The organism is Sphingomonas phyllosphaerae 5.2 (assembly GCF_000419605.1).
Classification (GTDB): Bacteria; Pseudomonadota; Alphaproteobacteria; order Sphingomonadales; family Sphingomonadaceae; genus Sphingomonas; species Sphingomonas phyllosphaerae_B.
On record NZ_ATTI01000001.1, the window covers coordinates 190,001 to 303,425 of the forward strand.

100 protein-coding genes, 3 tRNA genes, 2 rRNA genes and 5 pseudogenes (2 of these 110 cut by a window edge) are annotated in these 113,425 nt (G+C 68.3%); 58 read left to right on the forward strand and 52 right to left on the reverse strand.

Going from position 1 to position 113,425, the window contains the following annotated elements; all coding sequences use genetic code 11:
• The 3 genes from SPHPHY_RS0101010 to SPHPHY_RS0101020 all read left to right on the forward strand — a co-directional run.
• Positions 1–889: ribosomal RNA gene (locus tag SPHPHY_RS0101010) — 23S ribosomal RNA — on the forward strand (it extends 1,892 nt beyond the left edge of the window).
• A 122-nt stretch (positions 890–1,011) separates the two neighbouring features.
• Positions 1,012–1,126, forward strand: a 5S ribosomal RNA gene (gene rrf / locus SPHPHY_RS0101015).
• 50 nt (positions 1,127–1,176) lie between these two features.
• Positions 1,177–1,253: transfer RNA gene (locus tag SPHPHY_RS0101020), tRNA-Met, on the forward strand.
• A 429-nt stretch (positions 1,254–1,682) separates the two neighbouring features.
• On the opposite strand, the pseudogene SPHPHY_RS21120 reads toward SPHPHY_RS0101020, so the two are convergent.
• The 3 genes and pseudogenes from SPHPHY_RS21120 to SPHPHY_RS22725 all read right to left on the reverse strand — a co-directional run.
• Positions 1,683–2,628 (reverse strand): annotated as a pseudogene (locus SPHPHY_RS21120) (IS630 family transposase).
• Positions 2,629–2,707: 79 nt separating this feature from the next.
• Entirely contained in the window at positions 2,708–3,505 is a 798-nt protein-coding gene (locus tag SPHPHY_RS0101030) for a substrate-binding domain-containing protein (protein ID WP_231370316.1), read from the reverse strand.
• A gap of 108 nt (positions 3,506–3,613) precedes the next feature.
• A pseudogene (locus SPHPHY_RS22725) lies at positions 3,614–3,742 on the reverse strand (LacI family DNA-binding transcriptional regulator); the annotation flags it as partial.
• A gap of 114 nt (positions 3,743–3,856) precedes the next feature.
• On the opposite strand from SPHPHY_RS22725, the gene SPHPHY_RS0101035 reads away from it, so the two are divergent.
• From SPHPHY_RS0101035 to SPHPHY_RS0101050, 4 genes are read left to right on the forward strand one after another with little or no spacing between them, the layout of a single operon-like run.
• The gene (locus tag SPHPHY_RS0101035) at positions 3,857–5,905 is read left to right on the forward strand and encodes a TIM-barrel domain-containing protein (protein ID WP_022684858.1); all 2,049 of its coding nucleotides are present in this window, start codon (positions 3,857–3,859) and stop codon (positions 5,903–5,905) included.
• Positions 5,902–7,290 (forward strand): MFS transporter, encoded by a 1,389-nt coding sequence (locus SPHPHY_RS0101040; protein WP_022684859.1) that lies wholly within the window; start codon positions 5,902–5,904, stop codon positions 7,288–7,290. Before SPHPHY_RS0101035 ends, SPHPHY_RS0101040 begins: the two co-directional genes overlap by 4 nt.
• A gap of 35 nt (positions 7,291–7,325) precedes the next feature.
• Positions 7,326–9,944, forward strand: coding sequence for a cellulosome enzyme (locus SPHPHY_RS0101045; protein WP_022684860.1), 2,619 nt, complete (start codon positions 7,326–7,328; stop codon positions 9,942–9,944).
• Between the two features lie 48 nt (positions 9,945–9,992).
• Positions 9,993–12,770, forward strand: a complete 2,778-nt coding sequence (locus SPHPHY_RS0101050; protein ID WP_081645185.1) for a TonB-dependent receptor — start codon at positions 9,993–9,995, stop codon at positions 12,768–12,770.
• Between the two features lie 160 nt (positions 12,771–12,930).
• On the opposite strand, the gene SPHPHY_RS0101055 is transcribed toward SPHPHY_RS0101050, so the two are convergent.
• The gene (locus tag SPHPHY_RS0101055; RefSeq protein WP_231370318.1) at positions 12,931–13,890 is read right to left on the reverse strand and encodes a LysR family transcriptional regulator; all 960 of its coding nucleotides are present in this window, start codon (positions 13,888–13,890) and stop codon (positions 12,931–12,933) included.
• A 15-nt stretch (positions 13,891–13,905) separates the two neighbouring features.
• On the opposite strand from SPHPHY_RS0101055, the gene SPHPHY_RS0101060 reads away from it, so the two are divergent.
• Both SPHPHY_RS0101060 and SPHPHY_RS0101065 read left to right on the forward strand, forming a co-directional pair.
• Positions 13,906–15,096 (forward strand): MFS transporter, encoded by a 1,191-nt coding sequence (locus tag SPHPHY_RS0101060; RefSeq protein ID WP_022684863.1) that lies wholly within the window; start codon positions 13,906–13,908, stop codon positions 15,094–15,096.
• A 3-nt stretch (positions 15,097–15,099) separates the two neighbouring features.
• Positions 15,100–16,200: an FAD-dependent monooxygenase gene (locus SPHPHY_RS0101065; RefSeq protein ID WP_022684864.1), complete on the forward strand. Its 1,101-nt coding sequence runs from the start codon at positions 15,100–15,102 to the stop codon at positions 16,198–16,200.
• Positions 16,201–16,247: 47 nt separating this feature from the next.
• On the opposite strand, the gene SPHPHY_RS0101070 is transcribed toward SPHPHY_RS0101065, so the two are convergent.
• The 7 genes and pseudogenes from SPHPHY_RS0101070 to SPHPHY_RS21625 form a co-directional block, all read right to left on the reverse strand.
• The gene (locus tag SPHPHY_RS0101070) at positions 16,248–16,901 is read right to left on the reverse strand and encodes an FABP family protein (protein WP_022684865.1); all 654 of its coding nucleotides are present in this window, start codon (positions 16,899–16,901) and stop codon (positions 16,248–16,250) included.
• A gap of 305 nt (positions 16,902–17,206) precedes the next feature.
• A complete protein-coding gene (locus tag SPHPHY_RS0101075) occupies positions 17,207–17,554 on the reverse strand; it encodes a response regulator transcription factor (RefSeq protein WP_196802092.1) in 348 nt (115 codons plus the stop codon).
• An 87-nt stretch (positions 17,555–17,641) separates the two neighbouring features.
• Positions 17,642–18,307, reverse strand: a complete 666-nt coding sequence (locus tag SPHPHY_RS0101080) for a response regulator transcription factor (protein WP_022684866.1) — start codon at positions 18,305–18,307, stop codon at positions 17,642–17,644.
• Positions 18,304–19,827, reverse strand: coding sequence for a sensor histidine kinase (locus tag SPHPHY_RS18765; protein WP_022684867.1), 1,524 nt, complete (start codon positions 19,825–19,827; stop codon positions 18,304–18,306). The genes SPHPHY_RS0101080 and SPHPHY_RS18765 overlap by 4 nt, the downstream gene beginning before the upstream one ends.
• Positions 19,828–19,923: 96 nt before the next feature.
• A complete protein-coding gene (locus SPHPHY_RS20775; protein ID WP_022684868.1) occupies positions 19,924–20,247 on the reverse strand; it encodes an ATP-binding protein in 324 nt (107 codons plus the stop codon).
• Between the two features lie 30 nt (positions 20,248–20,277).
• Positions 20,278–20,400, reverse strand: a pseudogene (locus SPHPHY_RS22730) (histidine kinase dimerization/phosphoacceptor domain -containing protein); the annotation flags it as partial.
• Between the two features lie 6 nt (positions 20,401–20,406).
• Entirely contained in the window at positions 20,407–20,556 is a 150-nt protein-coding gene (locus SPHPHY_RS21625; protein ID WP_022684869.1) for a hypothetical protein, read from the reverse strand.
• Positions 20,557–20,746: 190 nt separating this feature from the next.
• Here SPHPHY_RS21625 and SPHPHY_RS0101100 point away from each other — a divergent pair, with 190 nt between their 5' ends.
• Positions 20,747–22,387, forward strand: a complete 1,641-nt coding sequence (locus SPHPHY_RS0101100) for an FAD-dependent oxidoreductase (RefSeq protein WP_022684870.1) — start codon at positions 20,747–20,749, stop codon at positions 22,385–22,387.
• Positions 22,384–22,683, forward strand: a complete 300-nt coding sequence (locus tag SPHPHY_RS0101105; protein ID WP_022684871.1) for a UBP-type zinc finger domain-containing protein — start codon at positions 22,384–22,386, stop codon at positions 22,681–22,683. Before SPHPHY_RS0101100 ends, SPHPHY_RS0101105 begins: the two co-directional genes overlap by 4 nt.
• Positions 22,684–23,076: 393 nt before the next feature.
• Here SPHPHY_RS0101105 and SPHPHY_RS0101110 read toward each other — a convergent pair whose 3' ends face one another.
• From SPHPHY_RS0101110 to SPHPHY_RS0101120, 3 genes are all read right to left on the reverse strand, one after another.
• Positions 23,077–23,913, reverse strand: coding sequence for an alpha/beta fold hydrolase (locus SPHPHY_RS0101110; protein WP_028056343.1), 837 nt, complete (start codon positions 23,911–23,913; stop codon positions 23,077–23,079).
• A 495-nt stretch (positions 23,914–24,408) separates the two neighbouring features.
• Entirely contained in the window at positions 24,409–25,260 is an 852-nt protein-coding gene (locus tag SPHPHY_RS0101115) for an MBL fold metallo-hydrolase (protein WP_022684873.1), read from the reverse strand.
• An 82-nt stretch (positions 25,261–25,342) separates the two neighbouring features.
• Positions 25,343–26,197: a manganese catalase family protein gene (locus SPHPHY_RS0101120; RefSeq protein WP_022684874.1), complete on the reverse strand. Its 855-nt coding sequence runs from the start codon at positions 26,195–26,197 to the stop codon at positions 25,343–25,345.
• 311 nt (positions 26,198–26,508) lie between these two features.
• Here SPHPHY_RS0101120 and SPHPHY_RS0101125 point away from each other — a divergent pair, with 311 nt between their 5' ends.
• Both SPHPHY_RS0101125 and SPHPHY_RS0101130 read left to right on the forward strand, forming a co-directional pair.
• Positions 26,509–27,594, forward strand: a complete 1,086-nt coding sequence (locus SPHPHY_RS0101125) for an SPL family radical SAM protein (RefSeq protein WP_022684875.1) — start codon at positions 26,509–26,511, stop codon at positions 27,592–27,594.
• Complete coding sequence (locus tag SPHPHY_RS0101130) at positions 27,591–28,073, forward strand: metallophosphoesterase family protein (protein ID WP_022684876.1); 483 nt, start codon at positions 27,591–27,593, stop codon at positions 28,071–28,073. The genes SPHPHY_RS0101125 and SPHPHY_RS0101130 overlap by 4 nt, the downstream gene beginning before the upstream one ends.
• A 37-nt stretch (positions 28,074–28,110) precedes the next feature.
• Here the strand turns inward: SPHPHY_RS0101130 and SPHPHY_RS0101135 are convergent, their stop codons facing one another.
• The 7 genes and pseudogenes from SPHPHY_RS0101135 to SPHPHY_RS18785 form a co-directional block, all read right to left on the reverse strand.
• The gene (locus SPHPHY_RS0101135; protein WP_022684877.1) at positions 28,111–28,776 is read right to left on the reverse strand and encodes an HAD family hydrolase; all 666 of its coding nucleotides are present in this window, start codon (positions 28,774–28,776) and stop codon (positions 28,111–28,113) included.
• A 196-nt stretch (positions 28,777–28,972) separates the two neighbouring features.
• Complete coding sequence (locus SPHPHY_RS21630) at positions 28,973–29,113, reverse strand: hypothetical protein (RefSeq protein WP_022684878.1); 141 nt, start codon at positions 29,111–29,113, stop codon at positions 28,973–28,975.
• 367 nt (positions 29,114–29,480) lie between these two features.
• On the reverse strand, positions 29,481–31,829 hold the full coding sequence (locus SPHPHY_RS0101145) for a PAS domain S-box protein (protein WP_022684879.1): 2,349 nt from the start codon (positions 31,827–31,829) through the stop codon (positions 29,481–29,483).
• Positions 31,826–33,276: pseudogene (locus tag SPHPHY_RS18775) on the reverse strand (ATPase domain-containing protein). Before SPHPHY_RS18775 ends, SPHPHY_RS0101145 begins: the two are co-directional and overlap by 4 nt.
• A 149-nt stretch (positions 33,277–33,425) precedes the next feature.
• The gene (locus tag SPHPHY_RS0101155) at positions 33,426–34,796 is read right to left on the reverse strand and encodes a family 43 glycosylhydrolase (protein WP_022684880.1); all 1,371 of its coding nucleotides are present in this window, start codon (positions 34,794–34,796) and stop codon (positions 33,426–33,428) included.
• Positions 34,772–36,256 (reverse strand): glycoside hydrolase, encoded by a 1,485-nt coding sequence (locus SPHPHY_RS18780; protein WP_022684881.1) that lies wholly within the window; start codon positions 36,254–36,256, stop codon positions 34,772–34,774. The genes SPHPHY_RS0101155 and SPHPHY_RS18780 overlap by 25 nt, the downstream gene beginning before the upstream one ends.
• Positions 36,257–36,501: 245 nt before the next feature.
• A complete protein-coding gene (locus tag SPHPHY_RS18785; protein ID WP_022684882.1) occupies positions 36,502–38,664 on the reverse strand; it encodes a transglycosylase domain-containing protein in 2,163 nt (720 codons plus the stop codon).
• 69 nt (positions 38,665–38,733) lie between these two features.
• On the opposite strand from SPHPHY_RS18785, the gene SPHPHY_RS0101170 reads away from it, so the two are divergent.
• Complete coding sequence (locus SPHPHY_RS0101170) at positions 38,734–39,333, forward strand: NADPH-dependent FMN reductase (RefSeq protein WP_022684883.1); 600 nt, start codon at positions 38,734–38,736, stop codon at positions 39,331–39,333.
• The gene (locus tag SPHPHY_RS0101175; RefSeq protein WP_022684884.1) at positions 39,330–40,184 is read left to right on the forward strand and encodes an HpcH/HpaI aldolase/citrate lyase family protein; all 855 of its coding nucleotides are present in this window, start codon (positions 39,330–39,332) and stop codon (positions 40,182–40,184) included. Before SPHPHY_RS0101170 ends, SPHPHY_RS0101175 begins: the two co-directional genes overlap by 4 nt.
• 62 nt (positions 40,185–40,246) lie before the next feature.
• On the opposite strand, the gene SPHPHY_RS0101180 is transcribed toward SPHPHY_RS0101175, so the two are convergent.
• Positions 40,247–40,666 carry a hypothetical protein gene (locus tag SPHPHY_RS0101180; protein WP_022684885.1) on the reverse strand — a complete coding sequence of 140 codons (420 nt, stop codon included), beginning with the start codon at positions 40,664–40,666 and terminating at the stop codon, positions 40,247–40,249.
• A 113-nt stretch (positions 40,667–40,779) separates the two neighbouring features.
• Between SPHPHY_RS0101180 and rpiB the strand changes: the two genes are divergently transcribed.
• The 5 genes from rpiB to SPHPHY_RS0101205 all read left to right on the forward strand — a co-directional run bounded on the left by rpiB (position 40,780) and on the right by SPHPHY_RS0101205 (position 44,383).
• Positions 40,780–41,214 (forward strand): ribose 5-phosphate isomerase B, encoded by a 435-nt coding sequence (rpiB, locus tag SPHPHY_RS0101185; protein ID WP_022684886.1) that lies wholly within the window; start codon positions 40,780–40,782, stop codon positions 41,212–41,214.
• On the forward strand, positions 41,211–42,533 hold the full coding sequence (gene glyA, locus SPHPHY_RS0101190; protein WP_022684887.1) for a serine hydroxymethyltransferase: 1,323 nt from the start codon (positions 41,211–41,213) through the stop codon (positions 42,531–42,533). Before rpiB ends, glyA begins: the two co-directional genes overlap by 4 nt.
• A gap of 12 nt (positions 42,534–42,545) precedes the next feature.
• On the forward strand, positions 42,546–42,737 hold the full coding sequence (locus tag SPHPHY_RS0101195) for a hypothetical protein (RefSeq protein WP_022684888.1): 192 nt from the start codon (positions 42,546–42,548) through the stop codon (positions 42,735–42,737).
• 8 nt (positions 42,738–42,745) lie between these two features.
• Positions 42,746–43,207 (forward strand): transcriptional regulator NrdR, encoded by a 462-nt coding sequence (gene nrdR, locus SPHPHY_RS0101200; RefSeq protein ID WP_022684889.1) that lies wholly within the window; start codon positions 42,746–42,748, stop codon positions 43,205–43,207.
• A gap of 69 nt (positions 43,208–43,276) precedes the next feature.
• Positions 43,277–44,383 (forward strand): TrmH family RNA methyltransferase, encoded by a 1,107-nt coding sequence (locus SPHPHY_RS0101205; RefSeq protein WP_022684890.1) that lies wholly within the window; start codon positions 43,277–43,279, stop codon positions 44,381–44,383.
• Positions 44,384–44,385: 2 nt separating this feature from the next.
• Here the strand turns inward: SPHPHY_RS0101205 and SPHPHY_RS0101210 are convergent, their stop codons facing one another.
• The 6 genes from SPHPHY_RS0101210 to SPHPHY_RS0101235 all read right to left on the reverse strand — a co-directional run bounded on the left by SPHPHY_RS0101210 (position 44,386) and on the right by SPHPHY_RS0101235 (position 51,472).
• Positions 44,386–45,276 (reverse strand): hypothetical protein, encoded by an 891-nt coding sequence (locus tag SPHPHY_RS0101210; RefSeq protein ID WP_156024955.1) that lies wholly within the window; start codon positions 45,274–45,276, stop codon positions 44,386–44,388.
• 415 nt (positions 45,277–45,691) lie between these two features.
• A complete protein-coding gene (locus SPHPHY_RS0101215) occupies positions 45,692–47,014 on the reverse strand; it encodes a dicarboxylate/amino acid:cation symporter (RefSeq protein ID WP_022684892.1) in 1,323 nt (440 codons plus the stop codon).
• A gap of 195 nt (positions 47,015–47,209) precedes the next feature.
• The gene (locus SPHPHY_RS20780; RefSeq protein ID WP_196802093.1) at positions 47,210–48,178 is read right to left on the reverse strand and encodes an NAD-dependent epimerase/dehydratase family protein; all 969 of its coding nucleotides are present in this window, start codon (positions 48,176–48,178) and stop codon (positions 47,210–47,212) included.
• Entirely contained in the window at positions 48,175–49,779 is a 1,605-nt protein-coding gene (locus SPHPHY_RS0101225; protein ID WP_022684894.1) for a GMC oxidoreductase, read from the reverse strand. Before SPHPHY_RS0101225 ends, SPHPHY_RS20780 begins: the two co-directional genes overlap by 4 nt.
• Positions 49,780–50,052: 273 nt before the next feature.
• Positions 50,053–51,204 (reverse strand): SGNH/GDSL hydrolase family protein, encoded by a 1,152-nt coding sequence (locus SPHPHY_RS0101230; RefSeq protein ID WP_022684895.1) that lies wholly within the window; start codon positions 51,202–51,204, stop codon positions 50,053–50,055.
• 1 nt (position 51,205) lies between these two features.
• Positions 51,206–51,472 carry a spike base protein, RCAP_Rcc01079 family gene (locus SPHPHY_RS0101235; RefSeq protein WP_028056349.1) on the reverse strand — a complete coding sequence of 89 codons (267 nt, stop codon included), beginning with the start codon at positions 51,470–51,472 and terminating at the stop codon, positions 51,206–51,208.
• Between the two features lie 178 nt (positions 51,473–51,650).
• Between SPHPHY_RS0101235 and SPHPHY_RS20785 the strand changes: the two genes are divergently transcribed.
• Positions 51,651–53,792 (forward strand): metallophosphoesterase, encoded by a 2,142-nt coding sequence (locus SPHPHY_RS20785; protein ID WP_022684897.1) that lies wholly within the window; start codon positions 51,651–51,653, stop codon positions 53,790–53,792.
• 16 nt (positions 53,793–53,808) lie between these two features.
• Here the strand turns inward: SPHPHY_RS20785 and SPHPHY_RS0101245 are convergent, their stop codons facing one another.
• From SPHPHY_RS0101245 to gnd, 4 genes are read right to left on the reverse strand one after another with little or no spacing between them, the layout of a single operon-like run.
• On the reverse strand, positions 53,809–54,132 hold the full coding sequence (locus tag SPHPHY_RS0101245; RefSeq protein WP_022684898.1) for a hypothetical protein: 324 nt from the start codon (positions 54,130–54,132) through the stop codon (positions 53,809–53,811).
• A 4-nt stretch (positions 54,133–54,136) separates the two neighbouring features.
• Positions 54,137–54,883, reverse strand: a complete 747-nt coding sequence (locus tag SPHPHY_RS0101250) for an HAD-IIB family hydrolase (RefSeq protein WP_022684899.1) — start codon at positions 54,881–54,883, stop codon at positions 54,137–54,139.
• Positions 54,880–55,686, reverse strand: coding sequence for a Cof-type HAD-IIB family hydrolase (locus SPHPHY_RS0101255; RefSeq protein ID WP_022684900.1), 807 nt, complete (start codon positions 55,684–55,686; stop codon positions 54,880–54,882). The genes SPHPHY_RS0101250 and SPHPHY_RS0101255 overlap by 4 nt, the downstream gene beginning before the upstream one ends.
• A complete protein-coding gene (gnd, locus tag SPHPHY_RS0101260) occupies positions 55,686–56,669 on the reverse strand; it encodes a phosphogluconate dehydrogenase (NAD(+)-dependent, decarboxylating) (protein ID WP_022684901.1) in 984 nt (327 codons plus the stop codon). The genes SPHPHY_RS0101255 and gnd overlap by 1 nt, the downstream gene beginning before the upstream one ends.
• Positions 56,670–56,752: 83 nt before the next feature.
• On the opposite strand from gnd, the gene wecB reads away from it, so the two are divergent.
• The gene (gene wecB / locus SPHPHY_RS0101265; protein ID WP_022684902.1) at positions 56,753–57,883 is read left to right on the forward strand and encodes a non-hydrolyzing UDP-N-acetylglucosamine 2-epimerase; all 1,131 of its coding nucleotides are present in this window, start codon (positions 56,753–56,755) and stop codon (positions 57,881–57,883) included.
• Positions 57,884–57,977: 94 nt separating this feature from the next.
• Positions 57,978–58,757, forward strand: coding sequence for a sulfite exporter TauE/SafE family protein (locus SPHPHY_RS0101270; RefSeq protein WP_022684903.1), 780 nt, complete (start codon positions 57,978–57,980; stop codon positions 58,755–58,757).
• Positions 58,758–58,884: 127 nt separating this feature from the next.
• Here SPHPHY_RS0101270 and SPHPHY_RS0101275 read toward each other — a convergent pair whose 3' ends face one another.
• The 3 genes from SPHPHY_RS0101275 to ubiA all read right to left on the reverse strand — a co-directional run bounded on the left by SPHPHY_RS0101275 (position 58,885) and on the right by ubiA (position 61,988).
• Entirely contained in the window at positions 58,885–59,679 is a 795-nt protein-coding gene (locus tag SPHPHY_RS0101275; RefSeq protein ID WP_022684904.1) for a 3'(2'),5'-bisphosphate nucleotidase CysQ, read from the reverse strand.
• The gene (locus SPHPHY_RS0101280) at positions 59,672–61,018 is read right to left on the reverse strand and encodes a TldD/PmbA family protein (protein ID WP_022684905.1); all 1,347 of its coding nucleotides are present in this window, start codon (positions 61,016–61,018) and stop codon (positions 59,672–59,674) included. Before SPHPHY_RS0101280 ends, SPHPHY_RS0101275 begins: the two co-directional genes overlap by 8 nt.
• 64 nt (positions 61,019–61,082) lie before the next feature.
• Positions 61,083–61,988 carry a 4-hydroxybenzoate octaprenyltransferase gene (gene ubiA, locus SPHPHY_RS0101285; protein WP_022684906.1) on the reverse strand — a complete coding sequence of 302 codons (906 nt, stop codon included), beginning with the start codon at positions 61,986–61,988 and terminating at the stop codon, positions 61,083–61,085.
• 132 nt (positions 61,989–62,120) lie between these two features.
• Here ubiA and SPHPHY_RS0101290 point away from each other — a divergent pair, with 132 nt between their 5' ends.
• From SPHPHY_RS0101290 to SPHPHY_RS0101315, 5 genes are all read left to right on the forward strand, one after another.
• A complete protein-coding gene (locus SPHPHY_RS0101290) occupies positions 62,121–62,507 on the forward strand; it encodes a DUF2147 domain-containing protein (protein ID WP_022684907.1) in 387 nt (128 codons plus the stop codon).
• Positions 62,504–62,668, forward strand: a complete 165-nt coding sequence (locus SPHPHY_RS22165) for a hypothetical protein (protein ID WP_022684908.1) — start codon at positions 62,504–62,506, stop codon at positions 62,666–62,668. The genes SPHPHY_RS0101290 and SPHPHY_RS22165 overlap by 4 nt, the downstream gene beginning before the upstream one ends.
• Complete coding sequence (locus SPHPHY_RS0101300; protein WP_022684909.1) at positions 62,668–63,408, forward strand: 16S rRNA (uracil(1498)-N(3))-methyltransferase; 741 nt, start codon at positions 62,668–62,670, stop codon at positions 63,406–63,408. The genes SPHPHY_RS22165 and SPHPHY_RS0101300 overlap by 1 nt, the downstream gene beginning before the upstream one ends.
• Positions 63,409–63,540: 132 nt before the next feature.
• On the forward strand, positions 63,541–64,914 hold the full coding sequence (locus SPHPHY_RS0101305; RefSeq protein WP_022684910.1) for a glutamate--cysteine ligase: 1,374 nt from the start codon (positions 63,541–63,543) through the stop codon (positions 64,912–64,914).
• Between the two features lie 900 nt (positions 64,915–65,814).
• The gene (locus SPHPHY_RS0101315; RefSeq protein ID WP_022684912.1) at positions 65,815–67,248 is read left to right on the forward strand and encodes an IS1182 family transposase; all 1,434 of its coding nucleotides are present in this window, start codon (positions 65,815–65,817) and stop codon (positions 67,246–67,248) included.
• A 113-nt stretch (positions 67,249–67,361) separates the two neighbouring features.
• Here the strand turns inward: SPHPHY_RS0101315 and SPHPHY_RS0101320 are convergent, their stop codons facing one another.
• From SPHPHY_RS0101320 to SPHPHY_RS0101330, 3 genes and pseudogenes are all read right to left on the reverse strand, one after another.
• A complete protein-coding gene (locus tag SPHPHY_RS0101320; protein WP_022684913.1) occupies positions 67,362–68,033 on the reverse strand; it encodes a GNAT family N-acetyltransferase in 672 nt (223 codons plus the stop codon).
• Between the two features lie 428 nt (positions 68,034–68,461).
• Positions 68,462–69,490 (reverse strand): annotated as a pseudogene (locus SPHPHY_RS18795) (family 43 glycosylhydrolase); the annotation flags it as partial.
• A gap of 11 nt (positions 69,491–69,501) precedes the next feature.
• Positions 69,502–71,079, reverse strand: a complete 1,578-nt coding sequence (locus SPHPHY_RS0101330) for an alpha-N-arabinofuranosidase (RefSeq protein ID WP_022684915.1) — start codon at positions 71,077–71,079, stop codon at positions 69,502–69,504.
• A gap of 281 nt (positions 71,080–71,360) precedes the next feature.
• On the opposite strand from SPHPHY_RS0101330, the gene SPHPHY_RS0101335 reads away from it, so the two are divergent.
• The 4 genes from SPHPHY_RS0101335 (at position 71,361) to SPHPHY_RS0101350 (ending at position 74,265) form a co-directional block, all read left to right on the forward strand.
• Complete coding sequence (locus SPHPHY_RS0101335; RefSeq protein WP_156025136.1) at positions 71,361–72,062, forward strand: FadR/GntR family transcriptional regulator; 702 nt, start codon at positions 71,361–71,363, stop codon at positions 72,060–72,062.
• Positions 72,063–72,384: 322 nt separating this feature from the next.
• Positions 72,385–72,930 (forward strand): hypothetical protein, encoded by a 546-nt coding sequence (locus SPHPHY_RS0101340; RefSeq protein WP_028056354.1) that lies wholly within the window; start codon positions 72,385–72,387, stop codon positions 72,928–72,930.
• Positions 72,927–74,060 (forward strand): tRNA guanosine(34) transglycosylase Tgt, encoded by a 1,134-nt coding sequence (gene tgt, locus SPHPHY_RS0101345; protein WP_022684918.1) that lies wholly within the window; start codon positions 72,927–72,929, stop codon positions 74,058–74,060. The genes SPHPHY_RS0101340 and tgt overlap by 4 nt, the downstream gene beginning before the upstream one ends.
• A gap of 1 nt (position 74,061) precedes the next feature.
• Positions 74,062–74,265, forward strand: coding sequence for a hypothetical protein (locus SPHPHY_RS0101350; RefSeq protein WP_231370319.1), 204 nt, complete (start codon positions 74,062–74,064; stop codon positions 74,263–74,265).
• A gap of 452 nt (positions 74,266–74,717) precedes the next feature.
• On the opposite strand, the gene katG is transcribed toward SPHPHY_RS0101350, so the two are convergent.
• From katG to SPHPHY_RS0101385, 6 genes are all read right to left on the reverse strand, one after another.
• A complete protein-coding gene (gene katG / locus SPHPHY_RS0101355) occupies positions 74,718–76,952 on the reverse strand; it encodes a catalase/peroxidase HPI (RefSeq protein ID WP_022684920.1) in 2,235 nt (744 codons plus the stop codon).
• Between the two features lie 240 nt (positions 76,953–77,192).
• Positions 77,193–77,729: a serine O-acetyltransferase gene (locus tag SPHPHY_RS18800; RefSeq protein ID WP_051148247.1), complete on the reverse strand. Its 537-nt coding sequence runs from the start codon at positions 77,727–77,729 to the stop codon at positions 77,193–77,195.
• Positions 77,726–78,931: a glycosyltransferase family 4 protein gene (locus tag SPHPHY_RS18805; RefSeq protein ID WP_022684922.1), complete on the reverse strand. Its 1,206-nt coding sequence runs from the start codon at positions 78,929–78,931 to the stop codon at positions 77,726–77,728. The genes SPHPHY_RS18800 and SPHPHY_RS18805 overlap by 4 nt, the downstream gene beginning before the upstream one ends.
• On the reverse strand, positions 78,928–80,007 hold the full coding sequence (locus tag SPHPHY_RS0101370; protein ID WP_022684923.1) for a glycosyltransferase family 4 protein: 1,080 nt from the start codon (positions 80,005–80,007) through the stop codon (positions 78,928–78,930). Before SPHPHY_RS0101370 ends, SPHPHY_RS18805 begins: the two co-directional genes overlap by 4 nt.
• Positions 80,007–81,146, reverse strand: a complete 1,140-nt coding sequence (locus tag SPHPHY_RS0101375) for a glycosyltransferase (RefSeq protein WP_196802094.1) — start codon at positions 81,144–81,146, stop codon at positions 80,007–80,009. The genes SPHPHY_RS0101370 and SPHPHY_RS0101375 overlap by 1 nt, the downstream gene beginning before the upstream one ends.
• Positions 81,147–81,504: 358 nt before the next feature.
• Positions 81,505–83,307: a right-handed parallel beta-helix repeat-containing protein gene (locus SPHPHY_RS0101385; RefSeq protein ID WP_156024956.1), complete on the reverse strand. Its 1,803-nt coding sequence runs from the start codon at positions 83,305–83,307 to the stop codon at positions 81,505–81,507.
• Positions 83,308–83,573: 266 nt separating this feature from the next.
• Here SPHPHY_RS0101385 and SPHPHY_RS0101390 point away from each other — a divergent pair, with 266 nt between their 5' ends.
• The 5 genes from SPHPHY_RS0101390 (at position 83,574) to SPHPHY_RS0101410 (ending at position 90,655) form a co-directional block, all read left to right on the forward strand.
• Positions 83,574–85,061, forward strand: coding sequence for a DUF6418 domain-containing protein (locus tag SPHPHY_RS0101390; RefSeq protein WP_156024957.1), 1,488 nt, complete (start codon positions 83,574–83,576; stop codon positions 85,059–85,061).
• Positions 85,062–85,107: 46 nt separating this feature from the next.
• Complete coding sequence (locus SPHPHY_RS0101395; protein ID WP_331271025.1) at positions 85,108–86,121, forward strand: acyltransferase; 1,014 nt, start codon at positions 85,108–85,110, stop codon at positions 86,119–86,121.
• A 195-nt stretch (positions 86,122–86,316) separates the two neighbouring features.
• Positions 86,317–88,920 (forward strand): glycosyl hydrolase, encoded by a 2,604-nt coding sequence (locus tag SPHPHY_RS22625; protein ID WP_022684929.1) that lies wholly within the window; start codon positions 86,317–86,319, stop codon positions 88,918–88,920.
• 164 nt (positions 88,921–89,084) lie between these two features.
• A complete protein-coding gene (locus SPHPHY_RS22390; RefSeq protein WP_231370320.1) occupies positions 89,085–89,804 on the forward strand; it encodes a PEPxxWA-CTERM sorting domain-containing protein in 720 nt (239 codons plus the stop codon).
• Between the two features lie 29 nt (positions 89,805–89,833).
• Positions 89,834–90,655 carry an epimerase gene (locus SPHPHY_RS0101410; RefSeq protein ID WP_028056355.1) on the forward strand — a complete coding sequence of 274 codons (822 nt, stop codon included), beginning with the start codon at positions 89,834–89,836 and terminating at the stop codon, positions 90,653–90,655.
• Here SPHPHY_RS0101410 and SPHPHY_RS0101415 read toward each other — a convergent pair.
• The 5 genes from SPHPHY_RS0101415 to cpdR form a co-directional block, all read right to left on the reverse strand.
• Positions 90,565–91,506: a DMT family transporter gene (locus SPHPHY_RS0101415; protein WP_022684932.1), complete on the reverse strand. Its 942-nt coding sequence runs from the start codon at positions 91,504–91,506 to the stop codon at positions 90,565–90,567. The genes SPHPHY_RS0101410 and SPHPHY_RS0101415 overlap by 91 nt on opposite strands.
• Complete coding sequence (locus SPHPHY_RS0101420) at positions 91,506–92,507, reverse strand: threonine aldolase family protein (protein WP_022684933.1); 1,002 nt, start codon at positions 92,505–92,507, stop codon at positions 91,506–91,508. The genes SPHPHY_RS0101415 and SPHPHY_RS0101420 overlap by 1 nt, the downstream gene beginning before the upstream one ends.
• A gap of 126 nt (positions 92,508–92,633) precedes the next feature.
• Entirely contained in the window at positions 92,634–93,953 is a 1,320-nt protein-coding gene (locus tag SPHPHY_RS0101425) for an acyltransferase family protein (RefSeq protein ID WP_081645190.1), read from the reverse strand.
• Positions 93,954–93,968: 15 nt separating this feature from the next.
• Positions 93,969–94,043 (reverse strand) — tRNA-Val (locus SPHPHY_RS0101430).
• A 74-nt stretch (positions 94,044–94,117) separates the two neighbouring features.
• Positions 94,118–94,495, reverse strand: a complete 378-nt coding sequence (gene cpdR, locus SPHPHY_RS0101435; RefSeq protein WP_028056356.1) for a cell cycle two-component system response regulator CpdR — start codon at positions 94,493–94,495, stop codon at positions 94,118–94,120.
• Positions 94,496–94,627: 132 nt separating this feature from the next.
• Here cpdR and SPHPHY_RS18815 point away from each other — a divergent pair, with 132 nt between their 5' ends.
• Positions 94,628–95,491: an N-formylglutamate amidohydrolase gene (locus SPHPHY_RS18815; protein ID WP_022684936.1), complete on the forward strand. Its 864-nt coding sequence runs from the start codon at positions 94,628–94,630 to the stop codon at positions 95,489–95,491.
• A gap of 277 nt (positions 95,492–95,768) precedes the next feature.
• Here the strand turns inward: SPHPHY_RS18815 and SPHPHY_RS0101445 are convergent, their stop codons facing one another.
• The 3 genes from SPHPHY_RS0101445 to SPHPHY_RS0101455 form a co-directional block, all read right to left on the reverse strand.
• Complete coding sequence (locus tag SPHPHY_RS0101445) at positions 95,769–96,317, reverse strand: cytochrome b (protein WP_022684937.1); 549 nt, start codon at positions 96,315–96,317, stop codon at positions 95,769–95,771.
• Positions 96,318–96,342: 25 nt separating this feature from the next.
• On the reverse strand, positions 96,343–97,110 hold the full coding sequence (locus SPHPHY_RS0101450) for a SapC family protein (RefSeq protein WP_022684938.1): 768 nt from the start codon (positions 97,108–97,110) through the stop codon (positions 96,343–96,345).
• A gap of 83 nt (positions 97,111–97,193) precedes the next feature.
• The gene (locus SPHPHY_RS0101455; RefSeq protein ID WP_022684939.1) at positions 97,194–98,654 is read right to left on the reverse strand and encodes an FAD-binding oxidoreductase; all 1,461 of its coding nucleotides are present in this window, start codon (positions 98,652–98,654) and stop codon (positions 97,194–97,196) included.
• Positions 98,655–98,736: 82 nt separating this feature from the next.
• Between SPHPHY_RS0101455 and SPHPHY_RS0101460 the strand changes: the two genes are divergently transcribed.
• From SPHPHY_RS0101460 to SPHPHY_RS0101555, 20 genes are all read left to right on the forward strand, one after another.
• A complete protein-coding gene (locus SPHPHY_RS0101460) occupies positions 98,737–99,207 on the forward strand; it encodes a hypothetical protein (protein ID WP_022684940.1) in 471 nt (156 codons plus the stop codon).
• A 112-nt stretch (positions 99,208–99,319) separates the two neighbouring features.
• Positions 99,320–100,990, forward strand: a complete 1,671-nt coding sequence (locus SPHPHY_RS0101465; RefSeq protein WP_022684941.1) for a DEAD/DEAH box helicase — start codon at positions 99,320–99,322, stop codon at positions 100,988–100,990.
• A gap of 1,114 nt (positions 100,991–102,104) precedes the next feature.
• Entirely contained in the window at positions 102,105–102,248 is a 144-nt protein-coding gene (locus tag SPHPHY_RS21640) for a hypothetical protein (RefSeq protein ID WP_022684942.1), read from the forward strand.
• A 172-nt stretch (positions 102,249–102,420) separates the two neighbouring features.
• Positions 102,421–102,494: transfer RNA gene (locus SPHPHY_RS0101475), tRNA-Gly, on the forward strand.
• A gap of 118 nt (positions 102,495–102,612) precedes the next feature.
• Complete coding sequence (locus SPHPHY_RS0101480) at positions 102,613–103,029, forward strand: hypothetical protein (protein ID WP_022684943.1); 417 nt, start codon at positions 102,613–102,615, stop codon at positions 103,027–103,029.
• 147 nt (positions 103,030–103,176) lie between these two features.
• On the forward strand, positions 103,177–103,638 hold the full coding sequence (locus SPHPHY_RS20795; protein WP_156024958.1) for a hypothetical protein: 462 nt from the start codon (positions 103,177–103,179) through the stop codon (positions 103,636–103,638).
• Positions 103,635–104,942 carry a DNA-packaging protein gene (locus SPHPHY_RS0101490; protein WP_022684945.1) on the forward strand — a complete coding sequence of 436 codons (1,308 nt, stop codon included), beginning with the start codon at positions 103,635–103,637 and terminating at the stop codon, positions 104,940–104,942. The genes SPHPHY_RS20795 and SPHPHY_RS0101490 overlap by 4 nt, the downstream gene beginning before the upstream one ends.
• Positions 104,943–105,087: 145 nt before the next feature.
• Positions 105,088–106,167 carry a phage portal protein gene (locus SPHPHY_RS0101495; RefSeq protein ID WP_022684946.1) on the forward strand — a complete coding sequence of 360 codons (1,080 nt, stop codon included), beginning with the start codon at positions 105,088–105,090 and terminating at the stop codon, positions 106,165–106,167.
• Complete coding sequence (locus tag SPHPHY_RS0101500) at positions 106,164–106,505, forward strand: DUF6127 family protein (protein WP_022684947.1); 342 nt, start codon at positions 106,164–106,166, stop codon at positions 106,503–106,505. Before SPHPHY_RS0101495 ends, SPHPHY_RS0101500 begins: the two co-directional genes overlap by 4 nt.
• The gene (locus tag SPHPHY_RS0101505; protein ID WP_022684948.1) at positions 106,502–106,870 is read left to right on the forward strand and encodes an HK97 family phage prohead protease; all 369 of its coding nucleotides are present in this window, start codon (positions 106,502–106,504) and stop codon (positions 106,868–106,870) included. The genes SPHPHY_RS0101500 and SPHPHY_RS0101505 overlap by 4 nt, the downstream gene beginning before the upstream one ends.
• A 45-nt stretch (positions 106,871–106,915) precedes the next feature.
• Positions 106,916–107,920, forward strand: coding sequence for a phage major capsid protein (locus SPHPHY_RS0101510; RefSeq protein WP_022684949.1), 1,005 nt, complete (start codon positions 106,916–106,918; stop codon positions 107,918–107,920).
• Between the two features lie 222 nt (positions 107,921–108,142).
• Positions 108,143–108,655 carry a hypothetical protein gene (locus tag SPHPHY_RS18825; protein WP_022684950.1) on the forward strand — a complete coding sequence of 171 codons (513 nt, stop codon included), beginning with the start codon at positions 108,143–108,145 and terminating at the stop codon, positions 108,653–108,655.
• Positions 108,652–108,828 carry a hypothetical protein gene (locus tag SPHPHY_RS21645; RefSeq protein WP_022684951.1) on the forward strand — a complete coding sequence of 59 codons (177 nt, stop codon included), beginning with the start codon at positions 108,652–108,654 and terminating at the stop codon, positions 108,826–108,828. The genes SPHPHY_RS18825 and SPHPHY_RS21645 overlap by 4 nt, the downstream gene beginning before the upstream one ends.
• Complete coding sequence (gp17, locus tag SPHPHY_RS0101525; RefSeq protein WP_196802095.1) at positions 108,825–109,214, forward strand: tail completion protein gp17; 390 nt, start codon at positions 108,825–108,827, stop codon at positions 109,212–109,214. Before SPHPHY_RS21645 ends, gp17 begins: the two co-directional genes overlap by 4 nt.
• A gap of 1 nt (position 109,215) precedes the next feature.
• Positions 109,216–109,623 (forward strand): phage major tail protein, TP901-1 family, encoded by a 408-nt coding sequence (locus SPHPHY_RS0101530; RefSeq protein WP_022684953.1) that lies wholly within the window; start codon positions 109,216–109,218, stop codon positions 109,621–109,623.
• Complete coding sequence (locus SPHPHY_RS0101535) at positions 109,620–109,934, forward strand: gene transfer agent family protein (RefSeq protein ID WP_022684954.1); 315 nt, start codon at positions 109,620–109,622, stop codon at positions 109,932–109,934. Before SPHPHY_RS0101530 ends, SPHPHY_RS0101535 begins: the two co-directional genes overlap by 4 nt.
• On the forward strand, positions 109,931–110,125 hold the full coding sequence (locus SPHPHY_RS0101540; RefSeq protein ID WP_022684955.1) for a phage tail assembly chaperone: 195 nt from the start codon (positions 109,931–109,933) through the stop codon (positions 110,123–110,125). Before SPHPHY_RS0101535 ends, SPHPHY_RS0101540 begins: the two co-directional genes overlap by 4 nt.
• A complete protein-coding gene (locus SPHPHY_RS0101545) occupies positions 110,118–110,678 on the forward strand; it encodes a hypothetical protein (protein WP_022684956.1) in 561 nt (186 codons plus the stop codon). The genes SPHPHY_RS0101540 and SPHPHY_RS0101545 overlap by 8 nt, the downstream gene beginning before the upstream one ends.
• A 12-nt stretch (positions 110,679–110,690) precedes the next feature.
• Positions 110,691–112,940, forward strand: coding sequence for a DUF2460 domain-containing protein (locus tag SPHPHY_RS0101550; RefSeq protein WP_022684957.1), 2,250 nt, complete (start codon positions 110,691–110,693; stop codon positions 112,938–112,940).
• A protein-coding gene (locus tag SPHPHY_RS0101555) for a DUF2163 domain-containing protein (protein ID WP_022684958.1) crosses the window boundary here: on the forward strand, positions 112,937–113,425 show its 5' portion. 327 nt of this gene lie beyond the right edge of the window; 489 of the gene's 816 nt are visible here — the first part of the coding sequence; its start codon is at positions 112,937–112,939; the stop codon falls past the right edge of the window. The genes SPHPHY_RS0101550 and SPHPHY_RS0101555 overlap by 4 nt, the downstream gene beginning before the upstream one ends.

Sequence of the window (113,425 nt, forward strand, 5' to 3'; positions counted from 1 at the left end):
CCAGGACATGCTCAGCGAAATTGAATTCTCCGTGAAGATGCGGAGTACCCGCGGTTAGACGGAAAGACCCCGTGCACCTTTACTGCAGCTTCAGAGTGGCAGTGGACAAGAACTGTGTAGCATAGGTGGGAGGCTTTGAAGCATCGGCGCCAGCCGGTGTGGAGCCAAAGGTGAAATACCACCCTGTTGTTGTCTATTGTCTAACCTCGTACCGTGAAACCGGTACAGGGACCCTCTGTGGCGGGTAGTTTGACTGGGGCGGTCGCCTCCTAAAGAGTAACGGAGGCGCGCGAAGGTGGGCTCAGGCCGGTTGGAAACCGGCTGTTAGAGTGCAATGGCATAAGCCCGCCTGACTGCGAGACTGACAAGTCGAGCAGAGACGAAAGTCGGTCATAGTGATCCGGTGGTCCCTCGTGGAAGGGCCATCGCTCAACGGATAAAAGGTACGCCGGGGATAACAGGCTGATAACCCCCAAGAGCTCATATCGACGGGGTTGTTTGGCACCTCGATGTCGGCTCATCACATCCTGGGGCTGGAGCAGGTCCCAAGGGTTTGGCTGTTCGCCAATTAAAGTGGTACGTGAGCTGGGTTCAGAACGTCGCGAGACAGTTTGGTCCCTATCTGCCGTGGGCGTCGAAATTTGAGAGGAGTTGACCCTAGTACGAGAGGACCGGGTTGAACGTACCTCTGGTGTACCTGTCGTCGTGCCAACGGCGCAGCAGGGTAGCTATGTACGGACGGGATAACCGCTGAAAGCATCTAAGCGGGAAGCCTCCCTCGAGATAAGATTTCTCAGGACGGTCGGAGACCACGACCTTGATAGATCGGATGTGGAAGCGCGGTAACGCGTGAAGCTAACCGATACTAATCGTCCTATTCGCGCTTGAGAGCACACACCCCCAACATCAACGTTGGATGTGGGTGACTTCCAGACAAATCATAATGTGCATCGATTTTGAACCTCCCTGGCCTCAACAACCAGGGAAAACCCCCGTATGCTGGCCCCATTGCCTGGTGGCCATAGCGTCGGTGTCCCACCCGATCCCATCCCGAACTCGGACGTGAAACCCGACCGCGCCAATGGTACTATCGCTCAAGCGATGGAAGAGTAGGTCGCCGCCAGGCATTGAAGCCAGCACACGCAAAGAACCCATCACAATCTCCAAAACACCCGGCGCGGGGTGGAGCAGCCCGGTAGCTCGTCAGGCTCATAACCTGAAGGTCACAGGTTCAAATCCTGTCCCCGCAACCAACGCTATCACAAAAGCCCCAAGCCTCGCGGCCTGGGGCTTTTGTGCGTTCGGCGCAAACGCTTCCTCTGCGAACGCCACAATCCAATAGATCGCGCGTACAATCCTACCGCCCGACGACGGCCGAGCACCAACCTCGTCGATACGCCGCCGCGCAGATCGTGTCCCTTCGCAACCGCGTGATCGTCGAAGGTCATGGCGCGCCGAACGCGGAGATCGCCCGTGCGGACAAACAAGGGTACTGCGCGGAAACTCCACTCGTTGTGACGCGGGTGTCAAGTCCTGTGCACCCAACTCCATGGCAGCGTGACGATGGCGGGAGACCGATCATACAGAAGCGCTCCAATACAAACGTACCTACGTAAGAGACTTGAGCCCGCATCCACCCGATACGTTCGAAGCATAAGCACTTGGGCTAGAGCATCGAGCGTTCAATACGGTGCATAACCGACCGCATGGAAGTGTTTCCAGCACTCGTCTGGAGAGTAGAGTTGCAGGTGCTGCCGATAGCCTTCCAGAGGTCGTCGATGGTTCGCGCGCCGATATGCCTGAGATGGGCCTTTAGCTTGGCGCGGGTCATTTCGATCGGATTGAGGTCAGGGGAGTGGGGCGGCACAGAAACCAGGCCCCTCGTTGATTGAGGGTTGCCTTGGCCTTCTCGCTTTTATGGCTGGGCAGATTGTCGAGGATGACGACATCGCCGGGATCGAGCGTGGGCGCGAGTTGGTTTCGACCCAGATTTCGAAGATCTCACGGCTCGTGGGCCGATCGATGATCCACGGTGCAGTCAGGCCGTCGTGGTGCAGGGCGTGACGAACGTCTGCGTGCCCCAATGGTTGAACGGCGGGCGTGCTCGGTAGCGCTGCCTGCGTCGTGCCCGACTGCGCAGCCGGGACATTTTCGTCGTGGTGCCGGTCTCGTCGATGAACACCAGCCGGTGCGGCTCCTGCCGCATCCGCGGCTGGCGACCGCTACGCCACGTCCGGCGTGCCAAGGCCACGCCCTCGCGACCGATCTCGTCGGCCATCAGCGTTTTTGTGACGGTATAGCCGATCGTTCGCCGGAACCGCGACCGCGATGCCGGAGGCGCCACCGCCCAAGCTCGCTCACCAATCGCGCTGCCGATTCGGGCATCGTGATGTCACCCTGTCTCGAGCCAACGGATCGGGACGCCCCGTGCGCCGCCAGCTTGCCCCCACCAGCCGGACGACGTTGCCGCGCCCGGGCCAGCGGGCCTGTCACCGCCATCCGCTGCGCCAGCCGTACGCCCGTGCTCGCGCTGGTCCCGGGACGCCGTGCCGCTGCACGCCGCGAGCCGCCACCGGCAATCTCGCCATAAACCCGCGCCCGAAGATCGCCAGAATGCGCCTTGCCCACGATCCACCTCCGCCGACGGTGGATCACAAATCAGACCCCGCGTGAATCCCGCAAGTCATACTCAGCCTCAACGCTTCTACTAAGCCCGCGGTGCGAGCACATGATGGCTCTCTCGCGCCCTGAGCTCCATCGGCCAGCGATGTTGCAACGGAGAAGGCATATCCCCGTCCTCGTGCCCGAGGATCGCGACCAGCTGCTGCGCCAGCATCAGGCCAAGGGCGTTCAGATCCAGCGTGAAGCACGTCAGGTCGGGCGACAGCGCCCGACACGTCGGGTTGTCGCGCAGTCCGATCACGGCAATATCGCGGCCGGGCTCGCGCCCCAGGCTTCGTAGCGCGCGATACGCGCCGACCGGCGCTGTCTCCCCCATCAGGAGAAGCGCTGTTGGCGGCCGATCCAGCGACATCAGCTGGCGCGTCGCCGCCTCCCCGTCGTGTTCGTCGGAGTCGCCGCGATGGATCAGACCCTCATCCACGGTGAGCCCGGCGCCGGCGAGCGCCGCGCGGTACGCCGCTATCACGACATGGCTGTTGTTGATCGTGGCGGGCGGCGCGACCAGCCCGATGCGACGGTGGTCGTCGGCGATCAGCAACGCCATGGCCTGCGCGACCAATCCCTCGAAATCGAGGTCGATCCATGCATAGTCGCTGGCGGACGCCGTCCGGCCGAGCGCGACGAAGGGAATTTTTCGTTCCAGCAGCAACGCGATCCGGGCGTCCTCGTGCTGCGTCCCGGAAAGGAGCCAGCCATCCACCGTCCCGCGAGCGATGTGGCGGCGCAGAAAGGTCTCCCCATCCTCGCCTTTGCGCGCGAGCAGGATGACTAGATCGAGGCCATGTTCGAACAGGCCGGCCTGCACGCCTTCCAGCAGCGCCATGAAGAACGGGTCGCCGTGCAGCGCGCTGTCATGTTCCAGCGTTAGCATGAACCCGACGGTCGCGGTGCGCCCGATCCGCAGCGTACGGCCGGATTGGTTCGGTGTGTAACCGAGCGTCGATGCCGCCTCCAGCACGCGCTGGCGCGTAACGGGGCTGACGTCTTTTCGATCGTTCAGCGCCCGCGACACTGTGCCGATCGATAGGCCGAGGTGCGCCGCAAGAGACCGGATATCCATAGCGCGTGATGCGGAGTGCTCCTGCCGAGCGCAAGGCTTGACACGAAAGCGCTCATCATGGACAAGCCGAAAACGTTTACGGTCAGCTAAGATCGAGCCGGGGAGAGGACACGCGTGGATACGCTAGCACTGGAAACGCGCGCCATTGCCTGGGCATATGATGGCAACTGGGTCCGGATCGAGGCGCACGGCCCCGATGGGCTGCGGGTCCGGGCGTCCACCTATGCTCAGCGCGCGCCTGCGCGGGGCGCACTGCTCGACATTGCTGCGACGGATGCGACCGTCACGCGTGATGGCGCCGTAGCGCGGATCAGCAATGGTCGGATCGTTGGCGAGATCGATCTGCAAGGTCGCTTGCGCTTCCTCGATGACGATGGCCGCGTCCTGCTGGAAGAGAAGTGGCGGCAGCGCGACACGGTCGCCAAGTTCTGGACCGTCGGCAGCGAGGCCGTGGACACGATCAGCGCGCTCGGATTGTCAGGCCGCGAATTCGAGCCGCTGCCTGGCGGCGCGGCGCGGATCACGGTGCGGTTCGAAGCCAGGCAGCACGAGCGGTTGTATGGAATGGGCCAATACCAGCAACCGAACCTCGACCTCGCCGGCTGCGTCCTCGAACTTGCGCAGCGCAATTCGCAGGCGAGCGTGCCGTTCGTCGTTTCCAGCCACGGTTATGGCTTCTTATGGAACAGTCCGGCGGTCGGTGAGGCGTGTTTCGCCGCGAACGGCGCCGTGTGGACGTCGCGAGCCGCGCACGAGATCGACTATTGGATAACCGCGGCGGAGACGCCGGCACAGATCGTTCGCAACTATGCGCAGGTCACCGGTACTGCGCCGATGATGCCGGATTATGCGTTGGGCTTGTGGCAAAGCAAGCTGCGCTACCGCACGCAGGACGAGTTGCTTTCGGTCGCACGCGACTATCACGCGCGTGGTATCCCGCTGGCAGTGATCGTCGCCGACTTCTTTCACTGGCCGGTGCAGGGCGACTGGCGCTTCGACGCGCGCGAGTGGCCCGATCCTGCCGCGATGTGTGCCGAGTTGAAGGCGATGGGCACCGAATTGCTGGTGTCGGTATGGCCCACCGTCGATGCACGCTCGGAAAATTACCCGGCGTTGGTCGAGAAGGGTTACCTGGTGCGCGCCCATCGTGGCGTCGACGTGCAGCAGGAGTTCCTGGGCAACACGCGTTTCATCGACGTGACGCACCCTGGTGCCCGCGATTTCCTGTGGCAGATGCTCAAGCGCAATTACCGTGATCATGGCGTCCGGCTGTTCTGGCTCGATGAGGCCGAGCCGGAATATGGCAAGTACGATTTCGACAACTACCGTTACCACGCCGGCGAGGTGCTGGCGGTGGGCAACGCCTATCCGCTCCATTATACGCAGGCGGTCTACGACGGCCTGCAAGCCGATGGCGAACGGGAGATCGTCAGCCTGGTCCGCTGTGCCTGGGCCGGCAGCCAGCGTTATGGCGCGCTGGTGTGGTCGGGGGACATCCACAGCTCGTTCACCGCGATGCGCAACCAGTTGAGCGCGGGACTGAACATGGCGATGGCGGGGATACCGTGGTGGACGACCGACATCGGCGGCTTCCACGGGGGTGACGTTGCGGACGCGGCGTTCCACGAGCTGATGATCCGATGGTTCCAGTGGGCGGTGTTCACGCCGGTGCTGCGGATGCACGGCCACCGCGATCCCATCACTCCGCCGGCCGAGCCGTTCCGCGATGGCGTGGCGCAATGCGACACCGGCGCAGGCAACGAATTGTGGAGCTTCGGCGAGGACGTGTTCGCGATCCTGCGTCGTTTCGCGGCCTTGCGTGAACGGTTGCGGCCGTATGTCGCGGGGCTGATGCGGACTGCGCACGAAGCGGGCGATCCGCCGATGCGGCCGATGTTCTACGACTATCCGGGCGACCCGCGCAGCTGGGACGTCGATGACCAATATATGTTCGGTCCCGATTTGCTGATCGCTCCGATCATTGCGGCCGGGCTCACCGCGCGCGACGTCTGGCTGCCGGCCGGCGAGTGGATCGACGCATGGACCGGGGCGCAGGTGACCGGTGGCGCCACGATCACCGGCGCGGCGCCGATCGAGCGGATGCCGGTGTTCGTTCGTGCCGGTGCCGTGGTCGCAGGCGCGTTTGCGGACGACGCGGCATGACGACGCTTGCAAAGCAGGGCGATGCTGCGCCGCTCGCGCCCGGGTCGACCGCGGCGGGTCGCGTGCCATTCGCGGAAAAGATCGCTTATGGCTTTGGCGATGCAGGCGGCACCGTCATCACCGGCCTGATCGCCAACTTCCTGACCTTCTATTACACCGACATCTTCGGGATCGCGCCCGGCGTGGTCGGCATCCTGTTCCTGTCGTTGCGCATCTTCGATGCTATCTCCGATCCGCTGATCGGGGTCGCGGCCGACCGGACCAAGACGCGCTGGGGACAGTTCCGCCCGTACCTGTTGTGGACCGCGATACCGGTCGGGTTCTGTTGCTTCCTGACCTTCCAGTCGCCCGACCTCGGACGGGACGGGAAGGTTGCCTATGCCGCGATCACCTACTTCCTCCTCGCTTTGTCCTACTCGCTCAACAACGTCCCTTACTGCGCGCTCATCACCCGCATGACGGACAGCGCAACCGAGGGCGTGGCGTGCCAGTCGGTGCGGTTCGCGATGGTGGCGGTCGCCTCGTTCGGCGTGTCGGTCGGGCTGCCGATCATGGTTCGCGAACTGGGCGGCGGCGATCTGGCACGCGGTTACCGCGACGGCGTGGCGATCCTGAGCATCGCCGCCGTCGTGATGTTCCTGATCTGCTTCCTGTTCGTGCGTGAGCGTGTGGACTTCGCCGCCTCCGAGACGCCGCCGCTGCGTACCGCCATCGCCAACACGCTGCGTAACGACCAGCTGCGCATCACCTTCGGCATGACGCTGATGTTGATCGCGATCTTCAACACCAAGGGCGGCGCGGCGCTGTACTTCATCACCTACGTCCTCAACGGCGGGACGACCTATCAGGCCTTCTTCTTCGGGATCGCCACGATCGGCGGGTTCGTCGGCTCGATCGTCGTTACCTTTTTCACCCGTCGCTACGATGTGCGGACGATCTATATCTGGGTGAACCTGATCCTGGTCGCCGGGCATTTCGCGGCCTTTTTCGTCCCGGGCGATTACTCGACCTTGTGGCTGGTGCTGGTCGGGCTGTGTTGCGTGGTGCTCGGCTGCACGCTGCCGCTGCACTTCACGTTGATCCAGCTGGCCGATCAATATGGCGAGTGGAAGCTGGGGATGCGTTCCTCGGGGATGAGCTTCGCCTTCAACCAGTTCTTCGTGAAGCTTGCCTGGGCAGTCGCTGGCGCGCTCATCAGCGGGGTGCTGGTGCTGGTGTCGTACAAGGCGGGGGTTGGCAACCAGACGCCGCTGTCGCTTGCCGGCATCCGCGCGCTGTCGACCGTCATCCCGGGGCTGATGCACCTGTTGCTGGCCTTCCTCGTCAGCCGGCTGGTCCTGGACGGCCCCACCATCGCCCGCATGAACGCCGCGCGCGCCGCATGACCATGTCCTTCTTGTCTCCGTCAGGATCTCGCACGATGCGCCACCTCTTCCTTGCCGGCCTGCTCGCCACCGCCGCTGCGCCCGCGCTGGCACGTGGCGCCGCCGAGACGCTGACCGTCGACATGAGCAGCGATACGGGCGCGTTCCATGGCGGGGCGTCCGGGACGCTCTACGGCCTGTACGACGCGCGCCTGCCGCACCCCAATCTGATCGAGGGCATCGACCTGCGTACCGTGTCGACGAAAGCGCAGGACGGACCGCAGCACCCGGGCGCCGACGCGCTCGAAGTATCGACGCTGCTCACCGATGCCTCGGGTGGCGACACCTACATCTACATGAGCGATATCTTCCGTGAATTTCCCTACCGCTGGAAGAACGGCGACTGCGCGCAATCCGTAACCAACTATATCGCCGTCCTGCGCCGTCAGGCCGAACAGCTTCGCAGCATGCCGGCGCGCTATCGTGAACGCATCGTGTTCGTGCCGTTCAACGAGCCCGACGGCAACATGTTCGGCACCGATGCCAAGAGCTGTACGGGCGTCAGCTGGCTCAAGGAGCCCAAGGTGTTCTTCAATGCCTGGGACCGCGCGGTGCGCGCGTTACGGCAGGCGATGCCGGGAACGCGGATCGCGGGGCCGAACACCAGCATCCTGTTCGATGAGGTCGAGGGCTTCATGCGCCATGCGATCGCCGCGGATACCGTACCGGACATCGTCACGTGGCACGAACTGAGCAATCCCGCCGCCGTGCGTACGAGTGTCCGCCGGTATCGCGCATGGGAGGATACGCTGTTCGCGGCGACGAAGTGGCAGGGACGCCACCTGCCGATCAACATCAACGAATACGCATATAACTATCACACGTCGGTTCCCGGCCAGATGATCCAGTGGATCGCCGCGATCGAGGATGCGAAGGTCGACGCCGACATCGCCTATTGGAACATCGACGGTAACCTGAGCGACAGTGCCGTGCAGGCGAACCGCGGCAACGGGCAATGGTGGCTGCTCAACGCCTATGCGACGATGAGCGGGCACACGCTGGACGTGACGCCGCCACACCGGGACGAAAGCTATACACTGCAGGGCGTCGCCTCCCTTGATCCGGCGCGGCGCGAGGCGCGCTTGCTGCTGGGCGGTAAGAGCGGGGCCGCCACCGTCGAGATGACCAAGATGCCGTCATCATTCGGCGCCAATGCACGGGTGCGCGTCCGCGAGATCGGCTGGAGCGGGCAGCTCGGTGATTCCGCGCCACCTGCCGTGATCGCCGACCGGCTGGTTCGGGTGGAAGGCGACACGATCAGCGTGGCGTTCGGTCGCGACGGGCTGCCGGAGCTGCGCGAAGAATCGGCCTATGAGCTGGTCGTCACTGCCGGCACCGCCGCCCCGCCGTCGCCGTTCGTACCCTGGCGGCAGGATTACGAGGCCGAAGCGGCGACGCGTCGCGGCAGCGGACTGAAGCGGCGCGGACCGGAAGGCTCCCCGAAGGACGTCGCGCGCTTCCACACGTCCGGCGGCTATTCGATCGAGGGATTCACGACGGGTGTCGAGGCGGCGCTGGACTTCGCGGTCGAGGTGCCACGGGACGGCCGCTACGACCTGCGCGTGCTCGCCAGCACCTTCAACAAGGATCCGCTGGCGACCGCACAGGGGCCGACCAACGTTTTCCTTCTGGTCGACGGCAAGGATGCCGGCGAACTGTACCTGCCGCTCGGCTACAAGCCATCCGTGCTGGATCACGCCGATACGGTGGTGACGCTGGCGAAGGGGCGGCACGTCCTGACGCTGGCGACGCGCAACCAGGATGGGCGAGGCCGGACGCAGGGCAATGCGCTGGTCGACCGGATCACGCTGAGCGAGGCCGCGCGCGGCGGCGCGACGCGAGACTACGACGTACGCGACGCGATGCTGACGGGCGCCGCACCGGGCGGGGACGCCGTGTCGCTGCCATCGGGCGCGCAGGCGACCTTCTGGGTCTATGCGCGCAGCGATGGCCCGATGCGGCTCACCCCGCAGCTGGCTGGCGGGCGTGCGACGCTGAAGGTCAACGGGCGTGCGGTACCGGGCGACGAGGCGTTCCTGCTGGGCGGGATCAACAAGGTGGTGGTGGTCGGCGGCGCGGGCACGCGGCTGCGCGGATTGCGCACCGGCGAGGTGCCGGGCAGCGCAGCGCGCAGCTACGAAGCGGAAGCCGCGCAACTCGCCGGTACCGCGCGCATCGCCGCGGCATCGCTGGCCAGCGGCGGGAAGGCCGTGGTCGACATCGGGGGCGCGCCGGGCAACGGCAACACGTTGACCTTCCCCGACGTGCGGGTCGCGCGCGCCGGCAGCTATGCGTTGACGGTGCGCTTCGCAAACGACGAGCAATCGAAGGCGACGCATTACAATCCCGATCCGCTGGCGCGGATCGCACGCATCTCCGTCAACGGCGCGGCGCCCGTGCTGGCGACCTTCCCCAACAGCTTTCACCGCAACAATTGGTGGGAGATGACGGTGCCCGTGACGTTGCGCGCCGGCACCAACACGATCCGCGTCGCGGGCGAGGAACATCCGAACTGGGACGGCAAGACCTATGCGTCGCGGGTCTGGCCGGACGTGCTGCTGCGCTCGCGCTTCGCTCCCGACATCGACCGGATCACGATTACGCCGATGCCGTGACGACAACGATCACGGTGAAAACAGAAACGACAAAAAGGAGGGACGATCATGACCATGAAGACGACCGTACGGCTACTGATGTCCAGCGCCGCCCTGGCGATGACGATCGGCGCGGCCGCTGCCGCCGCGCAAACCGCACCGGTACAGGACGGAGCGATCGCCGGGGAGCCGGGCCGCACGCCGCCGTCCGGCGATGACGCGACGGCGCCGCCTGCGTCCGCAACCGGCGACATCGTCGTCACCGGTATCCGGCAAAGCCTGGGCAGCGCGCAGAACATCAAGCGCAATTCCGACGCCATCGTCGACGCGCTGGTCGCCGAGGACATCGGCAAGTTCCCCGACAACAACGCTTCGGAGGCGATCGCCCGCATCACCGGCGTCCAGGTCACCCGCTACACCGACGAGGCGAACGGTGTGCTCATCCGCGGCCTGCCGAACGTGCAGACGACCGTGAACGGTCGCGAGATCTTCACGGCCGACGGTCGTTCGGTGGCGATCCAGGACTTTCCCGCGCAGGCGGTGGCGCGGGTCGATGTCTTCAAGGCGGTCACCGCACAGAATCTCGAGGGCGGGATTGCCGGGTTGATCGATGTCGGCCTGCGCCGCCCGTTCGACTTCAAGGGTTTTCAGCTCGCCGGTGCCGCGCGCGGCGTCTACAATACCGAAAGTCGCAAGCTCGACCCGATCGGCAGCCTGCTCGTCAGCGATCGTTGGCAGACCGGTATCGGCGAGATCGGCGCCTTGCTCAACGTGTCCTTCACGCAGACCCGCTACCTCAATTCGATCCGCTATCAGGGCTTCCAGGACAATGTGCCGGCTGCGCAGGCGGTGCTGCCGGCCTCGGTCGGTCGCAACTTCACGTTCCCGCAGGACATCGGCCTGTTCTACGCACGCGGTAACCGGCAGCGCCCATCGGTCAACGGATCGCTGCAATGGCAGCCGGCCGATAACCTGATGATCTATGCCGACGGTCTGTGGCAGGCCTACCGGAACAAGAACAACAACGACTTCTTCGGCCTACCCATCCAGGCCAGCACCACGGGCAGCACGCCGCCGGCCGTCCGTAATGCGGTACTGACCGGCGACGGCACCACCCTCCAGTCTTTCGACATGGACCTGGGCATCGTCAACGGTCCCACCAAGGAAGGCGGACGCGGGCGGACAGATACGTTCCAGGGCGCGTTGGGTGCGCGCTGGGAGCTGGGCAATGCGGTCTTCACGACCGATCTGGCCTATACGAAGTCGATCGTCGACAACACGTTCTTCCGGTTCGAGACGCAATTGGCCAATCCGCTGTCGATCGCGGTTCGCCTGAACGCCGATCGCGGCGTCGACTTCGTTCCGAGCGGCGTCGATTTCGCCGATCCCGCCAGCTACCTCATGCGCGGCTTCTACGAAAACCGGAATCGTTCGACCGGCGACCAGTGGCAGTGGACGGGCAACATGGACCTGGAGACGGGATCGTCGCTGTTTCCGCGCTTCAAGTTCGGCCTGCGCTACGCCAACCGCAACGCCTCCTCCACGTACGGTGATCGCGACGCCAGGCTGGCGGGATTGCGTGATCCGATCTCGCGCGTGCCCGGTGTGTCCGAAGGCGGGATCATCGAGCCCGGTTTCCATGGCGACGACGCGCAGAAGTTCCGGTCGTGGTTCGCGCCGAACTCGAACATACTCAACGACAGGCTGGACGACGTGCGCGGCTACATCCGCGACGCGCTGCTCCGCAGCAATGCGGGTGCAGGGGCGCGGGAAGCATGGGAGTCCGAACGGCCGATGCTCAATCCGCTATCCGCGTTCGCCGCGCGGGAGCAGGTGTTCAGCGGTTATGCGCAGGTCGATTACGCCTTCGATATCGGCATACCGGTCGACGGGGTGATCGGGACACGGATGGTGATCACGCGCAATCGGCTGGACGGCACCAATTCGTTGCCGATCCCCGGCACGAACCAGACACAGTTGGTACCGATCGCGTCGTCGACGCAATATGTCGACGTGCTGCCGAACATCAGTGCGCAGCTGCACTTCACCGATCGCCTGAAGCTGCGTCTGTCGCGCACCGAAGCGCTGACCCGGCCCGGCTTCAACCAGATCAATCCGACGCTCACCATCCAGCAGGGGACGATCGGCGGAAACATCTCGTTCACCGGGAACGGCGGCAATCCGGAACTGCAGCCGATCCGTTCCGACAATTACGACGCCTCGCTGGAATATTACTTCTCGCGCACCGGATCGGTGACGGTCGCAGGCTTCTATCGGAAGATCGAGGGCTTCATCAATTCGCTGCCCAGCAAGGTGACGGTCGCGCCGTTCGGCGACATCCTCGTCTACCGTCCGACGAACTCGGCGTCCGGTAACATCAAGGGCATCGAAGCTGCCGCGACTACCTTCTTCGATTTCCTGCCGGGTGCGTTGCGCGGGTTCGGTGCGCAGGCCAATTTCACCTATATCGACGGGGAGCAGGTGGTCCCGGCGGCGGAGAATTTCGCGGGTGGTCGCAACACCTTGCCCGGGGTGTCGAAGTACAGCTTCAACGTGATCGGGCTATATGAACTCGGCCCGAGCAGCGTGCGGCTCGCTTACAATTACCGCAGCGCCAACGTGGACGGCTTCGGTGCGCCGGGCGTGTTCACGACCGTCTATTCGGACGCCGTCGGGCGGCTGGATCTGTCGGCAAGCTACAATCTCAACGACAACATCACGCTGACCGTGGACGCAACGAACCTTCTGCGCACACCCTACCACAGCTACGTCAAGGACGCGCGCTACCCGCGCGACGTGCGTTGGGAAGCCAGCCTGCTCTCGGCAGGAGTTCGCTTCCGCTTCTAGGGCGCGAAGACGAGCGGGCGCTACATCGGTATGGCTGGCGAGCCGAAGCGGTTGCTTCGGCTCGTCGGCTGGGCGCCACAACTGTCCGCGGCATATCACAGGGATCGAGGGATCGAAGTGCAGGGCGAACCGTCCGATCGCATGATCCGGATCGCCGGGATCACGATAGATGCTCGGTGAGCGCGTCAAGAAACAGGCGCACCTTTCGCGGGATGAGCCGCCGTGTCGGCAGCACCGCCCATATGCCCTGATCCGGTACGATGCCGTCGCTCAGGCTGATCTCCTGTAGCCTCCCGGAGACGAGGTCTTCGCGCACGTTCCATTCCGACAGTTGCACGATGCCGAGCCCGAGGATGCTCGCTTCGTGCAGTGCCTCCATGCTGTCCGCGGAGAAGCGCCCGGTGATCGCCTGTCGAATGGTTTTTCCCGATCGTTCCAGCGTCCAGTGCCGGGCGGCGGGAACGGCAAGGCATTCATGATCGCGCAACCCGGACACCGTGGTGGGGGTGCCCCGCCGCGCGAGATAGGCGGGTGCGGCGTATAGGCCGCGCGCGTTGTCGGCCAGTCGGCGCGCGACCAGGGTGCTGTCGCGCAATTCCCCGAAGCGGATCGCGACGTCGACACCCTGCGCAGCGATATCCACCACCGCATCGCTGAGCAGCAGCTCGACCTTGACCCGCGGGTGGGCGGCGAGGAAGCGCACGAGCATCGGCGTCACGACCTTGCGGCCGAACGGAACCGAGGCCGCAACCCGCAGCAGCCCGCCTGCGCCTTCGTCGTCGCCGGCAACGGCGGCGCGCGCGTCCTCGGCATGGGCGAGGATCGCCTCTGCATGGGGCAGGAACGCCTCGCCTTCCGGCGTCAGCGAAAGTGATCGCGTCGTTCGATGCACCAGCCGGGCACCCACTTCGGCTTCGAGCGCCGCGAGCCGGCGCGACGCGACCAATGGCGTCAACCCCAACCGACGCCCGGCCGCCGACAGGCTCCCCTGCTGCACGGCTTCGATCAGGACGGCGATGTCGGCCAGCTCCAGCATATCTTCGTATGATAAGCCGGCTGATCGAATGGCGCTACTTATGCTTCGCGGCGACAGGGTCCAGATGGGGGCAGATCGCTGCATACCCAGGAGGTCCGTATGACACCCACCGCACACGCCGCCGAGACGGGACCGAGGCCACGGCTCCGTTCCGGGCTGAACTTCTCGATGGCGGTCGCCGCCGGGGTCGCCGTCGCCAACATCTATTATAATCAGCCGATGCTGGGGATCATGGAGCAGGACCTGCCCGGCACCGCCACCAGCTTCGTGCCGACCGCGACGCAGCTCGGCTATGCGGCGGGGCTCTTCCTGCTGGTGCCGCTGGGCGATCTGGTCGAGCGCAAGCGCCTGATCGTCCTGCAGTTCGGGGGACTTGCGCTCGCGCTGACCATTGCGGCGATGGCGCCCGGCGCAGCGCTGGTGATCCTTGCCTCGCTGCTCGTGGGTATCCTCGCGACCGTCGCGCAGCAGATCGTGCCGCTCGCGGCGCATCTGGCGACGCCGGAGCGGCGCGGGGCGACGGTCGGCACGGTGATGGCCGGGCTGCTGTGCGGCATCCTGCTCAGCCGGACACTCGCCGGCTTCGTCGCCACGCATGCCGGGTGGCGCGAGATGTTCTGGCTTGGCGTGCCGCTGGCGGTCGGCGCCGGTGCAGTGATGGCGGCGGTGCTGCCGCGCAGCGCACCGGACACGACGCACAGCTACGGCTCGCTGCTCCGGTCGCTCGGCGGTCTCTGGTCCGGGTTCGCCGCCTTGCGCACCGCGGCGATCACGCAGGCGTTGCTGTTCGCCGGCTTCAGCGCGTTCTGGACGATCCTCGCATTGCACCTGCAGGAACCACGCTTCTCGCTCGGTGCAGACGTCGCCGGGCTGTTCGGCATCGTCGGTGCCGTCGGCGTCCTCGCCGCGCCAGTGGCAGGCCGGATCGCCGACAGGCGCGGGCCGCAACTCGTCATCCTGCTCGGTGCGGCGCTGACGCTGTTCGCCTGGCTGGTATTCGGTGTCCTCGGGTCGATCGCGGGCCTCGTCGTCGGCGTCATCCTGCTCGACTTCGGCGTGCAGAGCGCGCTCGTCTCCAACCAGCATGTCGTCTACGCGCTGCGCCCCGAGGCGCGGGCGCGGCTGAACACCATCTTCATGGGCGCGATGTTCCTGGGTGGTGCGGCGGGCTCCGCCGGCGCGACCTTCGCGTGGAACGCCGCCGGCTGGAGCGCGGTCGTCATGCTCGGCATCGTCCTGTCCGCAGCCGGCGTGCTGATCCAGCTCGTCCATTCGAAGCGGGAGCGCTGAGCCATGCGGGTTGTGATCGCCGGCGGATCGATGGCCGGACTGTTCGCCGCGGCGCTGCTGCGTAAGGCGGGGCATGACGTCCACGTCTACGAACGGTCGCACGCCGGTCTCGAAGGACGCGGCGCGGGGCTGGTCGCCCAGCAGGAGGTGTTCGACCTTCTGCACGAGATCGGACGGGACGAGGTTGCGCAGCTGGGCGTGGTCGCGAAGGAACGGATCACGCTCGCCTCGGATGGGACGATCGCAGCGGCCGGGGGACCGCCGCAGATGCAGATATCCTGGGATCACCTCTATGTGGCGACCCGGATGCAGATCCCGGACGAGGCCTATCATCTCGGGCGCGGCGCGATCGGCGCAGGGCAGGACGCCGCCGGCGCGTGGCTGGAGCTCGACCATGGCGAACGTATCCGTGCCGATCTCGTCATCGGTGCGGACGGCATCGGTTCGGCGGTCCGTCGATCGATGATGCCCGACGCCCCCGGCCCGCGCTATACCGGCTATGTGGCGTGGCGGGCGCTCGTACCGGAACGGTTGTTGCCGGTGTCGGCGGCGGATGTGCTGTCGGACCGCTTCGCCTTCTTCCACCTGCCCGGCGGTCAGGCGCTCGGCTATACCGTCACCGGCGCGAACGGAGAGCTGACACCGGGGCAGCGGCGCTACAATGCCGTCTGGTATCGCACCACGCCCGATCTCGCGGCGACGCTGACTGATCGGGACGGCCGCGTTCACCCCTATTCGCTGCCGCCCGGTGCCGTGCGCGCCGATGCCGTGCAGGAGGTGATCGCATCGGCACGTGCAGTGCTGCCGCGGCCATTCGCGACCGTGTTCGCGGCGGAGTCGCAGCCGTTCGTGCAGGCGATCTTCGACATGGAGATCGCGCGGATGGTCGAGGGGCGGCTCGCGCTGATCGGCGATGCGGCCTTCGTGGCGCGTCCACATACCGCGATGGGCGTCGCCAAGGCAGCCGGTGACGCGATGGCGCTCGCCCGGGCCGTGGATCTGGGATGGACGCCCGAGGCGCGACGCGCGTTCGAAGCCGTACGGTTGCGGACGGGTCACGCCATCGTGGACTATGGCCGACGCCTGGGCGCCTCGCTCGGCTAGGCCCGCTCGGCACGTTCCCGCCGCGGGAACGTGCCGGGCCATATCGATCAGTCTGCCCGGCGCCTGGCGAGGATCGCAGCCCACGGATTGGGGCGCGCATCGCCGATGCGGTGCAGCGTGTTGCGGTCCTGATGCGCGAACGGCGCGTCGCGCCCCTCGACCATCAGCTCGGTATCGGTGACGTAGCTCCACGTGCCGTCGGGGTTGAAGGTGATAGCGATGCGATAGCTCTCGGTCCGGAAAGATTGCTCCAGGAACTGCGTCGAGCAGATGCCGTAGCCGGTTTCGCCGCGCGTCGCCGTCACCACGATCTCGTCCGCATCCGGCGCGACCCGCCCGGACGCGAGCGCGACCTGTCCGCGGGGGATCGCCAGCGTCTGCATGACGAGTCCGGTGGCGGGTTCCCACAGCCAGTAGCCGACCTGTTCGTGAAAGGTGATGTCTTCCTCCTCGGTCGTGATGTGGAGGTGGTAGCGCAGGCCGTAAAAGAGCTGTGGCCCATTCGCCTGCGGGTCGATCGCCTGGAAATCGATGTTCTCGATAAAGACGCGGCGCTCCGGCCCGTCCGGCTTCGGCGCGAGATCGACGCCCTTGCGTGCGCGCCAGCGACCGGCAAGGCGGCGAAGCGGACCCAGGTTCGCCAGCGTGTCGGGGTCGACGTCGGTCGGTTCGGTAAAGATGTCGTGCGGCTTCGGGGTCATGGCGGATCTCCGGCTGGGAGGTGAAGCAGGCGACGCCGGTATCGACGGCGTACGAAGGACCGTACGCCCGCGCCCCGGAACAGGCAGCCATACGTAGGTTTCGAGCCGCAACGATGAGCGTCGCGCCGGGTCGGCCGGGGCAGCGCCGCGTTTCGTGGAACGCCAAGCCGTCGGCAGCGGGCGCGCTCACCTTTTCGCGGAGTGAGGGCCGGGCACGGAATGCCGTTACTTCCCGGGCTACGTGCTTCCAGCGCGAAGGCCGGCGAGGGCGCGGCACATCTGAGAGGGAGCGCCGCCGCCCGCGCTCAGCCGATGGCGTCCTCGATCGCCTCGAGCAACGTGTCGGGATCGATCGGCTTGGTCAGGAAGGCACGTGCACCGTTCGCCAGCATCTGGTCGCGGGTGGCGGACGTGGGGAAGGCGGTCATCGCGATGAGCGGATGCGAGCACCCGCGACGCTTCAGCTCGAGTTGCAATGCGCGGCCGTCGACGCCCTCCATATGGACATCGGTGACGATGCAGGCGAACGTCTCCAACTGCCGGCTGTCGAGCAGCGCGCCGCCATCCGCAAATGCGATGCCGGTCAGCCCTGCGGAGCCGAGCAGGCTGACGATGCTGCCGCGGACGCCCGGATCGTCATCGACGATGGCCACAAGCTGGGAATGGGGCAAGGCATACTCCGGACCCGGGCCGAACGCGCCCGTCGCACCCTCATTGGGCGGTTCGGCGTCACCTTGCCATCATACGGAGATATTAAAGCGGTGGATGGTCGCGTCGCGGACGCCGAGCTGCTCGGCCATGCGCACCAGATCGGCCAGCGACTGCGCTTCCATCTTGCGCATCATGTTGCCGCGATGGATCTTGACCGTGATCTCGCTCAGCGAAAGCTTGGCGGCGACCTGCTTGTTCATCAGGCCGGTCACCACCAACGCCATGACGTCCCGTTCCCGCGGGGTCAGCCGCTCGTAGCAGGCTTTCAGGTCGGCGATCCCGGCAGCCTCGGCCAGCCGCGCGCGGTCGGCATCCAGCGCGGTCGCCACCGCCGCCAGCAGCTGTTCGTCCTCGAACGGCTTGGGCAACACGTCGATCGCACCGGCGCGCATGCCGCGCACCGTCATCGGTATGTCGCCGTGGCCGGTGATCAGCACGACGGGAAGGTGGATGCCATGGTCCGCCAGCCGCTCCTGAACGTCGAGGCCGTTTTCGCCAGCCAAGCGGATGTCCAGGATCAGGCAGGCGGGAACCGTCGGTGGCGCGACCGACAGGAATGTCCCCGGACCATCGAAAAGCCGGACATCGTACCCGATCGAGCGCAGCAGGCTGCCGATCGAGCTGCGGACTTCCGGGTCGTCGTCGATGACGCAGATACAGTCCGGTGCCATCTCGCCCGGCGTCGCATCCGTCATGCCGCCACCCTTTCGCGCTCGTCGACGATTGGCAACCGGAAGCTGAACGTCGCGCCGCCATTCGCATTGCCGGCCGCGGTCAGCGTGCCGCCATGCTGTTCGATGATCGAGCGGCAGATCGACAGGCCCATGCCCATCCCCTCCTGCTTGGTGGTGAAGAAGGGGCGGAACAGGTTCTCGGGATCGGCGTCCGCGATCCCGCTCCCGCAGTCGCTGACGTCGACGGCGACATAGGCCCCATCGCGGGCGCCATCGATGCACAGCGTGCGGCGATCGGCGGGGGTGCCGGCCATGGCCTGTTGCGCGTTGATCAACAGGTTCATCAGCACCTGTTGCAGTTGCACGCGGTCGCCGCTCACCGCCGGAAGATCCTCCGCGATGGTCATCCGCAGCGTCACTCCGTTCGCGCCCAGTTCGCGGTCGAGGATCGCGGCGGTATCGGTGACCAGCGATCCGATCGCGACCGCGTCGTGCTCGGGATCGGCTTTGCGCGCGAGGTCGCGGATGCGGGCGATCACGTCCGCCGCTCGCCGCCCGTTCGACGCGATATGATCCAGGCAGTCGGCGACTTCCGCCGCCTCCGGTGCCGCGCGTGCCAGCCACCGCCGTCCCGAGCTCGCATAGGTGATGATCGCCGACAGCGGCTGGTTCACCTCGTGCGCGATCGACGCGGCAAGCTGTCCGAGCGTCGTCACGCGCGCCATGTGCGTCAACTCCGCCTGTGACTCCGCGAGCCGTGCCTGCGCGCGGTTGCGTTGCGTCACGTCCAGCGCGGTGATCAGCACATGTTGCCATCCGTGATGGTCGGGCGGCAGCGTCACCCGCAGGACGACGTCGATCACCGTTCCCGAGGTAGTGCGGAATTGCGCCTCTTCCTCGACCGGCATCTCGCCGCGCAGCAACCGTTCGAAGATGCGGACCTGCGCCGTCTGTGCTGCGGCGGTGTGGTGCGCGATGATGTTGCCGCCGATCAGCGCGGATCGATCCGCATAGCCGAACAGGCGCGCCACTTCCTGGTTCGCGTCGCGGATATGGGTCCGCCCGGCGGCGCGCTGCACCAGGTCGAGGTTCAGCGCCTCGCCGGCGTGGAGCATCGCGTAGGCTGCCGACCAGTCGGATTCCCAGATCGGAAAGCCGGCCGCGTTGAAGATCATGCCATAGCGTTGATCGGCGCGCTGCCGGTCCGCCGCCACGGTGATCTGGCGCGCGCACAGCAGCGCGGTGGTCGCGATCGCGATCAGGCTGACGGCCAGTCGCATCGTCGGCGAACCGATGCCGTCGGCGCCGTGGCTGATCCAATAGCCGACGATAGCCAACGCGGCGCAAACCGAGCCGGCCACATGCACGGCCGATCGCCGTTGTTCGCGTGCCACGACGAGGACGACGATCGTGTAGAGCACGGCGACCGCGCCTTGCAGCGGGCTGAGCACGTCGAGCGCAAAGATGCCGAGGGCAAGCAGCGCGGCCATCCCGATCCGGCCGGCGGCGATCCACCGCCGCACCTCGCTGTCACCTTCCATTGCCGCCTCCCGCAGCGATCGAAAGGATCGCCACCCCGAAACGAAGCTGGCCGATCGCGCAACGAACTGCAACTCTACTCTATTTTCTCACGTCGGTCAGATGAGTACGTCCATCACGAACCGCGTTCCCGGGCATGCGGCCTCCCACCTCACGGTCGCGCCGAGCTTCGCGGCCGTGGCATGGATCAGCCGGCTGCCAAGCCCTGTGCCGCTGCTCGGGGTCTCGGACGCATGCCCGCGGTCCTCGACCATGAACCGGTATCTGCCATCCGCACGCCGCCGCAGGGACATCACGATCGCGCCCGGCTCGCCAGCGCGGTACGCGTGCTTGCAGGCGTTCGTCACCAGCTCGGTCGCGAGCATGCCGATCGCGGTCGCGACGGCGCCGGTGGCGGGAACCGCCGCGGCATCGACGATCACCGACCGGCCCGGTCCGCAGCTGCGCGACAGTCGCTCGCCCAGTTCCTCGAGATACGCGCCCAGATCGATCGCGCCCCCGTCGCTGGCATAAAGATGGCGGTGGACAGCGCCGATCGCGACGATGCGTTCGCGCGTCCGCTCCAGCGCCGCCAGCGTCTCTTACGAGGCACCCCGCGCCTCGACCGCGATCAGCGCCGTGATCAGCTGGAGCTGATTGGCGATACGATGGTTCGCTTCATCCGCGCCGCTTGGTGGCGCCGCCCCCGGTGTTGCGAAGTTCGGCGTAGGCGACAAACCTGCGATCATCATGCACATCCCAGCCAGATTCAGCGGTGTTCGATGGTGTCATCTGGCGGACCGCGGCTGATGTGCGCCATCATACGCAGGTTTACGTGGCAGCGAGGCCGATCGAAACCTGCGTATGATGGCGCCATCGCGATAGACGCGAGATGGTCCCCCTCGAGAGACGCGGCGACAGCCGGCATGAAGGGCGAAGAGCATGATCGACACGCGTGAGCACCAGCGCTTTCCTGTTCTGACCCCGGCGCAGATCGATACCGCGCGCCGTTTCGCCAGCGGACCCGAGCGACGATTCGGCCCGGGCGAGACGATCTTTGCGATCGGGGAGCATGGCGCGCCGGCGTGGCTGGTGATCGGCGGCGCGATCGAGGTCGTGCGCCGCGACGGACTGAGCCGCGAGGCGGCGATCACCACCCATCATCCCGGCCAATTCTCCGGTGAGGTGAATCAGCTGGCGGGGCGTCCGTCGATCGCGGCCGGTCGGGCCGGGCCGGAGGGCTGTACCGCTTTGCCGCTGGACCCCGCGCACCTGCGCGCGCTGATGGTCGGATCGGCGGATGTCGGGGAAATCGTCATGCGGGCGCTGATCCTGCGCCGCGTCGGCCTGATCGAAGAGGGCGGCGCCGGCACGATCCTGATCGGCACGCCCGGCAGCCCCGACATGGTGCGGCTGCAGGACTTCCTTGGCCGCAGCGGTTTGCCCAACCTCGTGCTCGACGTCCGGTCCGACGAAGAAGGTCGGGCGCTGGTCGAGCGTACCGGCGTGCTGCCCGAAGAGCTGCCGCTGGTGGTGTGTCCGACGGGATCGGTGCTGAAGCGGCCCGGCGTCGAAGAACTCGCTGCGTGCCTCGGCGTCGTTCCCGACATCGATCCGGATCGTCTGTTCGACGTCGCGATCGTCGGCGCCGGCCCGGCCGGCCTGGCGACCGCCGTCTATGCGGCATCCGAGGGATTGTCGGTCATCGTTCTGGATTCGAGGGCGATGGGTGGACAGGCCGGGGCCTCGGCGCGGATCGAGAATTACCTCGGCTTTCCGACCGGGATCTCCGGTCAGGCGCTCGCCGGTCGCGCGTTCAATCAGGCGCTGAAGTTCGGGGCAGAGGTCGCGATCCCGGTCTCCGTGGAACGACTCGTCTGCGATGCGCCGGAACTGAGCCTGTTCTGCGCCGACGAGCGCCGCGTGAAGGCACGCGCGGTCGTGATCGCCTCCGGCGCGCGATATCGCCGCCCTGACGTGCCGAACCTCGCCACGTTCGAGGGTGCGGGCATCTCCTACTGGGTCTCGGCGATCGAGGCACGGTTGTGTGCCGGCGAGGAGGTGGTGCTGGTCGGCGGCGGCAATTCCGCCGGACAGGCCGTCGTCTTCCTCGCGCCGCAGGTCCGCAAGCTGCACCTCGTCGTGCGTCGCGAGCTCGCGGCCACCATGTCGCGCTACCTCATCGATCGCATCGCCGCGCTACCGAACGTGGAGATGCACATCGGCAGCGAGGTGGCGGGTCTGGAGGGCGATCGGGAGACGGGTCTGGCGGCTGCGACATTCCGCGACCGCCGCAGCGGCGCACTCACGCGCCGCGAGGTGCGGCACATGTTCCTGTTCATCGGCGCCGACCCGAACGCCGATTGGGCACAGGAATGCGTAGCGACGGATGGCAAGGGCTTCATCGTCACCGGCGATGGCGGCCTGCCACTCGAAACGAGCCGCCGCGGCGTGTTCGCGATCGGTGACGTGCGTGCCGGCTCCACGAAGCGCGTCGCCGCGGCCGTCGGCGAAGGCGCCGCGGTCGTCGCCCAGATCCACAGCATGTTCGCCGCACAATCAGCCAAGGAGACCCAGCGATGACCTGCACGCATACGGCCACGATCCATGAGGTGACACCAAGTGCGAAGGGCTGCGAGGAATGCCTGAAGATCGGCAGCGAATGGGTGCATCTGCGGTTGTGCCGCGAATGCGGCCATGTCGGCTGCTGCGACCAGTCGCCGCATCGTCACGCACGCGCGCATTTCAACGCGACCCGCCATCCGATCATCGAGGGGTATGACCCGCCCGAAGGCTGGGGCTGGTGCTACATCGACGATATCGAGGTGGAACTGCCGGACCAGACGCCGCAGATCGGGCCGATCCCGCGCTTCTACTAGCGCCAACCGAGATTCAGCCGACTTTTCCGTACGCGCCGTCATTGCGAGCGTAGCGAAGCAATCCAGGGCGTCGCGCGGACCGCTGGGTTGCTTCGAGACGCTTGCGACGGCGCGTGGAGGGAGCGAGTCTGGCCGATCGTGGGAGCGCGGTTCGCCCGGGTTGCTCATCTTCATTGGTGGGCAGTCCGGCACCCGCGAAGCGCTGAATGTCGGTCCCGCCTGAAGCTTCGGCGATGGCGGTCCGGCACGCTCGATACGCTCGGGCCGAACCCGCCGTTGTCACCGGGCACGATCAGGATGCCGCGTGAAGGGCAGCGCGGTGATGCGTAGTGGCGGCACAGCGAAACGAGGGGCGGCTCGCGTCCGCCCCTCGTCCCGGCGTTTGGCGGACGATCAGCTGCGCACGAACGCCAGCAGGTCCGGGTTGATCACGTCGGCGTGGGTGGTCAGCATGCCGTGGGGGAAGCCTTCGTAAATCTTCAGCGTCGCATGTTGCAGGAGCTTCGCCTGAAGCAGCGCGGCATCCTTATAGGGGACGATCTGGTCGTCATCGCCCTGCAGGACCAGCGTCGGCACGGTGATTGCCTTCAGATCCCCGGTCTGGTCGGTCTCCGAGAATGCCTTGATGCCGTCGTAATGGGCATTGGCACCGCCCATCATGCCCTGTCGCCACCAATTGCGAACCACCCCCTCTGAGACAGTCGCGTCCTCGCGATTGAAGCCGTAGAACGGACCTGCCGCGACATCGAGGAAGAACTGCGCCCGGTTGGCGGCCAGCGCCTGGCGAAAGCCGTCGAAGACCGTGATCGGCGTACCCTCCGGATTTGCCTCCGTCTGCACCATCAACGGCGGCACGGCGCTGACCAGCACCGCCTTCGCGACCCGGCCTTGTGGCTGACCGTGCTTCGCCACGTACCGCGCCACTTCGCCGCCGCCGGTGGAGTGGCCGATGTGGACCGCGTTCCGGAGATCGAGGTGCTCCGCGACCGCCGCTGCGTCGGCAGCATAATGATCCATGTCGTGGCCGGTGCCGACCTGCGCCGAGCGACCATGACCGCGGCGATCGTGCGCGACGACGCGATAGCCGTTCGCAAGGAAGAACAGCATCTGCGCGTCCCAGTCGTCGGACGACAGCGGCCAGCCGTGATGGAAGACGATCGGTTGCGCGTCTCTGGGCCCCCAGTCCTTGTAGAAGATCTCGACGCCGTCTGCGGTGGTTACGTAAGCCATGCTGTCCTCCATCCCGGTGGGCGTGCGATCGCCCTTCCGACACGGCTCATGTCGTACATCCCGCTGCCCGCCGCTATCATACTGACGTTTCGGGTGCTGAACGGTCCGCGATCAACGCTGTGATCCCTCACGCCGAGAGGTCGGCATGGTTATGTCTGCCGCACCTTCCGGAACTGATCGCTCAACGCCGTTCGAGGCGACCGCTGGACGTATCCTGCTCATCGCATGACGCGCGCCGCATCACTACCACCTGACAAGGATACGGCCGTTCGCTGGTGTGCCGCCGTTTCGCTTCTGCCGTCATCAACCTTACCGCCGGCAGCTCGCGGCCTTTCAGGCGAACGAGGCCCAGCTTCCGGCGAGCACCTCGGCCTTCAGGTCGCCGAACACCGCTATCGCGCCGGCCTGCCTTGATCTCGCATCTGGTGGGTCGTCAATCCGGTGATCCCGTTGCAGGCTTCACCGCTGCGACGTCTGGTCTTCGCATCATGTCCGTCACAGCGGATCGCCGCGCTGGCAACGCTCCAGCTCGACGGGATCATGCGTGCAGGTGACGGTCACCTCACCGCGCCGCGCGATCGACAGCTGCCGCAGGCGCTCCTGATTGTTCAGGCGGCTGGTCGCATCCACTTCCATCAGGCGTTGATAGGCGCGCAGGCCAGGCGTGCAGCGGCGGCGTGCGCCGCGCATCTCGCCGCGGTAGAAATAGGCGTCGCCGGCGTGCAGCAGCCACCCTGTGTCGTGCCGCACCGCGACGCCCGCGTGCCCCCACGTGTGCCCGGGCAGCGGGACCATCAGGATCTCGGGCGGCAGGCCGTCGAGATCGCGCACCGCATCGAAACCGAACCACGGCTCGCCCGACGCGCCGTAGCGCCGCCAGTTGGCGACGTCGTTCAGCTGCCGCGTTCGCCAGCGGTTGCGCGCAACGATGCCGTCGCGCGGTCCGGTGGCGTCGTCATATTCGCGTTGCATGACGTGCACGGTGGCGTTCGGGAAATCCTCCAGCCCACCGGCGTGATCGAAGTCGAGGTGCGTCGCGACGATGTGCCGCACGTCGCTGGAGTGATGACCAAGCGCCTCGATCTGGCGGATCGCGGTATCGCGCTCGTGCAGGCGGATGTTGAGCATCATCCGCCATGGCAAGGTGATCCGCGGCTCCGGATGACGATGTGGATGCGCGACATCGCGCAGGCCATAGCCGGTGTCGACCAGGACGAGGCCATGCGCATCGGTCTCGATGAGCAGGCAATGGCCGACGATCCGGCCGAGCGGCCCCAGGCTGCGCCCGTCGAACAATGCGCCGCCCAACGGGCAGTCGGTCCCGCAATTCAGGTGATGGATTCTCACGAGCGCTCCGTTCCTCGTCGGTGTTGCAGGGCAGGAAAGCGCAAGGCCGGGGAGGCGAAACCCGCCGCCCCGGCCCATTTGCTCAGCCGATCTGCGTGTCCTGCGCGCCGCTGTCCGGCCGCGCCGGCCCGAGGATCGGCTCCTCGCCGAGCGGCCGGTTGGGGAACACGGTGAACTCGCCGCGCCCATCGATCGTCGGGCCGCTCGTCCAGCGTCCTTCCGGCACGCTGCCGTCCGCCGCCGTTGCGTAGAAATTGTAGTTGTTCTCCTGGTCCTCCAGCTCCTGCGGGAAGGAGTTCGGCACCGGCAGGTTCGCCGACGAGCCGCCGAGTTCTTCCAGAACCGCGAGCCATTGCTGCTGGTGCATCGTGTCGCGCGCGATCATGTAATGCAGCATCTTCTTCATGCCGTCGTCGTCGGTCGCGTTGAACAGCCGCACCGCCAGTACGCGCCCGGTGCTCTCGGCCGCGACGTTGCAATACATGTCCGCCGCGACGTTCCCGCTGGCGTAGATGTGGCTCATGTTGAACGGCACGCCGTCCGAATCCATCGGCATCGCCGCGAGGCCGCTCGAGAGCAGGTTCTTGTGGATCAGCCCCTCGATCGAGGTCTTGGCGCTCCCGCCACCCATCACTGCCCCGACGATCGCGTCCGCGGCACCTTCCTCCTGTGCCGACGACGGTGCGGTCTCCAGGTTCATCGCGACGGCGGTCGCCAGCATTTCGATATGTCCGATTTCCTCGGTCGCGGTATGCAGCAGCATGTCGCGATACTTGGTCGTCGGCGCGCGGTTGCCCCACGCCTGGAAGAAATACTGCATGCAGACGCGGATCTCGCCCTCGACGCCGCCGATCGCCTGCTGGAGCATGCGCGCGAAGGCGGGGTTGGGCTTGTCGACCACTACCGGATATTGCAGCCGCTTGTCGTGATAATACATGGATCAACTTCCTGCTGTGGACATGACGCAACAGGAGGGTGAACATGCGAGCGGCGGCAAAGTTTTCGTGGTTAAGGGACGAACTTCGGAAAAGTGCTTGATGTGCCTCAATATACCGCATCGCCGATGATTTGCTTTGCCGATGGCGCGCAGGCGAACCGCCCACGTTCCGTCATCTACCGGCTCGCGTAAGAAGCAGGATCTTCATAGCACAGGCGGCGCCTGGAAGCGCCCGAACACTGATGAATGTTAAGGTGCGGCGCGAGCCATCTCGCTCGGGCCCGTTAGAGGCGCTCCGTCGTTCACGCGACATGTCGACCCAACCGGATCTGCCGACGAACGCGCGCGCGGGATGGCTTCCGCGCCGGCTTCTGGTCACCCGCTCGTCGCTGGCGTTCGAACATGGGCGTGCCATCGCGGAGCGAGCCGCCGCGCTTGGCGTCGAGGTTGTCGCGCTTGCCGGCGACCGCCTCGCGACGGGGCTGCCGGATGATCCGCGCGCCGCTTATGCCAGTGCGAAGGCCACGCTGGCCGTCGTCGTCGCACCGCCATCGAAGCGGCGGCTGCAACCGATCGCGCCAAGCGCCGACTGGCGGGTCGATCTGGCCGAGGGATGCCCGGCGCATTGCAGCTACTGCTATCTCGCGGGATCGCTGAAGGGACCGCCGATAACGCGCGTCTACGCGAACCTCGAAGAGATCCTCGACGGCATCCCGGCGTACCTGGGGCAGGGAACGATCACGTCGCGCAGCCGCGACCGCGCGCACGAAGGCACCACCTTCGAGGCGTCGTGCTACACCGATCCGCTGGCACTCGAGCCACTCACCGCCTCGCTGTCGACGGCGATCGCCTGGTTCGGGCGGTTGCAGGCGCCTGCGCAACTCCGCTTCACGACCAAGTTCGCAGACGTTCGCCCGCTGCTGTCGCTCGATCATCAGCGGCGGACGCGGATGCGCGCCTCGATCAATCCGCGCATGTTCGCCCGCTTCGAAGGCGGCACCGCGCCCGTCGCCCGGCGACTGGCCGCGCTGCGCGAGATGGCCTCCGCCGGTTATCCGATCGGCCTGACGATCGCGCCGATCATCGCAGCGCAGGGATGGCGCGACGCGTACGGCGACCTGTTGGCCGACGCGGCTGCAATGCTGGGCGACATCGCGGACGACCTGACGATCGAGCTCATCACGCATCGCTTCAACACCGGGTCCAAGGCCGTGCTCGAAAGCTGGTATCCCGGCTCCGCACTGGACATGACCGCCGCCAACCGGACCACCAAGCGCACCAAGTTCGGAACCGAGAAGCAGGTCTACGACGCACCGACGATGCGCGCGCTCCGCGATTTCTTCGAGGAGCGGATCGCGGCGCTGCTGCCCGCTGCCCGCATCCTGTATTTCACGTGACCGTCTTCTTCACTGCCGACACGCACTTCGGCGACCATCGCACGATCAACATCCAGAAGCGCCCATTCGGCAGTGTCGCGGAGATGGACGCAGTGCTGATCGCCCGGTGGAATGCTGTCGTCGCCCCGGGCGACATCGTCTGGCACCTCGGTGATGTCGCGCGGCGTCCGGCCGACGTGCCGCCGTTGCTCGACCGTCTGCACGGCACGAAACACCTGCTGCGCGGCAACAACGATCCCGACGCGGCGGCCGCGGCACCGGGATGGGCAAGCGTCGGCAGCTATGCGGAGCTCGAACTCGGCGGGCACCGCCTCGTCCTGTGCCATTATCCTTTCCGCAGCTGGAACGGCCAGCACAAGCGTGCGCTGAACCTCCACGGGCACAGTCACGGGCGGTTGAAGCCGATGCCGCGGCAGTTCGACGTCGGAGTCGACGTTCACGGCTTCGCGCCGGTGACGCTGACGCAATTGCTGGCCTGACCGAACGCGCGCGGGCGCACGCGCGATACCGGCGGGCTCAGCGATCCAGCGGTGAGTTCTCGAAACCGGCGAGCAGCGCGGCGACGTCGTCATACAGGGCGATCGCCCCTGCACCCGTCAGGGCATCATCGTCGAACTTGCCGGAACGGACGGCGACGGCCCGGATATCGCATTTGGCGGCCGCCTCGATATCGTAGGGTGTGTCGCCGACGACGATCACCTCGGCGGGTGTCAGCGGCGCCAGCTTCTTCAGCGCAACGGCAAAAATGTCGGGTGCCGGCTTGGTCTTCTCGACGTCGTCGGACGTGGTCGAAACGCTGACGATCCCGCGTACGTCGAGCAGGTCGAGATAATGATCGAGCTCGTCCGACGACGCCGAGGACGCGAGAACGACCCGGCGGCCGCTGTCCGCGACCCTCATCAGCAGTGCGCGAGCCTCCGCGAAAGGCACGACGCGATCAAGGAAGCGCGACTTGAAGATCGTGCCATGTTCGTCGCCCATCCGCTCCTGCTCCGCCGCATCCGTTCCGGGAAGCAGGGTCGGCACGAGCATGTCGGTACCCTTGCCGATCTGGTCGTGGATCTGCTCCGCGGTGAAATGCGCACCGGCGTGCTCGAAGACCTCGTTCCAGGCCGCGACATGGTAATCGTTGCTGTCGACGAGCGTGCCGTCAATATCGAACAAGACTGCCTTGATGGTCATTTCCGCGATGGCTCCTGCCTTGATAGCCGAAGGCGCGGCGTTTCATGATCGGTTTTCGCGCTTCCTTGCCGCGCGGCCGTGCGCTGCCGACGCTTTGTAACAACGCGACTTCATGCGAGGCGCACACCGGCCGGTCAGCTACGCTCCGGCCGGGCTGACGCGATCAAGCCCGTACCAGGGTCGGTGCGTCGTCCGGCTACGACTTGGCGGTTTGCACGCGCTGCGCGAAGGCGCGCTCGACGGGGGTCAGGCCGGCCATCGGATCGTCGTTGATACGGCGCCCGGCGGCGGGGGCGGCCTTGGCGTTCTTGAACAGGCTAAGGGTATTGCGGGTCATTTCGTCCTCTGGATCGCGCAGCGAGCGACACGTGGGCTGCCGCAGCGAAAACCGCGCGTCGCGGGCTTGGTTCCAGACGAGCCCCTGTCGGGCGCGACTGTCGCCGTCGTCGCCATGCCGCCTTCTCCGCAAAGGCGTAGGCAGGCCGGATTCCGGAGCCCCGCTGTTATGGATGGCGGTAGAGGCGGAGCCCCGGCTCGGGATCGGAGTGAAGGAAATCGGGCTATCCTGATTGTGATGTCAAGCTGTCCGATCGTACCCGAACGTCGATCCGCCCCGGTCTCCGCCGATGATGGCGCGCCCGACCCGATAATACCGGCCGCGCGATGCATCAGGTCACCGCGCGCCTCGATCACTCACGCGGCGACTACGTGGAGACACCGCTCGACAATGCCGACAGGCTCTCCGCGAGGTCGGCGCTGCGGAAGGGCTTCGTCAGCCGGGGGATATCGGGATCGATCCCCTCCGCTTCCGCATAGCCCGAGACGATCAGCGTCCGTAACGTCGGGTGCTCGGCCTTCAGCTCGCGGACCAGTTGCGCGCCGGTCATCCCGGGCATCAGGTGATCGGTGACGAGCAGGTCTGGGGCGAGCCCGTCACGCACCATACGCAGCGCCTCTTCGGCAGAACCTGCCTCGACGACATCATAGCCGAGGTCCGCCAGCATGTGGGCCGTGCTCATGCGCACCAGATCCTCGTCATCGACGAGAAGCGCGACCCCGCGCCCCTCGGGCAGCGCGTGCGGCTCGGCGGCGGGCTGATCGGCTTCAAGGGCGGACGTGCTGATCGGCAGCCACAATTCGATCGTGGTGCCGCGGCCCGGCACGCTATCGATCGTCAGCGCGCCGCCGAGCTGGGCGGCGAGCCCATGGACCATCGACAAGCCCAGTCCGGTTCCCTTGCCGATCCCCTTGGTGGAGAAGAACGGCTCGACCGCACGCCGGCGCGTGTCCTCGTCCATGCCCTTGCCGGTGTCCGTCACGCCCAGCCGGACGTAATGGCCGCGGCGAAGGTTCGGTATCGGCTTGCGCACGCTCTCGCGCGTCGCCGCGATCGTCAGTTCGCCGCCGTCCTGCATCGCATCGCGTGCGTTCACGGCCAGATTGAGCAGCGCCATCTCGAGCTGGTTCGGATCGGCTTGCGCCGGCGGCAGGTCGGGTGCGAGATCGATGCGCAATTCGATGGTCGGCCCCACCGTCGACGAGATCAGGTCGACCATTCCACCGACCAGTTCCGGCAGGTCGACCGCGGTCGGCTGGAGGGGTTGGCGGCGGGCGAACGCGAGCAGGCGCTGGACGAGCGTCTTCGCGCGCTCGGCCGACTGCAAGGCGCCATCGATCAGGCGTCGCTCGCGCTCGCTGCCAAGCTCCTTGCGGTGGAGCATGTCCAGTGACCCGATGATCGGGGTCAGCAGATTGTTGAAGTCGTGCGCGACGCCACCGGTCAGGCTGCCCATCGCCTCCATCTTCTGGCTTTGCCGCAGGGCCTCCTGCGCCGCCTCCAGCTCGGCCTCGCGAGTCTTCATGTGGCTCAGGTCGCGTCCGACGGCAATGAAGTTGCGACCGTCCGGTTCGGGCGCGACCGTCCATTCGACCGGTTTCCAGCCACCGTCGCGCATGGCGATGCGGTTCTCGAAGCGTGTCGGCTTGCCGCTCTCCGACATCGCCGCGATCGCCTCCAGCGTGGCCGCGGCGTCGTCCGGGTGCATGAACGTGGCGTAACCGCGCGACAGCAGTTCTTCCTCGGTCCAGCCGAGCGACCATCCCCACGCCGGGCTGACCGCCGACATCATCCCCGAGAAATCGGCGCGCGTCAGCATGTCCGGCGACAGGTTCCAAAGCTGGTCGCGCTCCGCCGAACGCGCGGCGACCAGCGCCTCAAGCGTCTCGTTCATCTCCTGCAACCGCAGTTCGGCGCTACGCCGCGCGGTGATATCGCTGAAAAGGATCGCCACCCGCCGTTCTCCCGGCGCGCCGACCCGGAACGCATGGACGTCCCACCAGCGGCCCAGCGCCGCCGATCCTTGTTCGAAGCGATCCGCGACGCCGCTGGTCGCGACCTCACCGTACAAGTCGAACCAATGCTGTTCGTGATCGGGAACGATGTCGCGCATCCGGCGCCCGGCGGGGTCGAAGCCGGCCTGTCGTTCGAAGGCGGGATTTGCCTCGATGAACAGATAGTCGACCGGGCGTCCGTCGGCATCGAAGATCATCTCGACGATGCAGAAGCCGACCTCAATATTCTCGAACAGCGTCCGATAACGCGTTTCGCTTTGCTGGAGCGCGAGCAGGCGCGCGCGGGCTTCATACTGGCGTTTGCGGGCGCGGATCGCGGAGCGCGCGAGGCTGACGAGCGTCGTCGGATGGAACGGCCGCTCCAGGAACGTGACGTTGCCGAGCACGTCGAGGTGTCGCGCCGCCGCCGGGTTGCGCTCCAGCCCGCCGCCGCGCCGCGTGAGCAGGATGATCGGCAGGTCGGACCATTCCTCCTGCGCCGCCAGCCAGTCGGAGAACGGCGCGAGGTCGGCGGTGGCGATCGCTTCCTCGGTCATCACGACCAGCCCGGCGCCCTGATCCAGCCGCTCGATCAAGGCCGTCAGCGACGGGCAGGCGGCCGTGTCGAGTGCCGCCTCCGACAATATTCCGGTCGCGATCGCCGCGTCGCGCCCGAGCGGCGCAAGCACCAGCGCGCATTCCGAAACCGTGGTGCGCTTCACGCGACCTCGCTCTCCAGCAGGTCCACCGGGCCGTGCAGCACCGGCACGCCGCGAAGCACCCCCTGGAACTTCGTCAACGGTGCGCCAAGCGTGATCCCGTCGCTGCCGATCCGATATTCGCGAATTGTGTTCTCATGCGGCCCCGTGCGTTTCTTTACGATCGATATCGCGCGCCTGACGCGTCCCAATGCCTCGAAATATCGCAACAGAATGACGGTATCGGCCAGATACGTGACGTCGACCGGGGTCTTCATGTCGCCGACCAGCCCGTGCTGCGCCACGGTCAGAAACGTCGTCGCACCTTGCCGGTTAAGATACTGGAGAAGTTCGTGAACGTGCAGGATCAACGCCTGCTCGCCCGGCATCGCGGCCTGGTAGCCGTTGAGGCTGTCGATCACGACGGTGCGCGCGCCCTGCTCCTCGACGCAGCGGCGGACACGCGACGAAAATTCGCCGGGAGATAATTCAGCAGCATCAACCTGTTGCAGCAGCAGCGAACCATCGTCGACCATCGCCTGCAAGTCGATATTCAGCCCTTTCGCACGCTGGATCAGCAGGCCGATTTCCTCGTCGAATACGAACATCGCCGCACGCTCGCCGCGCGCGACCGCAGTCCGGATGAAGGTCAGCGCGATCGAGCTCTTGCCCGTACCCGCCGGGCCAAGTACCAGGACACTTGATCCGCGCTCGATCCCGCCGCCGAGCAGTGCATTCAGCTCCGGCGAGTCTGCCGTCATCGGGGAGCGGTCGAAGTTGGTCTTGTGCTCCGCCGAGATCAGGCGCGGATAGACGCAGACGCCGCCGGTCTCGATTGTGATGTCATGGTACCCGCCGCGGAAACGCCGGCCACGATACTTGACGACACGCAGCCGCCGCCGTTCCGCGCCATATTCAGGCGCGAGTTCCTCAAGGCGGATCACGCCATGCGCCACCGAGTGCACCGTCTTGTCATTGGCATCGGTAGTCAAGTCGTCGAGCATCAGCACGGTCGCGTTGCTCTTGGCGAAATAATGCTTGAGCGCGAGGATCTGCCGCCGATACCGCAGCGAGCTTTGCGCCAGCAGACGGATCTCGGAAAGGCTGTCGAGGACCACGCGATCTGGCTGAACGCGTTCAATACCTCGAAAATACGCCTGGTCGTCTCGCCGAGTTCCAGGTCTGACGAATAGAGCAGGCTCTGCTGCTGGTCTTCGTCGAGGAGGTTTTCCGGCGGGATCAGCTCGTAGATTTCCAACCCCGCCAGGTCCAGACCGTGCGAGGCCGCGGCGGCCCGCAACTCGTCCTCCGTCTCCGACAGGGTCACGTACAGGCACCGCTCACCCGCCTCGGCGCCGGTGATCAGAAAACGCAGCGCGATCGTGGTCTTGCCCGTGCCGGGGCTTCCTTCGAGCAGGAAGGTGCGCGCACGGTCGAGCCCGCCGGCGAGGACGTCGTCGAGCCCCGCTATCCCCGTCTGTGCGTCTTTTGAACTCGTCGCGGGCAAATCCCATCTCCACCGTCTGTGCGGGTTGAATGACCGTCGTAGCACAGCCTGCCACGACAATCGTTACGACAGATCAAGCGCCTGTGGTCACCAACGGGGACGCTCGGTGCCGCTCAATCGATCGACCATTCCCATAATCCCGCACCGGGTGTCGCAACCGTCAGCCGTAAGTAGCGCGCGGTGACAGCATGGCGCAGCATTATCGGCGAACCGGAACGCTCGCGCGGCGCGGCCAGCCGCGTCCATCGTTTGCCGTCGCGTGACGCCTCGATCGCGTAGCGGTAGCTGCGTGTCGCGAATTCGGGACGCAGGCGGCTGCCCTTCACCTGGCGGACGCTGCCGAGGTCGGCGGTGAGCGTCCCGACCGCGTTCGCCGGCGCGCGCCACAGCGTCGCGTAATTGTCGTCGGCGGCATGCGCCCCATCGCCGACCGGCTGCCAGCGCAGGCCGCGGTCGCGCGCGGCGGCAAAGCCCGCGACCGCGCTGCCATGCGTCGGACGTACCGGCGCCAACGTACCGTCACGCCGGATCGTCAGCCGATCGACCGCCACCTGCCGCAGCACCGCGTCGCCGTGTTGAGGCCATGGCAGCGCCTGGCGGTGGTAGAGGATGTAGCTGGCGCTCCCCGAGCGGAAGATCGCGTGGTGCCCGGGACTGACGATGTCGCGCGCCGCGTCGGTCTGCAGGATCGGGCTGTCGGCGGCTTCCTTGAACGGCCCGAACGGGGTCGCGCCGACGGCATAACGGACCTTGTAGGTGTCTCTGGTGGTGTTGCCGTCGCTGTAGGTCAGCAGGTAGCGACCATGCGCCTTCATCATGAACGGCCCCTCGAAATAGTTCGCGGGCGTCACGTCGCGCGGGGTGCCGTCGAACGTCACCATATCCGGCTTCAGCCTGACGACGAAGCAATGGCCGTTGACCCAGTTCAGCCCCGATCCCCAGTAGAGATACGCCCGGCCGTCATCGTCCACGAACGCCTCGGCGTCGATCATGTGATACGCCGGGGCAAAATCGCGTTTGATCAAGGGCTTTCCGCCGTTCGCATCGCGCCACGGCCCTGCCGGCGAGGGGGCGCTGCCGACCCACACCTCGCTGCCCACCGAGACGTACATGTACCAGCGCCCGTTCACGGCGCGCACGACCGATGGCGCCCAGACCTTGGAATCGCCGGAGGTCGGGCTGGTTGCGGCGCGCTTGGTCGGCCATTCCGGCGTCGAGAAGCGCCAGTCGCGCCCGTTGTCCGACGTCCACAGCCCCAGCCGATCGTCGCCCCACGGATCGATCGTCGCGAAGACGTACCAGCGCCCGCCGTCGCGGACGATCGACGGGTCGGCGAAATAGCCCGGCAACAGCGGGTTCGAGGCCCCGGCTGCATCCCACCGCGGCGGCTCGTCCGCGGCCAGCGTCAGCGGGGCGGCGAGCAGCAGCAGCGCAGGCGCCCAACGGCGCAGGCGATCGGTCAGGCGGCAGGTGAGGCGGGGCATGGCAAGTCCTTCCCGGCGCCGCGGCGCAGGATCAGTGTGACAACGGCGCGCGGCGGCGCGATCGTGCCGGGAACGCAGGCAGCGTCGTGCGCAGCGTCGGTGACAACCATCCGCGCCCGCCAGCCTGGTGGCAGCGTCAGTTGCCGCGGATTGAGCCCGGGGTTGACGTGCACCAACACCAGCCGCCGTCCGTCGGGCGACATCGCACCGGCAGTATCGAGATCGTCGACCGAGACCAGGCGGTCGCCCGGCCGGATGTAGCGGCTGAACTGCGCCATCGCCCAGTATTTGCGCGTGACGTGGATCGCGTGCGCGGCGCCGGGGGACGCCCGCAGGTCGGCCTTCACCAGCCCCCAGTTCGACCCCTTGCCGCCGTCGCGCGTGCTGAGGTCCTCCACCGCCTGCCAGAACACCCAGGCGGCAGGCTCAAGTCGCTTGAGATCGAGCACGATATGCTCGGCCATCGCCAGCGGCGAGGCCATGCCGTCGAAGCTCTCCGGGTCCTTGTCGAGCGGGGCGTCGTTCTCGCTCATCCACAAGCGGATGTTCGCGGCACGCGCGGCGTCGCGAACGCCGGTCTGGTTGATGTTGCCATAGCTGTGGACGTTCAACTGGCCGATCCGCGCGCGCGTCGATGCCGGATAGCCGGCCCAATCGGCCAGGAAGAGGACCGAGTTGGTCTCGTCGGGTGCGGCCACAACGGTCGTCAACCCGCGCGCGCGCAGCGCCGCGTCGGTCGCGTCGATCATCGCCGCCTGCCGCGCCGGGCTCCAGTGTGCCCCTTCCTGCTTGTTGGCGGCGAACCAGTAATCGGTGTTGGGCTCGTTGACTGGCGACAGGGTGCGAAAGGTGATGCGATGCCGCTTCTGCAATTCATCGACGCTGCGCGCGAGATAGGCGGCGAACGGCGCCTCGAAGCCGGGGCGGAGATTGTCGTCGGTGGCTTTCTCCGCACCCGACACACGCCCGGAAACGGTCATGAACCACGGTGGAGAGTTCGAGAACGCCTCGAAGATCGGCGCCTTCACGCGGGTGCGGATCGCGTCGAGCCACCAGCGCTGGCGCTTGTCCTGCGACCAGTCCCACATCGCCGGATCGTCGGCGCGCCACCAGTCCCTGCCCTGCGCGCCGGCGGGTTGCTGCCAGAAACCGGGCACCGCGCCGCCGGGGCGGAGATACGGTGGCGTACCGGCAGCGTTGCCGCCACCGATGTTATAGCGGGCGATCGTCCAGCCGAGCCCGTCCTTGCCGTAGAACAGGTCGGCCAGCCGCTCCCGCTCTGTATCGGGCCACCCGCCCGTGACGTCCGCGAACCACGCGAGCGCGGTGCCCCACCCCTCGAACACGGTCGATGGGCGCTCCACCGCCGGATGCAACGTGACCGTGACCGGGCGTTCCTGCGCGGCGCAAGGCGTCGCAAACACCGCCAGGAGCGCGGCGAGGCGAGGAATGCGGATCATCTTCTCTCCCGGTTTTGTATGACAATACCGGGAGCCAGGAGCGGGTCAAGCGATCGACGCTGCACGCGGCGGGATCGACATTCAGCGCTTCACGGGTGCCGTACTGCTGGGAGACGAAGACGATCGATCCGTTCGGGCGAACCGCGCTCCTACGGTCCGGCAGGCGTGCTCCCCCCAACCCGTCGTTGCTTCGCTGCGCTCGCGACGACGGCGAACGCAGGGAACCGGCGGGATGTTGAACGGCCCTAGAAGCGGCCATAATCCCCGTTCGGGCCTTCATCCTCGGGTGGCGGCCCACGATCGTCGGGGTAGCGTTCGACCGGCACGCGCTGACGCGGCTCGGGCGGTTGCGGGAGTTCGATCCCGAGTTCGCGCAGGCGATCGACCGCCTCCGCGATCGAAGGTTGCGCGCCGTCGATCACGCGCCCGAACTCGTCGATCGCGCCGCCGTCCATATTGTCGAGCGGGGCGCCCATCTCGTCCTCGGCGGGCGCGACGACGACGGGGATGTCGAGCGCCGACATCATGAACTGCCGCCAGATCTGCGCCGGCATCCCGCCGCCGTGCAGCCCCGGATTGGGCGTGCTGTCGTCCTTGCCGACCCACACGCCGACGACGAGATTGCCCGCGAAGCCGATGAACCAGCCGTCGCGCCCGCCCTGGCTGGTGCCGGTCTTGCCGAACGCATCGACCGGCAGGTTCGCGTCGCGACCGGTGCCGCGGATCGACGAGCCGAGCAGCGAACGCATCTCGTCGCGGATCTTGCCCGGCATTTCGGCATCGCGCCCGGCGATCGCCTCATACCAGCTGGCGTTGCGGTTGCCTTCCACGCCGCGCGGGGTCACCGGATAGCGGCCGCTGGCGATCGCGGCATAGGCGCCGGTCAGCTCCAGCAGCGACACCTCGGCGGTGCCGAGGCCGATCGTCGCCTCGTTCGGGATCGGGGTGGTGATGCCGAGGTCGCGCGCGGCCTTGATGACGTTGCGGACGCCGACTTCCTGCGTCAGCCGCGCGGCGACGACGTTCGAGGAGCGGGCGAAGGCGCGGCGCAGCGTGATCGGACCGAGATAGCGGCCATCGTCGTTGCGCGGTTTCCACCCGGCGATCTCGACCGGCGAATCGTCGCGGACGTCGTCGGGGGTCAGTCCGGCGCGCAGCGCGGCCAGATACACGAACAATTTGAAGGTCGAGCCCGGCTGGCGTTTCGCCTGCACCGCGCGGTTGAAGGCGCTGGTGCGATAATCCTTGCCGCCGACCATCGCGACCACCTTGCCATCGGGACGCATCGCGACGACCGCGGCCTGCAACCCGCGCAAGCTCGCCTGCCGCACGACGCGCTCGGCGGTGGACTGGAGCCCGCGGTCCAGCGTGGTCTTCACCCTGGCGTCGGTGCCGGCGTCGCCCGCGACCTCACGTGCGGTGGGCAACACCCAGTCGGCGAAGTAGGTGCCGGTCGGCAGCGTGTCGGTGCGCGCGGGCAGCACGCGCTGTGGCTGGACGACGGCGGCTTCGCGTTTCGTCAGGAAGCCGGCATCGACCATCGCGCCGACGACCACGGCCTGCCGGGCACGTGCGCCCTTGAGATTGCCGGTCGGGGCGAGCCGCGACGGCGCCTTCACCAGCCCGGCGAGCATCGCGGCTTGCCCGACATTCAGTTTCTGCGGCGTGCGCCCGAAATAGTGCTTCGCCGCGGCGGTGATGCCGTACACGTTGTCGCCGAAATACACGTTCGACAAATAGCGTGAGAGGATCTCGTCCTTGGAAAGCCATGCCTCGAGCCAGAAAGCGATCATGACCTCGCGGATCTTGCGTGCGGCGGTGCGGTCCGAATCGAGGAACACGTTCTTGGCCAGTTGCTGCGTGATGGTCGACCCACCCTGCCGGACGCCGCCAGAACCGACGTTCGCCCAGGCAGCACGCGCGATCCCGCGCGGATCGATGCCCCAATGCGAGTAGAAGCGGCGATCCTCGATCGCCATGAACGCCTCGCGCACGTGCGGCGGCAGCGTCCTGGCATCCACCGGCGTGCCGATGATCGCGCCGCGCCGGGCGATCGGCGTACCGTCGGCGGCGGTGAGCGTGATCGAGGGCGGCATCTGCGGCTTGAGCGATTGCGAGAGCGGCGCGGTCACCGCCAGCCAGATCACCGCGATCACGAACAGCACGATCGACGCGGCGAGCGCGCGGACGATCCACTTGCCCCACGCGATGCGGCGCAGCGGCGCCCGCGGCGGCGGCGTGCCCCCGCCATCGTCGTAGCGCGGGGGGGCGTGGAAATCGGCCGCGCGATCGGCGTCGTCGTGCCAGGCGCCGAACGAGGGCAGCGGGTCGGGCGTCGCACCACCGGGCGTATCGCCGCGAGCGTGGTTGTAGCGGACGCGGCCGGTATCGTAGGGATCGGGGCGCATGGCTGATGGTGTCTTACGCTGATAAAACAGTTGTCGCAAGCCTCGCCCGCGTCAGACAAGGATAGCCAAATGCAGGATGATGCGAAAGGCGCGGATGCGCCGCTGGTGGTGGGAATCGGGGGAACGATCGGCGGCGTGTCGTCGACCGAGCGGGCGTTGCGCATCGCGCTGGGCGAGGCGGAGGCGCAGGGCTTCCGCACCCGGATGTTCGGCGGGGCCGACATGGCTCGGCTGCCGCTCTATGACCCGCGTGCCACGTCGCGGACCGTCGAGGAGCGCGCGTTCGTCGATGCGGTGCGGCAGGCGTCCGCGGTCATCATCTCCAGCCCCGGCTATCACGGCAGCATCTCGGGCGTGGTGAAGAACGCGCTCGACCTGCTCGAGGAAACCGCACGCGATGCGCGGCCATACCTGGCCGACATGCCGGTCGGGCTGATCGCGACCGCTTATGGCTGGCAGGCGACGGGCTCGACGATCGCGGCGCTGCGCTCGATCGTCCACGCGCTGCGTGGCTGGCCGACGCCGTTCGCGGCCGCGATCAACACGCAGGTGACGCGCTTCGACGACGAGGGCGGCGCGAGCGACCCTGCGGTGGTCGAGCAATTGCGGCTGATCGGCCGGCAGGTGGCGCGCTTCGCGCCGCTGAGCGCGGGCGCGGCCGGGGCATGAGCGCGGCACGGCCGCGGCGTAGCGCGCTGTTCCTGCCGGCGTCGAACGCGCGCGCGATCGAGAAGGCGCGGACGCTGCCGTGCGACGTCGTGATCCTCGACCTTGAGGATGCGGTGGCCCCGGCGCAGAAGCCGGCCGCGCGCGCGGCGGCGGTGACGGCGGTGCGGGACGGCGGGTTCGGCGCGCGCGAGCTGGTGGTGCGCGTCAACGCCGCGGATACGGCAGAGGGGGTGGAGGATCTCGCCGCATTGTCGGACTGTGCGGCGGATGCGGTGGTGCTGCCGAAGCTGGAGACGGCGGCGACGTTGGTGGCGGCGCGCGCGGCGGTGGGCCCGGGGCCGGCGCTATGGGCAATGATCGAGACGTGCAGCGGTGTGCTGGCGCTGCGCGAGATCGTCGCCGCGGCGCGCGACACGGGATTGGCGGCGCTGGTGGTCGGCACCAACGATCTGGCGCGTGAGCTGCGCTGTCGCCCGGGGGCGGACCGCGCGCCATTGTTGCCCGCTTTGGCGCAGGTGCTGCTGGCGGCGCGGTCGGCGGGGCTGGTGGCGCTGGACGGGGTCATCAACACGCTCGACGACGATGCGGCAATCGCGGCGGAATGCCGGCAGGGGCGCGACTGGGGGTTCGACGGCAAGACGCTGATCCATCCGGCGCAGATCGCCGCGGCGAATGCGGTGTTCGGCCCGTCGGACGAAGATGTCGCGGCGGCTCGGGTGCTGGCGGCGGCGTTCGACGGGCGCGAGGACGAGGGCGCGATCCGGATCGACGGACGAATGGTCGAGCGGCTGCATCTGGTGGAGGCGCGGCGCACGCTGGCGCTGGCGGCGGCGATCGCGGCGCGCGGGTAGGACGTAACTGGCATCGTACCCGCTACGCCCGTCCTTTCATCGCGACCGTAGCGAAGCGCCGGCTACTTCCTGCAATATCCCTCACCGGACTTCACGATCAGGCAATCCTTCTTGCCCGCCAGCCACTTGAGCCCCGCCTGGTCGCCAGTGCCGGGCACCGCGACTTCCGCGACGCCGTTGCGCATGAAGCGCAGCCCCTCGGCGGTGACCGATCCCTCGAAGGTGCCGCGATGGTCGAGATCCCATTGCATCTCCATCGTCACCCCGCCACCGGTGCGCGGCGCGACATCGAGGAACATCCCCTCGACCCCGATCCAGCGGCCGACATAGCGCTGCTCGGTCGCGACCGCGGGATCGCCGCGCGGTTCCGCGACCGGGCCTACATGCTCGCTGGGCGTCGCGCTGGGCGACGGGTCGGGGGCGGGTTGCGCGCAGGCGGCGAGCGCGAGCGGGGCGGCGAGCAGCGAGGCGAGCTTGGTCATGGCGGGTTCAACCGGCCGTGGTGGCGAACCGTTCCGGGACGGGCGTTCCGGGTGGCATTCGCGCGCGGTCGCCGCTAGAGGGCGTCGACATCCTTCATCACGGGAGTCGATCCTTGCGTATCGCCATCGCCTGCGACCATGCCGCCGTCTCGCTGAAGGACGACCTGCGCGACTGGCTGGCGGGCGAAGGGCATGAGATGCTCGACCTCGGCACGCATGGCGCCGGCAGCGTCGACTATCCCGATTACGGCCGCCGGCTTGGCGCCGCATTGGCGGCGGGCGAGGCCGAGCGCGGGATCGCGCTGTGCGGCTCGGGCATCGGCATCATGATCGCGGCCAACCGCAACCCGGCCGTCCGCTGTGCGCTCGTCAACGAACCGCTTTCCGCCGCCCTGGCGCGCAGCCACAACGACGCGAATGCGATCGCGATGGGCGCGCGGCTGATCGGCCCCGAGATGGCGCGCGCCTGCGTGGCCGCCTTCCTTTCCACCGACTTCCTGGGGGGGCGTCACGCCGCCCGCGTCGACATGCTCAAGGAGCTTGCATGAGCACCAACCCGACCTCGCTTTCGCAGATCCAGCCCGCCTATAAAACGGATGGCGGCTTCTTCACGCGCGGCCTTGCCGACGCCGATGCCGCGGTGTTCGCCGGGATCGAGCACGAACTGACCCGCGAGCAGACGCAGATCGAGCTGATCGCGTCGGAAAATATCGTCAGCCGCGCGGTGCTGGAGGCGCAGGGCAGCGTCTTCACGAACAAATATGCCGAGGGCTATCCCGGCAAGCGTTACTATCAGGGTTGCCACCCGTCCGACGAGGTCGAGCAGCTGGCGATCGACCGCGCCAGGCAGCTGTTCGGCTGCGGCTTCGTCAACGTGCAGCCGCATTCCGGCGCGCAGGCGAACGGGGCGGTGATGCTCGCGCTGGTGAAGCCGGGCGACACGATCATGGGGCTCAGCCTGGACGCGGGCGGGCACCTGACGCACGGTGCGCGTGCCGCAATGAGCGGCAAATGGTTCAACGCGGTGCAATATGGTGTCGCGCCGGACACGCATCTGATCGATTATGACGCGGTCGAGCGCCAGGCCGTGGAGACGCAGCCGAAGCTGATCATCGCGGGCGGCTCCGCCTATCCGCGCCATATCGACTTCGCACGCTTCCGCGCCATCGCGGACAAGGTCGGCGCGTTCTTCATGGTCGACATGGCGCACTTCGCCGGGCTGGTCGCGGGTGGTGTCCATCCGACCCCGTTCGGCCATGCACATGTCGTGACGACCACCACGCACAAGACGCTGCGCGGCCCGCGCGGCGGGATGGTGATGACCGACGACGAGGCGATCGCCAAGAAGATCAACTCGGCGGTGTTTCCGGGGCTGCAGGGCGGGCCGCTGATGCACGTCGTCGCCGCCAAGGCGGTGGCGTTCGGCGAAGCGCTGCGCCCCGACTTCAAGAGCTATGCCGCCGCGGTCGTCGAGAACGCGAAGGTACTGGCCGCGACGTTGAAGGAGCGCGGTGCCGATCTGGTTTCGGGCGGCACCGACACGCATTTGGCGCTGGTCGACCTGACGCCGTTGGGCATCACCGGGCGCGACGCCGACGAGGCGCTGGAGCGCGCCGGCATCACCTGCAACAAGAACGGCATCCCCAACGATCCGCTGCCGCCGGTCAAGACCAGCGGCATCCGCGTAGGCTCGCCCGCGGGCACGACGCGCGGCTTTGGCGTCGCCGAGTTCCGCGAGATCGGCAACATGGTCGCCGACGTGCTCGACGGCTTGCGCGCGAAGGGTGAGGCGGGCGACGCCGAGGTCGAGGGTGCAGTGCGGGAACGTGTGCGCGCCTTGTGCGCTCGGTTCCCTATCTACCAGTAAGGAGACCCGTTCGTGGCCGATATCGACAACAAGCTGAACGAAGTGCAGGGCACGGTGAAGAACACGCCGGGGCTGGGCAAGAGCATGGCCAAGTGGAGCGCATTGGGCGCGGTGGTGGCGATCCCGCTGCCGGTGGTCGGGCCGATCTTCGGCGCGATCGCGGGCGCGGCCTATGCCTATCGCAAGGGCACCAAGAACAAGTGACCGCCTGAATGCGATGCCCGTTCTGCGGCCACGACGCCAGCCAGGTGAAGGACAGCCGCCCCACGGACGATGGGGCGGCGATCCGGCGACGGCGGCAGTGCGAGGGATGTGCGGCGCGCTTCACCACCTTCGAGCGTATCCAGCTGCGCGAGCTGACCGTGGTGAAAAGCGAGCATCGCCGCGAGCCGTTCGATCGCGAGAAGCTGCTTCGGTCGATCTCGATCGCCGCGCGCAAGCGGCCGGTCGAGCCGCTGCGTCTGGAGAAGCTGGTCAGCGGCATCCAGCGCCAGCTGGAGACGAGCGGCGAGGCCGAGGTGACCGCCGAGCGGATCGGCGAGATGGTGATGGACGGACTGAAGGGCCTCGATTCCGTCGCCTACATCCGGTTCGCCAGCGTCTATCGCGACTTCAGCGAGGCGCGCGACTTCGAGGAATTCGCGGGGACGGTCGAGGAGGCCGGGCGGGGGTGACGTCACTTCCGTTCGATTTGCGCAGCATCGCGCTTGCCGAAATGCGATCGTCGCGAACATAGCGATGCGATGAGCTTCTACGTCTACATCCTGCGTTGCGCCGACGGCAGCTATCACACCGGCCACACCGACGATCTCGAGCGCCGCATCGCCGAGCATCAGGCGGGGACGACGCCGGGCGACACGCAGGATCGACAGCCAGTCGAGCTGATGTGGGCGCAGAATTTTCCCAGCCGGATCGAGGCGCTGGAGCGCGAGCGACAGGTGAAGGACTGGTCGCGTGCCAAGCAGGAAACGCTGTTTCGCAACGATCGGGAAGAGCTGGGTGCGATGGTCCAGGGGCGACTGCGCGTCCCGGCGGCGCCTGACGCTGGCGCGACCCGAACGGTGGAAGAAATGTTCCCCGCGACGGACGAGCGTGCGGCGGGAGCGCCTTTGAACAGCGAGCGAACGTCGGTACCGCCACCGCTGATCGTGCTCGTTCGCCCGCAGCTTGGCGAGAACATCGGCAAGGCGGCGCGGGCGATGCTTAATTTCGGGCTTGCCGAATTGCGGCTCGTGGCACCACGCGACGGGTGGCCCAATCCGCAGGCAGGGCCGGCGGCGTCGGGGGCGGACGTGGTGCTGGACGGCGCAATCGTGTTCGACAGCGTGGCGGAGGCGGTGGCCGATTGCGCGCATGTCTATGCCACGACGGTTCGCAAGCGCGGCGTGACCAAGCCGGTCGTCACCCCGGCGGGCGCTGCGCAGGCGATCCACGCCGGGCCGGGCCGGTCAGCGATCCTGTTCGGGCCGGAGCGGTCCGGGCTGGAGACCGACGACGTGGCGGTGGCGCGGACGATCGTGACCGTCCCGATCAATCCCGAGTTCGGCAGCCTCAATCTCGCGCAGGCCGTGATCCTGGTCGCCTATGAATGGTCGAAGGGGCAGGCGCTGGTCAGTCCGCCGACTGTCGAGGTCGATCCGCCTGCGCCGCAGGTAGAGCTCGACGGGATGATCGCGCAACTCGACACGCTGCTGGTTGACGGCGGTTACTATTTTCCGCCGGACCGCACGCCGGCGACACGGCGGATGCTGCGAACGCTGCTGACCAAGCCGGGCTGGTCGACGCAGGAGGTGCGGACGGTCCGCGGCATCCTGTCGTCGCTGGTGCCCAAGCGGCCGCGCGGCGGCTGAGATCAGTCGATCCGTGGCGAGGCGGGGCGCCGCTCGCAATAGGATCGCGCGGGATCGTTCAGCGACAGGCCGGCTGCGACGGCGCGCTGGATGATCAGGCGGATCGAGCCGTGCCGCGCGTCGCCGTCGTTGCCGGGCTCGCCGTTCCGGAAACGATCGGTGGCGACGTGCAAGCCGTTGCTGGTACGGATGTAAAGCCCGCCGCTGCCGCAGAACGGCGCGATCCGGCGCCGCACCGTCGTGTTCGGGACCGACAGCGCTCGGGCGATTTGCGTGACGCGCACGGCGTGGCGCGGCAACAGCGCGTTCGGGTTCCCATGGAGAGAGCGATCGGCTTCGAGCGCCTGTTTGTTGGCGTGCAGCACGGCCGAGAAGATCGCGAGATCGATCGATTCCGGGCACCATGAGCGGTTCGCGTCCGCGAGCGCGAGCAACAGGTCAGCGGCCGCGCATACGCCGTCGTCAAGCGACAGCCTGGGATTGGGAGACTGCACTGCCGATGTCGCCGGAAAGGCGCCGGTCGCAACGCCGTCTGCGACAAGCCGCACGAAGCAGTCGTGTGCATGGCGCATCTGACGCCAATTTGCGGGGGTGGCCCAATACGGCCGCGACAGCATCACCCCGCTCGACGTCCGCTCGCACACGTTGCGATCGAGCAACGCGCAGATGTGGCGGCGGACGGTCTCGAACGGGCGCCCCAGCGACATGGCGGCGGAGTGGACCGAGATCGTCCCGTTGCGGTCGGGGTGCGACAGGCTGGTGCGAAGAAGGAAGCAGAAGACCATGAACCGGTCGATATTGCCGTCGAAGTAGCGCATCCCCGCGACGTTGATGCTGGTGTGGAATTCGGCCAATAGTCCGGCAAGTGGCGGAATGATCCGAGAAGACAGCATCCTCGTCGGGAAATTGCCTGTACTATCAATTCGTTGCTGCGAAGCAGCATAGATTGGCATTTCACTGCACCTTTTTCCGAACAACAAAGCTCGGCGTTCGCATCTCACGCGGAACGATAGTGATGGCGCATGGCCGCGTGTGATGCTTCGCAAAAGCATGTGTCGCACAAAAGGAACGAAAGATACAAGGTATCGCCTGGGCAGAGCTGTTTCTGTACCATTGCTGCTTCATTACAAAGCCAGCATAATTACGGCGCGCAGCTCTTGCACGAGGGTGGCGGGGACGGTGCGAAAGCGTACCCTGCAGTGACTTCTCGATATTAATCCATCGCGCAACAAATGTTAAAAGTCTAGGAATTACACAGACATATGGAGGCGCGGCAACGGGCGCTTCGGGCACCCGTCGCTCCCCGGTCTATTCCGCCGGCTGGGCCGTTGCAGGCACCGTCCGCGGCCGACCGGCCAGTGCATCGTCGAGCGCGTCGCGATCTAATTTTCCTTCCCATCGCGCGACCACGATCGCCGCGACGGCGTTTCCGACGAAGTTGGTCAGGCTGCGGCACTCGCTCATGAAGCGATCGACGCCCAGAATCAGCGCCATGCCTGCGACCGGCACGGTGGGCACGATCGACAGCGTTGCGGCCAGCGTGATGAAGCCTGCGCCGGTGACGCCTGCCGCGCCCTTCGACGACAGCATCGCGACGCCCAGCAGCAGCAATTGCTGGCCGATCGTCAGCTCGACGTTGCACGCCTGCGCGATGAACAGCGCGGCGAGGGTCATGTAGATGTTGGTGCCGTCGAGGTTGAACGAATAGCCGGTCGGTACGACGAGGCCGACGACGCCGCGGTCGCAACCCGCCGCCTCCAGCTTCGTCAGCAGCCCCGGCAAGGCCGGCTCCGACGACGAGGTGCCGAGCACCAGCAGCAGCTCGCCCTTCAGATAGGCGAGCAGGCGCAGGATCGAGAAGCCGTGCAGCCGCGCGACGATCCCGAGGATGCCAAACACGAACAGCGCCGAGGTCAGGTAGAAGGTCGCGACCAGCCCGCCGAGATTGACGAGGCTGCCGACGCCGTATTTGCCGACGGTGAAGGCGATCGCGCCGAACGCACCGAGCGGGGCGACGCGCATCAGGATCGCGACGATGCGGAAGACGACGATGTTCAGCCGCTCGATGAAATCGAGGATCGGGCGCGCCGGTTCGCCGACCAGACTGAGTGCGACGCCGAACAGGATCGCGACCAGTAGGACCTGCAGGATGTTGCCCTGGACGAGTGCGGAGACGAGCGTGTCGGGGATGATGTTGAGCACGAAGCCCGTCAGCGTCGTGTCATGCGCCTTCTCGGCATAATCGGCGATCTTGCCGGCATCGAGCGTGGCGGGGTTGATGTTCATCCCCGCGCCGGGCTGGACGACATTGGCGACGATCATGCCGACGATCAGCGCGAGGGTGGAGAAGAAGAGGAAGTAGCCGAACGCCTTGCCCGCGACGCGACCGACCGCACGGAGTTCGCGCAGACCCGCGATGCCGCTGACCAGGGTCAGGAAGATGACGGGAGCGATCACCATCTTCACCAGCTTGATGAACCCGTCGCCGAGCGGCTTCAGCGCTTCGCCGAGTTGCGGGTAGAAGTGGCCGAGGATCGCGCCGGCGACGATCGCGATCAGCACCTGCACATACAGGTGGTGGTGAAGTCGCCGCGGGCCCTCGGCCTCCGGCGGAATGGTGGTGGCGTGCATAACCTCTCCTCGCGTCCACGCTGACGGACGTCTTGGGGTGAGGCTAACGCGGATTACCCCGCGTGCGAAAGGACGTTGTTCGGCCTCTTCAAGCGGTTGATAATGCCCGTTATTTCAGCAGGGGTGTAGGCATTCCGTCGCGAGGCGTGCGGGAATCCGCCCGCGTCGCGATCGGCTCGTGCTGCAATCCGCACGTCACGGGCGACCGGCACGGTCCCAGGCCGCGATGTCCGCAACCGCCTGCGCGACGGACATGCGCGGCCGGTAGCCGGTCGCCAGCATCCGGTCGATCGCGTAGCGGACCGGCGTGCGGAAGCGCGCGACTTCGTCATGCGACGGAATGCGCGCGACGAAGCGGTCGAGCGGGGCGAGCGACGTGCCGGCGCGTTCCGCGACGGCGCCCAGCGCCTTGGCCGCCTTGCGCGCGATCAGCATCGGCCGACCGGGCAGGCGGCCGTGCGGACGCGGCGCCTGCACCGCGTCGCGCAAGGCTTCCAGATAGGCGTCCCACGTCGGGATGTCGGCGCCGTTGACGTTGAAAACCCCGGAAACCGGCGCGGCGGCGCTTGCGAGATGGACGATGAAGCCGGCGAGGTCGTCGACATGGACCAGGTTGGCGTCGCCTTGCCCTGCGGCGCCGAGCACCGGCCATCCGCCGTCGAGCAGCCGGTCCAGATAGAGCGTCGTCCAGGCCGCGCTGCCGGGCCCGTAGATCAGCGTCGGTCGCATGATCGCCACCGCCATCGCATCGGCGGCGGCATGGCAGGCAGCCTCCGCCGCGACCTTCGCCGCGCCGTAAGCGCCGTGCGGCCGGTCGATCGGCGTATCCTCGTCGACATGGCCGTGAACGGCGCCATAGACCGCGACCGAACTGAGCTGGACGAAGCGCTTCACGCCGGCGGCGCGCGCGGCGGCAAGCGTGTTGCGCGTGCCGTCGACGATCACGCGCGTGTCGCGCGGCCCGCCCACCGCGGTGTGGACGACCGTCTCGATCCCCGGCATCGCCACCGCGAGCGTCTTGGGGTCGAGCACGTCGAGCGCCCGGCCGCCGGCGGGCGGACGACGGTACGCCGCGACCACCGGAACGCCCGCCGCCTGCAACGCCGCTACCACCCGCCGGCCGACGAAGCCGCCCGCACCGGTCACCAGCACCTTGCCCGTCACCGGCACTGCTCCTTCAAATGGTCGGCGAGCCGCAATGCGAGCGCGATTGCGGTCAGCGTCGGATTGGCCTGGCTGGAGGTCGGCGTGACCGCAGCGCTGGCGACATAAAGCCCGGCGACGCCGTGAACGCGGCAGTCTCGATCGACGACGCCGTCGCGCGGCGTGGCGGACATGCGCGTGGTGCCACTATGGTGACCGCCATAGGCGCCGGCGTCGAGCAGCGCGTCTTTCAGCGCGTCCTCGTCATAGGTCAGCGTGCCGGTGCCGGTGCGCGCGAGTTCGTCACGCATCAGCCGGTAGGTGGCGCGCGCCGAATCGAAGTCCGCCGATGCGACGCGCCAGTCGACAAGCAGGCGCCGCATCCCCAGGGCGTCGCGCGCCGAGGTGAGTTGCACGCGGCTGTCCCAGTTCGGCGACTGCTCGCTGACGAATTCCAGCGGATAGCGATTGTCGCGCGACGGCAACGCGATCGACGGTATGCGGCGCGAGGCGAGATAGCGCTTCACGCCCCAGGTGCGCACGAAATTGGCGAGTTGCAGCGGATGCCGCGCGATGTTCGCGATGTGGCGCAGGTACGGACCGAGCGAGCGGTCCGCCTCGCGTGCGCCGCGGCTGTACTCATACTTCACCGCAAAGGCGGCCAGGAACATCAGCGACAGCACCGGATCGCCGTGCGCGGGATCGTTGGCGTCGCGGATATGCAGCCGCGCGGTGCCGTTGAGCAGCCGGAGCGCGCGCTGTGCCTCCGGCGTCGGCGCGATCCGGCGGCGGATGTAGATCCCCTCGGCATCGCGCTCATAGTCGAAGCCGATGCTGCGCGGCGCGCCGGTGAAGTGCGCCATCCCGAACGTGGCGGCGAGGTGGCACATATAGCCGCGCCCCAGCCAGCCGCCGGTGTTGCCTACCCCGTCGGGCTGTACATCATCCGAGGCGAGCAGCAGCCGCGCGGTTTCCAGCCCGCCCGCCGCCAGCACGTAATGCCGCGCACGGACCTGCCAGTCGCTGCCGTCCGGCGCGCGCACCGCGAGATGGTCGACGCTGTTGCCGTCGGCGGCGAGCCGCACCGCGGTGACCGGCGCATGGGTGAGCACGCGTACGTTCGGCGCGGCGGTCAGTTGCTTGCCGTAGCGCGTCCAGAAGTCCGTCGGGCGGCTGAAGCGCTCGATCGTGGTGTGAAGCCACTCACCGTCAAGCCCGGGGACGATCGGCGCGGAGGGCGTGTGATCGAACGCGCCGGCCTCCGCCGCCTCCATCGCGGAAGGATAATAAGGCGCGACGTCATCGTAACCGATCGGCCAGCCGGAATGCGCGACCCAGTCGCGCTGCTCGAAATCGATCGGATCGAACGGGATCGAGCGCCCGCCCCACAGCGAGGTCGTCCCGCCGAGCGCGCGGATGCGGTATGTGTCGGGCGGCCAGTGGACGCGCGCGTCGGCGACGTCGCCGGCATACGCATCCTGCACCGCGGGTTCCAGCCGCGCACCGCCCGCTTCCAGCACCAGCACCTCGAGCCCGAACGCGGCACAGCGCGCCGCAAGCGTCAGTCCCGCCGCGCCCGTCCCGACGATGCACACGTCGGCGGGGGCGGGTGGGGCGGTCAATTCGCTGCTATCGGCTCGCACGCTGTCTCCCGGGGCTTGCTCGGCACCGGGGTAGCACGCCCGCGCGCCGGGGCAAGCACGACGGCCCCGTATTGCCCCGATTCGGAGCGAAGACGGGGCCGTCGATCGTGATGCGAACCAGTCGCTTAGAGGTCGGCCGCCTGGTACCGGTCGGCTTTGGGCGGGATCGACGCACCAACGTGGTTTCCGCTCTTCATACCCCCATTCACGCCGCCGGCAGGCCCGCGGCGACGCGATGGCTTTCGATCCCGCCTAGAGAATGGCGCGCGCGATCGCGGCGGCCTGCACGTCATAGGCCCATGCCGTTTCGTGGAGCCCGTCGGCGAACGCGCCGCTCGCCTGCGCGACGGCACGACCGCCGAGCAGCGCTTCCTCGTCGACGAACAGGCAATCGTTGTCGAAGGCGAGCGCGCGCAACGCCGTCCGCCACTGCGCCCGCAGTGCATCGGGACCGCCGGTCGGAGCGCTGCCGCCGACGGCGGGCCAGGTGAGGATCACGCTGCCGCTCGCCCGCGCCTGCTGGACGATCGCGCGCACGTTCGCCAGCCACGTGGCCATCGCGAGATTCTGCGCGATGTCGTTGGTGCCGAGGTTCACGACCGTGAGGTGCGGCGCATAGACTGCCAGCGCGGCAGCGGGCGAGAACGCGGCGCTCGTATCGGCCTGGAAGGCCGAGGTGACGCCGAAGACGCCGAAGTTGGCAACCTCGATCCCCGCGCGCGTGCTGTCCCACGCCACCATGCCGACCAGTTGCAGGTTGCTCGCCGGCCCGGTCCGCGTCACCACGATCGGGCTGGCGTCGCGCGTCGTGAAGCTCGCCTCCAGGCGCGCGAACCCGCCGACCGCGCCGGCCGGGACCAGCGTCACGCTTTCCCCGCCCTTCGCGACCGTGAAGGCGGGGCGGTCGGTGCCGCTGCGGATGAACACCGAGCAGCGATCGACCGGTGCGGCCGGCTGGAACTTGCCGGGATTGCCGTTCGACGCGCTCAGCGCCGCGCCACCCAGCGAATTGCTGCCGCCGCTCCAGCCCGAAAACCCGCTTCGTCGCGGATCATAGGCGAGTACCTCGGCGATGCTGCCCAGCCCCGCGCAGCCGAAGAAGCTGTCGCCCCGGATCGGGAGGCCGCCCGCCGCAAGCAGCGCGGCGACGCGTGCCGGGCGGCTGCGCGCAAATGCTCCCGCGGTGCCCGCACCCGTTCCCGCACCTGCTCCCATCGTCTTGCTGTCGCCGACGAACGCGATCCGCGCCGCATCGGCCATGCCGGTGCGCACCCGTCCGCGCGCCGCCGCCCATGCCAGCAGCGCGGTGGGCGCGGCCCTTTCCACGGCCGGTACCGGCGCACCGACGCGTGCCAGCGACGCGGCGCTTACCGCGCCGCCGATCGACCCCGAGGTCCGCGTCATCTCAGGCCTCCGCGATCAGGCTGGTGGCGGTGGTGCCGGTGGCGCGGACGTATAATGCGCGCACCGCGACGTAGCTGGCGTCCGGCAAGTTGCGGTAGGTCACGTCCTCGGTGCCGCCCACCCCGCGCAGCGTGATCGTACCGCCCCCGCCGACATAGATGCCCTTCGGCACCGACGGCAGTGGAGTGGCGTCGTCGGGCACTATCGCAAACGGCGCGGTCGCGGGCGCGGTGGCATTATCGGCGTTGTTCTGAAACCGGTCGGGCATCGTCACATCCTCCATCGTATGGAATGTTCCCTTTATGTTCGCTACATGCTTGTAGGACAGCCCCCTTGTGCGCCGGTAGGTGCGCGCGCCTTTTCAATTGGCGGGGAAGCGCTTACGCTTTAGCGTCGAGCGCGTTGACCGCCCGCCAACCCCCATCATCACGGAAGTGCGTTACCCGATGGCCCGATCGCTGACCCTCGATGCTGCGTCCGTCTCCCGGCCGGAACGCGCCGATGCGCCGCGCGTGACGGTGGCCGATGCCACCGCGACGCCGCCGTCGTTCGAGGACAAGGTGGTGCTGGCGATGTTCGCGATCGGGGTGATCGGCGTCGTCGTGCTTCAGAAATTCGCGTGGCCGCTCGCGGGCGGCGGCTTCGTGCCGGTGGTGCTGCCGTTGTTCGCCGGTGCCATCGCGTTCGCGCCGATCCTGATGCGCCCGCGCTTCGATCCGGTGCGGATCGGCGGCTTCTTCCTCGCCTTTCTGGTCGCGTCCTTTTCCACTTTCTTCCTGGCCCCGCGCTACAGCGCGTCCAGCCTGATGCTGTTCGCCGCACTCTATGCGCCGTTCGTGATCCAATATGAGACAAGCGCCGCCAATTACCGGCGCTGCATGAACCTCTACATCACCGTCATGCTCGGGTTCGTCGGCGTCACGCTGGCGCAGCACCTGATCCAGCTGACGATTTCGTGGCGTGCGTGGCCGAACCTCAACCTGCTGATCCCCGCACCGTGGCTGGTGCCCGATTACAATTACATCCAGCCGATCATCTACGGCTCGCGCTTCATGAAGCCGAACGCGGTCGTCTTCCTCGAAGTGTCGCTGCTGTCGCAATTCATCGCGGTGGCGCTCGCGATCGAACTGACGCTGTTCCGGCGCCCGATCCGGCTGATCGTGCTGACCGGCGGGCTGCTGATGACGATGGCCGGCACGGGCGCGCTGTTGATGGCCGCGACGCTGCCGGTGCTGCTGGGTCGCCTGCGGCTGCGCAATGCGGTGGTGATGCTCGCGATCCTGCTGGTGGTGTGCGTGATCGCGTTCCGGCTCGGCTGGTTCGATATCGTCAGCTCGCGCATGGACGAATACAAGCATAACGGCACCAGTGCCAACATGCGCTTCATCCTGCCCGCCGAGCGGCTGCTGGAGTTCCTGCGCGATCCCCGTGGACTGATCGCCGGCATCGGTGCCGGACAGATCGAGAAGGGCGGCAATTTCATCTGGTGGCCGTTCGTGAAGGTGGCGATCGAATACGGGTTGTTGAGCGCGATCCTTTTCTACGGCTGGGTGATCTATTGCCTGTTCCACCGCGCGCCGGACCGCGCGCTGGCGTTCGTGCTGCTGGTGTGGTTCTCGTTCGAGGGGACGCTGTTGACCGCGCACAATGCGTTGGCGCTGGTGGTGTTCGGAACGCTGCTCCGCGTCGCCCCGGAAGAGGCGCGACGTCGGCGATCCAGGGCAGCGGCGCCCGATGCCGAGGTTACGGAGGCGCCACGGCGGCGACGGTCGGAATCCTCCGCGGCGCGGTCGCTTGCCACGGCGCCTTCGCCGTCCGTCGAGCCGGTCGGCGACGTCACGGGTGAGGCGCTGGTGTCACTGCTCGGCACGCCCGACACCGGCGGGCGGCTGATCTATGCGATCGGCGACCTGCACGGGCGCGTCGACCTGTTCGACAAGCTGATCGCGCGGATCCGCGCCGACATCGCGGCCCATCCCGGCGGCTACGAAGGCAAGCCGATGATCGTGCTGCTGGGCGATTACATCGACCGGGGCCCGGCGTCGGCGCAACTGATCGAGCGCATCCTCGCCTTGTCGGCGGACGAGACGATCGAATGGCGGTCGGTGCTCGGCAACCACGAGGATGCGATGGTCGCGTTCCTCGACGAACGCAGCAGCGGGCAAAGCTGGGGCCGCCACGGCGGGATGACGACACTCGCGTCATACGGTGTCGACGCGCCGGAGAATGCGGACGGCTGGGCGGTGGCGCGCGAGCGGTTGCGCGCGGCGGTGCCGCCCGCGCACGACGCCTGGCTGCGCGGGCTGGAGCAGCATATCGTGCAGGGCGAACTGATCTTCGTCCATGCCGGGTTGCGCGCGGGCGTGCCGCTCGATCGACAGAAGCTGAAGGACATCCTCTACATCCGCGAGGAGTTTCTGAGCACGCCGGTCGACGCCGGCCTGCTGATCGTCCACGGCCATACCCCGCAGGACGAGGCGTACGGCGCGCCGGGGCGGATCTGCCTCGACAGCGGTGCCTATGCGACGGGCGTGCTCACCGCGGCGCGCTTCGATGGCGGACCGGTGCGGTTGATGACGACGCGCTGACCGGCCGCGCGTCGCTTCAGCGGCGCCGCGCCGGGCGCATCGGGCGCAGGCGGACGGCGATGCAGATCACCGTCGGCCAGAAGAGCGTGTTGATGATATCCGGGATCGTGTCCCACCACCGCCAGCTATGGTAATGAAGCCGGTCGAGGACTTCGTTCGTCAACTCTGCCAGCATCACCACCGACAGCGGGATGAAGGTGCCGAGCGAGCGACGCGTCACGATGCGCGCGATCATCAGCACCGCCATCCCGGCGTGGATGTGCAGAACGGTGTCGGTGGTACCGGTGCCGTCGCCGATCCAGGAAATGAAGCGGGCGTACAGCCCCGGTACGTCGATCACCGGGTCACTTCTGGCAGGCGACGATCGCGGTCACGACGCTGATGGTTTCCTGCGGGTCACGAACGCGGACGCAATCCACCCCCGCCTCGTGCGCGGGATAGTCGTTGCCGCCCGGGAAGATCGCGTCGCCGATGAACAGCATGTCCGACAAGGCGAAGCCGCTCTCCTCCGCCAGCTTGCGCAGGCCGTAACCCTTGTCGACCCCCTCCCGCGTGATGTCGATCGAGGTCGATCCGCCCATGTTGATCGCGAGACCGGGCAAGCGCTTGCGCAGGTCGGCCTGGATCACCTTGCGCTTGGCGAAGTCCGGATCCCAATGCTCCTTGGCATCGAGCGGCGCTTCCTGGCCGAGCGCGGAGAAGGTGATCTGGCTGCCGCGATCCTCGATCCGCTCGCCCCACGTCTTCTCCGGTACGAACCCGGTGGCTTCCAGCGCCTCACCGAAAGCGGCGATGATCTTCTGCTTCTCAGGCTCGTCGAACAGCTCGGCATAGACCGTCTGCCATGAACCGTCCTTGTGCGTGAACAGCTTGGTGCCGGTGGTCGGCATCAGCCACAGCCGCTTCAGATCGGCGCGCGCGGGCAGGCGGCTGGCGACCTGCTTGTCGAACTGCGGCCAGTCGCCGCCCGAGATCACCGCGACGTCCGCGACCATCAGCAGGTCGGCCAGCGTCTCGCCCATGTCGTCCTTCAGCGGTTGCTTGCTGAGTGCGAGAGTGCCGTCGAGATCGAAGGCGACGAGCTTCTTCATTCAGTATCTCCGCGGGGCAGGATGATCGTTTCGATGGCGTGCGCTACGCCATCTTCGTCGTTCGCGCGAGTGGTGGAGTGCGCCTTCGCCTTCACCGCATCGGGCGCGTTCCCCATCGCGATCGACAGCCCCGCACGTGCCAGCATCGGCAGGTCGTTGGCCTGATCGCCGATCGCCGCCGTATCGCCGAGGTCGACGTCGAGCGCCTTCGCCAGCGCGGCGATGCCGTCGCCCTTGTTGGCGGCGAGCGCGGTGACGTCGAGATAATAGGTCTGCGACTGCGCGACGGTGGCGCGTTCGCCGAACGCCGCGTGGACGCGTTCGTAGAGCGCGTGCAGCGCGGCCTCGTCGTCGCTGACGAAGGTGATCTTGTCGGCGCGATCGAGCAGGTCGTCGAATGACGCGACCACCGCTGGCTCCTGCGCGCTGCTGCGACGCTCGCTTTGCGTGTGCGGACCGTCACCGTCGCTGGCGTACCATTGGTCGTCCGCGAAGACCCATGTGTCGACGCCGTCCGCCATCGCGAGGACGCCGCGCGCGATCTCCGCGGGGATCGTGACGTGGCTGACGATCGTGCCGTCGCGGCGAAAGACGATGCCGCCGTTGAACGCCGCCACGTCGCCGTCGAGTTTCAGCGGTTCGAGGAGCGGGCGGATGCCCGACATCGGCCGCGCGCTGATGACGGTGAAGCCGACGCCCGCGGCGCGCAGCCGATCCACCGCCGCGATCGTCGCGGCGGTGAGTCGCTTGTCCTTGTCGACCAACGTTCCGTCGAGGTCCGACACCAGCAGGCGGATCGCCATTACTGCGGCATCTCGACGTGCCCGCCGAACCCGAAGCGCATCGCCGACAACACCTTTTCGCCAAAGGTATGCTCGACGCGGCTGCGATAGCGCGCGAACAAGGCGGTGGTCAGCACGTTGGCGGGAACCGCCTCCTCCATCGCCGCCTCGATCGTCCACTGGCCCTCGCCCGAGTCGGCGACGTTGCCGCTGAACTTTTCGAGCTTGCCGTCCGTCGTCAGCGCGTCGGCGGTGAGATCGAGCAGCCACGACGAAATAACGCTGCCGCGCCGCCATACCTCGGCGATGTCGGACAGGTTGAGGTCGTAGCGCTGATCCTCGGGAAGCCGCTCGGAAACCTTGCCCTTCAGGATGTCGAATCCCTCGGCATAGGCTTGCATCAGGCCGTACTCGATGCCGTTGTGAACCATCTTGACGAAATGGCCCGCACCCGCCGGACCGGCATGGATATAGCCGTTTTCGGCGCGCGCATCCGCACCGCTCTCGGCACGGCCGCGCGTGCGCGGGATCGTGCCCATGCCGGGTGCCAGGGCAGAGAAGATCGGATCGAGATCGCGCACGACCTGTTCGGGGCCGCCGATCATCATGCAATAACCGCGTTCAAGCCCCCACACGCCGCCGGACGTACCGACATCGACGTAGTGGACGCCTTTTTCGGCGAGCGTCTTGGCGCGGCGGATATCGTCCTTGTAGAAGCTGTTACCGCCATCAATCACGATGTCGCCCGCCGCGCTGCCGGCGGCGATCTGGTCGACCATGCCATCGGTGATCTCACCGTGCGGCAGCATCACCCACCAGATGGCGGGGATGCTGGCCTTGGCGCGCGCATCATCGACCGAGGTCGCCGCGATCGCGCCATCGGCAACCAGCTTCTCCACCGCTTGCGCGTCGCGGTCATAGGCGACGATCTCGTGACCCGCCTTCATCAGGCGGCGTGCCATGTTGCCACCCATTCGGCCGAGGCCGATCATCACCAGTCGCATTGCGTACCTCCTCGCTGGCCGCTTAATCATCCGCACCGGCGCTTGGTTCCGACGCCGCAACAACCCTAGGGAGCGCCCGGTTCGTGCGAAACCCCCGCCTGCTCGTGATCTTCGGCACCCGCCCGGAGGCAGTGAAGATGGCACCGGTGCTAGCGGCTCTGCGTGCGCAGCCGCGCATCGACACGCGTTTGCTGGTCAGCGGGCAGCATCGCGAGTTGCTGGACCAGATGCTGGGGGCGTTCGGGATCGTGCCGGACGAGGATTTGCGCGTGTCCGGTGACGAACGGTCGCTCGAGGGACGACTTGCGACGATGCTGGTCACGATCGGTGCCGCGATCGCGCGCGAACGGCCCGATCGCGTGCTGGTGCACGGCGATACGCTCACCACGCTGGCCGCGACCCTGGCCGCGCACCTGCGGGGCGTGCCGGTCGCGCATGTCGAAGCCGGGCTGCGAAGCGGCGACCTGTCCGCCCCCTGGCCGGAGGAAGGGAGCCGACGCGTGGCCGGGGTGCTGGCCGACCTGCACTTCGCCCCGACCCCGGCCGCGGCAGCGGCGTTGCGCGCGGAGAACGTGGCGGCCGAGGCGATCCATATGACCGGCAATACCGTGGCGGATGCGTTGCGGCTGATGCAGGCGCGCATCACCGCCCGACCGGCGCTGGCGCAGGAAGCGGAACGGGTCCTGGCGCGGTTCGCGGGCCGGCGGATCGTGACCGTCACCGCGCACCGGCGCGAGAACCATGGCGCCGCGCTGGCGGCGATCGGCGACGCGCTGCTGCGGCTGGCGGCCCGCGACGACATTGGCATCGTGGTGTCGCTGCACCCGAACCCGGTGGTGGCGGATGCGCTGTCCGACAAGCTGGGCACGCATTGCAACGTCGCGCTGGTGCCTGCGCTCGCTTACCCGTCGTTCGTGCGGTTGATGGCGGCGAGCACGCTGATCCTGACCGATTCGGGCGGCGTGCAGGAGGAGGCACCGGCGCTGGGCGTGCCCGTGCTGGTGCTGCGCGACCGGACCGAGCGACCGGAGGGCATAGCAGCCGGCGGCGCACGGTTGATCGGCACCGATGCGGCGCGCATCGTCACCGAGGCGAGCGCGCTGCTCGACGACGGCGACGCCCATGCCGCGATGGCGGTGCCGCGGCTTTGCTACGGCGACGGACACGCCGCGACCCGCATCGCGGCGATACTGGCGACGGCGATGGCGGGGTGACTGCGGCTCCAGCTTCGTCACCCGATGCTTTTCCGCGCTTGCACCGCGGGCCCATGCCGACGCACGTAGCGGCGATGAAGAGGGGCAGGCATTCGTGGATCCGCTGAGCACGCTGGCGGGCTTTCTGGTCGGTGCGATCGTCGGGCTGACCGGGGTCGGTGGCGGGTCGCTGATGTCGCCGGTGCTGATCCTGCTGTTCGGGGTCGCGCCGGCGACCGCCGTCGGCACCGACCTGTGGTTCGCGGCGATCACCAAGATCGTCGGCGGAACGATGCACCACCGCCAGAACAACGCCGACTGGGCGATCGTGCGGCGGCTGTGCTGGGGCAGCCTGCCGGCGGTCGCGCTCACCCTGTGGTGGCTGTGGGGGCATGGCCAGAAGGCGGAGAGCGGCGGATTGATCGTGCGCGTGCTCGGAGTGACGCTGGTGCTCTCCGCGGTGCTGACGCCGTTTCGCACCCGGCTCGCGCGGCGGTTCGCACGCGCGGAGGGGGCGCGGACCGAGGCGCTGTTGCGCTGGCAACCGCTGCTGACCGCAGCGGCGGGCGCGCTGCTGGGAGCATTGATCACGCTGACCTCGGTGGGCGCGGGGGCGCTGGGCGCGACGTTGCTGCTGATGCTCTATCCGTTCCGGCTCAACGCGAAGCGGCTGGTCGGGACCGACATCCTGCACGCGGTGCCGGTCGCGCTGATCGGCGGGATCGGACATGCGGTGATCGGGAATATCAACCTGCCGCTGCTCGCCTCGCTGCTGCTCGGGTCGGTGCCCGGCGTGATCCTGGGGGCGAAGCTGACCGATCGCCTGCCCGAACGGGTGGTCACTCCGGCGCTGGCGCTGGTGCTGCTGATCGTGGGGCTGCGGCTGCTACGCTAGGCCCGATCGGCCCGCAGGTGCGCACGTCGGCCGGCGCATCATCCCGCGCGCAGCCGGAGGACAGTTCTTTACCCGTCGTCCATCGCCGGGGTCGGGTCGCCTCGGGGGCGAACGGAAGCGCGTGAGCTCAGCCCAGCGCCGCGCGGACGCGGTCGGACAGGCGCAGGACCGCGGCGGCGTGGATGCCGGCGGTGCTGACCAGCACACCGTACGCGCGCGGATCGGGCTTGTTGAAGAGCAACGGCGTCCCGAGCGCGTCGCTGACCGAGGCGCCTGCCGCCTCCGCGACCAGCACCGCGGCGGCGATGTCCCATTCATTGCCCCACCGCAGCGTGGCGACCAGGTCGGCGCGGTCGTCGGCGACCATCGCCACCCGCAAGGCGATCGAATTCGGTTTCTCGACCGCGGTCAGGTCGCGGTCGACCTTCGGCAGCGCGTCGACCGGCACGCGCGCGCCGGGCAGCACGTCGCGCCGACCCGCGGTCACCACCACCCCGTTGCGCGTCGCCGTGCCGCCCGCGACCGCGCGCCACACCTCACCGCGCGCCGGCGCATCGAGCACGCCGATCACCGGGCGGCCATCCTCGACCAGCGCCACCGACACGCACCAGCCGGCACGCCCACGGATATAATCGCGCGTGCCGTCGATCGGGTCGACCACCCACACGCGCCGGCGCGCAAGCCGGGCCGGGTTGTCGGCGGTCTCCTCCGAGAGCCAGCCCGCGTCGGGCAGCAAGGCGCCGAGCCGCGCGTGGAGCATCCGGTCGACGTCGAGATCGACCTCGCACACCGGGCTGCCGGGTTCCTTTTCCCAGCGCGCGAAGTCAGTGCGCCAGCGGGCCATCGCCATCTGCCCCGCTTCGCGCGCGACGGTGGCGACGGCATCGGCAAGCGCGTTGTCGGGGCGCGGGCGATCAGCCACCGGCGATCGTCATCCCGTCGATCCGCAGCGTCGGCACGTTGACCCCCTGACGGAACACCAGGTCGTTGGCCGGGGTCAGTTCGCGGTACATGGCGAGCAGGTTGCCGGCGATCGTGAAGCCGGCGATCGGGCCGGCGAGCTGGCCGTCGCGGATCGCGAAGCCGGCCGCCCCGCGGCTGTAGTCGCCGGTCACCGGGTTCACGCCCTGCCCGATCATCTCGGTGATGTAGACGCCTTCCGCGATGTCGGCGATCAACGTCGCGACCGGCACCTTGCCGGCCTCCATGTAGAGGTTGCTGGTCGACACGCCCGGTGCTCCGGCGATCCCGCGCGCGGCATGGCCGGTCGGCTCCAGCCCCAATTGCCGCGCGGACGCGCTGTCGAGCAGCCATGTCTCCAGCATCCCCGCCTCGACGATCGCCATCGGCGAGACCGGCAGTCCCTCACCATCGAACGGGCGCGAGCGGAGTCCATGCGGGCGATGCGGATCGTCGCGGATCGTGACGCCGGGCGCGAACACCGCGGTGCCGAGCGCGTCGAGCAGGAAGCTGGTGCGGCGCGTGATCGACGTGCCGGAGATCGCGCCGCTGAGATGCCCGATCAGGCTGGCGCCGACGCGCGGGTCGAACACCACCGGCATCGCACCGCTGCGGACGACGCCCGGGTCGAGCCGCGCTACCGCACGCTCGCCCGCAAGCTGCCCGATCAGTTCGGGCGCATCCAGATGCGCGCGGTGGCGCGCGGAGTGGAAGGCATAGTCGCGCTGCATCGCGCTGCCTTCGCCGGCGATGACGCTGGCCGAGACGCTGAACCCGGTGGTGGCGTAGCTGCCGGCGAAGCCGTGGCTGGTGGCGAGCGCCCAGACGCTTTCGGAGACGGCGGCACCCGCGCCCTCGCTGTTGCTCACACCCTCCACCCCGCGTGCCGCATCCTCGGCGCGCAACGCCGCGGCGCGCAGATCCTCCGGCGTGCAGGCGTGGCTGTCGGCAAGGTCGAGCAGTGGCGGCGCGCCGTGGAGCAGGCGCTCCTGCGGGGCAAGCCCGGCCCAGCGATCCTCCGGCGCCTCACGCGCCATTGCGACGGCGCGTTCGACCAATGCGTCCATCGCGGCGACCGACAGGTCGGAAGTGGACACGCTCGCCGAGCGCTGCCCGACGAAGACGCGCAACCCGAGGTCCTCGCCCTCGGAGCGGCCGACGTCCTCCAGCTTGCCGAGCCGCACCGCGACTTCGGTGGAGCCGTGCGCGGAGAAGACCGCGTCGGCGGCGTCAGCTCCCGCCGCTGTTGCGCGGCGGACGAGGTCGGCGGCGCGTTCCTGCGCCTGATCGGGGGTCAGCATCGTAGCGATCTAGGGGCGAATGGGTGCGGTTGCCATATCACGATACAACGCGCCCGCGTGCGGATTAGATGCGCGTGCCGACCACGAGACAGGCGAGGAACATCAACAGCCCCGCGGCGCGGTTGCTACGGAAGCGGTGCAGCGCGCCGGCGCCGTCGCCTTCGCGGAGGGTCGCGACCTGCCAGCCGAGGTGCAGCGCGACGGGCGCGAGCGCGGCGAGCACGAGCGGGTCGGCGCGGACCTGCCATAACGCCGCCGCCCACAACGCGACCGCGAGCGCGTAGCAGAACGTGACGCCGGCGCGGACGTGGCGGCCCAGCGCCAGCGCGGAGGAGCGGATGCCGACGAGCGCATCGTCCTCGCGATCCTGCAGCGCGTAGATCGTGTCATAGCCGATCACCCAGAAGATCGTGCCGGCGTAGAGGGTGATGCCCGGCCACGTCAGGCTGCCCCAGGTTTCGGTCCAGCCCACCAGTGCCGCCCACGAGAAGACCAGCCCCAGCCACGCCTGCGGCCACCACGTGATCCGCTTCATGAACGGATAGGCGGCGACCGGCGCGATCGCGGCGACCGAGACGACCGCTGCGGGGAGATGGAGCTGGAGCAGCACGACCAATCCGACGAGGCACAGCGCCAACAGCCAGATCCACGCCGATTTCGCCGACACCGCGCCGCTCGCCAACGGACGATCGCGGGTGCGCGCGACGCTGGCGTCGAGGTCGCGGTCGACGATGTCGTTGTAGACGCAGCCCGCGCCGCGCATCGCGACGCTGCCGAGCAGCAGCCACAGCATCAGCGGCCAGCGCTGAACCGTGCCGCCCGCCAGCGCGACGCCCCAGGCACCGGGCCAGAACAGCAGCCACCAGCCGATCGGGCGATCGAAGCGCGCCAGCGACGCGAACACACGCAGGCGCGGCGGCAGGAGCGAGAGCAGGCCGCGATGCTGGCTATCGGGAACGATGTCGGTCACTGCGCCTCGATAGCCGGCCCGGCGGCGGTCGTCAGCGGCTTATGTCGCATCGATCGCATCGGCGGAGGATTGGTTCGCGGGGTGCACGCCCTTACCTAGACAAGACGTAACGCCCGCACGAGTATCGCCCGCATGTTGACGCTTATCGCCCTGCTCGCCGCCGCCGCCAGCGATCCGCTCGCCGGCACCTGGCGCAATGCCGCCGACAGCGTCCGCATCCGCGTCGCGCCGTGCCGCGGCGCACCGGGCATGTGCGGAACGGTGGTCGCCGCCAGCGACAAGGCGAAGGCGGACGCCGCCGCGGCGGGCACCGACCGGCTGGTCGGCACCCCGCTGTTCCGCGGGTTCGAGCGTGACGAGGACGGCAGCTGGGCGGGCAGCGTCTTCGTCCCCGACGTCGGCAGCGAGGTGGACGGCACGCTGCGGCTGGAGGGGCGCAACACGCTGGTCGCGGAAGGGTGCCTGTTCGCCGGGTTCGGCTGCAAGGAGCAGCGCTGGACGCGCCTCGCCGCGAAGTGATCCACCTCTCGGTTGCGATCGGCCGGTTTTTCGAGGCGCTGTTCTATGCCATCCTGCGCGTCGCGGGGGTGGTGGCGGGCTCGGTGCTCGGGATCGCGCTGGCCGGTGCGCTGCTGTTCCTGATCGCGCGCGTATTGATCGGACGGGGAAGGAAGAAATGATGGGGGCGGTGCCCGCCTGGCCGCCGCGCTCGACGCCGCGGCTGTATGTCGAGACGCCGCTGGCGCCGGGGCCGCTGACGCTCGGCGGCGCGCAGGCGCATTACCTCGTGTCGGTGATGCGCACGAAGCCGGGCGATCCCGTGAAGTTGTTCGACGACGCGAGCGGCGAGTGGCTGGCGGTGGCGAGCGTCGTCGGCAAGCGCGACCTGACGCTGGACGTGACCGAGCGGCTGCGCGAGCGTGAGGCGGTGCCGGACCTGTGGCTGGTCGCGGCGCCGCTGAAGAAGGGGCGCGTCGACTGGATGGCGGAGAAAGCGTGCGAACTGGGGGTGGCGCGGCTGGTGCCGGTCGTCACGCGTCGCACCGTGGTCGACAAGCCCAATACCGAGCGGCTGCGCACGCACATGATCGAGGCCGCCGAGCAATGCGGGCGCACGGCCGTGCCCGCGGTGGCGGAGATGGTGAAATTGCCGGCGTTGCTGCGCGAATGGCCGGCGGAGCGCGCGTTGTTCTTCGCCGACGAACTGGGCGGTGCGCCCGCACTGGCGGCGATGCAGGCGCGGCGCGGCGCGGCGGCGATCCTGATCGGGCCGGAGGGCGGATTCGACGACGAGGAGCGCGCGATGATCCGCGCGCATCCGGCCGCGGTGGGCATCGCGCTGGGTCCGCGCATCCTGCGTGCGGATACCGCGGCGGCGGCGGCGATCGCGGTGTGGATGACGGCGGCGGGGGACTGGTAGGGGCGCCTGGCAGACCGGCGAGGCGACAGGATATCGCGCGCCGCGGAGAGCCCAGGCGCCCGCAGCGGTGCTTTATCCACGGCAAGCCGATCCACCCTAGCGCGCCGGTTCGCCGCGGCGTAAGGCGCGGCCATGACGACCAAGACCGTTTCGGACACCCGCGCAGCGGTCATCGAATCGCGCGACCAGTTGATCGCCCGTTTCGCCAGTGGCGAGAAGCCCGCGGAGCGCTGGCGGATCGGCACCGAGCACGAGAAATTCGTCTATGCCACCAGCGACCATCATGCGCCGGCGTGGGACGAGCCGGGTGGCATCCGCGACCTGCTCCACGCGCTGGAGCCGCACGGCTGGCGACCGGTCGAGGAGGGCGGCAAGATCATCGCGCTGACCGGCGCCGACGGTTCGGTCAGCCTGGAGCCGGCCGGGCAGTTCGAGCTGTCGGGCGCGCCGCTGGAGAACCTCCACCAGACGTGCGCCGAGACCGGCCGCCATCTGGCGCAGGTGAAGGAAGCGGGCGAGAAGCTGGGCATCGGGTTCCTCGGGCTGGGCATGTGGCCCGACAAGACACGCGCCGAGCTGCCGATCATGCCCAAGGGCCGCTATGCGATCATGCTGCGCCACATGCCGCGCGTCGGCACGATGGGGCTCGACATGATGCTGCGCACCTGCACGATCCAGGTGAACCTGGATTACGCCAGCGAAGCCGACATGGTGAAGAAGTTCCGCGTCGGGCTGGCGCTGCAGCCGCTCGCCACCGCACTGTTCGCCAACTCGCCGTTCACCGAGGGCAAGCCGAACGGCTTCCTCAGCTATCGCAGCCACATCTGGTCGGACACCGACCCGGCGCGGACCGGGATGCTGCCGTTCGTGTTCGAGGACGGCTTCGGGTACGAGCGTTACGCCGACTACATGCTCGATGTGCCGATGTACTTCGCCTACCGCGAGGGCCGGTACATCGACGCGGCGGGGCTGAGCTTCCGCGACTTCCTGCGCGGCGAGCTGTCGGTCCTGCCGGGCGAGAAGCCGACGATCGAGGATTGGGACGACCATCTGTCGACCGCCTTCCCGGAGGTGCGGCTGAAGACCTTCCTGGAAATGCGCGGCGCCGACGGCGGGCCGTGGAACCGGATCTGCGCACTGCCGGCGTTCTGGGTCGGGTTGCTCTACGACGGCGTGGCGCTGGATGCGGCCTGGGACGTGGTGAAGCACTGGACGCTGGAGCAGCGGCAGGCATTGCGCGATGCGGTGCCGAAGCTGGGGCTGTCGGCGCCGATCCCGGGCGGCGGGCAGTTGCGTGACATCGCGGGCATGGTGCTCGACATCGCGCACGGCGGGTTGAAGGCGCGCGCGCGGCTGAGCGGGGCGGGCGAGGACGAGACCGGGTTCCTGGAGCCGCTGCGCGAGATCGTGCGCGCCGGGAAGGTGCCGGCCGAGCGGTTGCTCGACCTGTATCACGGCGCATGGGGTGGCGACGTCTCGCACGTCTATGGCGACGCGAGCTTCTGACGCCCGACGATCGACCCGCCTCGCGGCGACGAATGGGGTGACACCGGCGAACGCTGCCCGTCCGCCGCTTCCGGTTGTTGCCAGACCAGGTCATGCCGGTGCCGGACCTCGGTTGGACGGTCCTGCCTTCTCGATATTCCATGTCCGATCGACCGTTTCGGGAAAAGGCATTCGGGAAACAGGCGCCAAAGGGACGTCGCCCACGTGGCCGGCAAGCTCCCCTTCTTGCTCCGCGTTCCTTTTCGGGAAAGCTGGAATGACCGCTTTCGCCCACTAGCGGACGTTCCCTGCATCTGAAATGCTGGCGTAGATGACGGACGCCGATCACCAGTGGGGTCTCTCGAACCCCGGACCCGATACGCTTTATCTCTGGCTTGAGCCGTGGGCGGACGAGATCGAAGCTCCCGTTCGATCGACTATCACCTTTGTGAGGACTGCCCGCTGGGTCAGGTAGAGTGGACCACAGATCATCTGCTCGTTTGGGCAACGGCGCAGAGGGTAGCCGTTTTCGTAGATGGCGAACTTCAGCACACTGGCTCGGCCGTAATCGCAGTTCCCGACGGTCTCACCAAAGGGATGCTCGGCATCGTGTTTGCGGATCAACCTGCCGCACGCCTCGGCGGCGCTCCGTCTGATCCGATCGGGTCGACCGAACGTCTACAGCTTGGTGCAATGAAGCGGCGCACTTTGCTCAGCATCTTTGTCGCACTGCTGGTAGGCATATCAGCGGGTTGGGCCGCTCGCGACTTCGTTGCGCAGGACCGCTGCCTTGATCAAGGCGGGGCATGGAGTGGCGACCTGAGCGTGTGCAAGCTGCCGCTTCAGAACGTCCGCTAACCACCGAGGCTGTGTGAAAACGCGCTGATGTGCTAGAGTTCTGGCGCTGGTGGAGGTGCTGGAATGAGCCGTTTCATCGAGGGTAGCGACCGGCGGCAGAAGCTGCTGCTGCCAGACTGCATCGACGATTATGTAGCTGAGCACAGCCCGGTTCGGGTGGTCGATATGTTCGTCGGCGAACTGGATCTTTGCGAGCTTGGCTTCGAGGGCGCGGCCGTGACAGGCCGGCCGGGCTATCATCCGGCGACCATGCTCAAGCTCTACGTCTACGGTTACCTGAACCAGGTGCAGTCGAGCCGGCGGCTGGAGCGCGAGGCCGGGCGCAACGTCGAGTTGATGTGGCTGACGGGCAAGCTAGCGCCCGACTTCAAGACGATCGCCGACTTCCGCCGCGACCATGGCACCGCCATCCAGGCGGCATGCCGGCGCTTCGTACTCGTCTGCCGCAACCTCGGTCTTATCGCCGGCGGCACGGTAGCGGTGGACGGCAGCCGTTTGCGCGCGGTGAACGCGCGCGACAGAAACTTCACGCCAGTGACGATCCGGCGCCGGATGGAGCAGGTGGACGCCAGTATCCAGCGCTACCTGGGCATGCTCGACACCGCTGACCGGCAGGAGGGCCAGGCAACTGAGCTGCGCACGGCGCGACTGACGACGCGGCTCGACGCCTTGCGCCGGCAGATGCGCGACCTGGAAGCCATGGAGCAGGCGGTCGCGGCGGCGCCCGACCGGCAGATCTCGCTGACCGATCCCGATGCGCGCGCGATGGCCTCGGCGGGAGGCGGTACGGGCCTTGTCGGCTACAACCTTCAGGCGGCGGTCGATGCGGACACCCATATCGTCGTGGCACACGAGGTCATCAACCTCGGCCACGATCGCACGTCGCTGGCGAACATGGGACAACAGGCGCGCGAGGCGACAGGTGTCGAGACGCTCACCGTGCTGGCCGACCGCGGCTACTTTTCAGGTGCAGAGGTGCTGGCCTGCGGAGAGGCCGGCATCGTGGCGATCTGCCCCAAACCGCTCACCTCGGGCGCCAAGGCGGAGGGTCGCTTCGGCAAGCAGGACTTCGTCTACCAGCCCGACACCGACAGTTATCGCTGCCCGGCCGGCGAGACGATGACCAGACGGTTCTCCAGCCTTGAGCATGGGCTGACGCTCTACGGCTATGCCACTCCCGCCTGCCGCTCCCGCTGCACGGTGAAGACGAACTGCACCACCAGCGTTGAGCGACGCATCAAGCGATGGGAGCACGAAGAGGTGATCGAGGCGATGCAGGCGCGGCTCGAGCGCTGGCCCGATGCCATGCGCGTTCGACGAAGAACGGTAGAGCATGTCTTCGGCACGCTGAAAGACTGGATGGGCAGAAGCCACTTCCGGACACGAAGGCTCGAGAACGTGGCGACCGAAGCCAGCCTCCATATCCTCGCCTACAACATCAAACGCGCCATCGCCCTGCGCGGTGTGTCGGGCTTGATCGCCGCGATGCACGGTTGAACGACCGGCCTCGCTTGCGACAATCAGACCGCCGTCCCGAGGACGTTCTCACACAGCCTCCACCAGACCCGGCCATTCCCGAACCTCCATCCTATTGGGAAAGCGCCGCCTCCTTATGTGTTCGGCGACAAGGGCTTGAGCGCGACGCCATCCGCGTCGAAATTGCTATCGTCCAGCCATGCCTTGAACAGTGCATGTTGCGCCGGCCATTCATGCTCCATGATCGAGAACCAGGCCGTATCGCGCCTGCGTCCCTTCACGATGCCGTCACCGCGCCACGTCCCTTCATAGGTGAAGCCAAACCGGCGCGCGGCGCGCATGGATGCTGCGTTCAGCGCGTTGCAGCGCCAAGCTACCCGGTGGTAACCGAGCGCGAAGGCGTGCCGCATCATCAACGAGATGGCTTCCGTGGCAGGGCGGGTGCGTTGCAGTCGCGGCGACAGCCAGATGCTTCCGATCTCGATCGCAGCATCGACAGGCGAAATGTCACAGAATGACGCCCATCCCCCGGCCATGCCGCTGGATGCCGGGATGACCGCGAAAAAGGGTTGTTGTTCGAGGCCACTGATCCGCGTGATATGCGCGGCCATGTCCTGCCTGGTCGGGAACGGCCCGTACTTCAGATAGGCCCACGACACGTCCGCCGCTTGAGCCGCCTCCCACAGATCATCGAGGTGTCGGGTAGAGAGTGGTTCGAGGGCCACGGTTTCGCCGACGTGACCCTCGAACGCTGGCAGGGGGCGAATGACTTCAGGGACGATCGGGCCGAGCGGAACAGCGGTCATACCAACTCATGGCCGGGCAGCATCGTCGTAGCAATGCGCTTCCAAACGCGGCGTGGGGGTTTGTTTTCCATTTCCCGATCCCTATCGGGACCGGTGCCCACATGTCCCTGACGGCGGGTATTGTCGCGGCAGCCTGCGCTGGCGGCGCGACATGGGATGCGTCGCGTCCACTCGCGTCGGCCGGGCGGGGTGCGCAACATGAGCTGCCCCGGACCGCGACCGGGATGGCCGCTCGCGAAGAGAAAAATGCGGCCCGATCCGCGATGATCGCGGCATGATCGCCGGATTTTACCTCTTCGCTATGAGCCGAGGCTGCTATTCTGGCGGCGATCGGTGCACCGGGGCGACCATTTTCGCCGCCGGATGGCACCGGATGCTACCGCACGACCAGCGGAAACCATCAATAGTCAGACATATTATCCGGAGCGCAGCGGACCGTTGGCGGCGGGCGGCATGAACTGCGGCACGCCCGCGGCGTCGTAGCGGATCGGCTGGACGCGGGTGTTGCGGTTCGGATCGAACAGCGGGTCGCCCGTGATCTTCTCGTAATCGCGCGCGTGATAGACCAGCATGTCGCGTCCGCGTTCGTCGACGGTGAAGCTGTTGTGGCCGGGGCCGAACACCTTGCGGGCCGGATCGGTCTTCATCACCGGGACCGGCGATTTGGTCCACACCGCCGGGTCCATGATGTCGGCGTCGTCGCGCGCGGTGAGCATGCCCAGGCAATAGCGCGCATCGGTGGCGCTGGCCGAATAGGTCATGAACAGCCGCCCGTTGCGCGCGAGCAGTGCCGGTGCTTCGGCAACCTTGAAGCCGAGGATTTCCCACGGCAATTCCGGGATCGTCAGCCGCGTCGGCTTCGCCGCGAAGGTCAGCGGCGTCGCGAGCGGCGCGAGGTAGAGGTTGGAATTTGTGTCGATCCCCTCCTCACGCTGCGCCCATGCCAGATAGCGCGTGCCGCGGTGCACGAAGCTGGTCGAATCGAGGTTGAAGCTGTCCCACGGCGTCTTCAGCTGGCCCAGCACCGTCCACGCGCCGGTCATCGGATCGGCACCGTCGCAGACGACCGCATGGGTGCGGATGCGGAACACGTCCTCGCCGCCGCCGCTGGGGCCGGCGGCGAAATACATGATCCACTTGCCGTCGATCAGGTGCAGCTCGGGCGCCCAGAGGAAGCCCGAAAGCGGGCCGCTCTTCTCGTGCCGCCACAGCACCTTTTCGGGCGCGGTGGTCAGGCCGGCGATCGTGCGCGCGCGGCGCAGCACGAGCCGGTCGTATTCGGGCACCGAACCGGTCAGATAATACCAGCCGTCGGTGTGGCGGAACACCTGCGCGTCGGCGCGCTGGCGCACCAGCGGGTTGACGATCGTCGCCGCCGCCCCGCTGCGCCGCGCCAGCGCGGGGGCGGCGGCAAGCGCCGCGCCCCCGGCCACGAACAGGCGGCGCGACAGATGCATCGCGCCGCTCATCAGTTCAGGTCCAGCATGACGACCGACTTGGCCGGCAGCGTGACCGTCAGCTGCCCGCCGTTCAGCTGCGCGCCGTTGAAGGCGGCCGGCACGACGGCGTTGGGCGCATCGAAGGTGTTGAGCGAATTGACCTTCGGCCCGGTCAGGATCTGCCCCGAAACGCGCGAGGCGGTAAGCCCGGTCATCGTCGTCGTCACCGTGATGTCGCGGTTCGGATCGGCATTGGCGAGCGCGACGTGCGTCACCCCGGCCTTGTCACGCACGGCCGACGCGCTGACCGCCGGCATCACCCACTGATCCTTGTTGTACCACGGCGACTGGATGTCGATCGGCAGGACCGTGCCGTCCATGAACGGCTTGTACATCTTGAAGACGTGATAGGTCGGCGTCAGCACCATCTTGTTGCCGTCGGTCAGGATCATCGCCTGGAGGACGTTCACCATCTGCGCGATCGCGGTCATGCGGACGCGGTCGGCATGCTTGGCGAAGATGTTGAGGTTGATCGCGGCGACCAGCGCGTCTCGCAAGCTGTTCTGCTGGCGCAGGAAACCCGGATGCGTGCCCGGATCCTGACCGTACCACGTGCCCCATTCATCGACCGCCAGGTACACGCGCTTGCCCGGATCGTACTTGTCCATGATGGCGCTGTGCTTGGTGACCAGCTCCTCCATCTTCCACGTGCCGGCGAGCGTTTCGGCCCAGCCCGTCTCGTCGAAGTCGATCGCCGACGCCTTGGGCGCCCAGCCGCCGGGGACGGTGTAATAATGGAGCGAGAGGCCGTCGAGCTTCTCGCCCGCCTCGCGCATCATCACCTCGGTCCAGTTATAATCGTCGACGTTCGCGCCCGAGGCGATCTTCTCGATCTTCGTGCCGGCCGGCGCCTTGATGAAGGTGGCGTAGCGGCGCGTGACGTCGGCGGCATATTCCGGCTTCATGTTGCCGCCGCAGCCCCACAATTCGTTACCGATGCCGAAATAGGGCAGCTTCCACGGTTGCTTGCGGCCGTTCTTCGCGCGCTCATCGGCGAGCGACCCCGCGGGCGAGGTCATGTATTCGACCCACTCGGCCATTTCCTGCGGCGTGCCGTTGCCGACGTTGCCGGAAATGTAGACCTCCGCGCCGATCTGCTCGGTCACGTCCATGAACTCGTGCGTGCCGACGGTGTTCGGCTCGGTCACGCCGCCCCAGTGGGTGTTGATCTTGACCGGACGCTTGTTCTTCGGGCCGATCCCCTCCCGCCAGTGATATTCGTCGGCGAAGCAGCCGCCGGGCCAGCGGATGACCGGGGTGCCGAGATCGCGCAGCGCGCCGACGACGTCGTTGCGGAAACCGCGCGTGTTCGGGATCTTGCGATCGTTGCCAACCCACAATCCGCCGTAGATGCCATTGCCGAGATGCTCGGCGAACTGGGTGAAGATGCGCTTGTCATAGGTTGCGCCGGGCTTGTCGGCATGGACCGCGATCGTGGCGGTTCCGGGGGCCGGTGCTGCGGCAGGCGCCTCCTGCGCGGTCGCGGTGCCCAGCGTACCGAGCCCCAGCGCGAGCGCGCCGACATAAGCGAACAGACGTGCCTTCATCCTATCCTCCCGAATGAGCCGCCGGATCATTGCCACCGGCGCTGTTTTTCCTCATTACTCGGACATTATAATTCGACACCGCGGATTGCAACGTTCGTTTCGTGCCGACGGGCGGGTTGCCATGCGCGGCAGAAACAGACCACAAGGGGGCGGTAATGGCGGATCGGGAGAGCGGCATGCCGCAGCAGGGCGGCGACGCAGGCGCCGGCAAGGTGCCGGACGGCAAGGCGCCGGGCGGAGACGCGCCGGGCCTGGTGGCCGCCGACGGCGTGCGCGCCTCGATGCGCGGCACGGGGCGCAGGCTGCACGGCGCGATCGCGCACAAGCTGGGCACCGCGATCATGTCCGGCGAATATGCGCCGGGCGACACGCTGTCGGGCGAGATCGCCTTTTCCGAAGCACTGGACGTGTCGCGCAGCGCGTACCGCGAGGCGATGCAGGTGCTGGCCGCCAAGGGGCTGGTCGAGAGCCGGCCGAAGGCGGGGACGCGCGTGCTGCCGCGCGAACGCTGGAACCTGCTGGACCCCGACGTGCTGGCATGGGCCTTCGCGGGCGCCCCCGACATACAGTTCGTGCGTGCGTTGTTCGAGTTGCGCGGGATCGTCGAGCCGGCGGCGGCGGGGCTGGCGGCGCAGCGCCGCGACCGTGCCGACCTGAAAGCGATGAAGGAAGCGCTGGCGGCGATGCGGCGGCACACGCTGGCAACCGAGGCGGGGCGTGCGGCGGACAAGGATTTCCACAACGCGGTGCTGCGCGCGACGCGCAACGACGCGCTGATGGTGCTGAGCGCCAGCATCGGTGCTGCGATCCACTGGACCACGCAGTTCAAGCAGCGCGCGCGGGCGCTGCCCCGCAATCCGATCCCGGATCACGTGCGGGTGCACGACATGATCGTGGCGCAGGACGTGCCGGGCGCGACCGCGGCGATGCGGACGCTGGTCGACCTCGCGCTGGAGGATACGAAGTTCGCGATGGAGGAGTGAGGGCGGCTGCCGGGTGGCTACATCCTGGCGGCGATCGACATTCACCCTGCTTCCTTGCAGCGCCGCTTCGCTACGCTCGCAATGACGGGTGGAGGGAGCAAATCGGCTCGATCATGCGAGCGCGGTTTGCCCGAGCAGATCGATCATCTTCATTCCCGCGCAGCCGGCATCCGCGAAGCGTGGCATGTCGATCCGGCCTGACGAGCCGGCTCGATCGACCGCGTCCTCCGCTCATCCGCGCGTCCTTTTGCGGAGATCGAAACGTTGCGATCGTGCGGCCAAGACGCTGGCGATGTACGCAGGCTTCTGCCACGGAGGGACGATGATTCCGTTTGCGTTGCTTCTGCTCGCCGCGGCCCTGCCACAGGAAGGGCCGCAGGAGGGCGACATCACCGTTCGCGCGCCGCTTCCCGCTACGCCGCAGACCCCCGCCACGATGGTCGTCGAGCCAGTCGCGATGATGATCGCAGCGTGCGATAAGGACGGCGACGCGCTGGTCGAGCGCTACGAGCTGGACGAGTGCGTCGCGGCGTCGTTCGCGGCGATCGACACCGGCAAGACCGGCAAGCTGCGCTACATCGCGTTCGGCGACTGGGCGTTGCGGTTCCTGGGCGACCGGGCCGCGTTGCCGAGCCCGTACGAGGTCGACCGCGACAACGACGAGGCGGTGACGCTGACTGAGTTGCAGGACCATTTCTCGCGCTTGTTCGCGCGTTACGACCGTGACGGCAGCCACCAGCTGAGCCGCGCCGAGTTGCTGACCTATCGCACGATGCCGATCGACGCGCAGGGCCCGACCGCGGGGCGACGACCGGAGAAGAAGGCGGATACGCCTCCCGACAAGCGGCGGCGCGGAGAGCGGCGGTGACGCGGTTCTCCTTCGCGATTTCGGCCACCGACGGCGCGGCGCGCACCGGGGCGATCACGATGCAGCGCGGCACGATCCGGACGCCGGCGTTCATGCCGGTCGGCACCGCCGCGACCGTGAAGGCGATGAAGCCCGCGGACGTCGCGCGTGCGGGCGCGGACATCATCCTCGGCAACACCTATCACCTGATGCTGCGGCCCGGCGCGGAGCGCGTCGCGCGGCTGGGCGGGCTGCACGCGTTCATGGGCTGGGATCGGCCGATCCTGACCGACTCGGGCGGCTATCAGGTGATGAGCCTTTCGGCGCTGACCAAGCGATCGGAAGAGGGGGTGGCATTCGCGTCGCATCTCGACGGGACGCGGCACATGATCACGCCGGAACGGTCGATCGAAATCCAGCGCCTGCTGGGCAGCAACATCGTGATGGCGTTCGACGAACTGGTTCCGACGACCTCCACGCGCGAAGTGCAGGCCGCCGCGATGGAACGATCGATGCGCTGGGCGCGGCGCAGTCGCGACGCATTCGACGGCGGCGGCGATCACGCGGCGTCGAACGCGATCTTCGGGATCCAGCAGGGCGCGCTGGACGAAGGATTGCGGCGCGCGTCGGCCGATGCGTTGGTCGACATCGGGTTCGACGGCTATGCGATCGGCGGCCTCGCGGTCGGCGAGGGGCAGGAGGCGATGTTCGGCTGCCTCGACTTCGCACCGGGGCAGCTGCCGGTCGATCGCCCGCGTTACCTGATGGGCGTCGGCAAGCCGACCGACATCGTCGGCGCGGTTGAGCGCGGCGTCGACATGTTCGACTGCGTGATGCCGACGCGGTCCGGGCGGACCGGGCAGGCGTTCACGCGCGCCGGGCCGATCAACATCCGCAACGCGCGCTTCGCCGAGGATCAGGGGCCGCTGGACCCGGAATGCGCGTGCGCGGTGTGCAGCACGTGGAGCCGCGCCTATGTCCATCATCTGGTGCGCGCGGGCGAGATGCTGGGTGCGATGTTGATGACCGAACACAATATTGCCTTTTACGAAGCGTTGATGGCGGACCTGCGCGCCGCGATCGCCGATGGTCGGCTGACGACGTTCGCCAACGGCTTCCGCGCGCGCTATGCCGGCGAAAAAGGAGAGTGACGTGAGCGACGAGCAACCCAACGAGATCCTGGCGACCGCCGCGGCGGCGAAGGCGCACGAGGAGGCCGGCGCATCGGGCGCGGCGGCGTTGCAGCGCAAGGGCCGCTGGCAACCGGGCAAGACCTGGCTGGGCGTCGGGATCGGATCGGCGGCGGTGGCCGCGGCGGTGCTGTTCGCCAATTCGCGCAAGGACGAGGGCAAGTAGCCGCCACGGCAGGGTGCGCGTTCGCGGGCGTCCGGCTCGCGGGCGGCGCGTGCTTTCGATAGGCCCCGCGCGAGAAGGTCGATGTTCCGGCCACGGTGGCGGTGGCGACTTTGTCGCTGACCGAATGAGGGAGCGTGCGGCTCTTCATTGCGAGCCGACGACGTCAGCGAACGCGTCAGGATCCGGCGCCGAGCGCCCGTCGTGCTTGCAATGACGGGTGGGGCGAGGCGCTGTTCACGCGCTCCATGTGCCGGTGATCGGCAGGGTAGCTATCGAAGCGCTGCGTCGCGTTCTCGCGATCATCCGCCGCCGAAGGTTCGGCCGCCGGCGTGGGGGGCACGCCGGCGGCCCCGACTGTCGCAGCTATCGGGCGACCCGAAGGGCTGTTCGGCCGGTAATGAAGGAGGGGATCGGGTGGTGGCCCGATCCCCTCCAATTCGTTCAAAAGGATACTAGCCGATCGTTCCGTGCGTGACCAGATCAAAACGGTCCGCGTTCATCACCTTGGTCCAGGCGGTGATGAAGTCGGCGACGAATTTGTCCGTTGCGTCGGCGCAGGCATAGACCTCCGACAGCGCGCGCAGTTGCGAATTGGAGCCGAACACCAGATCGGTGCGCGATGCAGTCCACTTCTGCTCATGGGTCGTGCGATCGGTGCCGACGAACTCCTCGTCGCTTTCGTCACTGACCTGCTTCCACGCAGTGTTCATGTCGAGCAGGTTTACGAAGAAGTCGTTGGTCAGCTGACCCACGCGCGTGGTGAACACGCCGTGCTCGCTACCCTGCGCATTGGCGCCGAGGACGCGCAGCCCGCCGACCAGCACCGCCATTTCGGGAGCGGTGAGGCCGAGCAGCTGCGCACGATCGACCAGCAGCTCCTCGGTCGGCACGTTGAACTTCACCTGCAGATAGTTGCGGAAGCCGTCGGCCTTGGGTTCGAGCACGTCGAAGCTGTCGGCGTCGGTCTGCTCCTCCAGCGCGTCGGTGCGGCCCGGCGTGAACGGCACCGTCACGTCGTGGCCGGCGTCCCGTGCCGCCTTCTCGATCGCGGCGACGCCGCCGAGCACGATCAGGTCGGCGATCGAAACCTTCCGGCCGCCAACGGACGCGCCGTCGAAGTCCGCCTTCACCTGCGCGATCACGCCGAGCACGCGCGTGAGGTTCTCGGGCTCGTTCACCTCCCAAGCGCGCTGTGGCGCGAAGCGGATGCGCGCGCCATTGGCCCCGCCGCGCTTGTCCGAGCCGCGGAAGGTGGAGGCGGAGGCCCAGGCGGTCTTGACCAGATCCTGCATCGACAGCCCGCTTTCCAGCAGCGTTGCCTTGAGCGCGGCGATATCGGCAGCGTCGATCAACGGGTGATCGACCGCCGGGATCGGATCCTGCCAGATCAGGTCCTCGTGCGGCACTTCCGTACCGAGATACCGCAGCTTCGGCCCCATGTCGCGGTGGGTCAGCTTGAACCAGGCGCGCGCCCAGGCGTCGGCGAAGTACGCCGGGTCGGCGCGGAACTTCTCCATCACCGCGCGGTACGCAGGATCGACCTTCAGCGCCATGTCGGCCGAGGTCATCATCGTCGGCACCTTCTTGCCGGGCGTGTGTGCGGCCGGGGCCAGCGTATCCTCGGGATTGCCGACCGGCTGGAACTGGTGCGCGCCCGCCGGGCTCTTGGTCAGCTCGTATTCGTGGTCGAGCAGCATGTCGAAATAGGTCATGTCCCACGTCGTCGGCGTCGGGGTCCATGCGCCTTCGATGCCGGAGGTGATCGTGTGATCGCCCATCCCGCTTTCGTGCGTGGAGGTCCAGCCGAGGCCCTGCGAGGCGATGTCCGCACCCTCCGGCTCGCGGCCGACGAGCTTGGGGTCACCTGCGCCATGCGCCTTGCCGAAGGTATGGCCACCGGCGGTGAGCGCGGCGGTCTCCTCGTCGTTCATGCCCATGCGCGCGAACGTCTCACGCATGTCGCGTGCCGAGCCCATCGGGTTCGGGCATCCGCCGGGGCCTTCCGGGTTCACGTAGATGAGGCCGTGCTGGATCGCGGCGAGCGGGGTTTCGAGCGCGAGTCCGGCTTCGGGATCGATGCGGGTCTGGCCGAGCCATTCCTCCTCGGTGCCCCAGTAGACGTCCTTCTCGGGCTCGAACACGTCGGCGCGGCCGCCGCCGAAGCCGAAGGTCGGCCCGCCCATCGATTCGATCGCGACGTTGCCGGCGAGAATAAACAGGTCCGCCCAGCTGAGCGCGCGGCCGTACTTCTGCTTCACCGGCCACAACAGCCGGCGCGCCTTGTCGAGATTGCCGTTGTCCGGCCACGAATTGAGCGGGGCGAAGCGCTGCTGCCCCGCCGACGAGCCGCCGCGACCGTCGCCGGTGCGGTACGTGCCGGCCGAGTGCCACGCCATGCGGATGAAGAACGGGCCATAGTGTCCGTAATCGGCCGGCCACCACGGCTGGCTGTCGGTCATCAACGCAGTCAGGTCGGCCTTTACGGCGGCAAGGTCGAGCTTCAGGAATTCGGCGGCATAGTCAAAGTCGTCGCCGAACGGGCTGCCCGACTTGCCCTGTTGGTGGAGGATGTCGATCGACAGCGATTCGGGCCACCAGTCCCGCGACGTGTGGCCGAGCAGCTTGCGCATCGCGGCCGGCTGCTTCTTCGGATCGTTGATCGGGCTACCCTCGGTGATGGCGTCCATATTTCGTCTCCTCTCGCGACCAGGGGGCCGTCGTGCCGCAGCCGCGGTCCGCGGGCGCATGCGACCATTCCGCCGGTCCGTGGAGACGGTGGTAGCGGAGCGGCGATGATCGGGAAAATGCGAAATACGGCACGCTATGATCGAACCAGGCGATCAACGCAGCGGGAGGATGTCGCCGAAATGGCGCGGAGCCTCCGGCAGGATGATGTCGGTGGACCGTATGTTCGAACCTGCCGGCTGTTACCGGGCTTCGATATCCGCAGGCGCAGACGGGGCGCGGATGTCCGCGGGGACGGACAGGGCGACGCCATGCGCGGGCACGTCACGGCGGACCAGCGCGCCCGCAGCGACAATCGCGCCTTCACCGATCGCGATGCCGCCGATCACGGTCGCGCCGGCATAGATCGTGGCGCGGTCGCCCACCACGGGGTAGCGGGCCTCGTCGGCGGTGCGGCGGCCGAAGGTGGCGTGCTGGTAAACGGTCACGTCGGCGCCGATCACGGTGCCGGCGCCGATCACGACTCCGATCGGATGCGGCAGCCGTAGTCCGGGACCGATCGCCGCGGTCGGATCGATGTAGCAGCCATAGCCTTTCACGATCCGCCGCCATGCGACGATCGCGACCAGGCGGCCCGGCGCGCCGCCGCGCAACTGGCCCCAGCGCATGATGCGGTAGAGCGTGGCGACCGCGAAGCCCGGGTTCAGGAACCAGCCGATCGCCGCGCCCTTCAGGCCAGTGCGATCCGCATTGGCCAGCAGGTCACGCCGCCACGTCATCGCGCGGCGACCGCGGCGATGGCGTCGGTATAAGCGGCGCGGTTCTCGGCGACGATGCGGTCCTCCGCGAACCAGCCGAGCGCGGCGGGATCGCGGAGCCCGCCGATGCCCCATGCGCCGGCGTCCGCCAGCGCCGTGTCCATCGCCGCGGCGAGCGCCTCGACATCGGTCGGCTGGTAGGTGATCGAATGCGCGGCGAGATCGGCGATCTCGGGGATGCCACCGGCCTCGGCACAGATTGCGGACAATCCGTAGGACAATGCCTCGATCAGCGTGCGCGGCAGCGGCTCCGGCCAGACCGAGGCGATCAGCACGGTATCGATCGCGCGGTAGAAGTCGCCGGCCTGCGCGAAGCCGATCCATTCGATGCGCGGATCGGGGTAGCGCGCCTTCAATTCGGCGACATATTCGGGCACGCCGACCCCGGCGATGCGCAGCCGCCAGTCGGCACGGGTGACGCGGGTGGTCGCCTCCAGCACGACGTCGATGCCCTTTTCGGCCTCGATGCGGCCGATGAAGCCGAAGACGAACGGCGCGCCGGGCGCGGGCGTGTCGCGCGGCTGTTCGTCGAGCGGCACGATGTTGAAGATGCGCCGCGCCGGCACGCCAGGGAAATAGCCCTCGGCATGGTGGCGGCGGATCACGTAATCGCTGTTCGAGACGAGCTGGTCGACGGTGGCGGACTCGCGCTGGCCGGGCGCGGTGAGCACGCGGCATTCGAGACAGCGCGTGGTGCAGTTCGCGCCGTTCTTGAACAATGCCGAGCGCGTGCACATCACGCCGTAATCGCGCAGCGTCTGTACGAGCGGCAGGCGGCGCTGCTTGATCTCGCGCCAGATCGCGGGGCTGAACCCGGTGATGACGTTGCAGTGCACGACGTCGGGGCGAACGGCATCGAGCAGGCGCCCGATCCGGCGCGCGGCGGCGCGGTTCCAGCGGTTCCGCGCGTGCCATTGCAGCCGCTTCAGCTTCGGCTGCGCCGGAGCGTCGGGATCATAGGGCCAATAGACGTTGTCCATCGGCAGCCGGTGGACGTTGACGCCGTTCTTCAGCTCGGTGACCGGCGCGGCGATGTCGTCGAGCGTGGCGACGTGCACCTCGTCACCGGCGCGGACCAGCGCCTCGGCGAGTAGCGACACCGACTTCTCCGCGCCGCCGATCCGGTGCGGCGGGTACAGGACGTTGACGATGAGAACCTTCATGCGCCGAACTTCGCACAGGCATCGGCGAGGATGCGGGCGGAGCCGCGCCACGAGTAACGCGCCACGCGCTCGCGGCCCTTGGCGAGCCGGTCGCGGCGGATCGCGCCGTCGTGATCGTCGAGCAGCATCTGCATCAGCGTGGCGAGCGTCGCATCGTCGTGCGGCTCGAAATAGTCGGCGGCCGGGCCGCACACTTCGCGGACCGCGGGCGCGGTGCTGGCAAGGACCGGGCAATCGTTGACGAACGCTTCCAGCGGCGGAATGCCGAAGCCCTCGTAGATGCTCGGGAAGATCAGCGCGCGTGCCCCCTGCATCAGCCCGGCGACCTCGGCGTCGTCGAGCCGGCCCGGGAGCAATACGTCGGGTCCCGGCTCCGGCAGCCCGGCCGACCCGAACACGCTGCGTTCCATGCGGCCCACCGCGACCAGCTTCGCACTTCCGGGTGCGAGGCGCCCGAGCGCGCGGAGCGCGACCGCGAGGTTCTTGTTGCGGGTGAGATTGCCGAGGGTCAGGAAATAGCCGCCCTTCGTCAGCCCGAGCCGCTCGACGACCTGCGCATCGGGAGCGATCGAGAGATGCTCGGCGCCGTTCGGGGCGACCACGATGTCGCGCTCGGCGACCGGCAACACGTCGGCAAGCTCGGCGCGCGAGAATTCGGAGACGGTGGCGATCACCGCGCGGCGCGCCAGCAGCCGGTCGAGCAGCGTATGCGCGAGGACGTAGGGTTTGCTGAAATGCTCCGGATGGCGCTGTACCGAGGCGTCGTGGATGACGACGACCTGCCGCTTCAACGCGATCGGGCCGGTCATCGCCAGGCACAAGGCGGTGCCGGCGCGCGCCACCCGTGCGAAGTCGAGCTGGTCCCACAGGTGACCGGCGCGCGTGCCGACGACACGCGTCTCGATTTGCGCGAGATCGAGCCTGCGCGCGCCCGGCGGGGTGAGCAGGACGTAGCGCGCGGGGAGTGCGCCTTCCCCGGCGAGCCCGTCGAGCGCGGTCACGATCTCCTGCGCGTAACGCTGCACCCCGCTGATCGGCTGGGTCAGAAAGCGGCCGTTGATGAAGACGTCGGCCATCAGCGCGGCGCCAACAGGCTGCGGTAGAGCTGCTCGGTCTCGTCGATCATGCGCATCCCATTCAACTCTTTGCTGCGCCGTGCGGCGGCGGCGGCCATGTCCGCGCGGGCCGTAGCGTCGGTGCCGATCCGCATCGCGGCCTCGACCAGCCGGTCGACCACCGCATCGTCGTTGGCGACGATCATCCCGCACCCCGTATCGCCGATCACGTCCTGCGCCCCCGCCACCTCGGTGGTGACGATCGGCACGTGCGCGGCCAGGCTTTCGAGCAGGACGTAGGACAGTCCTTCGTAGCGGCTGGTCATCATCACCGCGTCGAACGCCGGAAGCAGTTCCTGCGCCTTCGACTGGCGCTGCCAGACGAAGCGGTCGGCGAAGCCGGAAGCGGCGAGGTCCTGCTCCACGGCGCCGGCACATTCGCCGTCGCCGAGCAGGACGGCGCGCAGCCGCGGCACGCGCTCCATCGTACGGCGCATCGCTTCGACGAAACGCTCGGGCGCCTTCTGATAGGAGAGCCGGCCGACGAAGCCGATCACGATATCGTCGACGGACAGGCCCAGCCGCGCGCGCGCCTGCGCGCGCGAGACGTCCGGCGTGTGGATCACGCCGTTGCGGATCAGGTGGCAGCGGCCGTCGGCGATGTGCAGCCGGCGGGCGAACGCCAATTCCTCGCCCGAGACCGCGATCAGCGCGTCGGTGCGCAGGCCCAGCGCGATCTCCGCGCCGTTGAAGAGCACGCGCGCCGCCAGCCCGGCCCCGGGATCGAGCCCGCGGAAGGCATGCGGCGTATAGATTCGCTTCGCGTCACCGACGCTGGCAAGGCGGACGAGCGCCCCGGCCTTTGAGCTGTGGCCGTGGATGATGTCGAACGGCCCGGCACGATGCAGCGCGGCGCCGAGCGCGCGTGCCGAGGCGAGGTCGTGAAGCCCCAGCGAACGGTGCATCTCCAGCGGCTCGGTGGCGATCGGCAGCGCCGCGATCTCGGCGAGATGGCGCGCATCGGCGCGGACCGGGGAGTAGATCAGATGGACGTGGTGGCCGCGCTGCCCGAAGGCGGTGGCCAGGTCCATGACGTGGCGACTTGCGCCGCCGCCGCCCGCCTCGATCACGAGGCAGATGCGCATCGGGCCGGTGTTCACCGCCATGACATGGTCACCCGTGGCCCGTGGGTGGGTGTTGCGGCGCGGCCGACGCTACCGCGCGCCGCGAAGCGCGCGCGTCCGGCCATGCCGACGGACCTGCGCGTCGGGGGCGCGGTGCCGCCATGCGAGCGCAGGAAGCGATCCCGCGCGGGGACGGCGGCGGCGCTGGCGGCGGTCATCCGCGCGCACCGTTCGTCGCACCCGACGTCGCTTGCTTGCCCGTAACCCGTGGCACTCGTTCAAGTCTCCCGCCGTATCATGAGCACGGCCGCTCGCCTGGGCGGCACGATCGCATGCGGCGGCTTGTAGCCGTGCGGTTCCGCCGGGCGCAAGCGCCGAACGTCCCGCACGGCGCTCAGCGCGGCGTATCGGCGGTGACGCGCGCCGTCGTGGCACTGTCGATCCACACGCCGTCACCACTCGCCAGATAAGCGCCCTTGGCAGGAAGTTGCGCGAGGCCGGCGCGAAGATCGGTACGATCGGCGAGCATCCGCACACGTCCCGGGCGACGCCCGAACGCGGTGCAGCGATTGTTCTTCAGCGTCACGTCGGTGGCGTTGGAGACCGCGATGCAGCCCTGATCGACGCCGTCGATCTGGTTGTCGCGGATCAGCAGCCGTGCGTTGAGCGGCACCGGCGCGAGCGGCGCGGTGCCGTTGTCGGTCGCGCCGTCGTTGCCGAGCTCGCCGAACACCGTGATCGCGGCCCAGACGCGGCCGGGGCGCGTGTCCTGCCCGGTGTCGGTGATGCGGTTGCCCGCGACGACGACGTTGAGCGCGCCTGCGCCCTCCATCCACATCGCGCTGGTGAGCAGGCGGATCGCATTGTAGCGCAGCCCCGAGAATTGGTTGTCGCGCACGAGGCCGTCGGGCGCCTGTGCCAGCACGCCGTGGCCGATACCGTTCGAGAAGCGGTTGTCGACGATCGCGTAGCGTTGCGCGAGCAGGTCCATGTTGCGGGCATAACGCACCGCCGTCGCAGTGACCGGCGCGGTGAAGGTGGTGCGCATCGCGCCCGAGGCGTCGCGCGGCGCGCGTTGCGCCACCTGCGCGGTGCCGACCAGTTGCAGCGCGGCGTCGAACAACGCGAGCTGCGCGCCCGGATAGACGCGCGCGCCCGTGCCGCCGATCGTGCCGGTACGTCCGCCGGTATCGAGTGCGGCGGTGAAGATCGGGCTGGCGATGTTGATCGAATCGTCGCCGCTGTCGGTGAAGTCGTTGTTCTCGACGAGGATATCGCCGCTGGCGGCGGTGACGTGGAACGCGTCGTAGGCGATCGCACTGCTGCCGGCGCCGAAATGCGCGCCGACGATCGCGAGCCCGCGTCCCATCAGGTCAGCGACGACGCCGCCGCCAGCCGAGTCGCGGATCGTGACGCCGTCGAGGGTAATGTCGTGCGACACCGGCTTGTCGCCGGGATCGGCGATGCGGATCGCGCCGCCCTTGTACCAGCTGAGCTTCACCTGCACCGCCTGGCCCGGCGTGAAGTCGCCGAGCCCGCCCGGCACCGTCCCGTCCGCCTGCAGCATCCGCCCCTGCTTGCCGAACAGCACGCGCGCACCCGCGGGCGCGTTCACGGACACCTGGTAGACCGGCGTACCCGGCGGCGGGGCGGCGCCGGCGAAGGCAAGGCGCCCCTTCGCGACGTGCGCCGCCACGACGGGCGGCCGGGCATAGCCGACCGACAGCCCGCGCAGCGCGACGCGCGCGGCGTTGCTGATGAGAATGCCATCGCCCCAGTTGGCGAAGACCAGATTGGCGCCGCGGCCGTCCACCAGCACGTCGCTGAGCCCGTCGAGCCTGAGCGCCGGCGGCCCGCCTGCGATCGGCCAGGCACCCGGCGCGAGCCGCAGCGTGCCGCCGCCTGCGGTGCGCAGTCGCGCCAGTGCCGCCATGATCGCAGGCGCATTGTCACCCGCAGTGGGGCTGAGCGCGATCACCGGACGCCCCGCGACGCGCGGCGCGATCACCGCGAGCGTGACCGGTTGTCCGTCGGCGCCGGTCCATTGGCGATGCAGCCCGTCGCCCTGCGCCGGCGACTGGCGCGCGGCGGTGGCGAGCGTGGTCCAGTCCCCACCCTGCGCGGGCGTGCTTTGCGAGGGAGCGGGCGAGCAGCAGGTGGCGACCGCCAGCGCGACCGGAACGAGCAGGCGTGGCATGGCGATCATGCTTTGGAGCAGGAGGTGGGGAGGGCTTCCCGATGCGGCACAGACGAGGGGATCATCGGATGCTCCATTGCGGTCGTCACCAGCATAGCGCGCCACGCCGATCGACGTGACGGACCACGATGGCGGATCGGCCAATCGCTGCGCCGGCTCGGCGCATTTCCACGACTCGTCAAACGCCGTGTTCCGTCATGCGGTTGCGCCGATGGTGCACTGCACGCTATCAGCCTGGCGTATCAACGATCAAGAAGGACCGGTACATGGCGCTCGTAGGCGGAGACCGATTGCCTTCCGCACGGCGCGGGCCGACCGCGCGCGTCGCGCTCACCCCGTACGGACAGCGCGCGAGATCGTTCGGGGGCATGTTCGCGATCCATTTCGTGCTCGCCTCGCTGGCAGCCTTCGGCGCGGTCACGGCGCCATCGGCGGCATGGGCCTATGCCGCGCTCATCCTGTTTGGGTCGATGTGCTTCGGGTTGCTGCGCACATCGCCGGCAACGTTCCTGTTGTTCGTGCCGTTGCTGGCGTTGCGCATCACCGAGTTCATCTCGGGCGGAGCGATCGAGGCCGGCGCCTTCATGGTCGAGACGAACATCACCGGGCGTCCGACCGGGGCGTTCACGCGGCTGCTGCTGATCTATCTGCTGTTCTTCCTGACTGCGACGTTCGTCGTCGAGGCGGCGTGGCCGCGGCTGAAGGTGCTGTTTCGCGAGGCGCCGAAGCGGTGGCAGGTCCAGGGGCGGCTGATCTGGCTGGCGTTGCTGATCGTGATGGGCGCAGCGACGCTGTACCTGGTGCGGCTGGGGATCAACAACGGCTTCCCGCTGATCTCGCATATCGATCGCTTCGCGTTCCTCGAGAAGGTCGATTCGCCGATCTATTCGGCATGGATGACCAACCGGACCGTGCTGGTGCCGTTCATCGGCGCACTGGCGTGCATCCCCGGATATCGCCTGCGCGGCGCGCTGTTGCTGGTGTGGCTGCTCGCGCTGTCGGTGCTGTTCGGCGAGAAATTCACCTCGTTGCTGATGATCCTGAGCATCTTTTCGATTCCGGTGGGGCTGGTGCATATCGCCAACGATCGCGCGATCCCGACCGGTGCGATCGGCGGGATTTCGCTGGCCGTCGTGGTGGTGACGGTGCCGGCGGTGCTGGTCGCTTACGGAGCGCTCACCAACTTCGACCATGCCGTGCAGCGTTACGGACAGCGCGTCGCGCTGCAGGGGCAGCTTTGGTACGTCGCCGACGAAAAATACCTGTCCGCGACCCGTTTCGACGATCGCGCGATCGGCGCCGACGTGGCGTCGTGGATGCAGCCGGGCGAGCAGGACGCGACGAAGGCGGGCACGCGCTTCGGCCTCTACTATGTGATGCAGCCGTTTACCGATTCACGGCTGCTCGGCTGGGCGATGGAGGGCGGGACCGGATTCGTCTTCTCGCTTTACCCATATCTGATGATGACGATGGGAATGATCGGGCTGCTGTTCGTGTCGTCGATCATCGCGATCTTCCACGCGTTCGTGATGAAAATGCTGGCGCAGACGATCGCAGAAAGCAACTGGATCGCCTCCGTGCTGTTCGGGCGCGCGATGAGCTCGCTTTATGGCGGATATACCACGGGATACCTGTGGAATTTCTTCGGCATCAAAAACCTGCTGACGTTGGCGGTCGCCTTGTTCATCACGTGGGAAGGACAGCGCCGGGACAGTCGGGTGCGCGCGATGATGAATTCGCTGGCGCGTCGCTGATACGTTCGCTCTTCCGCTGCGTTCTGCCGTCGCCCGCTTCGGCAACATCGACATCGTGCGCGGCGTCGCCGCGCTGATGGTGGTGTTCCAGCACGCATCACAGCGTGCTGGCGTCTTCGGCCCCGATCAGCGCTTCCTGCTCGAGTGGTTCAATCCCGGACAGGCGGCGGTGGTCGCGTTCTTCCTGGTCTCGGGGTTCGTCATCCCGCTCAGCCTCGAGAAGGGGCGGAGCCTGACCCGCTTCGCGACCAGCCGCGTGCTGCGCATCTATCCGCTCTATCTGGTCGCCTTTGCGATCACCTATCTGGTGGTGCGCGGGCCGATCGACGCGCGCACGGTCGTCGCGCAGATCGCCTTCGCCTCCGAATATCTGCACACCCACAATTATGTCGGCAACTCGTGGACGCTGTCGATCGAGGCGGTGTGGTACGTGCTGTTCGCCGGGCTGTTCTTCCTGCGCCGCAACCGCTCCGACGTGACGATCGTGGCGCTGTTCGTCGCGTTGATCGCAGGCGGTGCCGCCTTGACGTTGACCGGGCATCGCGCGCCGATGGGGCGGCTGGGGATGCTGGCGACCTGCGCGGTCGGGCTGTTCGCGTATCGCGCAGTGTCGGAGGGCAATGTGCGCGCCTTTGTGCGCCCGGCGGCGGTGCTGATCCCGGCGATCGCGCTCGGGTTGATCGTCGGCTTCGGACTGGCCGGCACGCACGGCGCACTCGACTTCTCGCTGCGCGCGATCGCGCTGTCGTGGGGAGCAGGTTATGTGCTGTTCTTCGGATCGTTCGCGCTGCGCCTGCCCGAGGTGGCGGAGCGGCTGTTGCGCAAGCTGGGCACGATCAGCTTCTCCGTCTACCTGATGCATACGTTCGCCCTGTGGACGGTCACTGCCATCGGGCTGAGCGGCTGGGCGTATATCGGCGCGGCGATCATATTGTCGTTGCCGCTGGCGATGGCGTCCTACACCTATATCGAGCTGCCCGCGATCCGGCTGTCGCACCGCTGGCCGCGCCGCAAGCCCGATGCGGTCGCACGCGAACCCGCTCCACTCACCGCCGACTGACATCGTCCACGACCCCGCCGCGCCGCCCGATATGGCAGCGCGGCGGGGATTCATGCGTCCGTGCGAGCGAGGCGACACGCTGTGCGTCAAGTGCACGGCGGCACGGTTAACTTGCCATAAACCCAACCCGTAAAGCTAATCGTGGGGCTGGCTCGGTATCAAAGGATATCGAGCACGGGTGGGAAGTTAAGCGACATGTTGACGTCGATCTACAACGCGTTCAGCGTTGCCGATTACTTGAGCGACCAGCAATGGGCCGGTGGGCGGGTGGATGCGGTCCAGCTGCATGGCGGTACGGCGGGGTGGAACGACTGGCTTTCGTCGGTGCAGTGGCAGGCGGACATGTTCGCCAACCAGGATGTCGCCGTGATGTGGTCGATTCCGTTGATCCCGTATGGCGCGACGCTGGGCGATGCCGGTGCGGGCAAGTACGATGCCAAGTTCCTGGCGATGGCCAAGCAACTGGTGGCGAGCGGCGCAGGCGACGACAAGATCTACGTCCGGCTGGGCTGGGAGTTCAACGGCAACAACTGGAATTCGTCGTCCGCGGTCGGCGAGCCGGAGAATTACGCCGCAGCCTATCGCAAGTTCGTCGACATTGCGCGGACGGTTTCCGACAAGTTCGTGTTCGAATGGTGCCCGGCGCTGGACACCTGGGACATGAACCCCGAGGCGGCCTATCCCGGCGACAAGTATGTCGATGTGATCGGCGTCGACATGTACTATAATACCGCATGGCACGACAAGGACGCAGTGAAGGCGTTCGACTGGTTCGTGAAGCAGCCATACGGCCTGCAATGGCAGCAGGACTTCGCAGCGGCGCACGGCAAGCAGACCGCGATGGGCGAATGGGGCGTGAACAGCGACTCGCCGGAATTCATCAAGCTGGCGATGCAGTGGATGGCCGACCACGACATGGTCTACCAGAATTACTGGGAGTCGGACGCGGCGTTCAAGGGTGACCTGAGCAGTGGCCAGTACAAGAAGGCGGCTGCCGCCTACCTTGCGATGCTGGACCAGCTGGCGACGCCCGACGCGGCGTCGACGGTGAACGCGTCGGTCGACACCGCGCTGCGGACGGGCGAAGTCGCGCTGACGCTGGTCGGCAATGCGATCAACGGCTCCGGCAACGCGCTCGACAATGTCATCACCGGCAACGCGCGCGACAACGTGCTGCTGGGCGGTGCGGGTAACGACAAGCTATATGGTGGCGCGGGCAACGATCGGCTCGACGGCGGCACGGGCATCGACACGATGGTCGGCGGGATCGGTAACGACACCTATGTGGTCGCGCAGACCGGCGACAAGGTGGTCGAGCGCGCGGACGAAGGGATCGATACGGTCTATGCCTCGGTCGACTTCACGCTGAGCGCGAACGTCGAGAACCTGTACCTCGTCACCGGCGCGACCAAGGGCACGGGCAACGATCTCGACAACCAGATCTTCGGCACCGGCGCGGGCGACGTGCTGAAGGGCATGGACGGCAACGACGTGCTGCGGGGCTATGCCGGCGACGACGCGCTGTTCGGCGGCAACGGCAACGACACGCTGTATGGCCACGAGGGCAACGACTATCTCGACGGCGGCGCCGGCGCGGACCTGATGGACGGCGGCAGCGGCAACGATACCTATGTCGTCGACGATGCCGGCGACCAGGTGGTCGAGTTCTTCCAGAACGGCAACGGCGGCGTCGATACGGTCTATTCCTCGATCGACTACACGCTGACCGCCAACGTCGAGCATCTGTACCTGACCGGCGACGCGCGGATCGGCACCGGCAACAACCTGTCCAACGGGTTGAACGGCACCGCCGGCGCCGACACGCTGCGCGGGCTGGGCGGGGACGACTGGATTTATGGCAATGCCGGGAACGACCAGCTGTTCGGCGATTCCGGCAACGACTGGCTGTACGGCGGCGAGGGCAACGACCGGCTGGATGGCGGCGCGGGCGCCGACACGCTGCAGGGCGATGCGGGTGACGACACCTACATCGTCGATAATGCCGGCGACGTGGTGGTTGAGCGCGCGAACGGCGGATACGACAGCGTCTATTCGGGCGTGAACCATACGCTGGGCAACAACGTCGAGGCGCTGTACCTGACCGGCGGCGCGCGGATCGGCACCGGCAACACGCTCGACAACGCGCTCTACGGCACCAGCGGCGACGACACGCTGTCGGGGCTTGCCGGCAATGACGTGCTTCGCGGGCAGGCCGGTGACGATAAGCTGTACGGCGGCGCCGGCGACGACACGCTGCTCGGCCACGAGGGCAACGACTGGCTGGACGGCGGCACCGGCGCGGACACGATGGACGGCGGGACCGGCAACGACACCTATGTCGTCGACGACATCGCCGACCGCGTGATCGAATATTACCAGGACGGCAAGGGTGGCGTCGACATCGTGTTGTCGTCGATCGACTATGCGCTGGGCGCCAATGTCGAGAACCTGACGCTGACCGGCACTGCAGTGTTCGCCACCGGCAACGCGCTGGACAACGTCATCCGCGGCAATGCGTCGAACAACGTCATCACCGGCGGCGCCGGCAACGATACGCTGTACGGCGGTGCCGGCGCGGACCGCTTCGTTTTCGGGGCGGGATCGGGCAAGGACGTGATCGGCGACTTCGGGCGCGGCGACACGATCGACCTGGGCGCCTATCACTTCGACACGACGCCGGGCGTCACGAACGTGCATGGCGGCGCGCTGATCGACCTGGGCGGCGGCGACACGATCCTGGTCGCGGGCGTAACCGCGGACCATCTGGCGTTCACCGGCGGCAGCTTCGGCTTCATCTGACCGGACGGGCGGGGCGGCAACAACCGCCGCCCCGCCCGATCGTTCCGACGCCCGGCACGATCACCGAAAACCGTCCCGGAATGGACGGTTGTTAAGAATAACCGTTCCTTGCCGATACTTTAGTGCATCTTCATCTAATGCCCAACGACGACAGGGGTATGACGATGTTGAAGATGATGACCGTCGGGGCGGCAGCGCTGGCGATGGCGGCACCCGCGGCCGCAGCGCCTGCGACAGTAACGGTGACCGGGACGGTGATGGGCGGATTCGATCCGGCGGGCACGTTCGGCACTGCCGGTGCGAACCTTGCGGGACAGGCATTCAGCGCAGTCTTCACGATCAATGCGAAGCCGGACAGCGCGACCGTGACGACCGGCAATTCGGCGTTTCTCTTCGGGAACGGCGCCGCCTCCCCGGTCAGCGCCGCGCTGACGATCGGATCGGCCACGTATAATTTCGCCGGGTCGTTCAGCGGCCTCGCGCGCGCCGCCGACGCGGCCGGCCAGGGCGGGACCGACCTGCTCTACTACATGGTCGAGGATACCGACGTGTCGTTGCTGCCGCCGGGCAACACCTTGTTCTACGTCGGGTTCGACACGCTGCGCGATGTGATCGGGAAGGGTGACTATGCCTCGAACGACGTCGCCGGGCTGACGCTGGCCGACAACGCCAAGGGGCATGTGCAGATCGCCAACCGCGATGCCGTGACCGGAAGCTACGGCCCGTCGACCTTCGCCGACCTGGCGGTCACCTCGATCCGCGCGCAGATGGCTGCGCCGGTGCCGGAGCCCGCGACGTGGGCGATGATGGTGACCGGTTTCGCGATGGCGGGCGTGGCGCTGCGTCGCCGTCGCCGCGTGGACGCGCGGGTACGCTTCGCCTAAGCCTTTCCGAGGCTTTCGAAGGGGTGACGGTGCGGCTTTTCGTGTTCGGGCTGGGTTATGCGGCGCGCGCCATCGCCGATGCGGCGGGGGCACCGTTGCTGGCGACCACGCGCGACGGACGCGACGGCACGCTTCGTTTCGACGACGAGGCGGGTGTGCGCAGCGGACTGGCGGCAAGCACGCACGTGCTGTCGTCGGTGCCACCCGACGACGACGGCGATCCGGTGCTGCGCCTGTACGGCGACGTGCTTGGTGGACGGTGGCTCGGTTATCTTTCCTCGACCGGCGTCTATGGCGACGCGGCGGGTGCGTGGGTGGACGAGCGTGCCGCGGCGGATCGTGGGCGTCGCCCCTTGCGCAACGCCGCGGATGCGGCGTGGCTGGCGACAGGGGCGGGCGTGTTCCGCTTGCCGGGAATCTATGGCCCGGGACGCTCGCCGCTGGAACGCGTGGCGCGCGGCGAAGCACACCGCACCGGCGCGGCGGGGCAGGTATTCAGCCGCATCCATGTTGCCGATCTCGCGAGCGGCGTGGTGGCAGGCTTCTCCGCGCCGCCGGGTGCGTATAACCTCGCCGACGACGTGCCGGCGGCGCAGGACGAGGTGGTCGCCTATGCCGCGGCGTTGCTGGGGCTGCCGCCGCCGCCCGTGATACCGGTCGAGCAATTGTCGGCGGCGGCGCGCGGTTTCCATGCCGAGAACCGTCGTGTGGCGAACGGCAAGGCGAAGCGCGTGCTGGGATGGCGGCTGCGCTACCCCGATTACCGCGCCGGCCTGCGCGCCTTGAGTGCGATGACCAGTCCGACCGCGGCGAGCGCTGCGCCGCCGCCGGCAAGCGGCGTCCAGCGATAGTTCTCGAACAGCGTCGACAGCAGCATCGCGATCACCGGCACGATCACGCCGTTATAGGCCGCCTTGGCGGGGCCGATCGTGCGGATGATGCGGAAATAGAGCGTGAAGGCGAGCGCGGAGGCGACGATCCCGAGATAGAGCACGCCCGCGACGTAAGCGGGGCGCGCATCGAAGACCGGCGCGCCGGTGGTCGCCCACGCCCAGGCCGCGTCGAGCGCGGCGCCGATCAGCATCGCGGTGGCGAGCGTCGGGATCATCGGGTAGCGCGCCGCGGTTTTCGTCGCCTGCATGACGTTGGCGCTGGACGCGGACAGGATCGCGCAGAGCGTGAAGGCGATGCCGGTCAGCGATTCGGCGGGGCCGCCGGGATCGTTGCGTGCCTCGTTGATGAACAGCAATGCGACGCCGCTCATCGCGACCGTCGAGCCGACCAGCAACTGCCGCCCGAGCCGCTGACCCAGGAAGATGCGCGCGAACAGCGCGTTGGGCACGAGCAGCAGCGCGAAGATCACCGCGACCAGCCCGGAGGTGATATGTTCCTCGGCACGGTAGACGAAGTTGAAGTTCAGCACGAACTGCAGCAGCCCGAGCGTCGCGGCGAATCGCCAGAAGCCGGGTTGCGCGAACAGCGCGCGGGTGCCGGGCGCGCGCTGCCACCCGGCGACCGCCGCCAGCGTGATGCCGGCGACGAGGAAGCGATAGCTGACCGACCAGCTGGCCGGCACCGCCACCGCACCGCCGGCGAGCTGGTCGCGGATCACGATCCAGGTCGATCCCCAGATCAGCACCACCAGCGCGAACGGCACCAGCACCGCGGCGCGGGTGCTGTTGGGCGGATCGGCAGGCGGCATCAAAGGTCCGCGATCGCGTCGGCAAGCGGCTGGATGTCCTCGGCCCGCTGATTCCAGCTGACCACCAGCCGCGCCTCGCCCGCGCCCCAATCGTAGAAGTCGAAGCCGGCGGCGCGCAGCGAGGCGGCCTCCTGCGCGGTGACGCGCAGGAACACCTCGTTGGCGTCGACCGGGTGCAGCAGACGGTCGCCCGCGGCGCGTGCGAGCAGTGCGGCGCCGGCGTTGGCGCTGCGCGCGCAGTCCAGCCAGACGTCGTCGTCGAGCATGGCCAGCAATTGCGCGGCGAGATAGCGTCCCTTCGACAGCAGGTGCCCGGCACGCTTGCGGCGGTAGAGCGTGGCGTCGGCGAGATCGCGGTCGAAGAAGACCAGTGCCTCGGCGTTCATGCCGCCGTTCTTGACGAAGCCGAAGCTGAGCGCGTCGGCGCCGCCGCGCCACGTCAGGTCGGCTGGCGAGGCGCCGGTCGCGACGACCGCGTTGGCGAAACGGGCGCCGTCGATGTGGAACCCCAGCTGCCGCTCCTTGGCGAGTGCACCCAGCGCGGCGACCTCGGCCGGCGAATAGACGCGGCCGTATTCGGTGGCGTTGGTGATCGACAGCGCATGCGGGCGCTGTTGATGGACGTCGTAGCGTTGACGATCCAGGACCGCGGCGGCGGTGGCGGGGGTCAGCTTCGCGCCATCGCCCTCGGCCAGCAGCAGCTTGGCGCCGTGGGTGAAGAATTCCGGCGCGCCGCATTCGTCGTTCTGGATATGCGCCTCGCGGTGGCAGAGCACTGCGCCGTGCGGCGGGCAAAGCGCGGCGAGCGCGAGGCAATTGGCGGCGGTGCCGCTGGGCACCCACAGCACGCGCACCGCCGTCTCGAACAGCGCCGAGAAGCGCTCGTCGAGCGCCTTCGACCAGCGATCGCCGTCGTAAGCGGTGTCGAGCGTGTCGGCGGCGGCGAGCGCGCGCAGCACGGCGGGATGGACGGGGGCGGCGTTGTCGGAGAAGAAGCGCATGACAGTGCCTTCGGACAGCCGGCCGGGCGGGTCAATATCGCGCGGCGACGCGCGGTGCGCAGAAGCGTGTGCCTTGCTCAGCCCGGTGCTCGCACGCTGCGATCGCCGCCAGTGTTCTGGGGCTAATCAGTCGCTCAGGACGTGATGCGCAAGGCGGGCGCGGCGGCGGCGCCGGATCTGGGTGAATGCCGACTGCACCGGCTGTTCGAACCAGCGATAGGAAAGGCAGCCGAGGGCGACCGCAAGCACGGTCAACGCCGTGTCGATGGTCCACGCGGGCAGCGGCAGAATCCGATGGGGTTTGTAGGACATGTAGGTCAGCATCACGTGCGCCAGGTAGATGCTGTACGACGCCGCGCCGAAGAACTCGCCCCAGCGCGCCACAGGTCCTTCCTTCACCGGATAATAGGCGGCGGCGACCAGCAGCGCCATCGCCGCGAGCATCCGGACGAGTACCTCCGCCATGTTGTGACCGGAGACCACGACGGCGACGACGAGGGCGACGACCATGATGGCCGCGTGCGGGAGCGATCCGGGCGCGACGATGCGGATCGTCGTGCCGGCCTTCCACCAGGCGCCGAACGCCGCCCCCATGAGGAACATCAGGATCAACGGGTCTGCGACCATGTACGCCAGGTTGACCCAGCCAAGCCGGTCCGGCGTCGGGAAGAACAGCCGCGCAACGACGAGCGGCAGGGCGATCGCGACGATCAGGGCGAGGAGCAGCCGACGCGGCGGAACGATCGCCAGGCAGAGCGCGAAGACGAGGTAGAAGTACATCTCGTACACCAGCGTCCATGCCTGCGGAATGAGCATCCGGTAGTGCGTCTCGTCAGGCAGGCCCGGCATCAGCAGGATATTCTTGATAAGCAACGACGGTACCGCGTCCCTGAGAACGAAGTCGAGATATCCGGTGCCAGCCATCCGCGCCGCGACGGCGGTCAGCAACAGCATGGCCAGCCAGAAGAGATAGGTGGGATAGATGCGCTCGACGCGGCGCAGCAGGAAGTCGCCGGATCGGTGCCGCTTGCTCCCGCCCTCCCGCAGGGTGAGGATCATGAGCATGCCACTGATGGCGAAGAAGACGTGGACGCCGATTTCTGCCAGCGGATAGATCTGGAACAGCCATCGTATGCCGCCACCGACGGGTGCGTCCGAGCAGACGTGGTTCGCCACCACGGCGATCGCCGCCGCCGCGCGTACCATCTGGACAGACGCAATTTTTCCCATGATTCTCCGGACATCGGCTCCTGGGGCCACATCACCGCCGGGGGCAATCTTCCTGCCGACGCCGGTGAAAGGCCGCGCACCGGGTTGGCAAAATGGCCTGCGGCGGGAGTCGAGCCTGGCGATCGCAGCACCGGCCCGCCCAGGGAGTGGCCCGGCTTGCGACCGCATCGGGTCGGCGCGCCGCATATCAAAAAAGCCCCGGAAGTCCAAGGACATCCAGGGCTTTTTAGATGGTGGGCGTGGCAAGGATTGAACTTGCGACCCCTGCGATGTCAACACAGTGCTCTACCACTGAGCTACACGCCCTCCGTAGGGTGGCGCCTCTAACCGGTGGGCCCGGACGGCGCAAGCGCGTTTTTACGCTTTTCTTCGGGACGCGCTCAAATGAGCTCGTTGGCGGTGCCGGTTTCGAACAGGCGATCGACCTCCAGCACCAGATCGCGCAGGTGGAACGGCTTCGACAGGACACGCGCCTGCGGCATCGCGTTGCCGGCCTTGAGCGTCACCGCGGCAAAACCGGTGATGAACATCACGCGCATTCCCGGCGCGATCTCCTGCGCCTTCTGCGCCAGTTCGATCCCGTCCATCTCTGGCATGACGATGTCGGTCAGCAACAGATCGAAGCGTTCCGCCTCGAGCAGCGGCAGCGCGGCAGTGCCGCGATCGACCGAAGTGACGTGATATCCCGATCGCTCCAGCGCGCGGGCGAGGTATTCGCGCATCACGGCATCGTCTTCGGCCAGCAGAATCCGTATCATCGCGATCACCAAACTCCCGTTCGACCCTTATATGCGCGAGGCGCGTTGATTTTTCCACCAGCGGAGATGGTGAACGCGCCGGGTACGACGACACGTTGCGATGGTGCGCCAGCTTCCATAGGGTGTCCCGGAATGACGCGCTCTTTCCGCATGATCGGCGACCCTGAGCCGGAAAGCCCGGTGGTGCTGTCGGTGCCGCATGCGGGTCGCGACTATCCGCCGGAATTGCGCATGGCGTTGCGCGCGCCGCTGGCCAGCCTGGCGGCGCTCGAGGACCGGCACGTCGATGCGATCGCGCTGGCGGCGCGCGGGCGCGAGACGCTGCTGCTCCAGACCCGGCCGCGGGCGTGGATCGATCTGAACCGCGCCGAACACGAGCGCGATCCGCTGCTGGACGATGGCGCGTGCCGGGCGAGCGCCGCCTCGGCGAAGGTGCGGGCCGGCATTGGGCTGGTGCCGCGGCGAACCGCGGCGGCGGGCGAGCTGTGGCGATGTCGGCTGAGCGCACAGGAGGTGGAGGCGCGGATCGCGGCCGATCATCGCCCCTATCACGACACGCTGGCGGGAGTACTGGCGGCGGCGCGCGCGCGATTCGGCTGCGCGGTGCTGCTGGACGTGCACTCGATGCCGCCGATCGCGGGCGGGCGGGCGCGGCTGGTGATCGGTGACCGTTTCGGGCGGGCGGCGGCGGGCCGCTTCGTGGCGCGTATCGAGGAGGCGCTGGGACGCGCCGGCCTGCACCACGCGCTGAACACGCCCTATGCCGGCGGGCATATACTGGAGCGGCACGCCGCGCCGCACAACGGCGTGCATGCGATCCAGCTGGAGATCGACCGCGCGCTGTATCTCGACCGAAGGCTCGACCAGCCCGGCGCGGGGGCGGTGGCCGTGGTGCGGTTGCTGCGTGAGGTGATCGATACGCTGACCGAGCAGGCGCTGGCTGACGGCGCGGTGGCACCACCACTCGCATCCCCGCTGGCCGACGCCGCGGAATGAAAAAAACCACCGGGTGCGTGCACCCGGTGGCCTAGGTTCAGGGAGGAGACACGCCGAAGCGTGTCATACGGGCTCGCGAAAGGGGGGACACGAGCGCCGTACCCCCATAACTTAGGAAAACCGTTTTTGGTTGCAAGGGCCCGGCTGTAAAAGGTTGGCCCGATGCGGCGAGGTGAGTGGAGCGGTGCGCGGTGCGACATAGCGAATTTGCGCTATGTATCTGGCGTAGCGCGATACTTCGCAGGTTTGTCCTTGTGCGGGGCAGGCGACGAGCGGATCAGCGCATGCCGCGAGGAAGCATGCGCAGCAGGACCGAATCCCGGAGGATAAGGTGATGGCGCAGCGCTGCGGCGATGTGCAGGACGACCAGCGCCAGCATCAGCCAGCCGAGCAGCTCGTGCGCTTCGTGCCCCGCGCCGGCGGTGGCGCCGGAGACGGGAAGGTAGGGCAGATCGGCAAGGCCGAACCATGTCAGCGGTCGGCGACCCTCCGGCCCCGACACCATCGCCCAGCCCGACAGCGGCATCACCAGCAACAACGCGTAGAGCGCCCAGTGCGTGGCGTGCGCGATGCCGCGTTCCCACGCCGGGGTGAAGGCGGGTAGTGGCGGCGGACGGTGCATGACGCGCCACGTGACGCGGAGCGCCGTGAGGGCGAAGACGGTGATACCGATCGCCTTGTGTCCTGGCATCCACGCCCGAAGCGCCGGGATGGCGTCATGGCCGATCCCGACGATCAGGTTGACGATCACGAGCAGGGCGATCGTCCAGTGGAAGGCGATGGCCACCCCGGAGTAACGCTGCGTCACATGCAGGCGGGTGGCCATCACGATTCCCCGGGCTGGGCCGGGATCAGGCGTTGAGCTGCGGCTGCGGCATCTTGCCGAGCTTCACCTGCCGCGCAAAGATATCCCGCATCAGCGCCAGCGAGAACAGGTGCGCGTACAGCAGCGGCAGCATGCCCGACTGCGAGATCTTGCGCAGCTGGTCGCCGCGCAGCTCCGACAGCTTCTTCTCGTCGATCATCTGGAAGCCACGGTACACGAACGGCTGCTCGACGCCGTCCTGCTGGATGGTAACCTCGCCCTCCATCAGCAGGTCCAGCTCCTTGACCTCCTTCATGAACTGGCTGGTGCGCGCGGCCGCCTGTTCGAAGTTCTCGTTGAACTTGAGGATGTTCTGCGTCAGCTCCGACGGCTGGCCATCGGTGAACAGCGCATCGCCCTCATCGAAGGCGCCGATCGTCGGCGACGACGGGTCGAAGCACAGCGACAGCTCGTCGGCATCGGGGCGCAGCCGCGCCAGCATGTACGGGTAGCGGCGCACATAGGCGGGCACGTACACGTTCTCGTCGATCAGCCGGCCTTCGTCCGACATGAACACGTTCACGCCCTCGTTCAGGCCCATCAGCGCGATGGGGATCGCATCCTCGCCGGAGGAGAAGACGATCGGCATGTGCCGCTGGATCAGCGGGAATTCCTCGACCGTGACGGGGATCGCGTGCTGCCCGACCAGGAACGGCGCGGTGTCGGACGACTTGACCTTGTAGTTCGCGTGAACCTCGCTCGAAAGCGGTTCGAGGCCATTGTAGAAAAGCGGAAGTTGCGGCGCGCTGGCCATGGGTATCTCCAGAACGGACGGTGTCGTGTTCGATGGCGCGCGGGGGCGTCGCGTCCTGCCGCCCCCCCGGACAGCCGCAGGTGCTATTGCGTGGGGGCGTCCGGCGCAAGCGTGACGAGCTTGCCGGGGTTGAACAGCTCGTCGGGATCAAACGCGCGCTTGATCGCGCGCAGCGCCCAGACACGCGCGGGCGGGCCGAGCCGTTCGAGTTCGTGGCGCTTCATCTGGCCGATGCCGTGCTCGGCGGAGATCGATCCGCCGGCCGCGACGACGAGGTCGTGCACGAAGGCGGAGACGGTCGGCACCTGTTCGGCATACCACAATGCCGGATCGGTGCCGGGCGCGGCGCGGACGTGGAAATGGACGTTCCCGTCGCCGAGATGCCCGAACCCAGAGGCGCGGGTGCCGGGGAAGCGCGCGTCGCAGGCGGCGGCCGCCTCGACCATGAAGCGCGGCATCGCCTCGACGGGGACCGAGATGTCGTGCTGCGCGGCGGGACCTGTGGCGCGCTCGGCATCGGAGATTGATTCGCGGATGCGCCAGAACGCCGCGGCTTGCGCCTCGCTGGCGGCGAGCGTGGCATCGGCGGCGACCTCATCGGCGAGCGCGGTGGCAAGGACGCGCTCGACCAGCGTGGCAGAATCCGCGCCGGGTACCTCGTCCGTCACCTCGAGCAGGACATGCCACGGGTGGTCGCCGGCAAGCGGTGCGCGGGTGCCTGGAATGTGCGCCAGCACCGCCGCGAGCGACTCGGCGGGGAGCAGCTCGAAGCTCTCCAATGCGGGTGTGGCGTGCTGGAAACGGCGCAACAGCGTCAACGCGGCATCCGGCGAGCCGAGTCCGACCCAGGCGACGCAGCGCGCCGCGACGGCGGGCACGAGCCGCAGCGTCGCGGCGGTGACGATGCCCAGCGTGCCCTCCGCGCCGATCAGCAGCTGGTCGAGGTCGTAGCCACGATTGTCCTTCTTCAGCGCAGAGAGACCGTCGTACAGCGATCCATCGGGGAGCACCGCCTCCACGCCGGCGACGAGCGCGCGCATCGTGCCGAAGCGCAGCACCTGCGTGCCGCCCGCGTTGGTGGACACGAGCCCGCCGACCGTCGCCACGCCTTTCGCGCCGAGCGACAGCGGGAAGCGGCGGCCGTGCGCCAGCGCGGCGGTATGGAGGTCGGCGAGGATCACGCCGGCCTCGGCGACCGCCAGCCCGGCGGCGGGATCGAGATGGCGGAGGCGGTTCAGGCGGCGCAGCGACAGGATCGCGGCACGGCCGTCGGCGGGCGGGGTCGCGCCGCCGACCATCGAGCTGTTGCCGCCCTGCGGCACCAGCGGCACGCGCTCGGCGCGCGCCGCGGCGACGATCGCCTGTACCTCCGCGACGGTCGCGGGCGCGAGCAGCAGCGTCGCGGCGCCGTGGAAGCGGCGGCGCCAGTCGGTGAGCGCCGGCGCGATCACGTCCGGATCGGTGACGAGCGCCTTGGCCGGGAGCGCGGCGGCGAGCCGGGCGGCGAGGCGCGCGACGGCGGGATGGTGATCGGGAGCGGTCATGGCGATTTCTCTTGGCTGGACCGCGATGTGCGTCCAATTCATGGCGTGTTCAACCGTTGATGGGCAGTGCTCAGCCCCTGACATGACCTTGCGCGCTTTGCCTGTCCTGCTGCTTGCATTGGCGGCGCCACTCGTGTTGTCGGCAAGCCCGCCGCAGCTGGACGGCGTCGAATATGCGCAGCTGACGATCCACGAACGGCTCATCATCCGCGTGCCCCGTGTCTCGCCCGCACCGGTGCGCGGCCGGGCGCCCGCAAAGCCGACCGTGCGCTGGGACGAGAAAAAAGGGCCGGAATGCGTGGCGATGGCGGCGCTGACCGGCGCGTCCGTAGAGCGCGAGGGGGAGGTCGACCTGGTCGTCGGCGGGACGCGGCGGTTGCGCGCGAAGCTGGACGACGATTGCCCGACGCTGGATTTCTACCGCGGCTTCTACCTGAAGCCGACCGCCGACGGGCAGCTGTGCGCGCGGCGCGACGGCATCCGCTCGCGATCGGGCGCCTATTGCGCGGTGACGCGGTTCCGCACGCTGGTGCCGCGCAAGGTCGGGAAATAGCCCCGAAAGGGCGCGCCAGGGCGCAAATTCCTTGACTTTGCGCAACGGATCGGGAAGCGCGGGGGGTGATGGGAACCGCCACGCCGCGCCGCCCGACAGCCCGGACATCCGCATGAGCTTCGCCGACCTCGGCCTTTCTGACGAACTACTCCGCGCCGTCGGGGACACCGGCTATACCGAGCCGACCCCGATCCAGGCGAGCGCGATCCCGCCGGTGCTGATGATGCGCGACATCATCGGCGTCGCACAGACGGGCACGGGCAAGACCGCCAGTTTCGTGCTGCCGATGATCGACATCCTGGCGCAGGGCCGCAGCCGCGCGCGCATGCCGCGCAGCCTGATTCTGGAGCCGACCCGCGAACTGGCCGCGCAGGTGGCCGAGAACTTCGAGATCTACGGCAAGTACCACAAGCTATCGATGGCGCTGCTGATCGGCGGCGTGCAGATGGGCGATCAGGTGAAGGCGCTGGAAAAGGGCGTCGACGTGCTGATCGCGACGCCGGGCCGGCTGATGGACCTGTTCGGGCGCGGCAAGATCCTGCTGACCGGTTGCTCGATGCTGGTGATCGACGAGGCGGACCGGATGCTCGACATGGGATTCATCCCCGACATCGAGGAAATCTGCACCAAGTTGCCCGCGCAACGCCAGACGCTGCTGTTCTCCGCGACGATGCCCGCGCCGATCAAGAAGCTCGCCGACCGCTTCCTGACCAATCCCAAGACGATCGAGGTCGCGCGCCCCGCCACCACCAACACCAACATCACGCAGTGGGTGGTGCCGGTGAAGGGGGCGTCGTTCGAGAAGCGCAAGATGCTGCGCACGCTGCTGGCGCGCGAGGACGTGCGCAACGCGATCGTCTTCTGCAACCGCAAGACCACCGTGCGCGAGCTGAACAAGAGCCTGAAGGAACACGGCATCTCCAGTGGCGAGATCCATGGCGACATGGACCAGCCGGCGCGGGTGGCGGAACTGGAGAAGTTCAAGCGCGGCGAGGTCGACATCCTGGTCGCCAGCGACGTCGCGGCGCGCGGGCTGGACGTGAAGGGCGTGAGCCACGTCTTCAACTATGACGCACCATGGCATCCCGACGATTACGTCCACCGCATCGGGCGTACCGGACGCGGCGGGGCGACCGGCATCGCCTATACGTTCGTCGGACCTGACGACGTCGAGAACATCGAGAATATCGAGAAACTGACCGGGCAGAAAATCCCGCGGATCGACGCGCTGCCCGAGCCGGTGGCGGACGAGGTGGCGCCGCCGCCGCGCGAGCGGGCGCGGCGTGGCGAAGCGCGCGGCGAGAAGCGGCGCGAGCGCGGCGCGGAAGCGCCGGTTCGCGACGAGGCGCCGGCATCGCCGCCGCGCCGTGCGCGTGCCGAGCGTGTGGCGGACGAACAGCCGCGGCGTGAGCGTGCGGAGCGTGTGGCGGACGAACAGCCGCGGCGTGAGCGTGCGGAGCGTGTGGCGGACGAACAGCCGCGGCGTGAGCGGGCGGAGCGTGTGGCGGACGAGCAGCCGCGTCGCGAGCGGGCGGAGCGGGTGGCGGACGAGCAGCCGCGTCGCGAGCGGGCGGAGCGGGTGGCCGAGGAACAGCCGCGGCGTGAGCGGGTCGAGCGGGGGGGTGAGGAGCAGCCACGGCGTGAGCGGACCCGTCGGCCGCGTGAGGACGCGCCGGTGCGGGACGCGATGCGCGCGGATGCTCCGGCGCCCGTGGCCATGGTTGACGACGGTAGCTGGAACGGGCCGATCCCGGACTTCCTGAAGGTGCGGCTGACCGCGTGAGACGGTGACGCCGGGGCGCGGCTGTGCCTCGGTTGCGCTTCGACCGGCGACGGCTCCGTCGCAGAGCACCCGTATGCGGGTATGGCGGATGGATCCTGTAGCAGACCTCCAAGCTGCGGAGATGCGTGACTCCTCGCCAGCGTCGCTGCGAAACAGCACTGCCGCCTCTTCGGTCGCGTTCTTGATGCGGGCGCATCTACGCGTCCCCGTCCGATGTCGTCTCAAGCTCGCGCCGATGCGTCCGGCCGGCCCTGGCGACGCAGGGAACGGCTATGCCAGCGGCGGCGACCACAAGCATGTGGGTGGGCCAGAGCGTTTTCCGGCCAGGTTGAACCACCGTCATCGCCCTGCGGGCGACCGCATGCGCGGCGGGGCGCTTTCGATCCGGAGCAGCGTTGCTCGTCGGTCACGATGCTGCGGCATCGCGCCTTCCTCGCGCCTCGCCCCGGCCCGAAATCGCCGCCGTGCCGATGATCCAGCCTGATCGGAAAACGCTCTGGCGATCCGATGATCGCCATGTAGTCGCCGGTTAAGTGCTGGCGTCGCTCCATCGATGACGCCTCACGATGGCCCCGACCGCGTGCGCTCGCTCGAGCACCTTCGTACGCTGGATGAGTATGTAAATTGGGGCGGCTGGGCAGGGTCGCGGAATGCAGCGGCGCCACGCCGATCGACTGCGTAGCCAGCTCGAGTGTCGCTCTGCCCGGTTTCTTCCAGGACAATAGGGTCAGGAACTCCGCCCATGTCGGAAACTGCTGCGCCGGAACGATGGCCCTACGTCCCGTGCAACGTCCGGCGGGGGTCGACCGTCCGTTGCCCTAGGTGTCCGATGAACTTCGTGCCGGCGTCAGCCAGTTTGTCGAAATAAGCAAAGGAGGGCTGAGCCGAGGCGCGTTCCGGGGGCGTGCCGGGCGCCTCTCAGGTATCGCTGCGCGTGGCTGTTCACTGGCTCGCGGCCGGACCCCTTGCAACCCGGTGCGAGGATCGACGCAAAGGCTTTCGTTTGCGGGATTTGCGCCATGATCATGCGCGAGAAGAATTTCCGACGCTTGCGCTGGATCGATTTATCGGTGCGGTGGGATGAGGCAATTTCCCCGGACAAGGGGAGAGTTTCATGAACATCGATCATCAGAATATCGGGGCCGGATCGCTGATCACCTACGTGGCCGCGATCGCTGTCGCCGTCAGTGCCACAGCCGCTGGCGTGGGCTTCATGGTGCGCGTCGGCTGGGAAGCGGCGGGCTCCGTGTTCGGCTGACATGCCGTCCGTCGGGCGGTGGCGATCGTGTTGGCCGGGGGTTGGTGCGGCAGTGCAGTGCCGCACTGGCGATTGACCGTTCTTTGCCGCTACGCTATCGCTCCGGACTGCAAAACAGGGTTGCGCGACAATCCTGTGGCTCGGCACGAAAACCCAGGTTTTCTGCGGGTTTGCGGGTATAGTACAATGGTAGTACAGCAGCCTTCCAAGCTGAATACACGGGTTCGATTCCCGTTACCCGCTCCATTTTCTCACGACATCGACGCGGAATGGTCTGCGATGGCCCGGCCGGGCAGGTGCGGCATTCTTCTATAGTGGTCACTCGCCGCGATCAGGTGTGGCCGGTGGCAGGGAGAATGGATCGGTGAACAAGGAGCGGAGAGACGATCTGCTGGCGCTTCTGCAGATCGAGGCGCAGCATCGCCAGCGGATCGACAGCATCTGGACGCAATTCAAGGATGCCATGCTGGTCTTCCATGGCATGATCTTCGCCGTCCTCGGCGTCTTGCTCACCGGTCCCGAACTCAGTCCCGCGCAGCGCAAATACGTGGGGGTGACGACGATCCTGGTCGAGCTGCTCGTGTTGGCGATCGCCCGTTTCGATGTCGAGAAATCGGCGGCGGAGGTGGCGGCAGACTATGCCATCGATTATCGCGCCGTGACCGGGACCGCTCCACCGCGCCCGCTATACAGTCGCGCCCTGAAGATGCGCCGGACACCGCGACGCACCCATGGCGACGGGCTGCTTCCGATGGCGGAGGACCCCCCGGAACACACTTGACAGCGCGACGCTGTTTGCGTACAAAAGGTGAACATCGAGATGGTGTGAATCGGGCCGGGCGGCTCGGGGCGGGTGCCCCGGTCGCGCTGGCCCGATTGCGTTTGGGGCGCGGCGGGCGGGGGCGGCGGGATGCACGGAAGCGATGGGGTGACGGAAACCGACGCGCAGGCGTCGGGTGTGGTGTCGCAGCGGGCGGCGAAGCCTTCGGCGCGGTGGACGCGGGAGCATCGCAACATGTTCTTCGACCAGCTGGCGATTTCCGGCGACGTGGCGCTGGCGGCGGCGACGGCGGGCAAGACGGCGCGAGCCGCGCACGCGCTGCGGCGGCGTAGCGCACGTTTCGCGGCGGCGTGGCGGGCGGCGCTGGACGACGGGTACGAGCGGCTGGAGACGGCGCTGGTCCGGCAGGTGCTGGGGGAGGCGGACACGAAGCTGGACGTCGCCGCCGCGATCCTGCTGCTGGAGCGGCGTCGCAGCGCCGGCGACGGCGAGGCGACGCCGAAGCGGACCGCGGCGGAAAAAGCGAACGCGCGCGCGCGGGCCGAGCGCGAATTGCTGCGGCGGTTGCAGGCGCTTTCCAAGCGGCCGCCCGCCAAGGACCTCGGATGAGCGCGGTGGCCAAACGCGCGCTGCGGTCTCTGGCGCAGCTGGAGCTGGCGGACCGCGAACGGCTGGTGGCGCGGCTGAGCCCCGCCGCGATGGGCGAGATCGAGCAGGCGTGGGAGCTGTGGGCGCATGCCGGGCAATTGCCGCCGCCGGGCGACTGGCGCGTGTGGCTGTTGCAGGCCGGGCGCGGCTTCGGGAAGACGCGGGCGGGCGCGGAATGGGTGCGCGCGATGGCGGAGGCGGTACCGGAAGCGCGGATCGCGCTGGTCGGTGCGACGATCGAGGATGCGCGCCGCGTGATGGTGGAGGGCCCGAGCGGCGTGTTGGCAGTTTCGCGCGCCGCCGATGCCGCGGTGTGGCGGCCGACCAGTGGCGAGGTGCGGTTCGGCAACGGTGCGCGCGCGATCGTCTATTCGGCGGCGGCGCCGGAGAAATTGCGCGGGCCCGAACATCATTTCGCCTGGGCCGACGAACTCGCGAAGTGGCGGTTGCCGGCGGCGTGGGACAATCTGGCGATGGGGCTGCGGCTGGGCGAGCGCCCGCGCGTGCTGGTGACGACGACGCCGCGTACGACGCCGCTGATGCGGCAGGTGCGCGCGACGCCGGGCACGGTGGTGACGCGCGGCACGACGCGCGACAATGCGTACCTGCCGGACGCGTTCGTGGCGGCGATGGAGGCCAGCTACGGCGGGACACGGCTGGGGCGGCAGGAGCTGGACGGCGAGCTGATCGAGGACGTGGCGGGCGCGCTGTGGCCGCGTGCGCTGATCGAGCGGCAGCGCACCGCGCAGGTGCCGGAACTGCTGCGCGTGGTGGTGGGCGTCGACCCGCCGGCCGGCATCGGCGGCGATGCGTGCGGGATCGTCGCGGCCGGGGTGGGGCGCGACGGGCATGGTTATGTCATCGAGGATGCGAGCGTGACCGGGGCGAGCCCGGAACGCTGGGCGCATGCCGTCGCGGCCTGCGCGGCGCGTGTCTCGGCGGAGCGCGTGGTAGCGGAAGCGAACCAGGGCGGCGCAATGGTGGAGCAGGTGCTGCGCGCGGCGCAGGCGACGCTGCCGATCCGGCTGGTTCACGCGACGCGCGGAAAGGCGGCGCGCGCGGAGCCGGTGGCCGCGCTCTACGAGCGGGGACGGGTGTGGCACGCGCGGGCGTTCCCGGCGCTGGAGGACGAGCTGGCCGGGTTGGTCGCCGGGGGTGGCTATGAGGGCCCCGGGCGCTCCCCGGATCGCGCGGATGCGTGCGTCTGGGCGCTGACCGCGCTGATGCTCGACCGGCAGGGCGAGGTGCGGGTGCGATCGATGTGAGGTTGCGGGCCGCGGGGTAGCGGCGCCGCCGGCGGGCGCGGTTCGGCGCTGGATCACGGCGCTGGATCGCTGCGCTGCGCTCGCCACGACGGACGAGCGGGTTTTCGGCGCCCGGTGGGGCGCACCACATTTTCGGAGAACGAACATGGCATGGTTCGGATGGAAATCCGGGCGCGCGGTCGCGCGTCCGGCGCTGGGGCGTGGCGCGGGGGTGGCGCGCGCGGTGGGCGGATGGCCGCAGGGTTATGAGGCGCAGGTCCGCGCCGGCTATTGCGGCAACGCGATCGCACAGCGCGCGGTGCGGCTGGTGGCGGAGGGCGTCGAGGGCGCGCCGCTGGACGTCGGGGACGAGCGGCTGCGCGCGTTGGTGGCGGGACGCGGGTTGCTGGAGGCGACGACGGCGCAGGTGCTGCTGCACGGGAACGCCTTCGTGCAGGTGCTGCGCGACGGCGAGGGGACGGTGGCGGAACTGTTCGCGCTGCGGCCCGAGCGGGTGTCGGTCGAGCTGGGTGCGGACGGCTGGCCGGGGGCGTATCTGTACCGCGTCGGGGTCCGCACGACGCGGCTCGATCCGGGAAGCGTGATCCATGTGCGGCGCTTCAACCCGGTCGACGACCATTATGGGCTGGGGTGCCTGGGTGCTGCATCGGCGGCGATCGCGATCCACAATGCGGCGAGCGCGTGGAGCAAGGCGCTGCTCGACAACGCCGCGCGGCCGTCCGGCGCGCTGGTCTATGACGCGGGCGACGGATCGGTGCTGAGCCCCGAACAGTTCCGGCGGCTGCGCGAGGAAATGGAGCAGGGGTTCGCGGGGGCCGGCAATGCCGGGCGCCCGATGCTGCTGGAAGGCGGCCTCAAGTGGCAGGCGATGAGCCTGACCCCGGCCGACATGGACTTCGCCGGCACCAAGGCGGCGGCGGCACGCGAGATCGCGCTGGGCTTCGGGGTGCCGCCGATGCTGCTGGGGCTGCCGGGCGACAGCACGTACGCCAATTACAAGGAGGCGAACAAGGCGCTGTGGCGGCTGACGGTGCTGCCGCTGGCGGGGACGATCCTGTCGGCGCTGCGCGACGGGCTGGCGGAGGCGTTCCCGGATGCGCGGTTGCAGGTCGATCTCGACCGGGTGCCGGCGCTGAGCGAGGACCGCGAGCGGCTGTGGCGGATGGTGGGAGGGGCCGACTTCATCTCGCCGGAGGAAAAGCGGCAGATGGTCGACTGGCAGTGAGCGGCGCCGGGAACGCGGCTGGCGGAAGCGTGCTGGCGCAATTGCTGGCGCAGGGACGCGGCGAGGGCGCCGACATCGCGACGCTGCGCGCGATCGCCGAGGAGGCGGGCGAGTTGGGCGCGCTGCGCGCGCTGCGGCGGCTGGGATTGGCGGACGAAGGCGCGGCCGGCGACGTGGCGGAACTGCGCGAGCTGGTGCGGGCGTGGCGCGACGCCAAACGCTCGGCCTGGCGCGCGCTGGCGGCGTGGGTGGTGCGCGTCGTGCTGGCGCTGCTGCTCGCCGGGATCGCGATGCGGCTGGGGTTCGACGAAGTGCTGAAGCACGGAGCGGCCAAGTGAGGATCGTCGGCTATGCGGCGGTGTTCGACCGCGTCGACCGCGCCGGCGACGTGATGCGGCGCGGTGCCTTCGCAGACGCCGCGATCGTGCCGCTGCTGATGCAGCATCGCGGCGCACCGGTCGGCGTGGTGCTGTCGCTGGCGGAGGATGCGCGCGGCCTGCGGGTCGAGGCGCGCATCGACGATGCGGCGGTCGCGCGGCTGGTGCGGGCGCGGGCGCTGCCGGGATTGTCGGTCGGGTACCGCGCGCACGTCGTCGAGCAGGGCGCGTGGCGCACGATCCGGCGTGCCGAACTGGTCGAGATCAGCCTGGTGACGGTGCCGATGCAGCCGGCGGCGCGCATCGAGCGGATCGTCGGCCTTTGAGTTTTCACACGGGTTCGCGGGGAACCCCATTCCACGGAGAAGAGCATGAACGATACGGTGGTGGCGCGCCCGGTGCTGGATGGCGCGCGCGTGCAGGGTGGCGGGGCGTTCGACGGCTTCGTGCGGTCGGGAACGACGATCGAGCTGAAGGCCTTCACCGGTACGACCGGCGACCAGGGCGGCTTTGCGATCCCGCGCGAGATCGATGCGCAGATCGATGCGGTGTTGAAGAACGCCAGCCCGATCCGCGGCATCGCGAACGTCGTGCAGGTCGGATCGGCGGGATATCGCAAGCTGGTGACGACCGGCGGCACGCCGTCGGGCTGGGCGGCGGAGACCGATGCGCGGCCGATGTCGGGAACGCCGACGTTCGTCGAGATCGCGCCGCCGATGGGCGAGCTGTATGCCAACCCGTCCGCGAGCCAGGCGATGCTCGACGACGCGTTGTTCGACGTCGAGGCGTGGCTGGCCGGCGAGATCGCGGCGGAATTCGCCAAGGCCGAAGGGCAGGCGTTCGTGAACGGCAACGGCGTCAATCGCCCGCGCGGCTTCATGCAGTCGCCGACCGCGGCGACGAACGACGCGACGCGCGCGTTCGGGACGTTGCAGCACCTGCCGACCGGGACGGCGGGCGACTTCGGCGCGAACGGCGCGGAGCGGCTGATCGACCTGGTGCAGGCGTTGCGTGCGCCCTACCGCCAGGGCGCGACCTTCGTGATGAACGCGGCGACGGCGGCACGCATCCGCAAGTTCAAGACCAGCGACGGGCAATTCCTGTGGCAGCCGAGCCTCGTCTCCGGACAGCCCGCGACGCTGCTCGGTTATCCGGTGGTCGAAGCCGAGGACATGCCGGACGTGGCCGCGGGCAGCAACGCCGTGGCCTTCGGCAACTTCCGCATGGGCTATCTGATCGCGGAGCGCACCGAGACCAGCGTGCTGCGCGATCCGTATAGCAACAAGCCGTTCGTGACCTTCTACGCGACCAAGCGCGTCGGCGGGTGCGTTTCGAACAGCGAGGCGATCAAGCTGCTGAAGTTCGCCGCCGGCTGAGCCCGCGATCGCACGAGCGATCGCAGGACCGGCGAGGCCGGGCAGCGGAGGGCGGCAGCGCCGTCCTCCGTCTGACGGCGTTGCCGGTGGCGGAGCGCGACGGTCGCAGCTTCGCCGTGCGCGGCCCTGGGTCGCGTCGCTTCGCTCGCGATGACGGGTCGCGACAGCGCGGGCGCAGAGGAACCCCGGCCTTCTCCGGGATGACGGAAGGACAGGAACGACATGACATTCGTGACGGGGGAGCCCGGCGCGGTGACGCTGGGTGCTGCGGATCGGGCACTGGCGTTGGCGGCGGTGCGCGCGGAACTGCGTGCGGCGACGGTGGACGACGACGCGCTGGCGATCGCGTTCGTCGAAGCGGCGCTGGGGCTGGCGGAGCAGTTTACCGGGCGCGTGCTGATCGTGCGCGAGGTGGTGGTGGACATGGCGGCGTCGCCGGGCTGGCGCGCATTGCCGGTGGTCCCGGTGCGCGCCATCGCGGGGGACGGGATCGCGGTCGATATCGATGCGGACGGCGTCGGCTGGGTGAAGGGCGTCGGCGTGATGCGGGTGACGTTCACCGCCGGGCTGGCGAGCGGCTGGGCTGCCTTGCCCGCCCCGTTGCGACAGGGCGTGGCGATGCTGGCGGCGCATCTGTTCACCGATCGCGCCGGCAGCGCGCCGGTGCCGGCAGCGGTGAGCGCATTGTGGCGGCCGTTCCGCACCGTGCGGCTCGCGCGACCGGTGCACGCATGAGGCGCGCGGTGGAGCGCGGGCTGGCGCGGGCGCGCGCGCGACTGGCGGCGCGGCTGCGTGACCTGCTGCCGGATGCCGACGTCGAGGAGCGCGACGATGCGGTGGAGGTCAGCGCGCGCGGGCTGGCGCGGCGGTGGGTCGACGATCCGCGGCTGACGTGGTGGCGGCAGTGACCAGCGCCGGGAGCGGGGCGGTGCGGGCGGCGGTGCTGGCGCGGCTGCGTACGCAGGTGGCGGTGACGCGCGTGTTCGAGGGAGCGGCGGCGAAGGGGACCGTGCCGTTCCTGACGTTGCGCGACTGGGGCGCAAGCGACTGGGGGACGAAGGACCGCGCCGGGGGCGAATTGCGCATCGGCGTGGCGGTGCGCGACGCAGGCGAGAGTGGCGCGCGCGCGGTGGCGCTGGCCGCCGCGGCGGAAACGGCGCTGCTGTCGCTTCCGTCGGTCGCGGGATGGCGGGTGGTGACGGCGGTGCCGGTGCGCAGCGTGCTCGTAAACGAGGGTGTGGGACGCTGGTCGGCGCTGGTCGACGTGCGGATACGGATCATGGCGGAGGATTGAGATGGCGGCGGAAAAGGGCAGTGCGTTCCTGCTGAAGGTCGGCGATGGCGCCAGCCCGGTGGCGTATCGGACGGTGGCGGGGCTGCGCACGACGCAGCTGAGCGTCAACGGCGAGGCGGTGGGGGTGACCAGCAAGGATTCGGGCGGGTGGCGCGAATTGCTGTCGGGCGCAGGCGTAAGGTCGGTGAGCGTCGCTGCGGCGGGGGTGTTCACGGGATCGGCGGCGGAGGCGCGCGTGAAGGCGAGTGCGCTGGCGGGCACGCTCGACGATTACCGGCTGACCTTCGAGAGCGGGGAGATGATGACCGGGCGGTTCCTGGTCACGCGGCTGGACTATGCCGGGGATTACAACGGCGAGCGCAGCTACACGGTCGCGCTGGAGAGTTCCGGCCAGGTGGTGAGCGCATGAACCCGGCAGCCAATCCCGCGCGCGGCGAGGCGGCATTGCGGATCGCGGGTGAAATGCTCGTGCTGCGCCCGACGTTCGCGGCACTCGTGGCGGCGGAGCAGGAATTGGGGCCGCTGTTCGGGGTGGTCGAGCGCGCGGCGGACGGGCGGCTGGGGCTGGCCGAGCTGGTGGGGCTGTTCTGGCATTGCCGGCACGGCGCGCCGGACGCGCTGACGCGCGAGCGGCTGGGCGAGGCGGTGGTCGAGGCCGGGCTGGGTGCGGCGACGCCCGCGCTGAAGGTGCTGCTGCGGCAGATCCTGGCGGGGCGATGACGACGTTCGCCGAGGAGGCGCGGCGGCTGGCCGGGCTGGCGGGCGTGATGTTCGGGTGGCGACCGGACGATTTCTGGCGCGCGACGCCCGACGAACTGGCGGCGCTGGTGCGTGCGTGCGTGCCCGAGGGTGCGGCGCCGCCAGACGCACAGGCGATCATGGCATTGCAGGAGGCCTTTCCGGATGGATGAGGAAATTGATCGACTGGTGATCGGCGTGCGCGCCGACACCAGCGGGTTCGCGCGCGACGTGGCGGCGATGCGTAACGTCCTTGAAGGACCGTTCGCCAGCGGCGCGGATCGTGCCGGCCGCGCGGTGGAGACCGCGCTGGCGCGGGCGGTGCGGACGGGCAAACTGGGGTTCGACGACCTGCGTGCGGTCGCGCTCGGCGTGATGGCGGACATCGCGGCGGCGGCGCTGAAGGCCGGGATCGGCAGCGTACTGGGAGGCGGCGGGTCAGCGGGCGGCCTGGGCGGCGTGCTGACCGGGCTGCTGGGGTTGCCGGGCCGCGCGACCGGCGGGCCGGTGAGCCCCGGACGCGCCTATCTGGTCGGCGAGCGCGGGCCGGAAGTGTTCGTGCCGACCAGCAGCGGGCAGGTGGCGGTGGCGGGCAGCGGGGGCGCACGCGACGTGCGGGTGGCGATCACGATCAACGCCGGCGGCGGCGCGGCGCCCGAGGCGATGGCGCGGTCGAGCCGACAGGTGGCGCGCGCGGTGCGTGCCGCGCTGACCGAAGCCGGGTGAGGGGATGCAGCGATGGGCCATTGGTTGACGGCGGCGCGCGCCGGGCAGGCGGCGGGCGTACTGACGCGTTTCGATCCCGCTTATTGGACGGTCAATTTCCCGCGGCCGATGATGGCGGCGGTGACGACGAGCGCGGCGGATGCGCTGCGTGTCGATGCAGTGTTCTACCACCGCGACGATCTCGCCGGGCTGATCTGGGAAAGCGAGGACCGGCACGATCATCCGCTGCTGCGTTACAAGACGGCGCGCGATTATCGCGCATGCCGGCTGTCGTTCCGCTGGCGGTCGGCCGGGGTGCTGGCGCTGGATGCGGTGAACGGCCCGGTGCTGACGATCGAGGGGCGGGATGCCGCCGGGCGCGCGCGATCGTGGTATGTGCGGCTGTGGAATTATGCGACCGGGACGCCCGAGGATGCGCGGGTCGCGATCGACTTCGGGAAGGTCGACGGCGGGTTCCTGCTGCCGGGCGAGCGCGATCCGGTGTGGGCGGGCGACGTCGACCGGATGTTCGTGTCGCTGGTGGCGCCAGGGTATGAGAAGGCGGGCGGTGCGCTGCCGAACCCCGTCGAAGCGTGGGTGGAGCTGAGCGGGATCGGGTGCGACGGTGCCGGTGCCGTAATCGCGGTGGGCGACGCGGTGCTGCCCGAGCACGACCTGCGGATCGCCAGCGGCTATGACGACAGTTACCACCTGACGCCCGCACGGCTGCTGCGCAACGCGCTGCACCTCGGGTATCGCGGTGCGATCGTCCATTATGTCGGCATGAGCCACTATTTTCGCCTGCGCGGCGGCGTGGTGGAGGGGGCGCTGAACGTCGCGTGCGCGGCGTGGCATCGCGACCTGGCGCAACGCGCGAAGGCGCTGGGCTATGTGCTGATCTGGTCGCTGTCGTACGAATTGTTCGATGCGCATTGCCCGGCGGGGTGGAAGCAGCGCGCGGCGGACGGTTCCCCGGCGCTGACGGGCTGGGTACCCCCGTCGACGCTGCTGTCGCCGGCCAGCACGGCGGCAATGGCGTATCTGCAGGGTGTCGCGCGGGCGTTCGTGGCGATCGGGGCCGCGGCCGGGCTGGTACCGCATTTCCAGATCGGCGAGCCGTGGTGGTGGGTGACGCCGGACGGCGCACGGCCGTGCATCTACGACGACAGCGCCAAGGCGGCATTCGCGCCGGTGGCGGTGCCGAGCGTGCGCGGCACGCTGGATGCGGCGCAGCGCGCGACGCTGGACCGCGCCGGGGCGGCGCTGGCGGCATCGACCGCGGCGCTGGCGGCGGTGGTGAAAGCGGCCGCACCGGGGTGCACGACCTACCTGCTGGCGTATCTACCGACGGTGCTGGACGCGCAGGCACCGGAGGCGAAGCGGATGAACATGCCGACCGGCTGGGCGGCGCCGGCGTTCGATGTGCTCCAGCTCGAGGATTACGACTGGGTGACCGACGGCGATACGCCGTCGAGTGCGCGCGGGGCGGCGGCCGCAGCGGCGCGGCTGGGGTATCCCGCGCGGCAGCAGGAGTATCTCTCGGGCTTCGTGCTGCGGCCCGAACAGCGCGGGCAATGGCGCGCGATCGTCGCGGCGGCGGCGGCGGCGCAGGCGCGCGGAGTCCGGCGGGTGTATCTCTGGGCGCTGCCGCAGGTGCTGCGCGACGGCCTGGTCTATTGGCAGGAGGAGGGTGCGGTGGAAGCGTTCGACGACGTGATGTTCCCGCTGGCGCTGGGGCGCGAGGCGGAGGTGACGCCGACCTTCTCGACGGGGGTGACGACCAGCGCCGGTGGCCGCGAGACGCGCAGCATCGGCTGGGCGGCGGCGCGCACCCGCTACGACGTCGGCCCCGGCGTGCGCAGCGAAGCCGACGTCGCGACGTTGCTGGCGTTCTTCCGCGCGCGCATGGGGCCGGCGCGCGCGTTCCGGCTGCGCGATCCGTTCGACTGGCGTGCGACGAACGAGGCGATCGGGATCGGTGACGGCGCGACCCGGACGTTCCCGCTGGTGCGGCGCTATGGCGCGGCGACGCGGCGGATCACGCGGCCGGTGGCGGGCAGCGTGCGCGTGACGGTGGCGGGTGCGGCGACGCAGGCGTTCGCACTGGGCGACGGCGGGGTGGTGACGCTGGATGCCGCACCGCCGGCGGGCGTGGCGGTGGCCGCGTCGTTCGACTTCGACGTGCCGGTCCGCTTTGCGGACGACCAGCTGAGCGTGGCGCGTGCGACGCATCTGGCCGGCAACGCGCCCTCGGTTCCGCTGATCGAGGTGCGCGAGGCATGAGCGACCGGGTGGTGACGCAGGCGCTGTGCTGGCGGGTGGAGCGTGGCGACGGGGTGATGGTGGCGCTGACCGATCATGACCGCGACCTGGTGGTGGATGGAATCCTGCACCGCGCCGCGCCGGGGATGACGCCGTCGGCGGTGGTGCGGGGAGAGGGGCTGGAGGCCGACACGATGGAGGTGACCGGCGCACTGGGCGCGGCGGCGTTCCGGCGCGACGATCTGGTCGCGGGAAGGTGGGACGGCGCGCGGGTGGTGATGAACGCGGTGGACTGGGGCGATCCGGCGCGGGCCGCGGTGCCGCTGGGCGAAGGGCGGATCGGCGAGGTGGAGCTGACCGCCGAAGGCTTCACCGCCGAGATGCGCGGCGCGCAGGCGCGACTGGAGCGGCCGGTGACCGAGGCGACCTCGCCGGCGTGTCGCGCGATGCTTGGCGACGCGCGCTGCCGGGTGGCGATGGCACCGCGGCGCCGGTTCGCGCGGGTG

Excerpts from the sequence above, each read along its gene's own strand:
- SPHPHY_RS0101030 (WP_231370316.1), bottom strand. The coding sequence starts at position 3,505 with ATGGCGCTGCTGGAAGGCGTGCAGGCCGGCCTGTTCGAACATGGCCTC.
- SPHPHY_RS0101040 (WP_022684859.1), top strand. The coding sequence starts at position 5,902 with ATGACGACGCTTGCAAAGCAGGGCGATGCTGCGCCGCTCGCGCCCGGG.
- SPHPHY_RS0101045 (WP_022684860.1), top strand. The coding sequence starts at position 7,326 with ATGCGCCACCTCTTCCTTGCCGGCCTGCTCGCCACCGCCGCTGCGCCC.
- SPHPHY_RS0101050 (WP_081645185.1), top strand. The coding sequence starts at position 9,993 with ATGACCATGAAGACGACCGTACGGCTACTGATGTCCAGCGCCGCCCTG.
- SPHPHY_RS0101055 (WP_231370318.1), bottom strand. The coding sequence starts at position 13,890 with ATGCAGCGATCTGCCCCCATCTGGACCCTGTCGCCGCGAAGCATAAGT.
- SPHPHY_RS0101060 (WP_022684863.1), top strand. The coding sequence starts at position 13,906 with ATGACACCCACCGCACACGCCGCCGAGACGGGACCGAGGCCACGGCTC.
- SPHPHY_RS0101065 (WP_022684864.1), top strand. The coding sequence starts at position 15,100 with ATGCGGGTTGTGATCGCCGGCGGATCGATGGCCGGACTGTTCGCCGCG.
- SPHPHY_RS0101070 (WP_022684865.1), bottom strand. The coding sequence starts at position 16,901 with ATGACCCCGAAGCCGCACGACATCTTTACCGAACCGACCGACGTCGAC.
- SPHPHY_RS0101080 (WP_022684866.1), bottom strand. The coding sequence starts at position 18,307 with ATGACGGATGCGACGCCGGGCGAGATGGCACCGGACTGTATCTGCGTC.
- SPHPHY_RS18765 (WP_022684867.1), bottom strand. The coding sequence starts at position 19,827 with ATGGAAGGTGACAGCGAGGTGCGGCGGTGGATCGCCGCCGGCCGGATC.
- SPHPHY_RS21625 (WP_022684869.1), bottom strand. The coding sequence starts at position 20,556 with ATGATGATCGCAGGTTTGTCGCCTACGCCGAACTTCGCAACACCGGGG.
- SPHPHY_RS0101100 (WP_022684870.1), top strand. The coding sequence starts at position 20,747 with ATGATCGACACGCGTGAGCACCAGCGCTTTCCTGTTCTGACCCCGGCG.
- SPHPHY_RS0101105 (WP_022684871.1), top strand. The coding sequence starts at position 22,384 with ATGACCTGCACGCATACGGCCACGATCCATGAGGTGACACCAAGTGCG.
- SPHPHY_RS0101110 (WP_028056343.1), bottom strand. The coding sequence starts at position 23,913 with ATGGCTTACGTAACCACCGCAGACGGCGTCGAGATCTTCTACAAGGAC.
- SPHPHY_RS0101120 (WP_022684874.1), bottom strand. The coding sequence starts at position 26,197 with ATGTATTATCACGACAAGCGGCTGCAATATCCGGTAGTGGTCGACAAG.
- SPHPHY_RS0101125 (WP_022684875.1), top strand. The coding sequence starts at position 26,509 with ATGTCGACCCAACCGGATCTGCCGACGAACGCGCGCGCGGGATGGCTT.
- SPHPHY_RS0101135 (WP_022684877.1), bottom strand. The coding sequence starts at position 28,776 with ATGACCATCAAGGCAGTCTTGTTCGATATTGACGGCACGCTCGTCGAC.
- SPHPHY_RS21630 (WP_022684878.1), bottom strand. The coding sequence starts at position 29,113 with ATGACCCGCAATACCCTTAGCCTGTTCAAGAACGCCAAGGCCGCCCCC.
- SPHPHY_RS0101155 (WP_022684880.1), bottom strand. The coding sequence starts at position 34,796 with ATGCCCCGCCTCACCTGCCGCCTGACCGATCGCCTGCGCCGTTGGGCG.
- SPHPHY_RS18780 (WP_022684881.1), bottom strand. The coding sequence starts at position 36,256 with ATGATCCGCATTCCTCGCCTCGCCGCGCTCCTGGCGGTGTTTGCGACG.
- SPHPHY_RS18785 (WP_022684882.1), bottom strand. The coding sequence starts at position 38,664 with ATGCGCCCCGATCCCTACGATACCGGCCGCGTCCGCTACAACCACGCT.
- SPHPHY_RS0101170 (WP_022684883.1), top strand. The coding sequence starts at position 38,734 with ATGCAGGATGATGCGAAAGGCGCGGATGCGCCGCTGGTGGTGGGAATC.
- SPHPHY_RS0101175 (WP_022684884.1), top strand. The coding sequence starts at position 39,330 with ATGAGCGCGGCACGGCCGCGGCGTAGCGCGCTGTTCCTGCCGGCGTCG.
- SPHPHY_RS0101180 (WP_022684885.1), bottom strand. The coding sequence starts at position 40,666 with ATGACCAAGCTCGCCTCGCTGCTCGCCGCCCCGCTCGCGCTCGCCGCC.
- glyA (WP_022684887.1), top strand. The coding sequence starts at position 41,211 with ATGAGCACCAACCCGACCTCGCTTTCGCAGATCCAGCCCGCCTATAAA.
- nrdR (WP_022684889.1), top strand. The coding sequence starts at position 42,746 with ATGCGATGCCCGTTCTGCGGCCACGACGCCAGCCAGGTGAAGGACAGC.
- SPHPHY_RS0101205 (WP_022684890.1), top strand. The coding sequence starts at position 43,277 with ATGAGCTTCTACGTCTACATCCTGCGTTGCGCCGACGGCAGCTATCAC.
- SPHPHY_RS0101210 (WP_156024955.1), bottom strand. The coding sequence starts at position 45,276 with ATGCTGTCTTCTCGGATCATTCCGCCACTTGCCGGACTATTGGCCGAA.
- SPHPHY_RS0101215 (WP_022684892.1), bottom strand. The coding sequence starts at position 47,014 with ATGCACGCCACCACCATTCCGCCGGAGGCCGAGGGCCCGCGGCGACTT.
- SPHPHY_RS0101230 (WP_022684895.1), bottom strand. The coding sequence starts at position 51,204 with ATGACGCGGACCTCGGGGTCGATCGGCGGCGCGGTAAGCGCCGCGTCG.
- SPHPHY_RS0101235 (WP_028056349.1), bottom strand. The coding sequence starts at position 51,472 with ATGCCCGACCGGTTTCAGAACAACGCCGATAATGCCACCGCGCCCGCG.
- SPHPHY_RS20785 (WP_022684897.1), top strand. The coding sequence starts at position 51,651 with ATGGCCCGATCGCTGACCCTCGATGCTGCGTCCGTCTCCCGGCCGGAA.
- SPHPHY_RS0101250 (WP_022684899.1), bottom strand. The coding sequence starts at position 54,883 with ATGAAGAAGCTCGTCGCCTTCGATCTCGACGGCACTCTCGCACTCAGC.
- SPHPHY_RS0101255 (WP_022684900.1), bottom strand. The coding sequence starts at position 55,686 with ATGGCGATCCGCCTGCTGGTGTCGGACCTCGACGGAACGTTGGTCGAC.
- gnd (WP_022684901.1), bottom strand. The coding sequence starts at position 56,669 with ATGCGACTGGTGATGATCGGCCTCGGCCGAATGGGTGGCAACATGGCA.
- SPHPHY_RS0101280 (WP_022684905.1), bottom strand. The coding sequence starts at position 61,018 with ATGCTGACCCCCGATCAGGCGCAGGAACGCGCCGCCGACCTCGTCCGC.
- SPHPHY_RS0101290 (WP_022684907.1), top strand. The coding sequence starts at position 62,121 with ATGTTGACGCTTATCGCCCTGCTCGCCGCCGCCGCCAGCGATCCGCTC.
- SPHPHY_RS0101300 (WP_022684909.1), top strand. The coding sequence starts at position 62,668 with ATGGGGGCGGTGCCCGCCTGGCCGCCGCGCTCGACGCCGCGGCTGTAT.
- SPHPHY_RS0101305 (WP_022684910.1), top strand. The coding sequence starts at position 63,541 with ATGACGACCAAGACCGTTTCGGACACCCGCGCAGCGGTCATCGAATCG.
- SPHPHY_RS0101315 (WP_022684912.1), top strand. The coding sequence starts at position 65,815 with ATGAGCCGTTTCATCGAGGGTAGCGACCGGCGGCAGAAGCTGCTGCTG.
- SPHPHY_RS0101320 (WP_022684913.1), bottom strand. The coding sequence starts at position 68,033 with ATGACCGCTGTTCCGCTCGGCCCGATCGTCCCTGAAGTCATTCGCCCC.
- SPHPHY_RS0101330 (WP_022684915.1), bottom strand. The coding sequence starts at position 71,079 with ATGAAGGCACGTCTGTTCGCTTATGTCGGCGCGCTCGCGCTGGGGCTC.
- SPHPHY_RS0101335 (WP_156025136.1), top strand. The coding sequence starts at position 71,361 with ATGCGCGGCACGGGGCGCAGGCTGCACGGCGCGATCGCGCACAAGCTG.
- SPHPHY_RS0101340 (WP_028056354.1), top strand. The coding sequence starts at position 72,385 with ATGATTCCGTTTGCGTTGCTTCTGCTCGCCGCGGCCCTGCCACAGGAA.
- katG (WP_022684920.1), bottom strand. The coding sequence starts at position 76,952 with ATGGACGCCATCACCGAGGGTAGCCCGATCAACGATCCGAAGAAGCAG.
- SPHPHY_RS18800 (WP_051148247.1), bottom strand. The coding sequence starts at position 77,729 with ATGACGTGGCGGCGTGACCTGCTGGCCAATGCGGATCGCACTGGCCTG.
- SPHPHY_RS18805 (WP_022684922.1), bottom strand. The coding sequence starts at position 78,931 with ATGAAGGTTCTCATCGTCAACGTCCTGTACCCGCCGCACCGGATCGGC.
- SPHPHY_RS0101370 (WP_022684923.1), bottom strand. The coding sequence starts at position 80,007 with ATGGCCGACGTCTTCATCAACGGCCGCTTTCTGACCCAGCCGATCAGC.
- SPHPHY_RS0101385 (WP_156024956.1), bottom strand. The coding sequence starts at position 83,307 with ATGCCACGCCTGCTCGTTCCGGTCGCGCTGGCGGTCGCCACCTGCTGC.
- SPHPHY_RS0101390 (WP_156024957.1), top strand. The coding sequence starts at position 83,574 with ATGGCGCTCGTAGGCGGAGACCGATTGCCTTCCGCACGGCGCGGGCCG.
- SPHPHY_RS22625 (WP_022684929.1), top strand. The coding sequence starts at position 86,317 with ATGTTGACGTCGATCTACAACGCGTTCAGCGTTGCCGATTACTTGAGC.
- SPHPHY_RS22390 (WP_231370320.1), top strand. The coding sequence starts at position 89,085 with ATGTTGAAGATGATGACCGTCGGGGCGGCAGCGCTGGCGATGGCGGCA.
- SPHPHY_RS0101415 (WP_022684932.1), bottom strand. The coding sequence starts at position 91,506 with ATGCCGCCTGCCGATCCGCCCAACAGCACCCGCGCCGCGGTGCTGGTG.
- SPHPHY_RS0101420 (WP_022684933.1), bottom strand. The coding sequence starts at position 92,507 with ATGCGCTTCTTCTCCGACAACGCCGCCCCCGTCCATCCCGCCGTGCTG.
- SPHPHY_RS0101425 (WP_081645190.1), bottom strand. The coding sequence starts at position 93,953 with ATGTCCTTGGACTTCCGGGGCTTTTTTGATATGCGGCGCGCCGACCCG.
- cpdR (WP_028056356.1), bottom strand. The coding sequence starts at position 94,495 with ATGATACGGATTCTGCTGGCCGAAGACGATGCCGTGATGCGCGAATAC.
- SPHPHY_RS18815 (WP_022684936.1), top strand. The coding sequence starts at position 94,628 with ATGACGCGCTCTTTCCGCATGATCGGCGACCCTGAGCCGGAAAGCCCG.
- SPHPHY_RS0101445 (WP_022684937.1), bottom strand. The coding sequence starts at position 96,317 with ATGGCCACCCGCCTGCATGTGACGCAGCGTTACTCCGGGGTGGCCATC.
- SPHPHY_RS0101450 (WP_022684938.1), bottom strand. The coding sequence starts at position 97,110 with ATGGCCAGCGCGCCGCAACTTCCGCTTTTCTACAATGGCCTCGAACCG.
- SPHPHY_RS0101455 (WP_022684939.1), bottom strand. The coding sequence starts at position 98,654 with ATGACCGCTCCCGATCACCATCCCGCCGTCGCGCGCCTCGCCGCCCGG.
- SPHPHY_RS0101460 (WP_022684940.1), top strand. The coding sequence starts at position 98,737 with ATGACCTTGCGCGCTTTGCCTGTCCTGCTGCTTGCATTGGCGGCGCCA.
- SPHPHY_RS0101465 (WP_022684941.1), top strand. The coding sequence starts at position 99,320 with ATGAGCTTCGCCGACCTCGGCCTTTCTGACGAACTACTCCGCGCCGTC.
- SPHPHY_RS21640 (WP_022684942.1), top strand. The coding sequence starts at position 102,105 with ATGAACATCGATCATCAGAATATCGGGGCCGGATCGCTGATCACCTAC.
- SPHPHY_RS0101490 (WP_022684945.1), top strand. The coding sequence starts at position 103,635 with ATGAGCGCGGTGGCCAAACGCGCGCTGCGGTCTCTGGCGCAGCTGGAG.
- SPHPHY_RS0101495 (WP_022684946.1), top strand. The coding sequence starts at position 105,088 with ATGGCATGGTTCGGATGGAAATCCGGGCGCGCGGTCGCGCGTCCGGCG.
- SPHPHY_RS0101510 (WP_022684949.1), top strand. The coding sequence starts at position 106,916 with ATGAACGATACGGTGGTGGCGCGCCCGGTGCTGGATGGCGCGCGCGTG.
- SPHPHY_RS18825 (WP_022684950.1), top strand. The coding sequence starts at position 108,143 with ATGACATTCGTGACGGGGGAGCCCGGCGCGGTGACGCTGGGTGCTGCG.
- SPHPHY_RS21645 (WP_022684951.1), top strand. The coding sequence starts at position 108,652 with ATGAGGCGCGCGGTGGAGCGCGGGCTGGCGCGGGCGCGCGCGCGACTG.
- SPHPHY_RS0101530 (WP_022684953.1), top strand. The coding sequence starts at position 109,216 with ATGGCGGCGGAAAAGGGCAGTGCGTTCCTGCTGAAGGTCGGCGATGGC.
- SPHPHY_RS0101535 (WP_022684954.1), top strand. The coding sequence starts at position 109,620 with ATGAACCCGGCAGCCAATCCCGCGCGCGGCGAGGCGGCATTGCGGATC.
- SPHPHY_RS0101540 (WP_022684955.1), top strand. The coding sequence starts at position 109,931 with ATGACGACGTTCGCCGAGGAGGCGCGGCGGCTGGCCGGGCTGGCGGGC.
- SPHPHY_RS0101545 (WP_022684956.1), top strand. The coding sequence starts at position 110,118 with ATGGATGAGGAAATTGATCGACTGGTGATCGGCGTGCGCGCCGACACC.
- SPHPHY_RS0101550 (WP_022684957.1), top strand. The coding sequence starts at position 110,691 with ATGGGCCATTGGTTGACGGCGGCGCGCGCCGGGCAGGCGGCGGGCGTA.